Here is a 115343-nt window from a genome sequence, read left to right on the forward strand (position 1 = left end):
ACACAGACGTCACAGAAGGGGACCTGCCGTTTCGGTCTTTTTGTCTGTGTTTTCTGTGAAGTCTGTGAGAAACTAAAGCCGCTGGCGACTCTAGGCTCTATTCTTCCGGCGATAAATATTTTTCTCACAGAAAACACAGAATACACAGAAAAGGGCCTCTGACGTACGGAAAATCACGCGCCATCGTTCTTGCACAAATCGGACTACATGCGCCTGACCTTCCTTCTGCTGATACTCTTTCTTTTTTCGATCCCGACCTATGCCCAGCTTTCCCTGACTCCCAGCCGGATTTTTGCGTCGGGCATCAACATACGGGCGGAAGTGACGCCGTCGGCCCGTATGAACGACACCGCCAGAGTCGGCTATTCCCGGTTCAATATCCAGGGCCTGATTCCGATCCGCGGCGGGGCGGGAGTGAAGTTCCATAATTTCAACCTCCGGAAAATCGACGTCGAGGTCAACCAGATGTTTCTCGCCATCAACGCCGGGTACCGGGCGCCTAATTTTTCGTTCAACAAAGAAGATCAGGGCATCTATACCGTCTCGGCCGCGATTACGGGTATTCATGCCAGCCTGCGGGATAAAATCTGGCTTTACGCAGCCGGTATCGGCATCAGCGAGCCGGAGGAGCTATTCTCCGTCAGCAAGGCCCGGCCGTATGGCATGGGTGGCGCAGTGCGCGTGCGTATCGCCGGCCTTAAGACGCAATGGTTTTACGGAGGCGCCGTGGTTTTTGAACCGGGCCGGATTACGCCGATTCCCATCGCCGGTATCAATGCCCGGGTAACCAAGGGTACCCGCGTGACGATCATCCTTCCGCTACAGGCCTCCGTTTCCCAGAAACTGACGAAGAAAGTATGGGGCGAAGCAGGTATTGCCGCCGGCGGATTCAACGCCGGGTACCTTTCTCCGTCGTTCAATCCGAATGCCATCCGGCTTGCTTACCGGCAGGGGAAGGCCAGCGCGACGCTGAATTACAGTCCCGTGAAGCCCGTGCAGCTTTCCGTTGAAGCGGGTGTCACCGGCATGCGTACCCTCAAAACCATGCGGGCCGGAGATGTCCTCGAAAAGTATACCGTCAATACCAGCCCGTTCATGGCCGTTTCCTGCTATTTCAATCTGTCGAAATCACTGCTGGATTCCCGGGGATTCGGCGCTATTTTGTAGGAAGGCGGAATTTGCGACCGGTACCGCGGCGGATATCCCGGAATACCGTTACTTCGTGGAGAGAAACCGTCAGCTATGGAAGTACTGGAACTAGACTCCTCCTCTCACTTCGAGATTCACCCTATGTCCTGGATTGCGTCGGAACGACACGCGCAGGGAGAAAAGCCTCACCGGCATAACTACTATGTGGTGATTGGGGTGACGAGTGGCAGCGGCACGCACGATGTGGATTTTCAACAGTACGATGTCAAACCCGGCAGCTGGTGGTTTCTGAGTCCCGGGCAGGCGCATCAGTTGCATATGGACGGCCCGCATGAGGGCTGGGTATTAAGCTTCGCGCCGGATTTTTTCTGCCTGTCGGATTCCAACCGGGAATTTCTCATCAACAGCGGATTGTTTCAGAACCTGCTGGATTTCAAGCCTTTCTTTATCGCGCCGGAACAATTGGATCTGCTCGAACCGTACCTGCAATCGATCCAGGCGGAATACCTCACGCGGCGGCCCTACCGGGAAGAAATGCTCCGCGGCTGGCTGCAGCTTTTTTTGGGCCAGGCGGCGCGGTCGTTCGGCGGGCAGGTACCGTCTGTCCACGAAACGTCCCGCGCGGTATGCATGGTACGGCAGTTTCAGGATCTGGTGGAGCGGGAGTTTTCCCGAAAGACGAAAGTGGCCGAGTATGCCGAGTTTCTCCATGTCACGCCCAGCCACCTCAACGATTCCGTCAAGAAAGTCACCGGGCAGCCTGCTTCCGAACACATCAAACAGCGTGTGATCCTCGAAGCCAAGCGTCGCGCCTACTTCGGGAATACCTCGGCGAAGGAAATTGCGTTTGACCTCGGGTTTGAAGACGAAGCCCATTTTTCGAAGTATTTCAAAGCGAATACCGGACAGACTTTCAGTGAATACCGGAAGACGATCCGACATCAATACGCGTAACCCCGCCGGGTTTTTCCGGCGCTTTTTACCTCTGAACCGATGAAAAAAATTCTCCTCCTGCTGGCCCTGCTCGGGCCGCTTGCGCCTGCGTTTTCCCAGAAGAAAGTGATCTTCGACAGTGACATGGGGCCCGACTATGATGATGTGGGGGCGCTGGCTGTACTTCACGCCCTTGCTGACAACCACGAAGCCGAAATCCTGGCGACGATCGCCTCCAACCGGTATGAGCTCGTCGTACCCTGCTTTCGGGTGGTGAACACCTATTTCCGCCGGCCGGCTATTCCGGTAGGCCGGACCGTCGCTTCCGCACCGCTGAAGCCTTGCTGGCAGCGGGGATGGACGGATACCCTGGTAGCCCGGTATTCACAAGGTGCCCAGACACCGCCGGATGAGGCCGTAGCCCTCTATCGCCGGATTTTGTCGAAACAAAAAGACAATAGCGTCACGATCATCACGGTAGGATTTCTCTCCAACCTGAAGGCCCTCCTCGAATCCGGGCCGGATACCTATTCTTCTCTCAATGGCATGGATTTGGTGAAGAAGAAAGTCGCGGAATGGGTCTGCATGGGCGGTGCGTTCGGGAAGCTTCACCAGAAAGAGTTTAACCTGGTGGAAGACCTACCTGCGTCGAAATATGTCCTCGGGCATTTTCCCCGGCCTGCGCTGTTCAGCGGCTTTGAAATCGGCATCCGGGTGAAAACCGGCGTGGAGTTGACGGCCCGGCACCGGTCCGGCAGTCCGGTCGAAGATACCTTCCGCATAGCCATGAAAAGCAGCGAGCAGGATAAGGATGGCCGCCCGAGCTGGGACCAGACCGCCGTGCTCGTCGGCGTACGCGGATACGGCAAGCACTATACCATTCGCCGGGGACGGGCTTTTATGGAAGAAGGGGGTACCAATGGCTGGACGGATCAGGCAGACGGACCGCATGCCTACCTCGTCGAGAAGTCGTCTCCGGAAACGGTACGCGCCGAAATCGAAAGCCTGATGATGCATTTGCCACGGAAATAATCCCTTCATTCTGAGGAAATTGAGGGTTTTTGATCCGTTCCGGTGATTTCGACAAGTAATTCCGCGATTTTGACAAGGTTAAATTGTATGTATATACATACATTTGTCCCATCAAACACAATCAACCAGGATATGTCAACGTCAGCAAAATGGGTCATCGACCCCACGCACTCAGAAGTAGAATTCAAGGTAAAACACCTTGTGATCACCACGGTAACCGGCCGTTTCAACGAATTCAGCGGGGAAGCCGTATCCAACGATGATTTCACTGATCTCCACGCGACGTTCGAAGCGTCTGTGGATTCGATCTCAACCAATAACGATGCCCGCGACGGCCACCTCAAGAGCGAAGACTTCTTCGCCGCCGGTGAGCACCCGGTAATCAAGTTTGTTTCCACAGGTATTTCGAAGAAAGACGGCGACTCGTTTACCCTCAACGGCGACCTGACCATCCGCGGCGTCACCAAGCCGGTAGCTCTGGCTGTTGAATACGGCGGAACGGTAGTCGATCCCTATGGACAAACGAAAGCCGGTTTTGAAATCCGCGGCAAAATCAGCCGGAAGGAATTCGGCCTCAACTGGAGCGCCGTCACGGAAGCCGGTGGCGCCGTCGTCAGCGACGAAGTGAAACTGATTGCGAATGTGCAGTTGGTGAAGCAGGCGTAAAAGCAGTTTTAGAGTTTAGGGTTTTGAGTTTAGAGTTGATGGTCGAAGCCCAACTCTAAACTCAAAACCCTAAACTCTAAACATAAAATCCCCGATCTTTCGGAGGCATTCCCAAATGCCTCCTTTTTTTGTTTTCAGCCTGCTATGAATCGCATTGATCGGGTAACCGCTATTCTCATCCAGCTTCAGTCCAGAAAAATTGTAAAAGCACAGGACATTGCCGACCGGTTCGGAATCAGCCTGCGGACCGTATACCGGGACGTTCGTACGCTGGAAGAAGCGGGCGTACCCATCATCGGAGAGGCCGGCGTCGGCTACTCCATCATGGACGGTTACCGGCTCCCGCCGGTCATGTTTACCCGGGAAGAAGCAGCTACGTTTCTGCTGGCCGAAAAATTCCTGGAAAAATTCGCCGACGCCTCTACGGAAGCAGCCTATAAATCAGCCATGTACAAGGTTCGGGCGGTACTCCGGTCGTCCGAAAAGGAAATGCTGGAAAACATGGAGCAGTTTATTGAAGTCCATCAGTACGCCGCGCCGTTTGCAGCGGAAACAGATGTGCTGCAAAGCCTGGTCAAGCATATTCCCGAAAGACGCGTCGTCGAAATCCGGTACCAGACGTACCAATCAGCCGATACCACACAGCGGGAGGTAGAACCTATGGGGGTATTTTATGGCTCCGGAAGCTGGCATTTGATCGGCTGGTGCCGGTTACGGAAAGACTACCGGGATTTTCGGGTAGACCGGATCGTTCACCTTCAGGTACGGGAGGAGCGTTTCACGTCGTCACACCCTTCCCTGAAAGAGTACCTGGGGAAAATGCATAACTATGATGCGCAGCGCGTCGTCATCCGGGTGCATAAATCCGTCTCCCGCTACCTGGAGAAACAGCGGTATTCGTATGGTTTTCTGATGGAGACGGAAGGAGAGGACGACTATGAAATGACCTTCCTAGCCAACTCCATTGACGGTTTCGCCCGGTGGTACATCACCTTCGCCGATTATGCCAAAATCATCGAGCCAACGGAGCTGAAAGAAAAAATGATAGGGCTTGTAGAAAAATATTTCAACATGCGGGAGAATTTCTGAAACCCTGCTGACATAGGGCTGTCATACGGCGGATCTTCCTTTGTATCAGACACAAACAAAGCAGGATCATGGAAACTTTCGAACTCGCCAAAGACTACGTACGGTACAATACCTGGGCAAACGGCCGCCTCATCGAATGGCTCCGCAACAAGCCCGAAGCGGTTCTCGAACAGGATTTTGTTTCCAGTTTTTCAGGCATCAGGCAGACCGTGTACCACATCCTTGGCGTACAGGAAGGCTGGCTGAAGACGCTTCGCCACGAAATGCCGGAAAACACGTACGGAAAGGTATACGACGGTACCATGACCGATCTGTTTGCGGCACTGAAAGCCAATTGCGAAGAGCTGGAGCAATTTGTCGAAGCCCTGACCACGGATCAGCTGACCGAGCTCTGCTCGTTCTGGGTGCCGGTACGCTGGCCCGAGTTTGACGAGTTCTTCCGCCCCCGTACCGAAATCATCCAGCATGCCGTTACGCATGCGACCTACCACCGCGGGCAGGTGGTCACGATCGGGCGCAACCTTGGCCTGACCGACGCCCCGATGACCGATTACATGTACTACCTTTTGATGGCAAAACCGGCGGAAGTCGCCTGAAACCTATGACCGATATCCTCGCCCGGCGGCTCGACAGCCTGCATATTTCCCGAACCGGATTGACGACGCCTGCCGAGGTGGTTCGCTGGCTGGGCGCGGTTCAGGCGCAGGATTATTCCGGCGCGAAATGGTCGGTAGGTCTGCGCCTGCCGGGGATGACGGACGAGGGCGTTGAGCAGGCCCTGGCCGACCGGAGTATCGTCCGCACCTGGTCGCTCCGCGGTACCCTGCACCTGATGGCGCCGGAAGATATCCGCTGGATGCTGGCGCTCATCTACCCCCGGATGAAAATACAGTTGCGGTTTAACCTGAAACGCCACGCCTTTTCGGACGACGAGCTCGTTCGCTGCTACCACATTCTGGAAAAATTACTGCGGGACGGCGTTCAGGCAACGCGGGATGAGGTACGGGCGGCGCTCGCTGACGGCGGAATTACCGTCAACAACGAACGCGTCAATTTTATACTCGTAACCGCTGCGATAGAAGGGCTGATCTGCCAGGGTATCCGCCGGAAGAAGGAATTTACCTTTACGCTGCTCGACGAATGGGTTGCACCGGCGCCCGAACGTACCCGCGAGGAAGCCCTGCATGCCTGCGCGCTCCGGTATTTCCGCAGCCACGGCCCTGCTACGGTCGCTGATTTTACCTGGTGGACCGGGCTGACGCTGACAGAGGCCCGACTGGCTGTCGAGCTTGCCAGGGGAGAATTGCAGGAAGATATCCACAATGGCCAGCCGGTCTGGTTTGCGCCCCAAACACCTGAACCGGCAACGAATACCCTGTTTCTGTTGCCGGGTTTCGACGAATACCTGCTCGGCTATACCGATCGGACCGACGCCCTGCCGAAAATCCTGGAAAAGGAAGTAAACGGAACGAGTAACGGACTTTTTCTGTCGACTGTCGTCTTCGATGGAAAAATTGAAGGTATCTGGAGACGGTCTTTCCGGAAGGATACGGCCATTATCGAAATCAAACCCTTCAAAACCTTTTCAGCGGCGAAGGAGAAGCGCATCGAAAAAGTAGCCGGTCAGTTTGCCCGGTATGCCGGCATGAAGGCCGTTGAGTTTGTGCGCTAGCGCGGCGGAGCAAACCGGGGATTTCGCAGGAAAGCATGATCCGTCAGCGCCCGGAGGAAGGCAACTACCTGCCGCTGCTCCCTCTCCGACATACGTATTTTCCCCTCCGCCCCCTGCCCTCTGCCCCCTGCATAAAACCCCACTACCTCTTCCAGCGTCCCGAACCGCCCGTCGTGCATATAAGGGGCAGTGACGGCGACATTCCGCAGGCTGGGTACCCGGAATGCGTTCCGGTCTTTTTCTACTTCGCTGATGCGGTACCGGCCGGGATCTTCCCCCGCGGGCAACCCGATATTCCGGAAGCTGCCGTCGGTAAACAACGGACCGGAATGACAGGCGGAGCAGTGCTGCCCGAAGAGTTTTTCCCCGGCTTTTTCTTCGAAAGACAACTCTTTTCGGTCGTACCGGGAGTCAGCGGATACGAGCGTCAGCATGAATTGCGAGAGTGCCTTGAGGAAGCGTTCGCCGGTGATTTCTTCCGTTCCGTATGCTTGCTGAAAAAGGAGAGGATAGTCTTCCTGCCGGCGTAGTTTGGCAAGGATATTCTTGAGATTTTCATCCATCTCGGCGCTTTCCCGGATCGGCGCAATCGGCACCAGGTCAAGGTCATAGACGCCGCCATCCAGGAAAAAAGAAGTACTCCATGCCAGGTTTTGCAGCGCCGGTACATTGCGGTTTCCCTTTCGGTGGAAGATACCGACGCTCACCGGCTGGCCGGGTTGCGCGAAACCTGCCGACTGGACATGGCAGGAAGCGCAGGAGATGGTTCCGTCTTTCGAAAGCGTCTTATCGTAAAAGAGACGTCTGCCCAGGGTAATACCTTCGCGGGTAAGGGGATTGCGGTCAAACGCGTATACAGGCTGCGGAAACCCCTGCGGCGTTACAAACCGTTCCTTCCGGGGCCCGCAGGCCGCGACCATCAACCCAAGCAGGATCGCGATCCGCCTCATTGAACCGAGAACATCGACGGAAAATTATCGGCCACAACAGTACCCGCCGCCGGGCTGTGGATCGTGCTGAGGTCTTTGAGTTTCAGCAGCGTTTTTCCGTTGAAGAGCTTTTGGAGATCGGCGGTAATACCGACAGACGGCGTAGCCGACGCCGTGACGGTCGCTGCTTTCGCGAGCGGCAGCGTCACCTGACGGAGGTTATTGGCCGTCGTGCCTGTCATTCCGCCGAAACCGCCGATATGGTACATGTATTTCCGCTGCCCGGCCGAATTGAGATCGACAACGGGAGAGGTTCCCTCCAGTTTCAGAAAAACATACCCGGTATTCCAGGCCCAGTACATGCTGTCGTCTCCGTACGAAGCCTCGTCGAGTACGCCCTTCCGTTCGGAAACGGGGGAGACGCTCCGGGCGCTGTCGACACCGATGGTAAAGGTCACCGACGAATACGATCCGAAGGGTACCTGCTCCACAATTGCCTTGCGGGAAAGCGAATCAGCCTGGCGGATCAGAAAGTACTGTCCGGGGAAGGATACCGTTGAGCCATCGTCTTTTTTGAGGCGGATGTTGCTGATGAAGTAATTGAGCGTACTCACGGTGAAGGCTTCTCCGGCGGCGTTGGTATACTGTCCGGTTTCGAGTACCAGCGGCTGGCTGCCTACCTTGTTGGTGAAGGCGAGGGTCAGTTTTCCGGCCGTGGGATCGTCTTTCGAACACGAAACCAGCGAAACAACGGCGAGCAGGCAAAAGGCTAAGTATCTCATGGCATGGCAGGTATTAGCGGACCGGGAAGCCGTCGGGTTCAGCAAAACGCTTATCCTGCAGGAATTCCGTATCGGTCAGGGTATTGAGAAAGGCGATGATTTTTCGTTTTTCGTCAGCTGTCATGGGTATTCCCAACCGGCCGCCCTGCTTGAGGAGTGGGTCAAGATTGGGCGTATCCTGAACGCCGGCGTCGTAGTAATCAAGTACTTCCTGAAGCTTGGTAAAACGCCCGTCGTGCATATAAGGCAGGCTTTCGGCGATATTCCGCAGGGTTGGCACCTTGAATTTATACCGGTCCGTTTCCAGCTGGGTGACGAAATACCGGCCATAGTCGACCACCACCTGAAGCGTAGGCTTTCCGTCTACATACACGACTTTGGTCCGCTCGAATTTGGAGAGGCCGTTGTTCCGGAAGCTGCCGTCGGTAAAAAGCTCTCCGGCGTGGCAGGTTTTGCATCCCTTTGATTCGAAGAGTTTCATGCCATCAAGTTCGTCGGTTGTCAGCGTGACATTTCCTTCTTTCCGGACATACTTGTCGTATTTCGAATTGGCCGATACCAGCGAAAGCACGAACTGCGTAATGGCTTTCAGCATTTTATCGGACGTGATTTCTTCTGAACCGAATGCCGCTTTGAACAACGGCGGGTAGCCTTTTGTCTTCCGGAGTTTCTGAACGACGTTGTCGAGCTTGTCATCCATTTCATCCGGATGTTGTATCGGGACAATAGGCTGCTGGTAGAGATCGGTCACCGCGCCGTCCCACATGTAGTGCTTTTCCCAGGCCAGGTTTTGCAGGGAAAGGGAATTCCGCAGTCCGATGCGGTTTTCAATGCCGTGGCTGAGGTCGTGCAGGTGGTGCGTAAAGGCAAAGTACTGGCGGTGGCATTCTCCGCAGGCGATGGTACTGTCACGCGAGAGGATTCCGTCGTAAAAAAGCCGCTTGCCCAGATCAAAACCGGCTTGCGTCACCGGATTCGAGGCTACCGGATATTCAGGTTGCGGAAAATTGGCCGGGACATAAAAGAAGGGTTTCGTCTCAGGCGAATCTTTTCCCGGGGAACAGGAAAGCAATCCCAGAAAGAAAAGTGCTGTGGCGAGGTTCTTCATGTGGCAACCGTTTGACGACGAAAGTAACGAAATCCGGAGGCCCCTTCGTGCAGAACAAGGCTGGAAATCCTTCCGGCCGCTTACGGAAGCGCAACCCTGTGCCGGTGCGGCAATGCCTCCAGCTCTCTGAGAATGAGTGGTTTGATGAAAGGCCGGGCCGTCCACATAATGCCATGCCTTTGCCCGGCGAGGTAGAGTACATTGACTTCCGGCGCGTTGGTCAGTTGCCGCGCCGCCCACAGCGGGTTATCGGGATAGAGCAGGCGGTCTTCCAGCCCGTGTACCATCGTGACGGGTATCCGGATGCGGTCCCAGAGGGGTACCATCGCTTCGAGATGGGGGCGGTGGTTTTGCTTTTCGTCGTCCGCAACGTGAATAAAACCGGGGATCAGCGACGAAAGTACCGGCACAATTTTCGACAGCCCGTAGATCTTCTCCGCACCCGGCCGGTAGGAGCCGCAGGTAAGCAATAAACGATCGAAGTAACCGGGGTGGTCCATCGCAAGGCGCACGGCGACGGTCGCGCCATAGGAAGTGCCCAGCAAAAGCGTAGGCCGTTCGTCTCTCGTTTGCCGGAGCATGAGCGACAGTACCTCCGACTGCCGGGAGATGAATTTTTCGCCCCAGCCATAGTCCGATTCGCCGTAGCCGGGCCGGTCAGGCGCGATGAGCTGCGTACCCCGCTGAATATCCGGATCGGACAGGTAGTACCGCAGGCCTTCCAGCGAGCTGGGCGACCCGTGGATGAGGATCATTTTCCGGGGAAGGGTATCCGCGCCGATTTTAAGGTAGCGGATTGTCCGGCCGAGGGTATCGTAGTAAACGACTTTGACCGGCACACCCCTGCTCGTCAGGTCTTTCCGTATCTCTTTTCGGGAGAAACGCCGGTGCTCGAAGCATCCGGAACACAGCAGCAGGACGACGAACGGAAGGAAGTAGCGAAGCACGGAACGGGCCAGGATTAGGACAAAGGTAAGCGAACTCACCTTTGTCCGTCCTTCCCCGAAAGAAAAGAAAATCAGAAATGTTCGGCGATTTTCCGGCGGACGAAGTTGACGCTCCGCTCCAGTTGCGCCATGCCTTCCACGCCGTCTTCGATGCTGATCCAGCTGTCGAAACCGACACGTTTCAGCTCGCTGAAAATAGCGTCGTAATCGTTCAACCCCTTGCCGATTTCGCCGTGGCTGAGGCGTTTGGCGTATCCGGCGGCGCCGCCTTCTTCCCGGCGCAGGTCTTCGATGGTACCTTCGAGGAGGTAGCGGTCGCTCGCGTGCATCGTCACCACCCGATCCGACACGCGGTAGAGCAGGTCGAGGGGGTCTTCACCGGCGAGGTAGGTATTGCTGGGGTCGTAGTTGACGCCGAAGTTGGGATGGTGAATCCGGTCGACCAGCTGGCAGAATACATCTGCTTTCTGCGCAAATTCCGGGTATTCCCAGAAATCATCCTTGTAGTGATTTTCGAGGATGAGGGTGATACCCCGCTCCTGCGCATAGGGCAGGCAGGCTTCGATGCATTCGGCGGCGAGAGCTACGCCTTCATCGGGCGTCAGCTCCGGCCGGCGCTGCCCGGACAGTACCCGGCAGTAGGAGCCGCCGAGGGCATGGGTCATGTCGATCCAGCGCTTCTGTTTCGCGATTTCCTGTGCCCGGAAGGCCGGGTCCGGGTGGGTGAAGTCAGGCGAGCAGCACATCATCGGGATGACCTTCCCGAGGTCTTCAACCTGTTTGCGGAAGACGGGCCAGTTGGCTTCGTCGGCCATTTCCAGAAATCCGGCATACCATTCAAGACCGTCGATGTCGAGGCGGCAGGCCATGTCAATCCACTCCGAAAGACGCATGGTTCCGTCTTTGCAGAGTTCTTTCATAAACGCTTTGGGAAATACGGCTAAGCGAGGCATAATACGAGGGGAAAGGAGATTACTTTTTGGGTGGATTCCGGCCGATAACGGGGTATTGTTCGAGTTCGACAACCTGCCCGCTGACCGGGCCGCTTTCGTCGGCAAGCCAGTAGATAGCCGCAGCCGCGATTTCGGCAGGGTCCAGAATCCGGCGGGAGGGCGCATACTCCGGAGGCAGCAGCTCATACCAGTTGACCGGCATACCATGCTCCTGTTTGCGCTGGATTTCCTTTTCGGTGAGTACCCAGCCGGGGTTGATCTGGTTGACGCGGACGCCTTCTTCCCGGAAGAGCGCGTCGCCGAGGTTGCGGGTGAGGGTCATCAATGCGCCCTTCGAGACCGAGTAGGCCAGCAGGTCCGGCTCTCCGCACCAGGCATTCACCGAGCCGATGTTGAGTACCGCACCGCGCCGCTCTTTCAGGTGCGGCAGCGCCTCCTGAATCAGGAAAAAGGCGGAAAGGGTATTCACTTCCAGCATCTGCCGGAAAAAGGCCGGCGTAGTGGTATGGATGTTGGAAGACGCAACCCAGGCGGCATTGTTGACGACGGCGTCGAGCCGACCGAAGGTATCAAGCGCCGTCCGGACGAGCAGCGCGGGCGTAGCTTCATCCTGAAGGTCGGCGATGACGAGGACGGATTTGTCCGCGCCGAGTTCTTCGCGGACGGCTTCACCCCATTCTGTTTCAAGACCGTGGAGGACTACCCGGGCGCCTTCCTGCACGCAACGGCGTGCAATGGCTTTTCCGATACCGGTACAACTTCCGGTGACGAGGATGACTTTGTCGGCGAGCCGCATAGGATCAGAGGGAAAGGCGATGATACCGGCCGGAGCCGGTTTTTCTTCCCCCGAAAACCGGGAAAAGAGGTATCAGAAATACGGCATTTCTGCCTGTATTGACTACTATTGCAGGGAATTTTACCGAAATAATCGTCCGTCAACCATGACACTTTCCATTGAAAATCAAGACATAAGAGCCTCTTTTCAAACAAAGGGCGCAGAGCTTACACACCTGACGGCCTTTGGCGCTGACCGGATGTGGAGCGGCGATCCGGCATTCTGGGGAAAGCACTCTCCGGTACTGTTTCCGATCGTCGGTGCCCTGCGGGACAATACCTATTTCTACGAAGGAAAAAGCTATTCGCTTGGCCGCCACGGCTTTGCCCGCGATAGGGAGTTTGCCGTCGTCAGCCAGACGGGTACAGAGGTCGTTTTCGGTCTGACGAGCGACGAAGAATCGAAGAAGGTATATCCCTTTGATTTCGACTTCCGCATCCGCTACACCCTTTCCGGCAATCGCCTGGAAGTAGCGTACTCCGTGCACAATACCGGTGGAGAAGTAATGTGGTTTTCCGTAGGCGGCCACCCGGCGTTCGCGGTACCTGTTGCCGAAGGAACTTCCTACGAAGATTATTACCTGGAGTTTTCCGAAACAGAAGATTTCAACCGCTGGCCGCTGGCGGGTGACGGCCTGATTGGCGCGGCTACGGAGCCTGTCGCACTCGGAACCAACCGTATTCCGCTGACGAAAGAGCTGTTTTACGGAGACGCGCTGGTTTTCAAACACCTGAAATCGACGTCAGTGACCCTGAAATCCGATAAAACGCCGCGTGCGCTGACGTTTGATTATGCCGGGTTTCCGTACCTCGGCATCTGGGCGGCGAAAAATGCGCCGTTTGTGTGCATTGAGCCGTGGTGCGGAATCGCCGATTCGTTCGATCACAACCAGCAGCTGACAGAAAAGGAAGGCATGAATCGCCTCGAAGCCGGGGAGGTATTCAGCCGGGTGTGGTCGGTGGCGCTGGGGTAGCAGAGGGCATGGGCAGAGGGCATGGAGCCCCCAAAGTCTGTGTCGTCTGTGAAGTCTGTGAGCTGATTATTTTCTCACAGACTTCACAGACGACACAGAAACAAAATTAACGGGCTGCCTGCCGGAGTTTCAGTTCCTTACCGGCAATGGCTTCCCAGGGGTACAGGTGGAAAGTCCGGTCGGTACTCATCGCCACAAAAAGCCCATGCGGAAAATCCTTGCCGAGCGGTATGGATACCGTTTCAGAACCGTCGCTCTGTACGGCGCTGACGTCCACAATCTTCAGGCGGTTATGCGGCGCCTGCCGGTCGAATACGTGAAAGCGGTTCGCACCCTGATCCGACACCAGGAGGTATCCCGTGCTATCTGTCAGTTCATAAAGAGAAATACCTTCGTGATCTTCTGAAAACTGATCCGTCGCAAAGAGCGCCAGTTCCCTGTCGCCCTTTGCGGGATCAGCATAGTATTTCCGCACGCCGACACCTTCGTCGGAATAGTATACATATCCCAGTTTGTCGTCCACCGCAATGGACTCGATTTCCTTCTTGCCGCTATAGGTTCCGAACTTCCGGACGAGGGTCGCTTTGACCTGCCCGCTGCCGTTGTCGGCCAGCTCGTACTGCCAGAGGTACCCGCCGGTGGTAGGACCGGTTTTCCGCCCGACAATAGCATAAATAACACCTTTCGGATTTTTATACAGCGAAATGCCCATCAAATCCCGGAATTCAGGCGCTGTTTCTCCGACAAAAACGTCTATTCCACCATTGTCGACCGGTTTCAGATCGGGCAGGGAATAGATCCGAAGTTTGTGGGTAATGCGTTCGGTGACGACGGCGATGTCCGTCGGTTTTCCGTTCAGCGGCAGCCCGTATTCGATGTCGACGTTGTTGGGGCGTTGAAGGCCTTTGACCGTCTGTTTGATTTTACCAGAGAGATCAAAAGCATACAGTGCGCCGTCGGCATCCTTATCGGTTCCGAGAATGAGGCTTTGGGAAGCGTCCTGCGGGTTGATCCAGACCGCAGGGTCGTCCGAGTCATGGGCTACCGGCTCGGTCACGAACAGCGGCTTGACAGCCTGTTGGGAGACAGGAGCCTGGGACTGGCACGCGCCCAGCAACAGCAGGGCCGCGAGATACGAATGTTTCAAGGTAAGTGAAGTTAACGATTGGGGTGAAGGAAGGCGGCGGCCGCAGGCCGCCGCCTTTTTCCTTACTTGGTTCCGAAAGCGCCAATGTAGTTAGCCGGCGCCGGTGATTTGTATACCGTTCCGTTGACGGTGAGGCCATCTGCAAACTGCCGGGTAAAGTCCGTTTTCCCTTTCGTCAGGGCCGGAGAGCCGGTTTGCAGGTGGAAGTCCCAGGAAGTACTGAACGTCGCGTTGGTTGTGGCGGTAGCGACAGGATAGTTCACGAATTTGGGATCATTGTCGCCCGCTTTCGTACCGATGACATCGTTCGTACCGGCGAGGATCTCGGCATTCGGCTGAAACTGGTCTACCGTTGTCTGATCGTTGCCAAAATACAGGTTGTTCGCCACCTTCGAGCGGTTATCTTCCGGCGCGCCTTTATCCCGCTTGATACCGTAGCGGTCGTTTGCCAGGAGGTTGTTATACAGGTCGGCACGAACGGTTTTTTCGAGCCAGATCGATCCGCCCTTGGTCGTCGGACGGCGCCAGCCGGCATTGACAATCGTGTTGTTGTAGGCGACGACGTAGGCCTGCGGACTGCGATCGCCGGAGTTCGACAACTTCAGCGCGTTCGTGTTCGGGCTGTACACCAGGTTGAACGCGACATCCGCCTGAACGCCTGATTTGATGTTGATGGCGTCACCGCCGGAGACGCCCGTCGTATAGATTGTGTTGTTGGAAAAAATTGCCTTGCCACCTTCGATGTAGAAGCCGTCTTCGTTGAAGTTACGGATGGTGCTGCCGGTTACGACGAGCTTTCCGTTGACGTTCGGGTAGTACAGCACCGGGACGTGTTCGCCGGCTGCTGCCTTGTAGAGACCGGCTTTGACAGAGGGAGATTCTTCCGTCGTTACTGCGCCGCCGTATTCCAGAACGGTGTTTTGGAGGATGACTTCGGCGCTGGTCGGTCCGGCGATCAGCCCGCCCCAAAGTGCTCCGAATTGGTTTTTGGCCGTCTTCCATTCGTCAGGAACCGTGAATTTGACGGGATTGGCCGTTGTTCCGAGGCTGTACAGGTTGCCTTTGATGACGATTTCCGGCTTGACGATCGAGTCGGCGAGGAGTACCGTAACGCCTTCTTCGATGGTCAGGGTTTTGCCTTCATTGATCTGCAGGTGACCGGTCACTTTGTAGGTGTTGCCTTTTGTCCAGACGCCGTCTACAGCGCCGGTAACGTTGGTTGTCGTCGGCGCGGGCGTTGAGTTGTCGTCTTTTGAACAACTGATGAAAGCAGCGGCTACGAATGCAGCCAGGATCCATTTTTTCATGGGATTATTGGAGTTTGTAACGAATGCCGAGGAGATAGGTGCGTTGGTAAAAGTCTTTGCGCATGACCGTTTTGCCGGAGAGGTCCTGATACGGAATGCCCTCGTTTTTGCTGCTGGCGTTTTTGATGTACACCTCCATGGGCGTATTGAGGAGGTTGCTGGCTTTGGCGAAGAGTACCAGGCTGTTTCCGAAGGTTTTTTCCACTGCCGCGTCCATCTGCACGAAGCCCTTCTGCCAGAGGTCGTTATCGACAAATTGGGAGACGGTATTGATGCGGTCGCCGGTGTAGCTCGCAGCTACCTGCCCGTCCCAGCCGTTGTGCTTGTAGAGGATCGTCAGGTTGGCGATGTGCGCCGACTGCCCGTAAAGCGGCCGTGTCTGCGAAACGGTAATTGTTTCGAGGTCTCCGGCGGTATTCCGGATACGTTTGGACTTGGCCGTGGTAATCCGGGAATCGGTAAAGGTGTAGTTGGCTTTGATACCGAAGCGGCGGAAGTATTGGATGAAATCCAGCTCAATACCCAGGTTACGGGCATTGCCGAAGTTTCCGGGAGAGTAGTAGGTATCCTGACCGCGGACGGCGTCCCGTTGCAGGGTATACTCGATCGGGTCCTGGATGTTTTTGTAGAAAGCGCCGGCCATAAACTGGTTCGTCAGACTCGGGAAGAATTCATAGCGGACGTCGACGTTGTCGGCAATGGCCCGGCGGAGGTCCGGATTCCCCCGTTCCTGATACTCTTCCTGGACGATGCGGTAGGGTACGATTTCGAAGAAGCCGGGACGGTTGACAGACCGGAAGTACGATGCCCGCAGGTTTGTCCGGGTGCTGGCTTTGTATTTCAGGTTGAGGCTCGGTAGTACGTCGGTAGTCGTTTGCCCTCCGTCCGGGCGGTCTTCCCCGATCGGAAATTTCATTTTATAGCCCTGGACGTTGTGTTCCAGCCGGACGCCGCCGATGATTTCCCAGCGCTCCGGCAGCAGTTTTCCCTGCAGGTACCCGGCCGAAGTCTTTTCCGACGCATCGAAGTTCAGCGCCGTCGCCACAGAACCACGGGGGTTTTGTACCGTCCAGTCAATCTGGTCGTAGGAAGTAAAATCGACGCCGTACCGGGCCTGCAGATTAGCCGGCCGCAGCTGGTAGTTGTTGTAGAAGTTGTTGCGCTGCTTGTCGCGGTACAAACCGCCGGCTTTCCATTCAACCGGCATGCCGCCAAGTGTACTCAGATAAGTCAGGTGGAGGTAGCCGGCCAGGTCAGTGTCGGTATTGTGCTCCCAGCGCCGGTAGCCATCCTGAATGGTCGTAGGCGTGTCCACGAAATGCCGCCGTTCGCCGGCAAGAGGTATGAGTGTCTGATCGGGCGCCTTGTTGGTCGCGATGGAGTACACTGCCGCCCAGTGAACCGAAAACGGATCCGAGAGCTGATGCCGTCCCTGAAGGGTACTGTTGAAGATCTGCTGTCTGGTGACCCGTGAGCGCGTGGAGTACTCGAGCGTGGCATTGCCGAGGGCAGGGTCATACCCGCCGATGGTCAGCTGGGTAGTCTGCACATCCCGTATCTGGCTGTTAACCAGGTTGATCCAGGCGTTGTACCACTGAAACTTATGCCGCGGATTCAGCCGGAAGTCGATGTTGGTATGCAACCCCATTCGGCGTTGCTGCTCGGAGTACTGCCGCTGGTTGAGTTTGGTGAGCGTTACACCGCGAAGGGTATCCACCGTCTCCGAGTCAAAAAACAGACTGTTCGAGCCCCGGTAGGTATTCTGGTAACTGCCGGCTACGACCACGCCCAGCTTCCTGTCCCAGAAACGGTTGCCCCAGGAAAATCCGCCGAGCAGGTTGGGCGGGGGCGACTGCCGTTTGTACGTCGCCGTTGTTTTTGAAAAATCGCCTGAGGTAGCATTGTACTGATTGCCGTTGCGTTCGTAAGGCGATTTTGCCGCGACCGAATTCCAGGAATAGCCCATGAACGGCCGTTCCATAAACAATTCGGAGTATCCCGTGGAGACCTGCGCCGAAAACATTGGCCGCTCTGCCGCTTCTTTCATTACGAGGTTGACGGCTCCGCCGATGGCGTCGCCTTCCATCGAAGGCGTCAGGGTTTTGTATACCTCCAGCCGTTCCAAAAGCTCGGAGGGAAAGATATCGAGGGGTACATAGCGGTACTTGTTGTCGGGGCTGGGGATTTTTACCCCGTTGACGAGCGTGTAGTTATACCGCTTGTCCATTCCCCGGACGATCGCATATTGCCCGTCTCCGTTGCTGTTCCGTTCCACCGAAATCCCCGAAACGCGCTGAATCACGTTCGCGACGGTTAGATCCGGAGACAGTTGGATGGCTTTCCCCGAAACACTGTTCAATACCTGATCCGCATGGCGTTCAAGGTGGCGGGAAGTCTGTTCGGAACCGCCGTCGCGACCGGCGCGGACAGTTACTTCCTGCAACGTCTGCCGGGTATCGGGTTCCAGGAGGGCGTCGACCGTGACCGTTTCACCACCCGATATAATTACCTGCCGGACGATGGGACGGTACGAAAGAAAATGTACCCGTAGGGTATAGGTTCCGGCTGGAACATTCCGCAGGGAGTAGCTTCCGTCCAGACCGGAGACTGCGTGGAAGGTCGTGTTTTCGAGGTGTACCGTTGCCCCGACAAGCGGCTCGGACGTTGTCTGTTCCAGGGTCTTGCCCTGGATGACGGCCGCCTGCCCCGCCAGGGAAAAAAGGACTCCGCACAGAAGGAAAAAGTAGAAAATCCGGTTCATCGTTCGCATGGATAATACCGTCAGAAATCAACGGAAGCTCCCGTAATCCGGGGCGGTGCAAAAGGCCGCCGGCCGGTTTGTCGATGCGAAGGTGAAGGACCCGAAACCGAGTGGCAAGAGGGGCGGGGCAGCAAAAAGGCAACGGCCCCGAACGCCGCGTTAACACAGAAGCAACAGTGTTAACACGGACCTGTTAAGTGATTGATTTTCAGTATAGGAAAGTGTAATTTCAATGGCATTAATTTTGCATTATCCGGGTATTACGAAATTGTTAACCGGCCTCAGAGCGCCTGAATGAAGGCGGTGAGGTTTTCGCCCTGTTTCAGGCCGAGTTTCTTGCGGAGACGGTAGCGCGTCACACGGAGGCTATCGGGAGAGATGCCCAGCAACGTCGCCACCTCGGTCGAGGGAAGGTTCATTTTCATCAGGGAAATCAGACGGATATCGTGCGAGGTCAGCTGGTCGGAATGCGCTTTGAGTTTATCAAAAAACGACTGATGAACATGCTCAAATACGGCGTTGAAATCCTCCCAGTTCCGGTCGTTCGTAAAACTCTCGTTGATCTGCTGGACGAGCTTTTTGATCTGCTTCCGTTGGTCCCGTTTGTCGTCTTTGATAAGCCCTTCCAGCCGGGTTTTCAACTCTTCCAGCGCCTTGTTTTTCTGAACGATCTGGAGAATATGGGTTGACAGCTCCCGGTTTTTGATTTCCAGCGCCTGCTTGAGGTTGGCTTCTTCCAGCTCCCGGTTTTTCAGTTCTGCCTGAACGAGCTCGTGCCTCGTCTGGTAAATAGCCTGGTTTTGGTCGTGCAGCTTCCGTTCGTTGCGGATCTTAAGTCGCTGGCGGCTATAGGCCAGCGCGCCAAGGCCAATGAGCAGTACGACGACAATACCCGAGCCGATGATCAGAAGCTGGCTGTTGCGGCGGGCCAGCGTCAACCGGTCGATTTCCGCGTTTTTCTTCTCCAGATCGTACAGCGATTGCAGCAATGCCATCTGCTGGCCGCTTTCTTCCGAATAAATCGCGGCCTGATACTCCCGGCTGAGGGCGAGGTAGTGGAAGGCGCTGTCGTTTTGCCCGAGGAGGTTATATCCTTTGGCGAGGTCGTTATAGGCTCCGCTGAGCTGATGCCGTTCGTTGGTCCTGACGGCGAGGTCAAGAGCTTTCCGGCTGAAAACCAGCCCTTCGCGGTATCGTCCGGTTTTCCGGAGTACGTCGCCGAGGTTGTTCAGGATTTCGATCCGGCCGAGGGAGTCAGGCGTGAGGAGGCTGTACCGGAGTGCCTGCTCGAAATAGTGCCGGGATGAATCGTATTTTCCCAGGTCTTCGAAAATGCTGCCGAGATTTTCGGAGATCTTCGAGACGCCGAGGTTGTTTCCCCTGCGCTGGTATTGCCTGAGGGCGAGGTGCTGGAAGTAAAAGGCGCTGTCGTATCGCTGCTGCTTTTCGAAAAAGTGGCCAAGGTTGCCGTAGGTAGCGGCCAGCCCGTCGGCATCACGGATGGATTGGTAGAGTGCCAGGGCCTGCCGGTAGTGCTGCCGGGCCAGGGCGGGCTGCCGGTTGTAATAGTGGAGCTGGCCCAGGTTGTTGTAGCTTTCGGCGAGCCGGGCCGTTTCACCAAGCCTGCGGAAAAGCCGGGCCGCCTGGGTGTAGTAGTCGAGTGACTGCGGATACTGCCCCGAATGAAAGCAGATGCCACCCATTTCCTGAAGGGCGCGGGCGGCCTGGTGTTCGTCGTTCCGGTCGGCCGCCAGCTTGTAGCGCTGCTTGGCTGCCAGAAAGAGCGAGTCCGGTCCCGGCGTGGCGGCAACAGGATGCAGACACAGCCAGCACACCGCCAGGAATAACAGGTTTTTTACGGAAGTACGATTCACCCCGCAAGATACAACCGGCGGTGCCGACTGCCCTGGCAAGTACTTCCCACTCCGGCATTATCAAATTGTTAATAGGCGGATTGGGTAAATTTTACAGATAAAATGCGACTTTGTCTGTAATTTTTGTTCGAACTATTTGTTTGTTCGGACAAAATTCTTACCTTTGAATCAAATCAGCAGTCGTCCCTTTTTCCTTGTACAGCGCAATGCAAAAGAGTCTGGTTCAAAACAAAGAAGAATACCTGCGCCATATTCTGGCGACAACCATTCAGCACGAAGAAGAATGGCCGGGATGCGTCGTTCCCGGGTGGCTACCCGTTCCCAAGCCGGAAACCTATCCCTGTATTGCGGTTACTTCCGACCCGACGCCGGAAGGCCCGGATCTGTTATTCGATATCGAACTCATTTATTTTACTGATTTCCTGCACTCTAACTGAACGTCTTTCCCGTAAAAGCCCCGTTGATACGTACCCTGCTTCTCCGGCAGGGTTTTTTTGTGTAAATCGGGGTGAATGTTTCCGGGCCGCGGTGCCGGAGGTACCCCCCCCTCTCAACTTTTTTTCTCATGGAAGAACTGCGTTATCCCATCGGGCGCTTTGCGTACGATGGGCCCTACTCCCCTCAGCAGCGCGGCGCGCTGATCGATGTCCTGGCACATATTCCGGTTGATTACCAGGACGCTGTAGAGGGCTTGACCGACGACCAGCTCAAGGTACCGTACCGCGAAGGCGGGTGGACCATCCGGCAGGTTGTTCACCATGTCGCCGACAGCCACATGAACGGCTATATCCGGACCAAACTGGCGCTGACAGAGGCCAATCCGACCATCAAGCCGTACGAGGAAGCCCGCTGGGCCGAGCTGGGCGATACGTTTAATACGCCGCTCGATATTTCCCTCGACCTCCTCGAAATGCTGCACCTTCGCTGGGCGAATCTTTTCCTTTCCATGCAGGAAGCCGATTACCAGAAAACCTTTGTTCACCCCGCCAGCGGCGATACGGTGACGCTCGATAAGCAACTGGCCAACTACGTCTGGCATAGCCAGCATCACCTGGCACACATCACCGGCCTCCGGAAACGGATGGGCTGGGTATAGTGAACTCCCAACGGCTTTTCCGATTCCGGAAAAGCCGTTTTATTTGAGGTCCAAACCTCGAACCTATTGAAAACCGGAACTTTGCGGTGGCGTATCGCTGCCTTGTTGTTTCTTGCGACTACCCTGAATCACCTCGACCGGCAGGTTCTGGGGATTCTTGCTCCTTCCCTTCAGCGCGACTACCACATTTCTGAATCCGAGTACGGCCTGATTGTCACAGCCTTTCAGGGCGCTTTTGCCATCGGGCTGGTGAGTATGGGCTGGCTGATCGACCGGTTTGGCCTCCGGCTGATGTACTCGGTGACCGTCGTTATCTGGAGCCTGGCCTGCATGGCACACGGCCTTGGGAGAAGCTTCGCCGGTTTCGCTGCTGCGCGGGTAGGGCTGGGGTATGGAGAAGCCGGTAATTTCCCCGCTTTCGTGAAGGTAGTCGGGCAGTGGTTTCCGTTGAAAGAACGGGCTTTGGTAGCCGGGATTGTCAACTCCGGCGCGAATGTCGGGGCTATTCTTGCGCCTTTGCTGGTACCGTATCTGGCGCTTCACTATGGGTGGAAATCGGCTTTTGCCGCTACCGGTTCACTGGGTTTTTTGTGGGTAGGATTGTGGCTGCTGCTATACCGGAAGCCGCAGGAACATCCCCGGTTGTCTCCCGAAGAACGCGCCTGGATCGAACAGGACGGTATTCTGCCGGAAAATACCCGGACGTCGTACCGGGCATTACTAGGCCTGCGTACCACCTGGGGCATTGCGCTGGCCCGCTTTTTCACGGATCCCGTCTGGTGGATTTTCCTGTACTGGCTACCCAAATTCCTGCAAAAGGAACACGGCCTGGCATTGGGGAAGGTCGGGCTGCCGCTGATGGTGATCTACCTCGTGGCAGATGCCGGTAGTATCGCGGGCGGATGGTTGTCTTCTTTTTTGTTGAAGAAGGGCTATTCCCTCAATTTTGCGCGCAAAACGACGATGCTGATCGCCGCTATTGGCGTAATGCCGGTATTCTTCGCGTCCCGAACCGGGGATTTATGGAGCGCCGTGGCACTGGTGTCACTGGCGGTCGCCGCGCACCAGGCCTGGGCTGCGAATATTTTCACGTTGCATTCCGACCTCTTTCCGCCGGCACAGGTAGCTTCTGCCACCGGACTGACGGGTATGATCGGGTCGATAGGAGGGATGCTTGTCGCTCCGCTCGTCGGCTGGATACTCGATACCACCGGCAGCTACCTGCTGATTTTTTCAGGCGCTTCGCTGGCATATCTGTTTGGCTGGGCGTTGCTACAGCTGTGCGTACCGCGGATGAAGGCGGCCACACAGGGCTAGTCAACCTACTTCATCCCCAGTTCCGCCTTCAAAAAGATCGCTGTGTGGCTTCCCTTCACCTTCGCGACCTGCTCGGGAGTACCTTCGGCGATGATATGACCGCCTCCGTTACCGCCTTCCGGCCCGAGGTCGATCACCCAGTCGGATACTTTGATGACGTCCAGGTTATGCTCGATGATGAGGACGGTATTGCCTTTGTCAACCAGCTTTTGCAGCACATTGAGCAGGTGCTCAATATCCTGGAAGTGAAGACCCGTTGTTGGTTCGTCGAGAATATACAGGGTCTTGCCGGTATCTTTTTTCGATAATTCTTCGGCGAGTTTCACGCGTTGCGCTTCTCCGCCGGAGAGTGTCGTCGCCTGCTGACCCAGTGTGATATAGCCAAGGCCTACCTCATTGAGCGTCTGTACTTTCCGAAGAATTTTGGGCTGGTTTTCGAAGAATTCCACGGCTTGTTCGACGGTCATGTCCAGCACATCCGCAATCGACTTGCCTTTGAACCGTACTTCGAGCGTTTCGCGGTTGAAACGCTTGCCCTTGCAGGTTTCGCAGGGAATATAGACGTCGGGCAGAAACTCCATTTCGATCTTCTTCATCCCGGCGCCTTCGCAATCCTCACAGCGCCCGCCTTTGACGTTGAAGCTGAAACGTCCGGCTTTGTATCCCCGGATTTTTGCTTCCGGTAGCTCGGCAAAGAGCGTCCGGATATCGCTGAACATACCCGTGTAGGTCGCCGGATTGGAACGCGGCGTACGGCCGATGGGCGATTGATCCACTTCGATTACCTTGTCCAGGTGCTCCAGCCCTTCGATCTGCTTGTAGGGCATCGGCTCGCGCTTGGAGCGATAGAAATGGTGATTCAGAATCGGAAACAACGTTTCGTGGATAAGCGTACTCTTCCCGGACCCGGATACCCCTGTGATGGAAACCATCGTTCCCAGCGGGAGCTTCAGGGTTACGTTATGGAGGTTGTTGCCGGAAGCGCCGGTGATTTTCAACGTCTTGCCGTTCCCTTTCCGGCGATTCGGGCTGATTTCGATGGAGCGGCGCCCGCTGAGGAAATCCGACGTCGTCGATTGCCCCTCCAGAAACTGTTGGGGCGTACCCTTGCCGACGACCGTCCCGCCATGCCGTCCGGCTCCCGGGCCTATGTCGACGAGGTAGTCCGACTCCAGCATCATGTCTTTGTCGTGCTCCACGACGAGGACGGTATTGCCTAGGTCGCGGAGGTCTTTCAGCGACTGGATAAGCTTGACGTTGTCCCGCTGGTGCAGGCCGATACTCGGTTCGTCCATGATATACAGGACGCCGACGAGCTGGGTGCCGATCTGGGTAGCAAGCCGGATACGCTGGGCTTCCCCGCCCGACAGACTGCGCAGCGGACGGTTGAGGGTCAGGTAGTCGAGCCCGATATTCATCAGGAAGCCGATACGCTTCCGGATTTCCTTGAGTACTTCCTTGCCGATGACGCGCTGGCGCTCGCTGATCCGCTCTTCCAGGCCGTCGGACCATTTATCGAGCTCCGAGATCTGCATCCCGGCCAGGTCTGAAATCGCTTTGTTGTCGATCCGGAACCACAGCGCTTCTTTCTTCAGCCGGGCTCCCTGGCATTCAGGGCAGGTACGGATGACAAGAAAATCCTTCAGCCAGTCCTGAATCTTGTCAGAACCGCTTTCCTGCTGCCGCTTGAGGAAGTTGATAATGCCTTCGTATTTCGTGTTCCATTCCGTGCCTTCGTATTTTTTGGAAGGAACCGGTACGGGTTCGTCCGTGCCGTAAAGCATCATTTCGATAGCCTCGGGTGGAAACTTTTCGATGGGAGTACTCAGGCCGACTTTGAACGGCTTCAGCAGTACTTCCAGCTGCTTGAAAATCCACAGCTCACGGTACTCGCCGATGGGGGCAATAGCTCCCCGACTGATACTGAGGCTCTTATCCGGAATGATGGATTCTTCGGTAATCTCTTCGATCACACCCAAGCCCTGGCAGGTGGGGCACCAGCCATAGGGAGAGTTGAACGAAAAGGTATTGGGCGCCGGCTCATCGTAGCTGATACCGGAGACAGGGTCCATCAGGTTTTTGGAGAACCAGCGGGCGGTACCGTCTTCGTCCTGAACCAGCATCAGGCCTTTGCCCATCTGAAGGGCCTTGCCGACGGATTGGCTGAGGCGGTAGCGGTCTTCGTCCGTCGGTACAAGGCGGTCAATCACGACTTCAATATCGTGAATCTTGAACCGGTCGAGCTGCATTTTGGGGACGATATCCTGGATTTCTCCGTCGACCCGCACCTTCGTAAAACCCTGCTTTGCAACCTGGACGAAAAGCTCGCGGTAATGCCCTTTCCGGCCGCGTACGATTGGCGCGAGCAGGATCGTCTTGTGATCACGGTAGTCTTTCAGAATCTGGTCGATGACCTGATCCTGCGAAAACTGGATCATTTTTTCACCTGTGACGTAGCTATAGGCATCGCCGGCCCGGGCATAAAGCAGACGCAGAAAATCGTAGATTTCAGTGGTAGTACCGACCGTAGAACGCGGGTTTTTGGACGTCGTTTTCTGTTCGATGGAAATCACCGGCGACAGGCCTTCGATCTTGTCCACGTCCGGGCGCTCCATGGATCCGATGAATCCCCGCGCGTAGGCCGAAAAACTTTCCATGTATCGACGCTGCCCTTCCGCATAAATCGTATCGAAGGCGAGCGATGATTTCCCGGATCCGCTGATGCCGGTAATGACTACCAACTTGTTACGGGGAATCGTCAGATCGACATTTTTGAGGTTGTGCTCGCGCGCGCCCAGGATCTCGATCAGTTCGTGACGCTCGTTGTTGTTGGGAAGAGAAGTATCTGCCATGTAACGGTAACCGCAATAAAACAGGTAAAGTTACCACAATCATCGGTTTTTTCGGAAGCCGCTTTCGAATCCGTTTGGATGGGTATGACGAAAATATTTGTCAGTGATAGAAGGTTTGAACCGCATGTTCGGCTCTTATGAACATACGACACCTGCCGAATCCTCCGGCGGACCCACCTCGCATAGCAGCTTACGAATGAAAAAACTCCTGATCCCTGTACTGGGAATGGCGCTCAGCCTCCCGGCGATTGCACAGCAGGCGCCGAAACCGTATGGCGCGTTGCCGTCTGCCCGCCAACTGAAATGGCACGATACGGAAATGTACTGCATCGTCCACTTTACTCCCACCACGTTCGAAGACAAGGAGTGGGGATATGGCGACGCCGATCCGAAAACATTCAACCCGTCCAACTTCGACGCCGAACAGATCATCCGCTCGGCGAAGGCCGGCGGCTTCCGGGGTATCGTGTGTGTAGCCAAACATCACGACGGCTTCTGCCTCTGGCCGACGAAAACAACCGACTACAATATCTCGAAAAGCCCCTTCCGTAATGGAAAAGGCGATATGGTTCGGGAGCTCGAACAGGCCTGCCGGAAAAACGGGATGAAATTTGCCGTATACTGCTCGCCCTGGGACCGGAATAACAAAGACTACGGCACCGACAAGTACCTGGCGACCTACCAGGCGCAGCTCCGGGAACTCTATACCAATTACGGGCCGGTATTCATGTCCTGGCACGATGGCGCCAACGGTGGCGACGGCTACTACGGCGGCGCCCGCGAAACCCGTAAGATCAACAACCTCGTTTACTACGACTGGGACAATACCTGGAAAATTACCCGCGAACTCGCTCCGGATGCCTGTATTTTCAGCGATGTAGGATTGGACGTCCGCTGGGTAGGTAACGAACGCGGTTTTGCGAATGAAACTTCGTGGGCGACGTTTACCCCTACCTCCGCCGACGGCAAGAGCAAGGGCGTACCGGGTAATGCCAACGACAAGGATGCTCCCACCGGTACCCGTAACGGCAAGTACTGGATTCCGGCGGAATGCGACGTATCGCTGCGGCCCGGCTGGTTTTACCACGAAAGCCAGAACAACCGCGTCAAGACACCCCAGCAGCTCCTTGACCTGTATTTCAAGAGCGTAGGTCGCGGCGCGGCGCTGGATCTGGGTCTTTCGCCGGATAAGCGCGGGCAGTTGCACGACATCGATGTAGCGTCGCTGAAAGGATTGGGAGACCTGCTCCGGAAGACCTTCGGTACCAACATCGCCGCGACGGCGCAGGTGTCGGCTACCGGGAGCCGCGGCAAGGCGTTTCCCGTCAAAAACATGCTGGATAACGACCGGAAAACGTACTGGGCCAGCCAGGACGAGGTAACGACGCCTGAACTGACCATCGCCTGGAAAAAGCCGGCGACGTTCAATATCGTGGGTATCCGCGAGGCAATTGCACTCGGTCAGCGTATTGACGGATTCGCCATTGACGTCTGGCAGGATGGGCAATGGAAGGAAGTACACAAGGGAACGAGCGTCGGTGCGCTGCGCCTCGTTCGCCTGCCGAACTATTATTCCACCGAAAAAATCCGTCTTCGCATTACAGATTCGCCGGTCGCTGTGACGGTAGCCGAGCTGGGAGTCTATGCGGAACCGGAACAACTGGTCGCTCCGGTAATCCGCCGGGACAAAGACGGACAAGTGACGATTTCTTCGCCAGCGTCTGTTCATGCCATTCGTTACACTATTGATGGCAGCGAGCCGACGGCTTCTTCCGCTGTTTACACAAAACCTTTCGAGCTGAAACATCCCGGAACGGTGAAAGCCAAGGCATTTGGCGCGAGCGGATCGGGTGCGACGGAGTCGGTTCAGTTTGATATTCCTTCCGCTGGCTGGAGCATCGACCAGAATGCCGCTAAGGCAATTGACGGAGATCCGCAAACGGTCTGGTATTCACCGCGTTCCGGGAAATACCCGCATACGCTGACGCTGAATCTCGGGCAGTCAACCACGCTTAAAGGCTTTACCTTCCTCCCTGATGGTTCCGACCACCGCAGCGGAACAGTTTACGGCTATCAGGTATGGGTGTCGGAAGACGGGCAAAACTGGGGAGATCCGGTAGCGGAAGGCCGTTTCGATAACATCCAGAACAGCCCGATCGAGCAGCGGGTACTGTTCCGCACTCCCAAAGCCGGGAAATACCTCCGGTTTACGGCAACCGAACCAACCGACAGCAAACAGACCTGGGCGAATGTCGCAGAATTGGGCGTCATCACGAAGTAATCCGGAAAAACCACGGGGGATCTGTCCCCCGTGCGTTTATTTAGGGTTTTGATCGCTATCGGAGAGAAAAACCATGAATCGCAGAACATTTGTACAGCAGTCCGCGCTCGCAGGGGCCGGACTGCTTTTGCCTAAAACCGGAGGAGCTGCTCCGGCTTTCCCGGAAGTACGTCCGGCCGTTGGTAAGCGGAATTTCTCGAGTAAGGCCGTAGAGGCAGCCATAGTACGGGTGCAAAAGCTGATCGCTGACGAGGAACTCGCCTGGCTGTTCGGCAACTGCTTCCCGAATACCCTGGACACGACCGTCCATTTCCATGAAAAAGACGGTAAACCGGATACGTTTGTGATCACGGGGGATATCGACGCCATGTGGCTGCGCGACAGCACGGCGCAGGTATGGCCGTACCTGCCGCTGGCGAAGGAAGACAAGCCCCTGCAGCAATTGCTGGCGGGCGTTATCCGCCGGCAAACGAAATGTATTCTGATCGATCCATACGCAAATGCATTTTACGACGGACCGGGAAAAAGTGAATGGCAGTCGGATCTGACCGCCATGAAACCCGAACTGCACGAACGAAAGTGGGAGATCGACTCGCTCTGCTACCCGATGCGTCTGGCGCATGGGTACTGGAAGACGACGGGGGATATTTCTCCTTTTGACGCGGACTGGAAGCAGGGTGTCCGGCTGACCCTTCAGACCTTCCGGGAACAGCAGCGGAAAGAAAACCGCGGGCCGTATCGTTTTGGACGGAAAACGTCGTGGTCGACCGACACCGTTCCCGGCGACGGATTCGGTAATCCCACCAAACCGGTAGGTCTTATTCACAGTATTTTCCGGCCTTCGGACGATGCGACGGTATTTCCGTTTCTTGTACCGGCCAACTTCTTTGCGGTAGCCGCGCTGCGTCAGGCCGCTGAAATATGCCAGAAGATAGGGGACGCCGTACTGGCGGCGGATTGCCGTGCGCTCGCGGCGGAAGTCGAAACGGCGCTGAAGAAATATGCGATCGTTGACCATACTACCTTCGGAAAGGTGTATGCCTTTGAAGTAGATGGTTTCGGTAACCGCCTGCTCATGGACGACGCCAATGTGCCGAGCCTCCTGGCATTACCTTACCTGGGTGCGGTTTCCGAAACGGATCCGATTTACCAGAATACGCGCAAGCTGATTCTCAGTGACGCCAACCCGTACTTCTTTAAAGGCAAGGCGGGAGAGGGGATTGGCAGTCCGCATACCCTGGTTGACAATATCTGGCCGATTGCGATCACCATGCGTGGCCTGACGTCCCGGAATGACGCGGAGATCCGGGAGCAGCTTCGCCTTCAGAAAGCCAATCACGCCGGTACAGGCTTTATGCATGAATCGTTTAACAAGGACGACGCTTCGAAGTTTACCCGGAAGTGGTTTGCCTGGTCGAATACGCTGTTCGGGGAGTTTGTGCTGAAGGTGGCAAATGAGCGGCCGGGAGTGTTGAGGGGGAGATTTTAGAATAGTTCTCATGACCCCGAAGGGGTCAAACATAAATAGCCCGGCATTTTTATGCCGGGCTATTTATGCATAATGGCCCGGGGCGCAGCCCCGGGTTAATGGTGTTTGACCCCTTCGGGGTCGATAGGTACTACCACAAAAACCGCTCCTCAAACGCCACCCCATGCTCTTCCAATAACCCCCTGTACTCTTCCGGAAAAGATACCACCCCATGATGCCGTTCCTGATCAGCCACATATCGGATCAGGTCTTCCTTTGCCGATTGGGAATAGGTAAAGGCCCCGTACCCAACCTGCCAATAGTCAAACTCCGGGAAAAGCCCCGTCTCCCTGATAAATGCCGAACTGGCCAGCTTCACATCCTTGACAAGGTCCGCCAGTGCCACAGAAGGATGAAGATGCGTAACCAGATGTACATGATCTTCGACGCCGTTGATGATATACGGATGACATCGTTGATTCCGGAGTACGCCCGACATATATTGAAAAAGTTTCGGACGCCCGTTTCCGGAAAGCGTCTGATGCCGGTACTTCGTAGAAAAAACAATCTGATACAAAATCTGCGTGTAAGTTCCCATAATTGGTGAGTTGGAGCATACGGAAAGCAGCCGCTAACCGCAGACGACAAAGTAACCCCCTTCATGGACGAGCCCCTGACCGATAACGAATACCTCCTCCGGCGTTTTCCCGGAAAAGGAGGATGGACCTTTGCCGAAATCCCGGAGATTCCGCCGGATAAACATGCCTGGTTCGGGTGGGTACGCGTACGGGGAACAATCGATGACTTCGAAATCAGGGGATACCACCTCATGCCGATGGGCAACGGGCATCTGTTCCTGCCCGTCAAAGCAGAAATCCGGAAAAAAATCAAAAAGAAGGAGGGAGATACGGTGCGTATCGTACTCTATCCGGACGACATTCCGACAGAAATACCGGAAGAACTGGCCGATTGCCTGAAAGATGCGCCAGGCGTTTACGATGCATTCCTGCGGCTGACCGATGCCGAGCAAAAAGCCGCCATTGACTGGATCTATACCGCCAAACAGGAGGATACCAAAGCCCGCCGCATCGTCAAAACCATCGAAAACCTGCAGAAAAAGCAGTCTTAATCCTTGATTCTGACCTGAATACGGTGAGGAGCCGGCTGGTTGCCACCAAAGTACAGACCGGTTTTGTACGCAAAGGTTTTGTTGTGGGTAAACGGGATCGGTGTGCCTTCCATTACCCGGTATTCTTTCTTGTCATAATCAATTTTGATGACCATCGGCGTCGGCTGGTTGATTTTGGTTTCCCCGATTTTGAAGGAAATCCGCTGCCCGTCGACATACGCATAAGCCGCCAGTTCAATACAGCCGCAATCCGGACTCCATCGCCAGCCGATACGTGCGCCGTCGACCTGATGCGGCGCCGATCCAAGGTCCTGGTTCTTCGACCCGACAAATCCCAATCCAATGACTTTATTCCAGTCGTGCTGATCCACGCTCTTAAGGTCATAAATGCAGGTGCTATCGAACGTCACCGTAGCCGAAATCGTATGCGGATTGATAAGCAGGCCGGTTTTACGTTTTGGAAACGGCTCATGCTCTCCGGCTTCGATAACCACCAGTTCGGGGTTGGGTAACAGAAAATCCGGGACACATGCCTGAAGCAGGCAGGCCATTCCCAGCAGAAAGATCAAACGGGTCATCATATGGAGGAAGGTCACGAGTCGCTAACGTATGCCAACGCCTGTTGGTATATCGCCATTCTTACTGAATGGTTATTTTTTGCCGGTACCGGGCCGATTGCTTCCCGTTTTTCACGACGTATACTTCATAAGTACCCTGCGGAAGGGTATCCGGCAGGCGGCAAAGCGTCCGGTAGGTCATCGACGGCAGCTGGCTTTTCAGCGTACCTTCCGGCGTGAGGTAGCTTGCTCCGGCATGGACCAGCTTCACGGCGCCGCCTGCGCCGAAGCCAAGGCAGGAAAAGGAAATAGCATCGCCCGGCCGGAATGTTGCCGACTCTTTAAAAGCGCCGTCTCCCACGGATTCGATCCCTGCCTGCCCGCCGTAATCACCCACAATCAGTTGAGGCCGTTCGTTTCCGCCGGTTTCCTTCGCGCTCGGAATCGGTTTGTTGCGCGCAAAAGCCTGAAGCTGATAGGTGCCCGTAGCCAGAGTAGCAGGGATCTGGAACGTCAGCGTCTGTTCATCGGCAAACGTTCCGGGCAGGGTAACCGACTGAAAATCATTCTTCAGCTCAAGCCGGTAGTCGGCCTTCGCTTCAAAATTCCGCCCTTTCAGCACAAACGGAGAGCCTGGCGTAGTCGTCAGATCGGTCCGGCAGGAAGTAGCCTTCCAGAAATAGCCCGGCGAATAAAGAAACGGCTTTCCGGCGGTCACGACGACCTGCCGGCTCACAGTAAAAGTCTGCCCCTGCGTTGTCAGCGTAGCTTCGTATACGCCGGAAACCAGGTCGCATGGCAGGTACCAGAGATATGGATTTTTATGATCGATGACGGGTGACTGATGTGTTTCTCCCGTAACCGTATTCCGGATCGTGATAAACGAAGGCTTCGCATCGGAAGCGGTCGGAAGGGTAGAATTCCCCTTCATCGGAATCGTCACAAACTGGGTACCTTCGCTGATCGTCACCCGCAGTAAGTCGCTCAGGTCCGGTTGCAGGGTTCCGCGGATATACAGGCGATAGCTCGTTTTGGCCGTCCCGCCGCTCAGCTGAATCGTAATCGGCTCCTGTATGCTCAACTCAAACGGCTGGCCCGATACCATGCTGATCTGCTGCACGTTGGGAGTGGTGGTAATCGTCGGAACAAGGGTAGTTGCGGAAAATCCGGCCGGAAGCGTCAGGGAAATCGTCCGGGTTTTCTGGTCTATCCGCCCGTCGTCAATGCCGGCTACGGCAAACCGGGTAATCTGCAACGGCGCAGGAGTTTGGGCAAGGGTACCGTGGAAAACGGCCGCCCAGAAAAGCAATATCAGTGCGTACGCTTTCATGTAAGGGATTGGTTACCAGCCCCTAAACTAGGACTATGTCCCCGAAAAAACAAATGACGCCGGTGGGATGCCGGCGTCATTTGTACCTGAAAATCTATTTTCTGCTGCGGGAAAACGCCTGAATACGAGCGCCTCAGGGTTCGAGACGGAATACGTAAACCGGCGAATCCGCTACTTTTTTACGGAAGGACTCGGCCAACCGGATACCCGACGCCTCGACCTTGAGCTTGCCCGGCGTGCCCAGCAGGCTCACTTTAGACCATTTTCCAGGGAAAGGAATGGAAACAGCGGCCGGCAGTTTCTCGCCTTCTTCTGCCCGGTAAAGGGCATAAACCGCGGTACCTTTCTGCGTAAAGGCCCATTTGCCGGATTGATAGGGCGCCACGGGCGTCGTTTCATAGATGGCCTCGCCGTTGACATTCATCCATTTGCCGATTTCCTCCAGGCGCTGGTACGCTTCTTCGTGCCATTCGCCGTCGGGTCCCGGGGCGATATTCAGCAGGAGGTTGCCGCCTTTCGAAACAATATCCACCAGCAGATGCGTCAGCTTACGCGTGGATTTGAAGTTTTCTTTCGGAATATAGCTCCAGGAATCGCCCATCGTCATGCAGCTCTCCCACGGGAAGGGAAGGGCTTCCGACGGGATCGATTGCTCGGGCGTCACGTAGTTTTCAAATTCTCCGGAAACCGTCCGGTCAACGACAAGCAAGCCTGGCTGGTGCTGCCGTGCCATCGCCGCGATTTTCGGCATGTCAATGTCCTGATCAAAGGGAATGGTCTTTTGCCAGCTGATCGTCGAATCGATGGTACTGAACGGACGCACCCAGCCGCCGTCGAGCCAGAGTATATCCATCTTGCCATAGTCCGACATCAGCTCTTCAATCTGGTTGTAGGTATACTGCTTGAAGGCCTTCCATTTCTCAGGGTATTTCGCGGGATGATAGCTCGGGTTCCGGTCCTTCGGCGGGAAATAGCTCCACCAGTAGGTATCCGTGTGCCAATCGGGCTTGGAGAAATACGCGCCTACCATGAACCCCTGATCCCGGAAAGACTTGAATACTTCCTTCGCCACGTTCGCTTTGGGATTGGTGCCGAAGGGCGTATTCGTGATTTTGTAATCGGTCTGTTTGGTGTCAAACATGCAGAAGCCGTCGTGGTGCTTGGTCGTGAAGACCACATATTTCATTCCTGCAGCCTTGGCCGCGGAGGCCCAGCGGTCCGGATTGAATTTGACGGGATTAAACGTCTTCGGAATAGCTTCGTAAGCCTTTTTGTACTCGTACCAGTTGGAAGCATAGGGACCGCGGCGCTCGCACCAGCCTTCGTCTTCCGGGCACAACGACCAGGATTCCACAATTCCCCAGGAACTGTAGGTACCCCAGTGCATCAGCAGGCCGAATTTGACTCCCTGCCATTGCTTCAGTTTGGCCTGGACAGCGGGGTCCTTCGGCACTACATATCCCTTGTAGTGCTGCTCGGAATGCTGCTGGGCAAACGAGGCAGTGCTAAGGGCAATCAGAATAGAAAACAGCGATACGCGCTTCAACATATGGAGTAAGAAAAATTACAGGGACGAGATGACCTGATCCAGCACATAGGCGTGGATACCAATCCACTTGGCTTTTTCACCGAGTTGGGAAATCTCAATGCTCAGGTCGCTCCGGAAATCGCTCAGGCAATATTTATTGATAGCCTGGCCGATTGGGTTGGTGATGAACGCGCCGGCTTTCACCACGATGCCGTCTACGATAACGATCTCCGGGTTGAAGAGGTGTACAGCAATGGAAAGGCCCTTTCCGAGCTCCGTACCTACTTCATAAAGGATATCAATGGCGAAGGAATCACCCTGGCGGGCCGCCTCGATCACGTTTTCGATGTCAATCTGGTCGATTTTTTCGAGGTAAGCCGACAGCTTCGAAGCACGGCCTTCTTTCAGCCCGCGGCGTACGCGCCGCATGAGCGAGGTAGCCGATGTAATGGTGTCCAGGCAGCCTACTTTCCCGCAGTGACAAAGCTCTCCTTCCGGGTCAACCTGGATATGCCCGAGCTCGCCTGCAAAGCCGGAAGCGCCCTGGAAGATATCCCCGTTCAGAATAATCCCGAGACCGACGCCCCAGTCAATATTGATCGCCAGTACGTGCTTCTTTCCGCGTGCCAGGCCGAATCGGTGCTCGCCGAGGACGGTCGCCTTGGTATCGTTCACGACAAAGACCGGCAGGTTCGTCTTTTCCGAAATCCAGCTGCCGAGCGAGTCGTCAGAATGGTTGATCCGGCGGTAGGTCAGGTTCATCCCGCTCTGGAAATGGATCAACCCCGGCATGGAAATACCAAGCGCAATGAAATCAGAAGGTTTGAGGCCTGATTCGGTCAGGACATTTTCTGTCAGGGTAAGCAGGTTGTCTGCAAACTGCGAAGTATCTTCAAGGCGGAGATCAACTTCCTTCCGGTATACGACATCCCGCTGGAGGTTCATCACGACCGCTTTCGTGTCGTGCGTGCTGACATCCAGGGCAATAATGTATTTATTCTGAGGGTTGAGGCCGAATAATACCGGTCGGCGGCCGTGGTTTCCGACAGCCGTTCCAAACGTGGAAATCCATTTTTCCTCGACCAGCTCTTCGACAATGTTGGTCATCGACGGAACACTGCTGTGAAGCCCCTTTGCCAGTTGGGCAAGAGTACTCAGGCCGGATTGATACAACTCGGCCAGAACGCCACGGCGGTATTGGCTTTTCTTGTAGTCGACTACACTCTTTTTTGAAACTATTTCGTCTTCCATCGGGTCGATAACGTGTTTTAAAATGAATGTTTAGAGGTAAACGGAATAGAATATTTGGCGAAAGTTACTTAAAACCCTTAAAAGTTGTAATTTTTGAAATTATTATCTAAATAAACACTTAGTATTTAAAATAATTAATAAATAACGACTTTTTTCTTTCTACTTTTATATAAAATTGCTCATCCGGTCTGTTGAGATGCGTATCCTTCTGCCTGAAAACTGCGTGCTAAGACGTATTTAAGGCATGGGAACCCCTATCCGGCAGGTCAGCCTTTCATTCACACACTTACCTGTTCTTCTATGTCTACTCGCCGTTCCTTCCTGCGATGGTCGGTTCTCGGGGCTACGCTTTCGCCCTTTCGTTCGGTTTTGGCCAAACCTGCAGCTGTGAAACCCCTTGTCGTCTCGACCTGGGACAGCGGCCTGGCCGTCAATGCCGTTGCCTGGAAAATCCTCTCCGCCGGAGGATACGCGCTCGATGCCGTTGAGGCCGGCGCCAAATCCATCGAAGCCGAGATCAACTGCTGCGTAGGACTGGGCGGGAACCCGGATCGCGACGGGCACGTAACGCTCGACGCCTGCATCATGGATGAAAAGTATAACTGCGGCTCTGTCGCGTTTCTGGAGCGGATTCTGCATCCGATCTCCGTCGCACGGAAAGTCATGGAAACCACGCCCCACGTGCTGCTCGTTGGCGAAGGCGCCCAGAAATTCGCTCTGCAAAACGGATTCAAGCTCGAATCCGGCAAGCTTTCCCCCGATGCCGAAAAGAACTGGAAGGAATGGCTGAAGAAATCGGAATACAAGCCCGTCATGAACATCGAGCAGCAGCAGGGCAAAGGCCGGAAAGGCGGCGGCCCGTTTGCGCCGGCGTTCTTCGACGACGGCACGCCTAACCACGATACGATGGGTACGATTGCCCTCGATGCTTCCGGACGCCTCTCGGGGGCGTGCACGACGAGCGGAATGGGCTTCAAAATGCGCGGCCGCGTCGGCGATTCTCCGATTATCGGGGCCGGGCTGTATGTCGACGGGGAAGTTGGCGCCGCCACCTCCTCGGGTCAGGGTGAAGAAGTCATCCGCATCGGAGGAACGCACCTCGTGGTCGAATTCATGCGCAACGGCGCTACGCCGATGGAAGCCTGCAAAAAGGCCGTCGAACGCCTCGTCAAAATCAATCCGAAGAAAGCCAAAGACTTTCAGGTCGGTTTCATCGCGATCAATCTTCAGGGAGAAGTCGGCGCCTACTCCGTCAACAAAGGGTTCAGCTACTCGGTTACCCAGGGGAATGACGGCGGAAAGGTGCTGATGGCGGAAAGCTATTACGCCTGACAGCGCTTTTTTTCTTCCTTTCCGGAAAATTGTGCACTCGTTTGTATCGGGTTGTGCATTCGTTTGTGCAGCCCGTATTCGCCTGATTTCCGGACGTTCACGTCTTTGAAAGCGGCTGTTTTCCGGAAAACCTTTCCTTATTTAGTCCAAAGAATCTTCTGGCTAAACGGGATTCTTTGACAGATTTCGGGGGTGCCCCGTCCAGTGTGCCCCATTAAACATTTGTTCATGAAGCGTTTACTCCTCGCCGGACTTTTGGCCGGCGCTACTCTGAACCTCTCTGCTCAGTCGCTCGTGCCGCTCCCGGCGTCCGTGCAAAAGGAAGCGGGCTCGTTTAACCTGGATGCGCGTACGCAGGTTGTTGCTTCGACTCCCGAAGCCAAACGACTGGCTGCGCTGCTCAACCAATACCTGAAAAAGACGAAAGGGTATGAACTGAAAGTCGTATCGGCAGCGCCGGCGGCCAATTTCATCGCCCTGTCCGAAAAAAGCGGTCTTCCCGAAGAAGGATACGAACTGAAGGTAACGCCGAAGCAGATTTCCGTCAGCGGAAAAGACGCCGGGTTGTTCTATGGTCTTCAGACGCTTTTTCAACTGGTTTCTGCCGGTAATAAAGTAGATGCCGCCGTGATTTCCGACGCGCCCCGCTTCGGCTACCGCGGCGTGATGCTCGACGTAGGCCGGTATTACATGCCGACGTCCTTCATCAAGCAGCTGATTGATGAAATGGCGTATTTCAAGCTCAACCGCCTGCACTGGCACCTGACGGAAGACCAGGGCTGGAGACTTGAAATCAAGAAATACCCGAAGCTGACGCAGATTGGCGCGTTTCGCGATGAATCCCTGATCGGTGGTTACGGCGACCGTACCCCGCATCAGTTTGACGGTATCCGCTACGGCGGTTTCTATACGCAGGAAGAAGCAAAGGAAATCGTGAAGTATGCTGCCGAGCGCCACATCGTGGTCGTACCGGAGATCGAGCTTCCCGGCCACTCAACGGCCGCCCTGGCTGCCTATCCTGAACTCGGCTGCACGCCGGGCCCGTTCAAGGTTCAGACGCTGTGGGGTGTACACAAAGATGTATTCTGCCCGAAAGAAGAGACCTTCAAATTCCTGGAAGACGTACTGACCGAAGTCATGGCCATCTTCCCCTCGCCGTACATTCACATCGGCGGGGACGAATGCCCGAAAGACCGCTGGAAGGAATCCGAATTCTGCCAGAACCTGATTAAGAAGGAAGGTCTGAAGGATGAGCATGGCCTCCAAAGCTGGTTTATCCGTCGTATCGAGAAGTTCCTGAACGCAAAAGGCCGGAATATCATCGGCTGGGATGAGATCCTCGAAGGCGGGCTTGCTCCCAACGCGACCGTCATGAGCTGGCGCGGGGAAGAAGGCGGTATCGCCGCAGCGAAGGAAAACCACGACGTCATCATGACGCCGAACACCTACGTGTATATCGATTACTACCAGGGTAAAGACAAAAAGCAGGAGCCGCTGGCCATCGGCGGATTCCTCCCGCTGGAGAAAGTATACTCGTATAATCCGCTGCCGAAGGCCCTCACGCCGGAACAGCAGAAACACATCAAGGGTGTACAGGCGAACCTCTGGACGGAGTACGTTCCGAATCCGGCCAAGGCGAACTACATGCTGTATCCCCGTCTGCTTGCAGTAGCCGAAACCGGCTGGACGCCTCAGGAAAAACGTCAGTATACAGATTTCGCAGAAAACCGCCTGCCGGGTCAGCTGCGTCACCTCGAAAACAACAACATCAACTACCGCGTGCCGACCCCGATCGGAATGCCGGTAGAAGATACACTGCGCGGCGATCACTTCAAGATCACGCTGAAAGCTCCTGTCGAAGGCGCGAAAGTCTTCTATTCGATCGATGGCTATACGCCGAACGAAACAACGTCGCTGTACACCCAGCCGATCGAGCTGACCATCCCGCAGAACCGCCGGGTGGACCTGAAAACGATCGTGATTACCCCGGCCGGCCTCCGGAGCGTGGTTTCTACCACTACGCTGGTCAACGGAACGCCGATCCCGGACAAACCTAAAAGGAAATAGGAAGTAACCACAAAAAAGCCCGGAGCACTTGCACCGGGCTTTTTTTTATGCCGGAAGGGCGTATCGGAAGGTACGGTCGTGGCCCGGAATCTTCCGGGCAAAGCCGGCTTCGACCAGCCAGGCCAGCGCCACATATACCGCGCCGATACTCATCTGAAACTCCTCCTGCCGAAGGAGAATCCATAACTCCTCGGCGGATACCGGTTCCGTTGCCCGCTCAAGCAGGCCGGCAACCTGAACCCTGCGGAAGGAATTCCGCAGGCCTTTTTCCTGGCAATAGTCAGCAATCTTATCCGCGAGCGATGTCATAGGTAAATCAGGGGGCTACTTCGAATACCTGCGTGGCGCAGCGCCATACCGCTTTGTATGCTTTGCCGTGGTGCTCACCGTCTTCTTTTTGTGAGCGAGACGCTTCAATCCGGTAGGTTCCGGGCCACAGCGGGATAAATTCCGCTACGCCGGTGGTATTGGTGACGACTTCCCGGTTCCAGCCCGAGGGAGAATGTACCGAAACGGTGAGCTTTTCAGCAGGTGCATCCTTGAACAAACCAGTCAGCGAAACGGGCTTGCCTACTTTATAGGGCTTGGAAAGGTCACGGACGACATCGATCTCATGGCCGCTGGCAGGTTGTTTTGCCGCTTTTGCGCCGACGGCCACCGTAGCCGTGGCATTGAACTGGTACTTGGTGGTACCGCCCAGATCCTTTGCATCATGGCGTACCGCAAGGGTATACACGCCGTCCTGCTCAGGGGTGAACTCGGCGACGAAATGGTTGTCTGCGGGCGTGACAGTCAGTTGCTTCCGCGTGTTGTCCGGGCCGATCAGCCAGAGCGAAAACTCGCGGACGTCGGAGTACCAGTCCTTCACTTTTTCGGGCTCGTCGCCCGGTTCGGAATAAACAATACGTACTTCCTGTTTCTGCCCTTTTTTCCCGGTTGCGCGGGTTTCAATCCAGAGGGCATGGGCAAAAAGCTGGCTCACGGGGAGCGAAAGAAGTAAGGCAAGGAGCAGGGTTCTGCCAGACATAAGAAACGGTGGGATTTGGTTGTTCTGGCAAAGTTATAATTATTTAGACTGATTAAAAATAAAAAACCAAAACGGGAGACGGAATACGGGAAGAGGGTAGCGGAAATCGAAGAAGAACCAGTACTTTTCTTTGGAAAACAGAGGTTGAAGGAGTAGTATTACCGGATTTCCGGGAAAAGCGGTTTTTGAAAATAAATACCAGCTTTTTTTCCTGAATCAATCTCATTCTGCATAACCTGAAAACCACTTGGCCCGCATTTTAGCTGTCGATTACGGTACCAAACGGGTGGGCTTGGCTGTCACCGACCCGCTTCAACTCATTGCAACCGCCCTTGATACGGTACATGCCACGCAGGCACTGAATTTCATCCGGGAGTATTGTCTGCGGGAGGAAGTAGAAGCTTTTGTAGTCGGAATGCCGGTTCAGCTTGATGGTTCGGATTCGTCGAATACTCCGCATGTACGGGGTTTTATCCGGCAATTGCGGAAGGCTTTTCCGGATACGCCGGTGTACGAACACGACGAGCGGTTTACCTCGGTCCTGGCGCAGCGGGCGCTGATTTCAATGGGTACTTCGAAGAAAGACCGGCGGGACAAGGGGGTTGTCGACCGGATTTCAGCGACAATTATCCTTCAATCTTTTCTCGAAAGCCGCTAATCCTCAGGTACTGACGGATGAGACTGCGCATTTTTCCCGAAAGGAATAAGTGGAAATAACTAGTAGGCAAGTCTTATTGGTCTCGGCCCGAAGAAAGTGTATGGGTATAAAAATTGTTTTTGCAGAATATTTCCTTTGAATAATACTATTCTATATTTGACAGTTCAAGCTTTGTTTTTTCGGGCAGGTGTCCACAATCATTAACATTATTAAAGATCGGCTATGGCTCTTGAAATCGAACCCATTAAGCCCAAGGTACGTCCCCGTTTACTGATAGAAACTGCCTGGGAAGTGTGTAACCAGGTGGGGGGGATCTATACCGTTATCCGCTCGAAAGTGCCGGCCATGGTCGAAAAATGGGGCGACGATTACTTCCTTCTCGGGCCCTATTTCCCGGACAAGGCACTGGCGGAGTTTGAGCCGATCGAGGACCTGGACGACTCGGTTCTCGGAAAAACCGTCCGGAAAATGCGGGAAATGGGATATGAGGTTCAATACGGGTACTGGCTGGTGACAGGCAAACCCCGTATCGTACTGTTCAACTTCCATACCATCCACGATCAGCTTGACGCGATCAAGTTTGAACTCTGGAACCGGCACCAGCTCTCCACCCTCAATGTCGAGGACCTGGTCAATCAGGTAATTCTCTTCGGGGAATGTATCCGCGTATTCTTATCGGAGTTGTCCCGGGATTTTGGCGCGAAGTATGACATTACCGCCCATTTCCACGAATGGATGGCCGCAACGGCCCTGCCGGACCTGGCGCGTGAAGCGACCCGGCTCGGAACCGTCTTTACGACGCACGCGACCATGCTGGGCCGCTACATGGCGCCCAATGTGCCGAACTTTTACGAGCACCTGCCGTCTTTCAACTGGCGGGAGCAGGCAAAACATTTCGGAATCGAAACCCAGGCGACGATCGAGTACCTGGCGGCGCAGAATTGCCACGTCATGACGACGGTCTCGGACGTCACAGCGAAGGAATGCGAATTCCTCCTCGGCAGAAAGTGCGACCTTACTCTGCCCAACGGGCTGAACGTGACGCGGTTTACCGCCACGCACGAATTTCAGAACCTCCACGTACAGTATAAGGAGAAGATCCACCAGTTTGTGATGGGTCACTTCTTCCAGAGCTACTCGTTTGACCTTGACAAAACCCTTTACTTCTTTACTTCGGGGCGGTTTGAGTATTCCAATAAAGGCTACGACCTGACGCTGGAAGCCCTCAACCGGCTCAATGCCAAACTGAAGGCGACCAAATCGGATGTCACCATTGTGATGTTTATCGTCACGAAGAACCCGGTGTATTCCATGGATGCCGACGTGCTCCAGAGCCGGGCCGTCATGGCCGAAATCCGGCAAACCTGCGAAGCCATCGAAAAACAGATCGGCGAGCAGCTGTTTATGTCGTCGGCGACGAGCAACGACCTGAAGATGCCGGATCTCAACCAGTTTGTCGACGAGTACTGGCAGCTGCGTCTCCGGCGGACGGTTCAGTCCTGGAAAAGCCACCATCTTCCGAAGACCGTCACGCACTACCTCAAGCAGGAAGATGCGATTGTGGATTTTCTCCGGAAAGCCAATCTGCAGAACCACGAGTCGGACCGCGTCAAGATCGTCTATCACCCCGATTTTATCGCGTCGACGAACCCGCTCTTCGGAATGGACTACAGCCAGTTTGTCCGCGGGTGCCACCTGGGTATTTTCCCGAGCTATTACGAGCCCTGGGGATATACGCCGCTGGAGTGCGTCGTTCGGGGCGTGCCGACGATTACTTCGGATCTCTCCGGTTTCGGGGATTACATGAATCAGATCATGGCCGATCCGGAAAACTGGGGGGTTTACGTGCTCAACCGCAGTCAGCACGATTTCCACCAGGCGGCCGAAACCCTGTCGGAGCTCCTGTTCAAATTTGTGCGCGCATCCCGTCGCGACCGCATCATGCAGCGTAACCGGACCGAAAGTATCTCGGAAGTATTCGACTGGAAGAATCTCCGGAGCTATTATGACACGGCGCACGACCTGTCGCTGAAGCGCCGGAAACCGGCGTAGTATAATTAAAAGAAGAAATAGCGTTATTTCATAAAAGGCCGGATTCCGCAGGGATTCGGCCTTTTCGTTTCCGTGTAAAACAGGAAAATCGGCAAAATGGCGAAACAGGAACGGATTATTTGCTGTGAAGGAAATATGACAAAACAATTAAAAAGCCATTAACGATTTATTACGAAAAAAAGAATTTCCGATCGTTTGCGCAAATTGAAGACTTCTTTACGCAAAATACGTAGAATCACAGGAAAGTGCCATTCTATATTTGTTTCATCGAGTTCGGTAGAATCGAGTGCTGCCGGGTTCGTTGCTTCTTCCCTTGTCGCGTGCATTGTCCCGAATTATACCATTGTATACACCTGTTCTACTGTTATGGCTTCTCCGATCGAGAGTATTCTGAAGAAGGTTGTTGAAGGCGATGAAAAGGCGTTTGCCCAATTGTACAATAAGTACCGCAAACCCACGCTGCGCTTCTGCACGTCCATCCTGAAAGATGAGGACGAAGCCGAGAACATGCTTCATGAGGTGTTTATCAAAATCTGGGAGCGGCGCGCGCAGATCAACCCCGAGCGGAACTTTCATTCCTACCTCTTTACCTGCCTCCGGAACATGGCGTTCGATTACCTCAAGGAGATGGACAAAAACCATCAGCTGCGGCAGCAGTACCTCGAGCGCATGGAGTCCTACCGGGAAGACGACCGGGAGGAAGAAGAAAAGCAACTGGCCCGCCTCCGCCAGGCGGTCAACGGCCTTTCCGAAAAAAGAAAGCGCATTCTGTTGCTGAGCGTACACGAAGGCCGTTCGTATCAGGAAATTGCCGAAATGCTGCGTATCTCCAAGAATACGGTTAAGAACCAGCTGGTTAAGGCAAAGCACCTGCTTCGCGAGCGTATGAGCGTACAGGCGGTCTGAGTAGTCTGCAAAAATATTTATCGCTGCGATAGTCTTTCCCGGAGGGGTTGCCGTACAATAGGTGGTTATCCAACGAGCGAGATATGCCGAACCATCGCAGCGAATATCTGATTGACAAGCTATTGAAGAACGAGCTGTCGGAAGAGGAGCTGAAGGAACTGATAGCTGGATTAGATAAAGAAGAATACCGACTCCACTACTCGGCTATTCTGGAGAAGTACTTTGATTGGCTCATCGAGCAGGAAAAACCAAAGGATTACCTCAGTCATTACCATCGCAACACCTTCCATTTGAAGTTACATCCTGGCTGCTATTACAATTGGAAGCGGCACGTCGCCGCAATTGGCTGACACGCCGCGTATAGCAGACAGGGCATGAAAAGTTAACTGTCAATACAGAGCAGTTGCCTGCTTTCCCCTCCCGGTTATGCGGATTTCCGGGCGGAAACGGAAGGTCGGGCGATCAGTCAACACATTCTGAACAAAACCATCGGGTCGCTTATCTCCCCTTTCTGCCGGAAAGGGCGCCAGTCGCTTATTGTCTCATTTTCACCCTCCAATCGATCATAACCTAAGAATACACACCACTCAAAACAGTCTATGGGACCTATTTCTACCTTTAACGTATGGCTGCGAAAGTACTGCCTCCTGATGGCAGCGGTACTCTTCTGTACCTATGCATCGGCGCAGCAAGGCAGGCGCATTACCGGGCGGATATCCGTTTCGACCGACGGCTCACCCGTACAGGGCGCCAGTATTCTGGTGAAGGGAACCCGTATCGGGACCTCTTCCGATCACAACGGGAACTATGCCCTGACGATCTCGGGCAATGATCCCGTCCTCGTTATTTCTGCAGTAGGTTACAAGGCGCAGGAGGTCAGTGTGGGTAACAAGAGCGTGGTAGACGCCACCCTGGAAGAAAGCAGTGAAACATTGAAGGAAGCGGTTGTCACAGCGCTTGGTATTCAGCGGGACAAACGCTCGCTCGGGTACGCCGTTGGCGAAGTACAGGGCAAGGATATCAGCCGGGTAGCGCAGGAAAACGTCCTGAACTCGCTCGCAGGTAAAGTAGCCGGCGTACAGATCAGCAGCACGGGTCCTTCCGGATCATCGGTCAGCATGATCATCCGCGGCGCGAAATCCCTGAGCAGCGATAATCAGCCGCTGTTTGTCGTCGACGGTGTACCTATTAATAACTCCCTCAACAACGTTGGCCAGATCGGCGCGGACAACCGCGTGGATTATGGTAACGCCATGTCGGATATCAACCCGGAAGACGTCGAAAGCGTCTCGATCCTCAAAGGCCCCAGTGCAGCGGCCCTGTATGGTTCACGCGCGGGCAACGGGGTAGTACTCATCACGACCAAGAGCGGTTCGAAGGTGCAGAAAATGACGGTTTCGGTGACGTCCAATACGGTATTCGACAAACCCTTCAAATTCCTGAAGATGTCGAGCCGGTTTGCAACGGGCGTGCTGCCGTTTACGCCGGATTCAAACCCGTATCCCGGCGGTGTTCTGCAAATTGACGAAGGCAGCGCCGGTGGCGTCGGCCCCGAACTGGACAAAGGCTACAAGGCGATTCAGTGGGACAGCCCGGTTGACGCCAACGGTAACAAAATTCCAACGCCGCTGGTCTCTCACCCGAACAACATCAGAGATTTCGTACAGACGGGAATCACGTCGACCAACGGTATTTCCATCGCCAACAACAACGACAAGGTTACGTATCGCCTGTCGTATGCAAACATGTCGAGCCGCGGGATCGTCCCGAGTTCTGACCTGTTCAAGAATACCCTGGCGGTCAGCTCTACCCTTCGTGTCAACAAGAAGCTGACGGTCAGCACCAACCTCGACTTCAGCCGGAGCAACTCCAACAACCGCCCGGCGCAGGAACGCGGTACAAACCCGCTGCAGTGGGCATACGCGGTAGGATCGCACATCGATATCAACAAGCTGCGGAACTACTGGGTGCCGGGCAAGGAAGGTCTTCAGCAGCTTTCCCAAAGCATCGGAAACTACAACAACCCGTTCTTCCTCGCCAACGAAGTGAAGAATGCCTTCACGCGGGACCGGGTTTTCGGAAACGTAAAGGCCGAATGGCAGATTACGCCGGAAATCAAGTTGATGGGTCGCTATGCACTCGATACGTATAACGAAACACGGGAAACGAAGATCGGTTACAGTTATACCAGCGAGCCGAAGGGTGCCTATGGTATCTCTGCGCTGAAACGGTATGAGCGTAACGCGGATTTCCTGGCGACGTACGACAAGCATTTCAACGACCTGAGCGTACTCGTGTCTGTCGGTGGAAACAACCGCTATTCGGAAAGTTCAGACATCACCACGAAGAGCAAGGACAAAACCGGACTCGTTATCCCGGGGCTGTATACCATTCAAAACATTGCTCAGGCCAATATCCAGTACACCAACTACGTGTACAAAAAGGCGATTTACAGTGCGTACGGAACCATTAACCTGGGCTATCGGGACATGATTTACCTCGACCTGACCGCCCGCAATGACTGGTCGAGTACACTGCCCGTCAACAACCGCTCGTACTTCTACCCCTCGGCATCGTTGAGCGTGCTGATCAACGAGATGGTCCGGATGAACAACGTCAACCTCTTCAAGGTACGTGCCGGTGCGGCGCAGGTGGGGAACGACGCCAACCCGTATTCCCTCTTCGCTACCCTGCAGGACGCCGGTTCCTGGAACGGAATTACCCGTCTGACCAAGTCCGGAGGTATTTTGCTGCCGGACCTGAAGCCGGAACTCGCGACGTCGTATGAAGTAGGCGTTGACCTGAATATGTTCCGGAACCGTCTCCGGTTTGCGGGAACGTACTATACCTCAGACAACCGCAACCAGATTATTCCGACGCAGCTCCCGTCTTCAACGGGCTTTACGACCAAGAATATCAATGCCGGTCTGCTCGAAAGCCGTGGTATCGAACTCTCGCTGGGTGGAACAGTTCTCGATCAGAACGGCCTCCGGTGGGATCTGACGACGAACTTCACCAAGAACATCACCCGGATCAAAGAACTGGCCGACGGTCTGCCGTACTATACCCTCTGGACAGATGCCAAAGGCGGCGCCTGGACATATGTAGGCGACAAGGTAGGCGATATCTACGATGCCCAGGTAATCACGGTAACGGACAAGAACTCTCCGTACTATGGCTACCCGATCCTCGACAACGACGGTTCCTGGCAGAATACCAGTGCGGTCAACTCGAAGAACAAGATCGGGAACTTCAACCCGGACTTCATGCTCGGCCTGCAGAACTCCCTTTCGTATAAAGGATTCACGCTTAACTTCTCGCTCGACTGGCGGAAAGGCGGACAGTTTGTTTCACAGACCTACCGCTACATGGAGTCGGATCTGCGGTCACAGCGTTTCCTGGATAACCTGATCAACCCCGGCGGGCGTACAGGCGACCAAGTGGCGAACTACCTCAAATCCAACCCGGAGCAGCTGATCAAGATCCACGGCAACTTCTTCCCGATCGTAGGTGGTCCGACGGCCGATTACGGCGGCTTCCCGTACGAGTTTGGCGGAAAGAGCTACCCATACGGCGTATTCAACCCGGGTGTCATTGCCAAGTATGATGGCAGCGGAAATATCATCGGATACACTGAAAACCTTGGCGGCACCGGAACAAAAATCATTCCTTACGGCGACAACTATCCCTGGGATTTCACCCGTGCAGCAACATTCGACGCCGATTTCATTAAACTGCGCGAAATTTCTCTCGGCTATGAACTGCCGTCCAAATTCGTGAAGGCAATCGGTATCCAAAGCGCCAACTTCGCTGTCTACAGCCGCAACATCATTCTCTGGACGAAAGCGAAAATCAACATCGACCCCGAAATGGCATTTCAGCCGCAGACATCTGCCCAGGCCGGAACCCAGTTCAAGCAGGGTATCGAACGGTACAACGTCACACCGTGGGTGATCCCGGTCGGATTTAAACTTGGTCTCACGTTCTAACGAACTATAGAAAGCATTTCACTCATGAATCTCTTACGCAAGAAGAACGCTACGTTTCTTGTTCTGCTTGGCTCTCTGTTTGTTACGTCCTGTAAAGACCTGACGAAACTGAACGAGAACCCGAACGGTGTCCAGCCGGATGTCGTAAACCCTAACCTGGTGATGCCCTCCGTCCTGACGGAATCGGCCAAGGCGTTTGTTAACCTCGGCTTCCAGGATATTGCCGGCGTTGTGCAGCACACGCAGAAAGATGCCTGGTTCAGCGGCCACAACGATTACGACTGGGGTGGCGACCAAAGCTGGACGACGTACTATGACATCCTGAAGAACAACGACCTCGTGTATCAGCGGGCGGTAGCGCAGAACATGGAGTTTCAGCAGGGAGTAGCCCTGGTGATGAAGTCCTTGATGTTTGGTCTGGTGACGGACCTTTGGGGAGACGCTCCGTATACCTCTGCACTCAAAGGCGAGCTGGGCGGTACCGCCAATGTCCTGCCGAAATACGACGACCAGCAGTCGGTATACACCGGTATCCTGGCCGATCTCGAAAAAGCCAATACCCTGCTGTCGAAACCGAAAAGCGCCTATTCCAGTATTGTGGAAAGCGTAGACGTTTTCTATGCCGGCGACCCGACCAAATGGCGGAAACTGGCAAACTCTCTCCGCCTGCGTTACTACATGCGGATTTCGTCCAAGCTTCCGGACGTAGCCAAAGCCGGAATTGAGAAAATTGTCTCCGACGCAGCCAACAACCCGGTTATTTCAGAAGCAGCCGACGACGCAACAATGGCCTATGTAGGTAACAACGCCGGCGATTCCTGGCCGTCGACGACTGTATACGACGTCAGCGGCAGTAACTACCGCCGGATCAAAATGTGTACGACGCTCCTGAAAGCGATGCAGCCGACGAGCGACCCCCGCCTGGCTCTCTGGGCGAAAAAGGTCGAAATTCCCCTCGTGGTGGATGCGTCTCTTCCTGCCGGTACGGACAAAATCGTGAATGGCGTTCGCTACTTCTCTCCGGACAAAGTAGGCAGCACGCCTATCGACACTGATCCGAATTACGTAGGGTTGCCGCCGAGCGTATCGCAACTTCCGTCTGCATATAACTTCAACCCGACGCCTGGGCAAACGTCGTATAACCCGCACGTTTCCTACATCAACGAAATCTATACAAAGGCTTCCGGCGGTATCCTGAAAGCCCGTATGGTTTCGGCGGCGGAAGTACATTTCATCCTGGCCGAAGCAGCCCTCAAAGGCTGGGCGGCCGGCGACGCCAAAACGCACTACGAGCAGGCGATCAAAGCATCGCTGACGGCGTGGGGTGTAGGTGGAAACTACGACGCGTTCATCGCACAGAAAGGCGTAGCATACGACAAGACGCTGGAGCAGATCATGACCCAGAAGTGGATTGCTTCCTGGACCAACGCGACGGAAGCCTGGTTTGACTACCGCCGCACGGGCCTCCCGGCGCTCGCTGCCGGGCCGGTCGCCAAGCGGAAAGCGCTGCCCCTGCGTTTCTACTACATGCGCGATGAAGTGAACCTCAACAAAACCAACGCCGCTGCGGCATTGGACAAGCTGGAAACAACGGCCAACTCCCAGTCGGACGGAAAGAACAGCGCCTGGTCCAAGACCTGGCTGGTACAGGGCACCGGTAAACCCTGGTAAAAGACATTACCCCACACCTTGAAAAGGGGGGTGAGCCTCGTGCTTATCCCCCCTTCTTTCTGTATGAGAAACACCATTTTTCTGCTTTGCGGGCTGTTTCTGTCATTTTCGGGGATGGCGCAGTCGTTTCGGGCCGGTGCTGCTGTCCGGAACATTACGCCGGATCCGCTGCTGCCTGTTTCGGGTGGAATCGGTACGCCGAAAAAAGCGATTGAGAAAAAAGGCGAACTGTCGGTCCGGGCTCTGGTGCTGGAAAAGGGAGCGGTAAGAATAGCCATTGTGGGTATCGATAACCTGGGCTGGCCGGCCGCACTCGGTAACAAATCCCGGGCCCTGATCAAAAGCGTGGCGCCGGCGAATGTGCTCATCGGCGCGTCGCATACGCACAGCGGCCCGGATGCCTATGGTTTCCCGAATGAAAAAGGCGAAAATTTTGCCGACCTGAAGTACCTCGACCGCTGCGTCCGGCTCATCGCGGAGGCCGTCGAGGAGGCGGCCCGCAAACTCGAACCGGCGACGCTCAAAACGGCCGTCGGCGAAGCAAAAGGGCAGATTGCCTACAACTACTACGCACCCCAGTTGTATGACCCTCGGTGCGGGATCATCCAGGCGATCAGTACTGCCGGAAAACCAATAGCCACGCTGGTAAACTATGCCATCCACCCCGAAATCATCGGCTCGGGACGGGGAATACTGAGCCCGGATTTATGCGGGCCGCTGTACGACCGCATTGAAGCCAAGACCGGAGGTATTGCCCTGTTTATCAACGGCGCACAGGGTGGAATGGTCACCGCCGATAACCGCCGGGATACCGGCGAAGCCAACGACTGGGCCGAATGTACACGCATCGGCGAGCTGCTGGCCGACGAGGCTTTGCGGATCGTCGCAACTGCCCCGGAACAAACCGATCCGGGCTTGTATTGTGTGGCGGAAAAGACGACCTTCCCGGTAGAGTCGGAGATCATGCGGTATATTATTCAGAAGTCGCCGCTCGGGTTTTCGCTCGAAAACGGAAACAGGGTTTCCGCGCAGGTCAACCTGCTCAATATCGGCACCGCCCAGGTACTGACCGTTCCGGGAGAAGCGCTTCCGAATGTCGGCTACTTTGTCAAGCGGCATATGCATACGAAAACGCCGTTTTTGTTCGGGTTGACGAACGATGCCTTCGGCTACATGCTCAGCCGGGTGGATTTCAATAGCTTTAAACGATACGAATACGTCAGCCGGACCAGTCTGGGCGAGAATACCGCTGAGATTTACATGGACGAGGTCCTGAAGCTGATCGAAAAGAGTCCGTCGCCCGACGGGTATCCCAGGTAACGCACTTCATCTCTGAATACAACTTCTAAAAACCAGCTATCTCCATGAAATCCTTGATTGCCAAGCTACTATCGGCGGTTGTCGTCGTTTTTTTCTCGTTTACCGTCCCGCAGGAAACTACGCCTGAGACGGCGCTCGAAAGCTATCTCCACAACGGAGACAAGTCTTTCGCCTGGGAAGTGAAGGAAACCATCTCTTTCCCCGGCGGCAAGGCGTATGATATTCTCCTGACGTCCCAGCAATGGCGGGAGCATACCTGGCGCCACCAGCTGACGGTTATCGTACCCGACGAAAACAAACACGACGGTGCCCTGCTCTTCATCACCGGCGGTTCGGTGAAGGAAGGCCAGCCCAACTGGTCGAATACCAAAAAAGACGACATGATCCGGGCACTTGGAATGATTGCCCTGAAGAACAAGGCGATCGTCGCGCAGGTACGTCAAACACCCAACCAGCCGCTCTACGGCGACCGCACCGAAGACGCCCTGATTTCCTATACCCTTCACCAGTTCAAAAACGATGGAGACTATTCCTGGCCGCTGCTTTTCCCGATGGTGAAAAGTGCGGTCCGTGCCATGGATGCCATTCAGGCATTGGGAAAGGAAACACTTCACCACGACATCAACCGGTTTGTTGTCTCCGGCGCTTCCAAGCGCGGCTGGACGACCTGGCTGACCGGCGCAAATGATCCGCGGGTAGCAGCCATTGCCCCGATGGTGATCGACGTGCTGAACATGCCTGTCAACCTCGACTACCAGATGAAAGCCTGGAACGAATACAGCCCGCAGATCCAGGACTATGTCAGCCTCGAAATTCCGCAGACGGTACACAGCCCGAAAGGCGATGCGATTACCAAAATGATCGATCCGTACTCGTACCGGCAGAAGCTGACGATGCCCAAGATGATTTTCATGGGGACGAACGACGAGTACTGGACCGTTGACGCCATCAAGCATTACTACGACCAGATTCCGGGTAAAAACCTGATTCACTACGTTCCGAATGTCGGCCACAACCTGGGCGACAAGCGCCAGGCGCTGGAGGCATTGAGTGCGTTCTTTGGTTTTACGCTGAACAATCGCCCGTATCCGGCCTGCGAGTGGAGCGTCAAAACCCGGAAAAAGAAAGTAAAAGTATCCGTGAAGGCTACGGCCGACCTGCTGGAGGAAGCCATTGTCTGGTCGGCCAGCTCCCGTGACATGCATTTCGACAAGGCCAAATGGGAAGGCCGCAGCCTCGATGTCAAAGGAAAGGATGTGGTGAAAGTGGAGGAGGAACTACCCAAAATGGGCTTCCGCGCCTTCTACATCGACCTCAAATATAAAGATCCGAACGGCGGGACCTACGTTCAGAGTACCCGGATGTTTCTGACAGACAAAAACGAACTCAAACTGCACTAAACACACCGGCCGGAACTTTTCCGGCCGTTTTTTTCATGAAACGTACTCCTCTGCTGCTGGCGGCCTGCCTGCTGTCCGCCGGCCTGGCTTCTGCCCAGCTCCGCGAACTCAAAAAAACCTTTGCCCGTCCCGAATACGTGCTCGTGGCGTCTCACCGCGCACTGCACAACCAGCATCCCGAAAACTCGCTTCCGGCCTTCCGGGCAGCGGTGGATGCAGGAATTGACATCATCGAAACCGATGTGAAAGTGACGAAAGACGGCGTGCCCGTTCTCATGCACGACCGCACTATCAACCGCACCACTACCGGTACCGGCGACCCCGAAAACTATACGCTGGCGGAGCTCAGGCAGTTTCACCTCAAGGTCGGGGATAAGGTGACCTCCGAAAAAATTCCCACGCTCGAAGAAGCGCTGAACGTGACAAAAGGCCGTGCATACGTGGATTTGGATATCAAAACTGACAAGATTGAACCGGTACTGGCCGTGATCCGGAAGACGGGTACCATTGGCGAAGTCTTCTTTTTTGACGACGATTTTCAGATGCTGTCGAAGATCGACCAAGCCGACAAAAAGTACATGATCATGCCGAGGGCGCATTCGTATGCCTCTGCCGACTCTGCGCTGGCGCTTTTCAAGCCGGAGATTGTCCACATCGATTTCGATTTTTACGACCGGAAAGTTACCGGCCTCATCCGCCGGAAAAAAGCGCGGGTATGGATCAACGCCCTCGGCGAGCCGGACCGGGCACTGCGCGCCGGCAAAACGACAGAGGCACTGGACAAGCTTCTGGCCAACGGCGCCAACGTCATCCAGACCGACGAACCGGCGCTCCTGCTCAAACTTCTGAAGGAAAAAGGCCTCCATCCCTAGCGCATGCGACGACTCGCTGGTTTTCTGCTGTTGCTGGCCTGCCCGGCGTTTGCACAGGATCCCTCCCTCGATGAGAAAAGCAACGCCTTCCTGAACCGGCAGGCGGCGGAACTACTGACGGAAATCGACCGTACGGCGCAAACCTGCCCGCCGCAATGGCCCGAGCCACGGGAACGGTACCTGAGTTTACTGCTGTTTGACGGCCTCCTGCATGATCGGTACGCGGCTTTCCGTCCGCCGGTTCAGGCATTTTTTCAACGCCGGATTACGCGGGTGGCGGAGGAGCTGGAAAAGCCGTTTTCGGGAAAAGGCGCCCGTATCTGGCACCTGTACAATATGGCGTTTATCGTCCGGACCGCCGGTGCCACCATCGCCTTTGATCTGGTCAGCGGCAGCAGCTCCGGTTCGGCGTCCTTTGCCCTGCCACCGGAACTCATGGCCCGGCTTGTCCGGCAGTGCGACGCCCTGTTTATCAGCCATTGGCACAAAGACCATATAGACAAGGCCATAGCCCGCCGCTTTCTGGCTGAAGGAAAGCCGGTCGTCTCGCCGGAACAGGTATGGAAGGGCGAAAGCCTGGCCGACTCGGTTACCCACCTCGCCCGCGACGCCTCCCGGGTGCATGAATTGCCGGTTTCGAGAGGCCGGAAGCTGCGCGTGGTGATTTTTCCGGGACATCAGATGAAGAGTACCGAAAACAACGTGACGCTCGTCACCACGCCCGAAGGACTTTCCTTCTGCCAGATGGGTGACCAGATCAACGAGGGAAACTTCACGCCGGATTATGCCTGGATCGACGAAGTATGGAAACAGCACAAAGTCGATGTACTCATGCCCCCCTGCTGGACCAATGAAATAGAACGTATTGTGAAGGGATTCCGCCCGAAACTCGTCATTCCCGGGCATCAGAATGAATTGGGACATCCGGTCGACGACCGCGTACCCTACTGGGGCGACTCCTCTTTTCTGGGCCTGACCTATCCCCAATTAAAAAAATCGGCCTACCCCCTGGTTACGCTGACCTGGGGCGAGTCGGTCCGCTATCCGTTGAAACGATGAAGAAATTTTTCCTGCCGATACTGGCGCTGGCAGCTTTTTCGTGCCGGAATACTCCTCCGGCTACCGTCAAAGACGTCATGGACGGTTTTGTAACCCGCCTCTACAAAGACTTTACCCCCGCCCAGCTCGATACCCTGTCGCATCCGCTGGCGTTGCTTTCCGGCGACGAAAAGGAAGTACTCGCGACGAAGTACCTGACGTTCGAAACGAACGTCCCGGTCGTGGTTTCCCTCATGCGTGATCAGGCGCAGAAAACCGTCCCGTTCTGGCTTGCGGAAAGTGGTTTCCGGAAAACGGCCCTGACCGTCCGGAACGAGGAATATACCTACGAAGTCTGGCAGAAAGCCTTCCCCGCAGGGAAAATCGGACTGGGGATCAACGGGTTCGACAAACACCGGCCGGTCTATTTCATCAGCGTCGCGCCCGAAAGGACGGAAGATAAGCTGACCGTTTCCCATGTCTGGCCGGAAAGCCAGACGCTTTCGGTACTCCGGAAAGGCGCGTTTACGTACCATGACTGGGACGACCTGGCGCTGACCGAAGTACCGGCGGCGCTCGACGGCCAGGTACTCTTTCAAACCATCCGCGGGCGGGCGCGTGAAGCACATGTGGTGGGTGCTTTCCGTACCACGCCGACGCCTTCATCCGTCATTCCGGATCAACTGCTTCTGACCTGGAGCGGCGACCCGAAAACCACGATGGATGTACAGTGGCGCACCGCTCCAGGGATAGCGAAGAGCCAGGTGCAGTACTGGATGGGAAAAGATACGCTGACGGCGCCGGCAGCGGCTTTCCGGATGGAAGACCGTCTGCTCCGGAACGACCGCTACGTCAACCGGTTTACGGCCTCTCTGAAGGGCCTGGTACCCGGCACGACCTATGGCTACCGGGTAGGAGATGAGGCGACGGGCTGGTCTCCCGTCAGCTCTTTTCAGACCGAAAAAGCGGAACCGGCGCCTTTTTCCTATGTCTGGTTCGGAGATACGCACAAATCGCCGCAGTGGGGTGAAATGGCCCGGAAATCGCTGGAACGGCATCCGGATATCTCGTTTTACAACATCGCCGGAGACCTGGTCAGTACCGGCCTGCACCGGGATGAATGGGATGAATTTTTCCGGAATTCCGGTACCATCTTCCGCTCAAAACCCCTCATGCCGATACCGGGCAACCACGATAGCCAGGACGGCCTCGGCGCGTGGATGTACGAGGAGATGTTCAGTCTCCCGAAAAACGGCCCGGCCCGGCAGCCGGCAGAGCGGACGTACGCCTATACGTATCAGAATGCCCTGTACCTGATGATCGACGCGACGCTTCCGCTCGAAAACCAGACAGCCTGGATACGGGAGCAGTTGAAAAATACCAAAGCGACCTGGAAATTCGTGTACTTCCATTTTCCTCCATACAATTACGAAGAAGACTATTCGCATATCCGGAAGGAATGGTGTACCGTGTTCGACGAGTACGGGGTAGATATGGTCATGGGTGGCCATGTGCATTACTACATGCGTACGAAACCCATGAAGGCGGAAAAGCCGGACCCGAAAGGGACGATATACCTGATTTCAGTGGGAATACCGGCCGACCATCCGCATATGACGGCGGAAGACTATGCCGTTGTCCGGGATCCCAAAGGCTGGGTCTATCAACACGTGGAAATCGACGGAAATAAGCTGCATTACCGCTGCTTCGACAAAGACGGCAACCTGAAAGACGAACTGAACCTGACGAAGTAGCCCTTCTGTGTATCCTGTGCTTTCTGTGAGAAATAGATTTTGGGGTTTCTCACAGAAAGCACAGAATACACAGAAAATTACTCCCTGCCCTATGCCCTATGCCCCCTGCTCTTCCCCCAGTCCCGGTACCCATACACCGACAAACCCAGGTAAACAACATACAGGAAGGCCGTCCAGTACAGATTTTTATAGATATACATACCGACGTAAATCACGTCGACGCCAATCCAGAGAATCCAGTTTTCGAGGTACTTACGCCCGAGCATCCACTGCGCGATGAGGCTTACGGCCGTCGTAAACGAATCTACCAGCGGAATACTCGCGTCCGTAAACCGGTGTAGAACCCAGGACAACGAGCCGGTACCTGCTACGCACAGGCCAACCAGCCCGGGAATCCAGCGTGATGGTACCCGGCTGACCGGCAATACCGTCCGTCCTTTCCCACCGTAAAGCCACTGCCAAAGCCCGTAAACGCTCAACAGGCCAAAGATGACCTGCAACCCCATGTCGGCGTAAAGCTTCGCTTCCAGGAAAATGACGGCATAGATCGTCACGCTGACGATGCTCCAGAACCACCCCCAAACATTCTGCCGGGTATTGTACCAGACACAGACCATGCCGGTGATCACGCCCGACAGCTCCAGCGCATTTGTTTTCAGGTAGGTCCAAAAGACGTCCATAGTCGCAATTCAATCGGTAAATTTTGCTGAACTTTGCCGGCGGCAGAACCGTTTTCCAACGGTCAAGTATACCTCGTCAATCCGGAAAATCCCGAGAATGACGGGGATTATTGTGTGTTATGCGGGAAGAAACGCCCTTTTCCCGCCCCTCTGCAGAACCATATGCTGATAAAAGATCTTCTTACGCTCTACCGGAACGACGCCTTCGTGCGGCTGATCGGCGAGCGCCTGAAAAGCGACCGGCCCGACGATTATCACCTTCAGATCAAAGGCCTGACAGGTAGCCTCGACGCCGTTTTGGCCGCAGCGCTCTTCCTCAACGAGCCGAAACAAACGCTGTATGTCCTGAGTGATAAGGAAGAGGCGGCTTATTTCTACAACGATTTACAGAACATGGTGGGAGAGGACTCCGTTCTTCTCTTCCCGATGTCGTATAAAAAGCCGTACGAGTACGAAGAAATAGACAACGCGAACGTATTGATGCGGTCGGAGGTACTCAACCGCCTCAATGATAAAGCGGGCAACGTACTCATTGTCTCCTATCCGGAAGCGCTCAGCGAGCGGGTTATCAACCGCCGGTCGCTGGTTCAGAATACCTTCACGGTGTCGGTAGGAGAGAAGGTCGATACTTCTTTCCTGTCAGAATTCCTGATTAGTCAGGATTTTGAGCAAACGGATTTCGTGTATGAAGCAGGCCAGTTTGCGGTTCGCGGCGGTATCATCGACGTTTACAGCTATGCCAACGAATACCCCTACCGCATCGATCTGTTCGGGAATGAAGTGGAATCCATCCGGACGTTTGATCCGGATACCCAGCTGTCGAAGGAATCGGTTTCCCGGATCAATGTCATTCCTGACGTCCAGACGAAACTGGTCAAAGAAAGCCGGGAGCCATTTCTGAGCTTCTTCCAGGAAGGTACCCGGCTGTGGTTCAAGGATGTCGAGCTGACGCTGGAGCTGATTGGTATCTGCTTCGAGAAAGTAGAGCAGAGCTTCCAGGAAATCCTCGCGCGTAGCGGCGGTATTCAGATCGTGCAGGAACCTTCGCAGCTGTTCGAAACCCGGCGGGCGTTTCTCAACCAGATCAAGGACTTTCCGAGTATGGAATTCGGCCGGCGGTTTTATTTCAAAGGTACGGGAGACGCGGCCGAAATGCGGATCAACTACGCCTCCAAGCCCCAGCCGAGTTTCAACAAGGATTTCAACCGCCTCATCGAAACCCTGCACGAGCAGCAGTACCGCGGATATACCAACATCATCGTTGCCGAAACCCAGAAACAGCTCGAACGCCTCAATACGATCGTCGGCGAGTCGGACGATACCGTTCGTTTTCAGGGCGTGAATATGTCCCTGCGGGAAGGGTTCATCGACGACACGCTCAAAGTTGCCTGCTTTACCGATCACCAGATCTTCGACCGTTTTTACCGGTATAAAGTCAAGGATAAGTACACCAAATCGAAGGCGCTGACGCTCCGGGAGCTGAAAACGCTGTCGCCCGGCGACTTTGTAACTCACATCGATTACGGCATCGGCCGCTTCGCCGGTCTGGTCAAGATCGATGTCGGCGGAAACGATCAGGAAGGTATCCGGCTGATTTTCAGAGATAACGATACCGTTCTGATCAACGTACAAAGCCTTCACAAAATCGCAAAATACACCGGGAAAGAAGGTACCCAGCCCAGTTTGAGCAAGCTGGGCTCGCCCGAATGGGAGAACAAAAAGGCAAAAGTGAAGCGGCAGGTGAAAGATATTGCCGCCGAGCTGATCCAGCTCTATGCCAAACGGAAGTTCGCGCCGGGCTATGCCTATTCCCGGGATACCTTTCTCCAGGCAGAGCTGGAGTCTTCGTTTTTGTATGAAGACACGCCGGATCAGGCTAAATCAACGGCTGATGTCAAGGAAGACATGGAGAAACCGCACCCGATGGATCGACTTGTCTGCGGCGACGTAGGCTTCGGAAAAACGGAAGTAGCGATGCGGGCGGCGTTTAAGGCGGCGTGCGATAATAAGCAGGTGGCGGTACTCGTCCCGACGACCGTCCTCGCCATGCAACACTACCGTACCTTCCGGGACCGGTTTGAGCGGTTTCCCGTCAAGGTCGAGTACATCAACCGGTTCAAAACCACCCAGCAGATTAAGGAAACCCTCAAACGGGTGGAATCGGGAGAAACGAGTATCCTCATCGGAACACACCGGATTGTAGGAAAAGATGTGAAGTTCAAGGACCTCGGGTTGCTGATCGTGGACGAAGAGCAGAAATTTGGCGTGAAGGTGAAGGACCGGCTGAAGGAAATGAAGCTGAATGTCGACGTGCTGACGCTGACGGCGACGCCCATTCCGCGAACGCTGCACTTCTCGCTCATGGGCGCGCGGGATCTCTCGGTTATTGCCACACCGCCGCCCAACCGGCAGCCGGTGACGACAGAGCTGATGGTCTTCGATGAAATCAAAATCCGGGACGCCGTCATGCGTGAAATGAAGCGCGGGGGCCAGGTTTTCTTCGTACACAACCGCATCGGCGACCTCGAAACCCTCGGAAACATGATCCTGAAGCTCATTCCGGATGCCAAGATCGGCATCGCGCACGGGCAGATGGACGGCGACCGCCTCGAAAAGGTCATGATGAAGTTTATCGAGGGAGAGTATGATGTGCTGATATCTACCAACATCATCGAAGCCGGGCTCGATATTCCGAATGCCAATACGATTCTGATCAACCATGCGCATTTGTTCGGGTTGAGCGATTTGCACCAGATGCGGGGGCGCGTCGGCCGGTCCAATAAAAAGGCCTATTGCTACCTGCTTACCCCGGCGCTGTCGCTGCTCACCACCGATTCCCGGAAACGCCTGCAGGCGCTGGAAGAATTCACCGACCTGGGCGACGGGTTCAAGGTAGCCATGCGGGACCTCGATATCCGCGGCGCCGGAAACCTCCTGGGAGCGGAGCAGAGCGGATTTATCAACGACCTGGGCTTCGAAACGTACCACAAAATCCTCGACGAGGCGGTGCAGGAACTCAAGGAAAACGAGTTTAAGGACCTCTTCGCGGACGAGCTGGCCAAGGCGGCAAACAACCTGCGCGTTGAATGCCAGATTGAGACCGACCTGCCCGTCCTCATTCCCGAAAATTACGTATCTAACATATCCGAACGCCTGAGTTTGTACAACCGCCTGGATAGTCTCAAGGACGAAGCCGAGCTGCTGAAATTCCGGGAGGAAATCACCGACCGGTTCGGTCCGGTGCCACAGGAAGTGGGCGATCTGATCGGACTCGTCCGCGTCAGGTGGAAAGCCGAGCAGATCGGATTCGAAAAATTGACCCTGAAACAAAATACGTTGAAGGGAACATTCGTTTCTGGGGAGCATGAGGCCTATTATCAGTCGGACCGGTTTGGCCGCGTCCTGGACTTCGTGAAAGGGAATCCCCGGAAAGTATCGCTCAAGGATATCAAGGGGAAATTGCAGTTACTGGCTGATAATCTGATGAGTGTGGGCGATCTGGACGCGTTGCTGAGCCAGATGGTCCCAGCCTGACGATTCATAAACGAGTATAGTAGCGTATAAAATAAATAGGTATTCCGGCCGTTTTTTCAGACCGGCTAAGAGGAATGGGGTTCCGGAAACAGGGAATTCCATTTAAAACTCTATTTTTGCAGGATTCTGGTAACGCTGATCAAGAAGGTATTCCAAAACAATTACTAGCAATGATGAAAATTGCGTCGAAGTCGGTTGTGTATGCGCTTGCCTCTGTGGCATTGCTGACGGCGTGTTCGAAGAACAAACGCCCGGACAGTGCCCACATCGGGAAGAGCAGTACGGCAACAGGTATTGCGTACAATGCCAAAGACGGATTCAAGACCCCGAAAAGTTTTAAAGGACAACCCACCGGTCCGAACCTTGTGTATATCGAAGGCGGACGGTTTACGATGGGTACGCTGGAGGAAGACGTAGCGGGTCTGCACGACAACGTCGAGCGGACCGTCACGGTGCAATCCTTCTTCATGGATGAGACCGAAATCGCGAATGTGCACTACCTGGAATACCTTTATGCCATTCAGCGGGATTCAACCCAGGAGGTTTACGAAGCTGCTCTGCCCGATACCACGGTATGGGCCGGCGAAATGGCCTTTAACGATACCTACGTGGATCAGTACCTCCGGTACCCGGGCTTCCGGATGTATCCGGTGGTAGGTGTTTCCTGGGTGCAGGCACAGGATTACTCTGCCTGGCGGACCCAGGCAGTAAACGCCGACCTCGCCCGCAAGGCAACCACCGGCGGCAGCTCCAAGAAAAAAGGCAAGAAGGGCGAAGCCCAGGCTGAAGTAGCTCAGACGCAGTATACCGGCGGCCGCGCAGCGATCGAAACGGGTTATGTATTGCCCGACTACCGCCTGCCGACGGAAGCCGAGTGGGAATATGCCGCTAAAGCATTAATCGGTACGCAGTACCTCGACGAAAACCAGTCCAATCAGCGGATTTATCCCTGGGATGGCTCCTCGATGCGGAAAAGCACCGGTCGTAAGAAAGGGATGATGCTCGCCAACTATAAGCGGGGCCGCGGCGACTATGCGGGTATCGCTGGTAAGTCGAACGACGGCGCCATCATTACCGACGAAGTATTCTCCTACCCCCCGAACGACTTCGGTCTTTACAACATGGCCGGAAACGTAAATGAGTGGGTATGGGACGTATACCGTCCGACGACGTTCCAAACCTTCAGCGACCTCAACCCGGTACGCCGGAACGGTTTCCTGGATGACGAAAAGAACTACGACAAGAAAGACAACAACTCCCTGATCGATAACCGTGCACGCGTGTACAAGGGTGGTTCCTGGGCCGACGTATCTTACTGGCTCTCTCCCGGAACGCGCCGTTACATGGATCAGGACTCGTCTACCGCTACCATCGGCTTCCGTTGCTCGATGATCGCCTCCGGACGGAAAAGATAAGTTAAATTCCAGTTTAGTAAGTGAAAATAAGCCGTCTGCCTGGACGGCTTATTTTTTTGCCCATAGGCGAAATAAGGCAGGTCACAGACCGGAATGACGGTGCAAAATTCAGCCTTCGGGAGAAAGAAAAACAGCAGGTGAAACATCCGTTTCACCTGCTGAAGAAAGGGGTTACTTGTGAAAGGGGAAAACCCAAAGGCCGTTTCTGCGCCGTCGAAGAGGCCCTCAATATACCTTCTCAAGCTTGTCGACAAAATCACGGAACTGCCGCGCCGGTATAAACTGTGGTTGGGTTCGATAAGAAAGCACAATGAACACCAGCAGCAGGGAAATCAGAAAGGCCTGCAGAATGACGATCAGGAAGGAAACAACCAGATAGCTTGTCCAGCCCGGGATGGATGTATTCGTAAAAAACTTCAGGTAAAACAGCAGCCCGATGCTGAAAACCGACGCGACGACCATTATCACGCAGAACAGGACCAGCCGGACGGCGGTCGTCTCAATCAGGACCGACACGGCACTCAGCCCGTGTAGTACCAGCGACACAAAGTTCATCTTGGACTCGCCTGCCAGCCGGCGACCGCGTTCGAGCGGGACAGCTGTATAGGGTAGCCTCGACCGGATGACTCCGCCAGGGTAGTTGTTCCAGATTTCGGAAATGTGGGCGAGCTTGCGGAGCTGAGCGGCAGGTACGAAACTGAAGTTGCCAAATGTGATGACCTTACCCGTCAGCAGCCGGAACATGGATTTATAAATGGCATAGAACAGCCGGAAGACCAGGCTTTCCTGGCGCTTGGCCCGGTGTGCGAAAACTACGTGGCCCGGTTTTTCGAATCCGCGTTGGACGAGATGTGGAATATCCTCGGGACGGTCTTCGCCGTCAGAATCCATCACGATCACAGGGTATTGGTCCGGTTGATCGGCCAGGTAAGCCAGTCCGAGCGCAATCGCCTTCTGGTGCCCGACATTCCGGTATAGCCGCAGAATGGACAGCGATTGCCCGATGCCGGAAGGCAACGTGTCATAATTGACAGCCGAGCAATCGTCCACGATCAGGAAGGCAAGCCGGCTGAGCAGTGTCGGTTCGGTAACCGCCCGAATACGTTCCAGAAGCAACGCTACGGCCGGCCAATCATTAAAAAGGGGAATTACTACATGTATGCGCTCCGGCAGCGAAGGGGTGGTTTTCTCCAACTTGATGGGTGGTTATTTCAGCAAAAATAGAGGATTATCCTATAAAACGGCGAGAGGAGTTGAGGCAGCGGTGCGATGCCCCGGATGTATTTCGCAGAAGGGGTCAAATAAACCCGTCGGGTTACTGAACTACGTTGCGGGAGGGGTCGGAAGGGGACAAAGGTACTTCCGGCGTTTCATATTCCCATTTGAATTTCCGCCGAGGTTCAGCTGAATCACGGGTTGGAAAAGGACAGATTAGCCCTTGCCGGGACGGCTTATTTTTTTGCCAGTACGTCGCCACACCTGGCTCCCGCGGCTCAATTTCACGGCTTGGGGACGGGTTTCCGGAAAGGCTTGTGTTCCTTTGGTGCCTCTATCCAACTGAAACCGCCTATGATCTCCAACTGGCCCTGGTTCTTTCTGAACCTGCTGCTGATCGGCCTCTGGGTCGTCGCCATTATCCGGTATCTGATAAAGAAGAAAAAAGCCTGAGGCTGCCGGATTTCCCCATTTCCCTGTTCCCGCTTTCATAAAGGCATAAAAAAACGTCTCCGGTCACCCGGAGACGTTTTCCAAAGGATATATCCCTCTGACTTACACGCGGAAGTGAGAGAAAGCCTTGTTTGCTTCGGCCATCCGGTGCGTGTCGTCTTTCTTCTTGACAGCAGCACCTTCGCCCTTGGCAGCAGCGATGATTTCGCCGGCGAGGCGCTCTACCATGGTCTTTTCGTTACGGCCACGAGCATACTTGATCAGCCATTTCATGCCTACAGACTGCTTACGATCGGGACGTACTTCGGTCGGAACCTGGAAGGTCGCACCACCTACACGGCGGCTCTTTACTTCTACGGCAGGCATTACGTTGTTCAATGCTTTCTTGAAGGTCTCAAGGGCATTTTCTTTCGTGCGGTTCTCAACGAGTTCGAGCGCGCCGTAGAAAATGTTGTAAGCAGTGGACTTCTTGCCCTCGTACATGAGGTTGTTGACAAACTTGGTTACCAGGGTCTCCTTGAATTTAGGATCCGGCAACACATACCGTTTTTTGGGTTTCGCCTTACGCATGTTACGTTTGAATGGTTATGAGAACGCGTCGCTTCTGCCCGTAACAGTGGCTTACTGCATTCTCGGTTGGGATAGTGTCAGGCAATCCGCCTGTCACGAATTACTTCTTGCCCTTGGTGGGAGCAGCTGCCTGACCCGGCTTCGGACGCTTCGCGCCGTACTTCGAGCGGGCTTGCATACGACCCTTCACACCAGCGGTATCCAGGGCGCCACGGATGATGTGGTAACGAACCCCCGGAAGATCCTTCACCCGACCACCACGGATCAGAACGATGGAGTGCTCCTGCAGGTTGTGACCTTCACCCGGGATGTAGGCGTTAACTTCCTTGCCATGTGACAAACGCACACGGGCAACTTTCCGGAGAGCAGAGTTCGGCTTCTTCGGAGTGGTCGTGTACACACGGGTACACACACCGCGTTTCTGCGGGCAAGCATCAAGAGCCGGTGACTTGGATTTCCAAGTTACCCGCTCGCGACCTTTGCGAACTAACTGTGAAATAGTAGGCATGATATGAAAAATAAAAAATGGTTCGTCCTCAAAAAGGGAGTGCAAAAGTAGGTCGTTTTCCGAATAAAGACAAGCTACAGGTGCATTTTTTACAGCCAACTGCCTGAGAATGGGCGATTAGCGTCCCAAACTTACCCCCTTTCAGGGCAGTGAAAAGGCAACGTAACTATCACCCGGCCTGGTTCCCGATTTGTTGCCGCCCGCGGCAATCACGACAAACTGCTTTCCGCCTGCCCGGTAAACGGCTGGCGTAGCATACCCGGCCGCCGGCAGCTGCGTTTCCCACAATACCGCACCGGTTTTCTTGTCAAACGCCCGGAACTTCTCGTCTTTCGTCGCCCCGATGAAAACCAGTCCACCTTTTGTCACCGCAGGGCCCCCGTAGTTTTCGGTACCGGTTGGCGGAATACCTTTGGCCGTCAGCTCCTTAAACTCTCCGAGGACGCTTTTCCAGACAATCTTGCCGGTTTTCAGGTCTATTGCATTGAGCGTACCCCACGGCGGTTTGATCGCCGGGTAGCCATCTTTCGTGGTGAAGCGCTTGTAGCCGGTCATGAGGTAAGGTGTCGTCAGGCCGGCGTCTGCTTTGGCTTCTACTTCTTTTTTGTCGGACGATGACGCGGTATTGAGGAGAAAGGCTACGAGCGCCGACCGGTCTTCCTCCGACAAATGCCCGAAAGAAGGCATGCCGCCGCGCCCGGTTTTGAGCAGCGTCCCAAGGGTGGCCGGAGAGTATTTCTGCTCCAGTTTATCAATGGCGGGAATAGAGCCGTTGCCTTTGCGGTTTAACCCGTGGCAATTGGCGCAATTGGCCGAGAAAAGCGATTGCCCCTTGCCGCCCGGTACATTCGGTACCATCGTAACGGTCCACGGCATCTCATTGGCGTTTACGTACAACCACTGACTTTCAGGATCGAAGGCCGCCCCGCCCCATTCGCCGCCGCCGTCAAATCCCGGAAAAAGTACTGCCCCGCCGAGGCTTGGCGGGTACCACATGGTGTTTTTGCCTGATTTGAAGGCTTTAAAACGCTCCCGGATTTCGGCCTGGTATTCCGGTGAAATATCAATAATGTCTTTTTCGAAAAAAGCCTGCCGCATAAACGGCTCCGGAAGCGTCGGGACGGGTTGGGTGGGCCATACCTGCTCGCCTTTCAGGTCTGTTGCCGTAGGTACGGGTACTTCTTTGATGGGGTAGACCGGGTTGCCCGTTGCCCGATCGAGTAAGAACACAAAACCATGTTTGGTGATCTGGGCGACGGCGTCAATCGTGCGCCCGTCCTTCCGGATGGTTACCAGGTTGGGATTAGCGGGCAGGTCCCGGTCCCAGATATCATGGTGAATGGTCTGAAAATGCCAGATGCGCCTACCCGTAGCGGCATCCAGCGCCAGTATACAGTTGGCAAACAGGTTTTTGCCTTTCCGGAAACCGCCGTAAAAATCATAGGTAGCTGAGCCGGTCGGGACAAAAACGATACCCCGCTTCTCGTCCAGGCTCATTCCTGCCCAGTTATTCGCCGCGCCGATGTGCGGCAGCCGCTTTTTGTCCGACCAGGTTTCATACCCGGATTCGCCGGGATGCGGGATGGTATGGAAAATCCAGCGGCGCTTGCCCGTCCGCACGTCATAGGCGCGGATATGCCCGGGGGCGGCGTCAAGCCCTTCTGACAACCGCATGCCGAGAATAATGACGTCTTTGTAAATAATCCCGGGAGTATTGGAGACGATGAAGAAGGACTTCTTTGGATAATCGAGGTCGTTTTGCAGGTCTACTTTCCCGTTATCGCCAAAAGAGGTGACTGGTTTTCCCGTTGCGGCGTCGAGGCAGAAGAGATTGTTTCCGGCAGAAACGAAGAGGCGGCGTTCGGTGCCGTCTGCCCAGTACGTTACGCCCCGGTTGGTACCGGCCCAGGCATTTTCACCCTTCCAGTAGTGGGAAAGATCGGTCCTCCAGACTTCCTTCCCGCTGGCGCCGTCGAGCGCGAAAACGTTGATATCCGCTGTTGTGGCGAAGAGAATACCGTCGACGACGATCGGCTGGCACTGCATTTGGCCAGGCTTGCCCGTGTGGTATTCCCAGGCTTTCTGCAAATGGGAGACGTTGGCTGTTGTGATCTCTTCCAGCGACGAATAGCGGGAGGCGTCCGGATGCCCGCCGTAGGTATCCCACCGGCTGTAATCGGTGCCAGGCTCCGTCCAGGACAACAAAAGAAGGACCATTCCGGTCAGGAACGGCCATCGGGGAAAAAGGGTCATGAGGTTTCAGAGGTTAGCGCTTGTCCAAATCTACGAAATTGTTTCCGTCGTGCCGGTTGATTTCGATGGCGTCGTATACCGCGTCCATTACCCGGCGGCGTACGCGCTGCGTCGTGATCAGGTTATTGCCCGCATTGGGGTGAACCCGGTTGGACAAAAAGATAAAGACGAGGTCTTCCCGCGGATCAGCCCAGACCAGCGTTCCTGTAAAACCCGAGTGACCAAAGCTCCGGGGAGATACCCGTGGAGAGATATAAGCATTTCCGTCAACGCTGGATAACCGGTCCCAACCCAACCCGCGGAAACTCCGCGTAGTATAGTTCCGGGCATAGATAGGTACAGTGGAAGGAAGGAAATAACGTCTGCCGCCATAATATCCGCCCTGGAGGTTCATCTGCATGAGAATAGCCAGGTCGTTGGCAGTACTGAAGAGTCCGGCATGCCCCGAAACGCCACCCTGAATAGCCGCATTCTGATCGTGTACGGTACCTCTCACCAATACTTCCCGGAAGACGCGGTCGTTTTCCGTTGGTGCGGTTTTCCAGTCAGAAACGCCATTTGTCAGCGGGCTGAACGTCGTATTTGCCATACCCAGCGGTTCATAGAAATAATCGCGGACGAGGGTATCGAGCGGCTGGCCCGATACCTGCTCAACCAGCCGGCGCAGCATGATCAGCCCCAGGTCGGAGTATACAAACCGGTAATGTCCCAGTTTGCCGGCCAGGTAGGGCGTTTTGACAACCCATTTCCAGACAGAGTCTACCGTTGCAGGCTTTGTCCATAAGTTCCGGGCCACCAGCAGCCGGTAATCCAGCGTATCGGCATGGAGGTAAAAATCCGGACTGAAGATACCTTCGGGCTTGGTTCGTTCCCAATACGGCTGAAATGCCACCAGACCGGCCTGGTGCATGAGCAAATCCCGGATAAGGATCGTCTCTTTCCCACTGCCTTTCATTTCCGGTAAATAGGCGCCGATGGGCTGGTTGAGGTCGATTAACCCGTTTTCATTCAGCAACATCACCGCCTGGAGCGTGGCGGTTACTTTCGTCACCGAAGCGAGATCATAGACTGTCGTATCCCGGACCGGCTCGTAAGCGGCCCTGTCGTACGTCAGGCCGCCGTAGTTTTTCTGCCAGACAACGCGCCCGTGGCGGGCTACTACTACCTGTCCGCCCGGAAAAACCCCGTTGCGGATGGATTCTTCCATGATATCGTCGACGGCCTTCAACTTCGCCGAACTCATACCGGCACTTTCGGGGACGCCGTAGGTCAGGCGGCCAATTTCTTCTGTTACGAGTCCATGCCCGGCAGGGTACAGGCCTTCAACGGAAACAGGCAGCTTGCCGGTAGCTTTCAGCGCGCCGAAGAGAACCTCCGCCACGGCTGTCTGTGCATAGGGGTCGCCTTCGTAACCGCAGACGAGGGCCCGGGCTTCCGGGAAGTACTTCAGGCTGTAGGGATTACCAAAAACGCAGACGATGACCCGGTTCCCGCGTTTGACGAGCGTCTGGACAAATTTGACGGACTCCGGCGAGATACCGTAATTCCGGTTGACGCGCTGCTTCATTTCATGCAGACTCACGATAACCGTCTGAACGGAATCGAGCTTTGCCAGGGTTTCAGCGAAGAATACGTCGTCAGACTTGGTATCGCTGGCGTAGCAGGCGACTTTCCCGTACTTGCGGAGTGTCTGCTGAAAAATGTTCGACGGTGATTCGCCAATAGCTACTGAGCTGATTTTCAGTGTATCCAGGTGAATGAAGGGGATGATGTATTCGTCGTTCCGGACGACAGTCACCGCGTTTTCGTATAGCTTTTGCCGAAGGGCTTCCGACTGCGGCGTGCGCAGGTCTTTGAGGAGGTTTTTCGAGACAGACACCGCTTGATACGGCACCAGGCCCGCCCGGTATTTGTACGAAAGGATTTTACGGACCCGCCGGTCGATTTCCTCTACCGTCAGCTGTCCTTTTTCTATCGCCTGTTTGATTTTGACGATCGAAGCCGCGACGCTTTCCGGCTGAAGCAGCAGGTCGTTGCCGGCCAGCAAAGCCTGGAGATTGGCTTCGGGAGCCTGATTTCCCTTGGTGACAGCCCGCATATTCATCGCATCGGTGACGATGAGCCCGTCGAATTTCAATTGATTCCGGAGAAGGTCCGTCACCACCGGCCCCGATAGCGTCGACGCTATCGGCCGTGGATCATACGCCGGAACATAGAGATGCGCCACCAGTACACTGGGAATACTATCCTGGATCAGAGCCCGGAACGGAGGCAGCTCAAGTTCGCCGAGCCGGTCGGCTGAATGCCAGACTTTCGGAAGCGCCTGGTGGGAATCCACCTGCGTATCCCCATGGCCCGGGAAATGCTTGGCACAGGCCAGTACGCCGGCGTCGCGCAGGCCGCGGGCATATGCGATCCCCTTGGCTGCTACATTATCCGGGTTTTCACCGAACGACCGATAGCCGATGATGGGGTTAAGGGGATTGGAGTTGACGTCGACAACCGGAGCGAAATTCATCTGTACTCCGATGCGGCGGCACTGCCGCCCGATTTCCAGGCCCATGTCGTAGATGAGACGGTCGTCCTGTATCGCGCCCAGCGTCATTTGGTGCGGAAACGACATGCCAAGGGCAAGCCGCATACCCAGACCGTTTTCGGCATCGAGTGAAACCAGCAGCGGCACCCGCGAAAGCGCCTGGTACCGGTTGGTCAGATCTGCCTGGGTGAGGGGATCGCCCTGAAAAAACAACAGACCGCCGACATGGTAGTTTCGTATAAGTCTTTCGACAGATGCGTAATAAGATTCGTAACGATTGGAGTATGTTCCGATGACAAAAAACTGACCGATCTTTTCGTCGAGTGTCATCGACGAAAGGGTACTATCCGCCCATCGCGCAGCCAGTGAAGATCGGGCTGCGCTGTCTCTGGGGGTTAGAATCGGGCTAACTTTTTGGTAATCAGTAAAACGGGGGAGTGTCTTCGGAGGTTTTACATTCAGCCACATCATCAACCCGCATAACCCCGTGAAAACAATACTATTCTTCCACATTTGTAAAACCGTACTTACTTTGAAAACACGAAACTATTGGAATTCGATTACTCTTTAAGGGATATATTTCAAAAAATCGGTTCGTTTTTCCCGCGGATTTGGCCGAACTTCGCAGTCTTTCCACCCTGCGAAGAATGAATCCCCCGGAATCATGGCCTCTGTTGGACGCCTGACTCCCGCACGGGATTAACGCGAAGAAGGAAAGAGGCAAGTTTCAGGGTTTTCAAGACACCAACCGTTTCATGCGAGACATTATCCAGCTCCTTCCAGACTCCATAGCCAATCAGATCGCCGCCGGAGAGGTCGTACAGCGACCGGCGTCGGTTGTGAAGGAGTTGCTGGAAAATGCCATCGACGCAGGCGCCAACGCGATCCAACTGATCGTGAAAGACGCCGGAAGGACGCTGATTCAGGTCGTCGACAACGGGTCAGGTATGTCGGAGACCGATGCGCGGATGTGCTTCGAGCGGCATGCTACGTCGAAAATCCGCACGGCCGACGACCTCTTCAAAATCCGGACGATGGGTTTTCGGGGTGAAGCCATGGCCTCCATTGCCGCGGTCGCCCAGGTAGAGCTGAAAACCCGCCGGGAGCAGGATGAGCTCGGCACGCAGATCCGGATCGAAGCATCCGAAGTCAAGAGCCACCAGCCCTGCCAGACGCCGTCCGGTACGACCATCTTCGTCAAAAACCTGTTTTTCAATGTTCCTGCCCGCCGTAATTTCCTGAAATCCAATCCGGTGGAAATGCGGCATATCCTGGACGAATTTCAACGCGTAGCCCTGGCATACCCGGAAATCGCCTTTACACTCCACCACGGAGAGACGGAAGTTTATAACCTCGGCAGCGGTAAGCTCTCGCGGCGGATTGTGGATCTTTTTGGTAAAAACTACCGGGAACAACTAGCCGAGACACGGGAAGAAACGCCATTTGTAAAAGTATCGGGTTATATCGGTAAGCCGGAATTCGCCAAAAAGGTACGCGGAGAACAGTTTTTCTTCGTCAACCAGCGGTTTATCCGGCATGCGTATCTGCATCATGCCGTCCTCAACGGGTTTGAAGGCCTCATCGCCGAAAACAACCACCCGTTTTACGTACTCAACATCGAGATCGACCCGGCGCATATTGATATCAACGTTCACCCGACCAAAACGGAAATCAAGTTTGACGACGAAAAGTCGGTCTATGCGATTGTCCGGGCGGCGGTGAAGAAAGCAACGGGCGTCTATGGCCTGGCCCCTGCGATCGACTTTGAGATGGATGTCAACCTCCTGAATCCCTCAAAATCCCTCAATTTCCAGCAACGGGATTATGCAAGCCATTTTGAAGCGTCGGTCAACGAAAACCGCAAGGTTTCCGATGAAGAAGCCCGCCCGAAAGAGGTGACGTCCTTCCGTCCTTCCAGGCGGAATCCGCAGAACTGGGAACAGTTGTTCGAAGGACTGGAAGGTCCTCCGCAAGCCGAACGGCACAGCGTATTTGACCTTCCCACGGATATTCTCCCGACCGAAAAGCCGTTTACTCCTCCCAGCGAACCGGTGTCGAGCCTGACGTTTCAGAGCAAGGCCAACCGGCTGCCGGACCGCCTGCCCGAAGAAGCCGAAAAACCGAAGCCGACGCTGCTGGATTACGACCGGATGCTCTTTCAGGTGCATAATCGCTATGTGTTGTCTCAGGTAAAGTCCGGGCTGATGGTAGTGGATCAGCGGGCGGCGTATGAGCGTATTCTGTACGACAAGTACCGCGCGTCGCTTGACAAACGGAATGCCGCGTCGCAGCAGTTGCTTTTTCCGAAGACCATTACGCTCAATCCCGTGGATTTTCAGCTGGTACTGGAAATTCAGCATGAAATCCGTGCGCTGGGGTTTGATTTCGCGGAAATCGGGAAGAATGCGTTCATCGTCTACGGTATTCCGACGGATGTGACGGATGAAAACGAGGAGGATCTTTTCGAAGGACTTCTTTCCCAGTTCCGGCAGCATTTCGCCGACCTGAGACTGGACCGGCCTGAAGCCCTGGCCCGGTCGTTTGCGAAGCGGTCGGCGGCCCGGTACCTCGTGCGCCTGTCTACCGAAGAAATGAGCGCGCTGGTCGACCAGCTCTTTGCGTCATCCAATCCCTCCTATACCCCCGGAGGCGAACCTACGTTCTCTATTCTCAGCCTCGATAAGCTGGGAAGCCTTCTCCGTTGAGAAACAAACCGCATTTTAATTTGCAACAACGTTGCAAGATGGTTTACTTTGCCGGGCGTTCCGATCCACGAGCAGCGCCTTCATTATTAAACCAAATCACGATGAAACTGAAATTCGGCCTTCCGGTGATTGCCCTTGCGGCATTGTTTTATTCCTGCGATAAGAAAGAAGATCCGGAACCGGACGAGAACGAACTGATCACGACGATCAAGCTGGTACTCACGAGCGGCACTCAAACCAAAACCTTTCTCTGGAAAGACCTGGACGGAGACGGCGGCAAGGCACCGGTGATTACGGGAGATACATTGTCGAAGAAGACGACGTATTCCTACGCGCTGACGTTCCTCGATGAATCCAAAACCCCGGCAGAAGACGTAACAGCCGAAATCAGGGAAAAAGCGAACGAGCACCTGGTTGTTTTCACCCCGAACCCGTCTAACCTGCTGACGGTGACGATTACGGACAAGGACAGCAAAAACCTGCCCCTGGGGCTGTCCGGAACGATTGCAACGGTTGATTCCACGAAAAACGGAGTACTCAAAATCCGGCTGCGACACCAGCCGGGCACGAAGGATGGCTCCGCAGTTCCCGGTTCCGACGACGCAAACATCGATTTCCCGATCTTTATCAAATAACAAATCCGGCATGCCGGAGGAAAGGCCGTCCGCAAGGATGGCTTTTTTGGTGTTTTAGGGTTTGGAGTTTAGGGTTCAGCGTTTACAAGGCAGTCCAACCCTAAACCCTAAACCCTAAACCCTAAACCCTAAACCCTAAACCCTAAACCCTAAACCGCTTCCGCCGGAACATTTCAGAAAAACAGGCGGTTCGGGGAATAGCATGTACCTTTGTGGTTTACTTAACGTTTCCGGCCGTGGTCGTACCCTATAAAGAAGAACAGGATACCAGCAAAAAAGAGCAGGTCGCGAAGATGTTTGACAACATTTCGCATCGCTATGACTTCCTGAATCATTTTCTGAGCCTTGGCATCGATATCCTCTGGAGAAAGAAAGCCATCGGTCTTCTCAAAAAAGAAAACCCCAAAAAGATCCTCGACATTGCGACGGGAACTGGAGATTTCGCCGTGGAAGCGCTTGCGCTGAACCCGGACAAGGTAATCGGCGTGGATATTTCAGCAGGCATGCTGGCGCACGGCCGGGAGAAAATCCAGCGGAAAGGATTGCAGGATAAGATCGAGCTCCGTCTGGGAGATTCGGAAAAGCTTCCCTTCGAAGACAATTCCTTTGACGCTGTCATCGTTTCTTTCGGCGTACGGAACTTCGAAAACCTCGAAAAGGGCCTGTCGGATATGAACAGGGTACTGCGACCGGGCGGCACGTGTGTTGTTCTGGAATTTTCGAAACCACGGGGATTCGTATTTAAAACCCTGTACAATTTCTATTTCAAGGCGATTCTGCCGGTTATCGGCGCGGTGTTTTCGAAAGACCAGTCGGCCTATACCTACCTCCCGGAATCGGTTCAGGCCTTCCCGGATGGAGACGACTTTCTGGAAATATACCGCCGTGTCGGTTTTTCACAGACGAGAGCCATTCCCCTTACCTTCGGGATCAGCTCGATCTATATCGGAAAAAAGTAATCTATGATGCGTCAGTTACGGATGTCAGCCGGTAAGAAACGGTCGCTGACTGCCTTCTTCGCCAGTACTGTATCCATCCGTATGGGAGTAGTTTGCCTGTTGGTAGCAGCAGCCGGAAAGGTTGGTGCGCAAAACACGATATACCAACGCAAGCATCTCGAGTTTTACGACGATAAAAAGGTTCACTACGGGTTCTTCTTCGGTATTCCGAATACGCGTTATACGATCAAGCACAACGAGCAGTTTAACCAGCCGGATACGGTACTGTCGGCCAATTCGGCGAATAGTATCGGCTTCCGGATGGGTTTTCTGATGAACGTCTATATGAGCCCCCGGTTTGATTTCCGGTGGTCTCCGCTAACGATCTCGATCTACAGCCGGAATGTGGATTACTTGCTCAACGGCGGCCAGGAACAACGGCTGAAACGGGAATCTACCTGGGTCGAATTCCCCTTTATGTTGAAATACAAGTCATTGCGCCGGGGAAACACGCGTATGTATGCCGTAGCGGGCTTCCGCGCAGGCTTTGAAGCGAATGTCCGGAAGAAGGCCGTTGCGAAAGAGCTTCAGCTGCCGACGAAATCCTCTGACTTCAGCATCGAATACGGCGTTGGGTTTGAGCGCTTTTTCGAATTCTTCAAGTTCACACCCGAGCTGCACTTTTCGCATGGGCTTGTAAACGTTTTTGAACCGAATAATACGATTTACAGCAAAGGTATCCGTAGTCTTAATACGCATACTGTAACGCTGTATCTGATGTTCGAATAGAAATAAGGCTACCAAAAGGAAAGGCGACCCGAATGGGCCGCCTTTTTTTATGCTTACATGTCAGAACTTAATCGTTCAGATTATAGTGATTGACTTTGCCGCCTTTGAGGATAACCGTGAGGTCGGCGAGGGGAATGTTCTGACGGATATAGGCCGGCGTTTCGAGTTCCGTTTCCCAGGCGGGATCGGGCTGCGCCAGCTTTTGGGTAAACTCCTGAATCATCCGGGTGGTCGTAGCCGAAGCATCGTCATCCTGCCAGATTTCCTTTTCGAGCTGGCGGGTATGGTCGTCGGGATGGCCGACAGACGTCTTGACCAGGTTCACCGGCTCGTCTTCTTCAAAAGGGCCGAGATCATCATCGGTATCCTGAGGTTGCTGCGAGTAGTACGGACCGGCCGGCTGCTGCGACGATTGGGGCTGCGACTCAAGCGGGTACTTCTGTTCGCCCGGACGGCGTTCGTCAAGCTTGCGGACGTATACCGAATTTTCGGGAAGGTCGAATCCGGCAGCGATGATCGTAAAGCGCATGGCCTTGCCGAGGCTGTCGTCCGGAATAGGGCTGATTTTGAGCAGCCGGGCTTTTCCGCCGATCCGGTCTTCGATGAATTTGGTAATAGCCTTCTGCTCCATCATCCGCATCGGGTTTTCCTTGCTGTAAGAGATGGTAATCAGAATCCGCTTGGCGCCTTTGATATCGCGGTTGTCGAGCAGCGGCGAACTCAGGGCTTCTTCCACGCAGGTGACGGCACGATCTTCTCCTTCGGCCGAGTACAGCCCGATAACGGCCTGACCGGCTCCCTTGAGGATCGTTTTCACGTCGTTCATATCGGAGTTGATCTTACCGGACTTGGTGACGATCTCGGAGATACAGCGGGCGGCGTTGGCCAGGACATCGTCGGCTTTGGCGTAGGCATCGTCGACGGTCATATCCGGATACAGCTCCAGCAGTTTTTCGTTGAGAATAACGACAACGGTATCGCAGTACTTCTGCAATTCGCGGATACCTTCCCGGGCCTGTTCGATTTTGTCCTCGCCTTCGTCGTCGAATGGCGCCGTAACAATCGCAACAGTAAGGACGTTGAGATCATTGGCAATACGCGCAATGACGGGAGCCGCACCGGTACCGGTTCCACCGCCCATACCGGCGGTGATAAAGAGCATTTCGGTGTTGTCTTCGAGGACTTTCCGGATTTCCGCTTCGCTTTCTTCGGCAGCGAGACGGCCCTGCTTGGCGTCCATCCCGGCCCCGATGCCTTTCTGGTTGACGGTCTGGTTACCGAGCTGAATTTTATAGTCGATGGGGCTTTCGTCGAGCGATTGCCGGTCGGTATTGCAGACAATGAAATCAACGTCCTCGATACCGTGGTTAAACATGTGGCGTACTGCGTTGCAGCCGCCGCCGCCCACGCCGAAAACCTTGATATAGGAGCGGAAATGCTTAACCGAGCTGAATGAATAGTTGTGATCGAGAAGCATAGCAGTGAGGTTGAATACGGAGAGTCCCGTTCACGTTTTGTATCAGAGATGAAGTAGGGAGGGCGCGGCGAAGCCGCGCCCCCGGTATCATGCGGGTTTCGGATCCCAGCCTTCCGGCCGCTGGCCGTTTCGGGATTCGAATTCGTCCCGGAAAATAGCTTTGTACCAGCTGTTCCAGTCGAGGCCCATGCGCCACCATTTCCGTTCCTGATCGCCGTCGCCGTTTTCGGAATCCTGGTGTTCGGGTTCAGTCGGTTGCTGGGGCTTGGGCGGCTCAGGAGGCCGCTGCTGGCTATGCCCGTTTGTCTGCGGAGCAGGTGCGGGCGTGGCCGGGCGCTGATAAGTCGGCGCCGGCGGAGGTACGTGTACAGGGCGGGGACTGGTCGTCGCTCCCAGAGACTCATACAGCTCGTCGCGCGGGTCGAGCGAACGGAAGCCCAGGCGCACCAGCCCGAGCGCCGTTGCATACGACAGGTTGTTCGTGATTTCCGGCTTCTGTTTGTTGTAGCCCTGGTTCGGCCGGCCGACCTGCACGTGCATAGCCGTTACCGTCCGGAATACTTCCTGGATGCTGTCGAGGCGGGATGCACCGCCCGTCAGGACGATACCCGTTTTGATTTTCCGCTCGTATCCGGCGTGGCGTACCACAGCCGCGACAAACGAAGCAATATCGCGTACGCGTGACTCGATGATCACGGCGACGTTTTTCAGGGAAACATTTTTCGGGGGAAGGCTCTCCAGTACGTTCGGAACAGCCACTACTTCATTGAGGCGAACTTCCTTGTGTACAGCGGTACCAAAACGCAGCTTGAGGTCTTCGGCTACGTTCTCCGGAACGTCGCACCCGATCTCAATGTCTTTCGTAATAGCTTTACCGCCAACCGGGAACGATGCCACGCAACGGACCAGCTCGCCCTGGATGATGACGACGTCGGTCTTGCCTGCGCCGATATCCACCAGAACGACGCCATGCTCCTTTTCCTCTTCGCTCAGCACCGACATGGTCGCCGCCAGCGAAGACAGGTAAACATGCTTCGGGGGAACGTGTACGCCTGCCCAGTCCAGGCTCTTCAACAGCGTGCTGATGGGCTTGAGCGGAATCGTCACCACCTGAAACTTCCCGCGGAGGTGCGTGCCGGTGACCCCCACGATGTGATAGTGCTCTTCCGAATCTCCGTCAACGCTGTATTCCTGCGGCAGGACGTGCAGGATAGCCGCCCCGTCGATCTTGGTACGGCCGACGTTGCCGAGCAGCCGCTGCAAATCTTCATGCCGTACTTCATCGCCTTCGGACACGTAATCGCGGGAGAGGTCGCTGATTTTGGGCAGAGAGTTCACCTGATGGCTGGCCACGCTGATGAAATACTGGTTCGGAATAACGCCGGCTTGCTCGGTCGCTTCCTGTACGGCCTTCTTAATGAACTTACTGACAAAATCAGGATTAAGAATAGCTCCTTTTGTAACAAGATTCTTGAACTTCTTGTCCTTGAATTCTACCCGACTGACGCCACGCACGTCCAGTTTCTGGTCCTGATCCAACTGTCCGATCACGACACAGACCTTCGTGGTTCCAACATCAATCCCGCAAACAATCTTTTTCTCCATACGGCACGGCTTTAGGGTTGATCGGTTTTATCGCTCATCAACGTTTGATCCTCGAGACAGGCGCGGGCCTATTCGCGGCTTAAAGTAATAAAAAAATATTATATTGACTATCAGTGTTTTAATGTGTCAACTTTTGTACACACGATCTGATTTTGGTACTTAACACTCACTTTTGAATAGGAACTCCATCCACGCAAAGGTAAAATCTGACGAAAAAACGTCTTCATCTTTTTGAACTTTGCGTCCCGGCCGGCTGCCGGTCCGAACTCCACCGGCACATCCCCGACCTGGGGCCACATGGTAACCTCTCCCTGCCGGTCTACTTCCATCCAGCCGATCTGCGCCCGCCAGAGCGAATCCCGGTCAATCTGCCGGATCAGGCTGAGCAGAGACGAATCCCGCACGGCCCGCAGGTTATTCTTCCGTTCGAAATACGGCCCCGACAGAAGCAGTACGCGTGCGGTCGACCGCTCCGAGAGCGGCATAAAACGCCCCTCTTCGTTCAGGTACCGGTCCATACCATTATCCGGGAGATCGGGCTGGATCAGCCGGGCAATCGGCTGATGCGTGATCACCCGTACTTCCAGCGAGCCTTTCAGGTTCCGGGAAATCTGACAATCCTTCACCAGAGGATTGGATTCTACCCGGCTTTCCAGGTAGTTCAGGTCCATTTGCCGAAACGGGCGACCTTCCAGCGGACGCTTTCCGGCCTCGGAGAGAATCATTTCAATGTCTTTCCGGGCGAGGAGGGGAGTCCGGGAATCTTCCAGTATTATCTCCACCTTTTCGCAACGCTGGGAGGTATACCACTTCTCACCGAATCCCAGCAATACCCCAAGAAAAACCAGTCCGATGACCACCTTCACCCAACTTCTTAATCGAAAGATAGAAAACTTCTCCAAGTCGTCAGGGCCCCCGTTTCAAAAATTAGCTAATGGTATTCAGGATATTAACTTATTGCAATGCACTTCCGGTCGCCGCTACTTCCCATGCGCAGGTTCCGGGCGCAATTGCTGACGCAACGGCTGGATCAGCGTATCGATGTCTCCGGCACCGATAGTCACTACGACATCCAGCGGCAGTTTCGCCAATACTTCCAGTACATCCGATTTACTACACTTGATTTTGTCGCTTGTCGTGATCTTGTCAAAAATGACATCCGACGTTATGCCCGGAATCGGCAACTCCCGCGCCGGGTAAATATCGAGCAGCAATACCCGGTCGGCCAGGCTCAGGGATGCCGCAAAGCCTTCCTGAAAATCCCGCGTACGGGTAAACAGGTGCGGCTGAAACACCGCCGTAACGTGCCGTCCCGGATACAGGGCCTTTACCGATTTCAGGAAGGCTTCAATTTCAGCCGGGTGATGCGCATAATCATCGATGTAAACCGGCTCCTCGAGGTGGTATTCAAACCGACGCTTCACACCGCGATAGCTATTGAGCCCGTCGCGTATTTCCTGCGGTGATAACCCCGCCTGCAGGCAGACCGCAAAGGCGGCGACTGCATTCTCGGCATTGTGGTACCCCGGAACCGTGAGCGCGATACCCTCGCAGATACCCCCCGGATAGGCAATGTCAAACCGGAAGCGGTGATCAGCGATATGGCAGTTTTCGACGTGATATTCCCCCTCTCCGAAGCTATACCGGCGAACGGCCGCACGGGTCTGCCCGGCGAGCGTAAGCCCGTCACGCATAAACAGCACGCCATCCGGGTGAATCTGACTGACAAAATCCCCGAACGACTTCAGTACTTCCGACCCCGAACCATAAATATCCAGGTGATCCGCATCCGTCGACGTAACCACGGCGAGATCGGGATGAAGGGTCAGAAAACTGCGGTCGAACTCATCGGCTTCCACCACACAGAGGATTTCCCGCGGATTATCAGTCGGCTCGTTCAGCAGGAAATTCGTTTGGTAATTCTGAGTGATACCGCCCAGAAATGCCGCTACATTTCTTCCCGCATGCTTCAGTACATGGGCAATCATGGACGACGTCGTCGTTTTCCCATGCGTACCCGCTACGGCAATCAGGTACAGATCTGCCGTCAGCAATCCCAATACCTGTGACCGCTTCAGAATCTGGAAACCTCCGTTCCGGAACCAGGCCCATTCGGTATGGTCTTTCGGAATGGCCGGTGTAAGGACAACCAGCGTATCGTTTTTGTCCCGGAATGCGTCGGGAATCTCATTGACAGCGTCTTCGTAATGAATGGAAATCCCTTCCGATTCCAGCGCTCTCGTCAGCGGCGTGGCGGTTTTGTCATAACCTGCCACGGCATAGCCGTTGACATTAAACCACCGGGCGATGGCGCTCATCCCGATGCCCCCGATGCCGAGGAAGTAAATATGTTTATACGAACGAATGGAGGCTGACATGGATGGTTAACTCAAAAACGAATACGTTGTTTTCAGGATTTTCAGAACAGGTTTAACGCGCGAGTTTCCGGACCTCTCCGGCAATGTCCCGCGCGGCAGTGGGTTTAGCCAGCTGCCGGATGCGCCTGCTCATGGCTTTCCGGACTTCCGGCTGTGAAAACAGCGCAAGTGTTTCCGGAATCAGCTTTTCCCGGGCTTCTGCGTCAGGTACCAGCCGGCCCGCCTCCTCACGTACGAGCGCGAGCGCGTTTTGGGTTTGGTGATCTTCGGCCGCGGTAGGCAGCGGGACGAAAATCGCCGGTTTTCCAACCAGGCACAGTTCGGAAATGGAGAGTGCGCCTGCCCGGGAAATCACCACATCTGCCGCCGCGTACGCATACGGCATCTGCGAAATGAAATCAGATACCCAGATCCGGCCGGCCGGAAAGGCCTTTGCACGTTCCCGGGCCTTCTCTATATATAGTTTACCGGTTTGCCAGATAACCTGGTAGCCGGCCGCCACGAGCCGTTCCAGGCCCGCGTCGATGCTTTCGTTGATAGTCCGCGCACCCTGGCTCCCGCCGATAATGAGCAGTGTCGGTATTTCAGGGTTCAGTCCACCGAAGTATTCCCACACACGGGGATCATCTTTTGAAACTGATCCGATATCTCCGCGAACCGGATTGCCGGTTATGACGAGTTTTTCTTTCGGGAAAAACTGCTCCATGCCCGGATAGGCAACGCAGATTTTCTGCGCTTTTTTGGCCAGAAACTTGTTCGTCACCCCCGCATAGGAGTTTTGCTCCTGAATCAGGTAGGGAACGCCGGAAAATCCGGCCGCCAGCAGTAAGGGGCCGCTGGCATATCCACCTACACCAACGGCCGCATCCGGCTTGAAATCCCGGATGACCTTGCGGGCCGCGAGCAGACTCTTTACGAGTTTGACCGGGAATCCGAGATTGGCGAGCATGTTCGACCGGTTGATGCCGGCAATGTCCAGTCCGAAAATGGAATAGCCCGCCTGCGGTACCTTTTCCATTTCCATACGTCCCTTCGCTCCGACAAACAGAATTTCTGTGCCTGGATCAGCTTCCTTTAAGGCATTGGCGATGGCAATGGCCGGAAAAATGTGCCCTCCAGTTCCTCCTCCACTAATAATGATACGCTTAGACACGGTCTCGGATGCGGGGTTTTCGATGAACAAACCTGACTACTATTCAAAAAACGCAGTCCGTTGATTCGCAGGAAATTAAGGGCAAACGCTTCGCGCGCCGCTTGAGAAAGTTTCTTGCGTAACGGACTGATTATCAGCGGTGTGGTGGAATAGCTAAGCTTCTTTTCGGAGCACCAGCCATTCTGCAAAAGAACGACGGGTAAGTAGATATCTCCAAAAAAATTATACAGTTGCGGGTTCCTGGGGTTTAGGCAGGAGCTTGTTTTCGGCCTCCCGGCTTACACTCAGAATGGCTCCGATCGAAACGCCGGTGAAGATCAGCGACGAACCTCCCCAACTGATAAGGGGTAATGTCTGACCTGTTACCGGAATCAACTGAACGGATACCGCCATGTGCACAAGGGCCTGAAGGACGAGGCTGAACGCCAGGCCAGCAGCCAGAAAATACCCAAATGCCTGCCCGCTTTCGTATTCAGCTTTTCTCAGTTTCCGGAATGCTACGTACCGGACACTTCGATACAAGAGAAAAAGATAAAGGGCCAGTGTTACCAGGCCTCCTGCGAAGCCCCATTCCTCAATCAGAATGGCATAGGCAAAATCGGAATAGGCCTGCGTCATGAAATTTCGCTGAAGGCTGTTTCCGAGACCCCGGCCAAACCAGCTTCCTGAGGCGACTGCGACAAGGCTGTATTCTTCCTGAGAATCGATCCGCCGGTCTTCCGGCGTGAGGCGCTCCGGCGGCCGTACTTTCTGGATGAGTTGAGAAACAACGTTGGTAGGGCGACTGAATCGGCCTTCCCATGTGGCTCCCCGCGATCCGATAGCCCAGGCGATGGCAAAAGCCATGACTCCCGCCAATGTCAGGTAAAACAAATACCGCATCGGAACCTGCCCGATAAACATCAATAGCCAGCACGGAGCCATCAGCAGCAACGCTGCACTACCGGAGTTAAGTGCCAGCAACAGACCCAGAATGCCGCACCAGAAAATAGGCGGGACGAACACCAGGGGATCTTTGTAGTTGGCATTCAGACGCTTGGCAAGCATCGAGGCCAGGTTGGCGATCAGGGCAAATTTCGCTAAGTCAGACGGCATGAACGCCGACAGGATCGGGATCGGTAGCGAGCGCTTTGCGCCGCCCATTTCCACCCCGATCAGCTGCACCAGGATCAGCAGAACCACCGAGAGATATAGCATCAGCCGGGAGAGATTGGAATACATCCCGAACGGCAGGTGATGGCAGATGAAGATAATCGCCAGGCAAATCGCGATATCCCGAACGTGTTTGATGAGGAACGACTCCGTTCCCGGCAGATTCCGGAATTCATACGTACCACGCGCAGAAAGAACTACGACCAGACCGATCGCCAGCAAAGCCAGTACGATTTTCCAGATGGTCCGGTCACCCTCCATCCGAAGGTAACTGCGAAGTCGTTCAGGAGTCATAGAAACGAAGGGTGAACGGGTAAATTAAGTTTACAAATGTAAATTATTTACAATTGGAAAGACAAAATAAAATGAACAAAAAAAATCAGGACTTTATCCGCTGGAAAAGAACACCTTACCGACGGGTTTTTCTGTGTATTCTGTGCTTTCTGTGAGCCAGAATTTTATTTCTCACAGAAAGCACAGAATACACAGAAAGAGGCTGTCCGACTTGCGTGAGACAGCCTCTTCAGAAGGATAGCTGTTAATCCTGCTTGATATGGATCTGCGCCTGGTGATAGATCTTGGTGTAGGGCGGAATACTTTTGGTAAGCCAGACATTTCCGCCGACAATACTATTGTGCCCAATGATGGTTTCACCGCCAAGGATAGTCGCTCCGGAATAGATCACAACGTCGTCTTCTACCGTCGGATGCCGCTTCTGGGATGCCAGCTCCTTGCTGACACTCAAAGCGCCGAGCGTAACGCCCTGGTATAACTTGACGCTCCGGCCAATGACCGTCGTTTCGCCAATAACAATGCCCGTACCGTGATCGATGAAAAAGTGCTCGTCGATCTCCGCTGCCGGGTGAATATCAATTCCCGTCCGGGAATGCGCAAATTCGGTCAGTACGCGGGGAAGCAGAGGTATTTCCAACTCAAACAGCGCATGCGCAATCCGATAGAAGGCGACGGCATAAAATCCGGGATAGGCCCGAACGATTTCATATTCGCATGTCGCTGCGGGGTCCCCCTGAAGTATCGCCGCAACATCCGACCGCAACATGGCATAAATACCCGGTACCTGAACCATGAATTTTCGGGCAATGACCGCAGCCGGCTCCTGTAACTGTCCCTGCATAGATCCGAGAAGCTCGCCCAGTTCTTCCTCTACCCGGTCGAAGGCGGCGCCCAGTTTTTCGGCCGACGAATAATGCTTCTTCGTTTGCTCCGGAAAGAGCAGCAGGATCAGCTTCGTCACCAGACGGGCTACGGAGGAGGTCGGGGGATAGGTCTCCGTCCGGGTATGTCTCAGGTACAGTTCCTGGAGAAAATCTTGGGGAAGCATAGAGTTCGTTTTATGTATGCAAGACGGCCACCGGGCGCATGTTCTCTAATAAGCCTTTTCGGCCAAATAGGTTCCTGATTTTCGGGTGATCCGGAAAATTTTCCCTTTTTCATTGGTGAGCAGTAGCTCATTATTCCGAACGAAAACCAGCCCCTCTACCTGACCGCGCCCGACCTTCAGACAGGAAAGCGAGCGGCGAAAGTTGATCTTTCCGTCTTCCACCCCGAAAAAGAATACTTTTCCATAGGTCAGTACGGCGAAGGTCTTCCGGTCGGGGCTGATATCCGCGGCGGTGACCATGCCCCGCAATGGCAGGCGGTCCTGCACCCGTGCGACCTGATTACCCGGTCGCGCCGACATGGAATAGAGCTTCACGGTTCGGTCTCCGCGGTTTTTCGAAAACAGGTACAGGCTGTCCTGATGAAAGAAAAACGCTTCGCAATCAAAATTCCGGTCTTTCTTTTCCGGAGGAAAGACCCGCTGGTCTTCGTACCGGTAGGAAATAGCCTGAATGGCTGTGCTGTCGACCGGACCGTTTACTATTCTTTCAGGAACGATATAAACAACGAGGTCCTGTCGGTTGTTGGTATTATTGCCGGTATCTCCGATGTACAGATTCCCGCGGGAATCCCGGGAGATATCCTCCCAGTCCCGGTTCCGGATGCCCGGAAGGGCCAGGGTACGGAGTAACAGCCCTTTTTCGTCAACCTCATACAACTCGGGTTTACCCCCTGAATCATTATGGGTCCAGAAGGTTGGCTTTCCGGAAGCAGTAGCCAGGCCGGAGTTTTCGTTGGCAACGGCGGGCATTGTACCGACGCGCGTCACGTGGTACTCGCTCCGCCCGCGCCGGAACCCTTCATGCCGGATATCGCCCCCGCAGGAACAGAACTGAATCTTTAACCCGAACAGAAATAGAAGTAGTTTTGCCTTTAGCATAGAAATTATCCGAAGTTCCGGAAAATCGCCGGAAATCCCACTACATGGATTCATCTACCCCCATTCGGCTGGCCGCCATTCTGCTGTGCGTGATCGCGACGATCTTCGGCCTGTACATGCTGCAGAGTATTGTCACACTGCTGCTCTTCTCCCTGCTGATTGCCATGCTGTTGTATCCGCTTTGCCGGAAAATGGAGCGCTGGCGGCTGCCCCGTGTCGCCGCTATTTTTATCTGTCTGATTGTGCTCATCGGCGTGCTGGCAGGGATCGTATGGGTCGTCTCTTTGCAGATGTCGAGCTTTTCCAGCGACTTTCCGAAGTTCGAACAGAAGATGATTACGGTAGTCGACCGCGCCCAGGACATGGCAGCAGATTACCTCGGGCTCGACCGCAACCGGCAGAATACCGAAATCCGGAAACTCACCAATGACTTCCTGCGAAACAGCGGAAGCTATGTGACATCGTTTCTGTCGTCGACGACCTCCATGCTGGCCGATCTTTCCCTCGTTCCGATTTTTGTATTCTTCATTCTGCTCTACCGGGATTTCTTCCGGAGCTTTCTTTATAAACTGTTTTCGAAGGTACGCCGCGGCCGGATCGACCTGGTACTGGGGAAAATCTATACCGTCGTTCAGGGATACCTGACGGGGCTCGTTCTCGTCATCGGTATCGTTGCCTGCCTCAATACGGCCGGTCTGCTGATTCTGGGGATCGACTATGCGTGGTTTTTCGGGACGCTGGCGGCAGTACTCCTGCTGATTCCCTACATTGGCATACTGGTAGGTTCGCTGCTGCCGACGTTGTACGCGCTGGTGACGAAAGACTCGTCGATGTATGCCCTCGGCGTCATCGGCGTATTCAGCGCTGTACAGATTCTGGAGGGAAATTTTATTACACCCTATGTAGTAGGTTCGAAAGTGAGCGTCAATCCGCTGGCGGCGATGATTGTGCTGATTTTGGGCGGGCAATTGTGGGGTATTTCCGGACTGGTACTCGCCCTGCCGGTAACGGCCATCGTCAAAGTCATCTGCGATAACATCGAAGGGCTGAAGCCCTGGGGATTTCTGCTCGGAGACCCGGAGTATGCGCAAAGCAGGCCGCGCTCTTCCCGTAAAAAGACGACAGAAGACTAAAAATTGAGCAGATCCGGGCTGCGGAAATGCCCGTTCATGCGGATACGCTCCTTCGTTCGCTCCATCTCGGATACCACCGGCAGTACTTCTTCCAAATGCCGGATCAGGAATACCTGCCGCTCGGATTCAGACAGCAGCCGAAGCAGGTCGTACTCCTGATCGAGGGATAGACCGACCTTATGAGCCACTTCAAACGAAAAATTACCCGTCTCCAGGTCAAAATGGAAGGGAACCTGCAGCAGGTGATACAGCTTCCGGACCCGGTCGAGAAGCCCGGACATTACCTCCGGCAACGGCGTATTGTCGAGCAGGGTAACTTCTCCGCCTGCATATAATCTGTCAGGTACGGGATTGATAAAACGGTCGAGCTGAAAAACCCGCTTGCCTTTGGTCCGGATGTCCATACGGCCGTCTTCGTACCGTTTATAGACCTGGCTTACACTCATTTCCGTCCCGAAACTCATAATGGTATTCCGCAGGTATACGGGGATACCAAAGGTCTTTTCTTCCCGGATGCATTCGTTGATAAGCTGAATGTACCGGGGTTCGAAGATGTGGAGGTTCAGGGATTCTCCCGGAAACGCTACCAGGTTGAGCGGGAAAAGAGGGAGGAAAGCCATATCCGCCGGGTTGCTGGACTATTCCACTGAAAGGCCTACGCTGACGACTTCCGGCAGGGGATCCTGCCGCATGTACTGCTCGATGCGGACGGTGTATTTACCGGCTTTCGGAAACCGGAAATCTTTTACCGCCAGAAACTTGTGGTCGTAAATGTCCCCGAGGCCGTTGCCCGTCGGCTTTCCCGTCGTAGCGTTGGCAAGGATAAGTTCATCCAGTTTGCGCTCGATGGTCTTGCCGTCTGGTCCGATGAGCGTACGAGTAACGTACAGGTTATAGTACGGGTACGACTTAGTATTCCGAAGATTGTAGAACAGGCTGTACGTGCGTGTCGTATCGCTGATGTCAAACGAGAAGGACGGCACGGTTTTGATCGGCCATTTCGCCTCTTTCAGTTCCACGTTGTCCTTGAAAACGGCTGAATTCTGGCAGGCAACAGCCAGGAGTAGCAGGGCGAACAGCGTATAGCGCATAAGAAATGAAATACCCGGAGGCGCACGGCGCCTCCGGGAAGCATATTATCCTTTGTTGTTGTTCTGCGGGGGGCGTCCGCCGCCACCGCCGCGTTTCTTTTTGTTTTTCGGAGACCGGTTTTTCGACTGGTATTTGCGGTCCATCTGTTCCAGATCGCTGTTCAGGGCCGGAGCCTTGGTCTGCGGTGTGACAGGGGCGGCTTCCAGTTCTTCGAAGGACGGGGGAATAACGCCCTTTTTGTTGAGCTCTACGATGCGCAGTACCTGCGGAATGGGGACGGGGTACCAGTTGTCTTCTCCCCGGAAACCAAACCACATGATCTTGCGGAAGATATCCGTTTTCTGGAGCGTAGCGTCGCCTTTCTGGATTTTGACGGGGCCTTCAAGCGACGGAATATCCCGGAGCGCATCCATGTACGTTTCGAGCTCGTAATTGAGGCAGCATTTCAGGCGCCCGCATTGTCCGGAGAGTTTCACCGGGTTCAGCGAGAGGTTCTGGTAACGCGCCGCGGAGGTCGTGACGTTCTTGAAATCCGTCAGCCAGGTCGAGCAGCAAAGCTCCCGCCCGCAGACGCCGATACCGCCGATGCGGGCAGCTTCCTGCCGTAGGCTGATCTGCTTCATTTCGATCCGCACCTTGAACTCACCGGCCAGGACCTTGATCAGCTCCCGGAAATCGACGCGCTCGTCGGACGAATAGAAAAACGTCGCCTTCGTGCCGTCCGACTGGAATTCCACGTCCGACAGCTTCATGTTCAGGTCCAGGCTCTTGACGATTTCCCGGGCGCGGTACATCGTCGGGAGATCCCGGGCGATGGTCTGTTCGTGTTTTTCGAGGTCTTTCGGCGTCGCCTTCCGGTATACCTGCCGGATATCGGCTTCCTTCACGCCGCGTTTGACGATCTGAAGCCGGACCAGCTCACCCTGAAGGGATATGAAGCCGAGGTGATGCCCGCTGGACATTTCCACGACCACCGGGTCTCCGGTGTAGAGTTCAAGCTGGCTGATGTTCCGGAAGTATTCTTTCCGGCCGCCCTTGAACTTAACCTCGACGAGGTTGCTCCGCTGTGTCTGGGGGATTCCCAGGCCGGGAGCTTCCATGTCCGACAGCCAGTCGAACACGTTCATTTTATTACAACCACCGGTTCCGCAGGCTCCGTTATTCTTGCAGCCTGAGACTACCGCAGATTTATTTTTGGAACGGATGCTTCCGCAACCGCCCGTCGCACACGATGCACATGCCATTTCTTTGATTCATGTAGAATGAAAGAACGGCAGGGAAAGCGGGGCTTTCCGCTGACTATTCTGGCATTCCGGTTATAAAAGATCCAGGCCGATGTCCCGTCTGTAGTACTTGCCCTCGTACTGGACCGATGCCGCGGCGGTTTGAGACCGCTTGCGGGCTTCTTCCAGCGAAGTACCCAGGGCCGTTACAGCCAGGACACGCCCTCCGTTGGTGACCACCTGCCCGCTCTCGGATTGTTTGGTTCCGGCGTGGAAAATGGTCGTATAATTTTGTTTTTCAGGAACGACGATCGTCTTCCCTTTTTCGTAATCGCCCGGATAGCCGCCGGCTACGACAACCGTCGTCACCGCTGTTTTATCCGAAACGGCAAAATTGACATATTTCAGCTTCCCTTCCGCAGCTGCTTTGAGGATCATGAGGAGGTCGGAATCGATCCGGGGCAGGACCACTTCCGTCTCCGGATCACCCATGCGACAGTTGTACTCGATGACGTAGGGGTCGCCGTTAACGTTCATCAAACCTACGAAAATGAAACCGACATACCGAATTCCTTCGCTGCGAAGGCCGGTGAGGGTCGGCCGGACTACGCGTTCTTCGACCTTTTTGAGGAAGGCATCGTCGGCAAAAGGAACCGGTGAAACAGCTCCCATACCGCCGGTATTCGGTCCGGTATCGCCTTCGCCGATGCGCTTGTAATCTTTCGCTTCGGGAAGAATATGGTAGTTTTCTCCGTCCGATAAAACGAAAACGGAGAGTTCAATGCCGTGGAGGTATTCCTCGATAACCACCTTGCTGGAGGCGTCCCCGAACTTGGCATCCACCAGCATTTCCCGCAGGGTTTGCTGGGCTTCTTCGGCAGAAGCGGCGATGATAACACCCTTACCGGCAGCCAGACCGTCCGCTTTCAGTACCAGCGGAAATTGCTGCGAAGCAATGTAGGCGAGGCCTTCTTCCAGGGTATCCCGGGTAAACGTCTGTGACGCCGCCGTGGGGATACCGTACTTCACCATAAAATTCTTGGAAAAATCTTTCGACCCTTCGAGCTGGGCGCCGGTTTTATCCGGGCCGAGGATGAGCAGCTTGCGGAACTCTTCCTTGCCTTCGAAATAATCACGGATACCGCGTACGAGGGGTTCCTCGGGGCCGACGATCAGCAGGGAAATCGCATGCTCGGTAACGGCAGCGGCCAGCGCGTCGAAGTCGTTGACACCGATAGGCAGGTTGGTTGCCAGCTGGGCGGTGCCGGCATTACCGGGAGCAACGTAAAGGTTTTGACAAAGAGGACTCTGGGCGATTTTCCAGGCAAAAGCATGTTCTCGTCCACCGGAACCTACGATGAGGATGTTCATCGGAAATGTTTATTGCTAGTACAGACAAGCCTGAAGGCTGAAAGATAAAAGCGTGTATGGGAAATGAAAGGAACGAAGGGGAATCCGCAGATTCCCCCGTATTAATGGCCTAATTCACTGTGGAACTTGATCCGCATGAGGCGTAACTCTTCTTCGGTGTACTCGGCGCCCATTTCTTTCAAGGCCACGGCCATCGAATCGGTTTCGGCACTCATGAAGTAATCGTAAATCTCGTCCTGACGGTCGTCGTCCAGTACCTGATTGATGTAGTAATCGAGGTTGAGCTTCGTACCGGAGTAGCAGATATGCTCGATTTCCTCGATCAGCTCCGTCATGCTCAGGCCTTTCGCTTCCGCGATTTCGTCGAGGTTGATCTTCCGGTCGATCTGCTGAATGATAAAAATCTTGACCTTCGACTTATTGGTCGTCGTCTTGACAACTACTTCTGTCGCGGTCTCGATATCGTTATCATCCACGTATTTCGAGATGATCTCGACGAACATTTTACCGAACTTGACGGCCTTGCCCATCCCGACGCCGTTGATCTGCGACAGCTCCTGAATGGATGAGGGGTACGTCGTGGCCATTTCTTCCAGAGACGGATCCTGGAAAATGACATACGGCGGGATGTTCTTTTCCTTCGCGATCTTCTTGCGAAGGTTTTTCAGCATTTCGAAGAGGGCTTCGTCGTAGGCCTTGGCGGACGTGCCTGACTCTTCCTTTTCTTCTTCTTTCTCTTCCGTCTGGTTTTCGTAGTCGTGATCTTTCGAAAGCGTGATCACGTACGGCGCTTCGAGGAAGGTCGTGCCTTTTTCAGTGAGCTTCAGCGTTCCGTAGTTCTCGATATCCTTTTCAAGGTATCCGAATACCGTCAGCTGCTTGATGACCGACAGCCAGAATTCCGGCGTCAAAACGCCGTCGTCTTTCTTGCCGGAGGTTTTCGGTTTTGCCTTGACGATTACGTTGCCGTCTTCGTCCTCCTCCTCTTCCGGTTCGTCGTCATCGTCTTCGGCCTCATATCCGAGCTTGAATTTGCCCTTGCCGAACATGTCGAGCTTGTTGTGGCCGTGACTGACGACGTACGGGTTTTCGATACCCATCAGGATATCGGCGATGTGGGCGCCGTCGAACCGGTGGTCTGTCAGTTCCACAGCACGGAGGATCCACTCGACCTCGTCCTGCATCTTGAACTTCTGCGTCGGCTTGAGGCAGTTGTCGCAGAATCCGCAGTCTTTCGGGAAATATTCACCGAAATACCCGAGAATCTGCCGGCGGCGGCATACTCCGAGGTTGGAGTAGCTCACCATTTCCATCAGCAGGGACTTGGCATTGTCACGCTCGGTGACGGGCTTGTCCTTGTTGAATTTATCGAGCTTGACGATGTCGTCGAAGCTGTAAAACATCACGCAATTGCCTTCGAGGCCATCCCGGCCGGCACGTCCGGTTTCCTGGTAATAGCCTTCGAGGGATTTCGGAGCGTCGTAGTGCAGGACGAAGCGTACGTCCGGCTTGTCGATTCCCATGCCGAAGGCAATGGTGGCGACGATGACTTCCACTTCTTCGTTCAGGAACGCGTCCTGATTGGCCATGCGGGTACTCGGATCGAGCCCGGCGTGGTAGGGCAGGGCGCTGATGCCGTTGACCGTAAGCAGTTGGGCGATTTCCTCGACCGATTTCCGGCTGAGGCAATAAATGATGCCCGATTTGCCTGCCTGGCTTTTGACGTATTTGATGAGCTGACGGGTAATGTCTTTCGTCTTCGGCCGGATCTCATAGTAGAGGTTTTTCCGGTTGAAGGACGATTTGTACACCGTCGAGTCCTCCATCTGCAGGTTTTTAATGATGTCCTGCTGGACTTTCGGGGTGGCTGTAGCTGTCAGGGCGATGAGGGGCAGCTTTTCATCGATGGTCTCGACGATATGCCGGATCCGCCGGTATTCCGGACGGAAATCATGTCCCCATTCGGAGATACAGTGGGCTTCGTCGATGGCGACGAACGAAATCTTCGCTTTCTGGAGGAAGGCGAGGTTTTCTTCCTTGGTAAGTGACTCCGGTGCAACGTACAGCAGTTTTACTTCTCCGCTGAGCACATCCTTCTTCACCTGGTTCATCTCCGACTTGCTGAGGGTCGAGTTCAGAAACTGGGCGTTGACGCCGACGGCATTGAGCTGGTCGACCTGGTTTTTCATCAGGGCGATCAACGGAGAGATAATCACGGCGGTCCCTTCACTCACGACGGCCGGCAGCTGGTAACACATCGACTTGCCGGCGCCGGTAGGCATGATGACAAACGTGTGGTTGCCGGAAAGGAGATTACAGATGATGTCTTCCTGTTCTCCCCGAAACTGAGTGAACCCGAAGACCTCTTTCAACTTTGCCTTAAGGGTATCCTTTAACGACGGATCATCAAGCATGGCCATTTGTACTTTTCTTCGACATCAATCAACGGTTTGATGTATGCTAGGGGAAATTCTGCCTCCTGTAACGAAGGAATCAGGATTGAAATTAGTAAAAAAACTTTTTTCGCAGGTAAAAATATTTCCGGGCCGGAAATAACGAATATCCCTCTACGAAAAAGAAAATGGGGCACTCCCGGGCGAAATAGCCCGGCTTTCCCGTGTTGATGAAGAAGATAGAAGTACTAGCGAAGCCGGCCGAAGGCGTCCTTGACCTTTTTCTCGTCCCAGCGGATGAACCGGTTGGCGGCCACATTGCACAGCAGCGCGATGGCGATGACAAAGAACCCGATTTTGAAACTTCCCTGGGTTTCGATGGCAAACAGGCCGTTTCCGCGGATGTGCGCAAGGTAGGTAGAGGCGCCGAGCAGCCCGACCAGTACGAGGGTGTTGATCAGGTTGAGGAACATCTGCCGGACCCGGTTGCGGAACTGGAGCAGGGAGGCGAGGGCGATCAGGCCTCCGGCGATGGCCAGGCCCGCGAGGTAAAAGGTGTTTTCGGAGGTGACTGTCTGATCACCTTTCGTATACGTAAGCGCAAAAGCGTTGAGGGTAGCCGATTCGGTACCGATGGTTTTCTGCCAGACGGGGAAGGCGAGGTAAAGACCCATGGATACGACGATCAGGGCCAGGAAAAGCGATTGGGGGCGTTGCAACATAGACTATATCAAATGGGATATAAGGCAAAAGTACGCCACAATTGCTCAATGCCCAAGGGGTAAATGCACCGGGCAGCGCGGAAACGGGGATTGGCCGTTATTTTTGCGAAAAAAAATGCGGGACGGAAACCTGCTGATTTTGAAAGAAATAGGGCGGCTTTGAAGGGGAATCGTCAAACTTTTTTCAACTTTTTTCCGGAAGGGGCTTGACAAAAGGGTGTTTTACCCCCTACCTTTGCAGTCCCGAAAGTAAGGGAAATGGCAAACAAAAATAAGCGAAAGTAGCTCAGCTGGTAGAGCGCGACCTTGCCAAGGTCGAGGTCGCGGGTTCGAACCCCGTCTTTCGCTCAGCAAACGAAGCCCCGCAAGTCGGGGCTTTTTTTGTGGCATGCCCGGGTGGTGGAATGGTAGACACGAAGGACTTAAAATCCTTTGGGCAGTAATGTCCGTACGGGTTCGAGTCCCGTCCCGGGTACGGAGTAAGAGCCAGTTGTGATGAGAATCATGACTGGCTTTTTTTGTTGGGGGTGGGGGGATTTGACAACAATTGGACAACATTTTCAGGCGTAGATTTCTCCAGAAGAATAATTCTCGGCCACACTGGGGTGATTTGCCCTTCTTGTGGAGATATTCTTTTTGCGACAATGAAAATACCCGAGCGGCCGAAACTTCCTGGAAGGGCGAGCAGCAAGATGATCTCACCTTTGTCCGAAGATAATTCGCACCTATTTTTATGCCCTTGTGTTTGCCGCTCATGTGAGCGGATACCCGGAGGAGCGCCTCACCGGTGTGTTGTCGGGTTTTCTCTTTTTGCACACATTCGCTTTTGTTGAAGTAGGGCCTGTCTTTGCGAGGAGCTTCAGTAGATGACATTTGATTATTTGCCGGTATGGAAGACCTGATTTATCTCGACTACAATGCTACTACTCCGCTCGCACCGGAAGTATTGGAGGCTATGATGCCTTATCTGACGAATTGGTATGGGAATGCCTCTAGTAGCCACCTGTTCGGTCAGCGGATTGCAGATGCTGTCAAGAAGGCCAGAGGGCAAGTTGCAGATCTAATTGACTGCGATCCAAACGAGATCGTATTTACATCCGGGGCAACGGAGTCCATTAATTTGGCTATCAAAGGAGTGCTTCAGGACCGGCTAGACGATAAAAGGCACATTGTGACCGTTCAAACGGAGCATCCAGCGGTATTGGATGTATGCCGGTTTTTGGAGACAAGGGGGTATGAGGTAACCTATCTCCCTGTTCAGCCGGATGGACTGCTCGAAGTAGAAGATTTTCGCAGGGCGCTTCGATCTGATACAGCTCTGGCTACAGTGATGTTGGTGAACAACGAAACAGGAGTAATTCAGCCTATTCAAAAGCTGGCTGAACTGGCACATGAAGTCGGGGCTCTTTTTATGACGGATGCTACACAGGCTGTAGGGAAGATGCCTGTGTCTGTGGACGATCTGGATGTTGATTTAATGGCTTTTTCGGCACATAAATTTTATGGGCCGAAGGGGGTAGGTGGGCTTTTTATAAGAAGTCAATCTTCACGAAAAATATGGCTGAGGCCAATTATTCATGGTGGTGGCCAAGAACATGAACTTCGTAGTGGCACACTGAATGTTGCAGGTATAGTGGGAATGGGAAAAGCTTGTCAATTGAGTGGAGATCAGATGGAGGTAGATGCATTGTCAATATCTAAGCTCCGCGATACTTTGGAGACTGCGCTACTTAAAATCGACCAAGCATTTATTAATGGAAGTAAGGAACATCGATTATATAATGTTACCAATATTACATTCCCCAATTTAGATGCAGTTATGTTAGTTGGATTATCTAAGAATATTGCTATTTCTAATGGGTCAGCTTGTACGTCTTTTGTGCTAAAAGCTTCACATGTATTGAAAGCCATGGGGTTAAAAGATGATGAGGCGTTTGGTGCGCTACGGTTTTCTTTCGGCAGAAATGTACATAGCAGTAGCGTCGATTATGTTATATGTGAAATGCGAGAAATTATTGAAAGGAAAAAATTTGTAAAATAACAACAAGGTAATAAATGGATCAAATATCGTAAAACAAAGTATATGAAAATTAATTAAATTCTGAAAACTCTTCTGCCCAAGAATTGACTACACTTAAGTCAATTGAATTTATATTCTTTCTAAGAACATAATTTGTAAAAGAATTGAAATATTTATTAATTTCTCTAGGAGTTAAACTATTCTTTGGAATTAACTTGACGATAGAAGATATTATGGATGGATCTATAGTGTGATTCTGTGGGTTAATATAATAGTTATTAAGTAGCTCAAGAACATAGGAATTGGCAGCCGGTTCCGTGATTTCGGCGTATTTAATCTTTTTAGTAATCCGAGACCAAAGAGCCGTTCCTAAGAGCATCTCGATTGTTTGTTCCTCGCCCTCGGCGAGGGTGAAGTTAAAGAACATTAACAAATTGTCAGAGAAGCTGTCCGAAAGATCTCGAAGAACTTGGGAAAATGCTTTATAAATTTTGGCTGGATAATATATTATATCTTCCATTTCGTCTAGCCATAAAACGAGCTTCCCTGAGTAAATAGGAGAATGGCCGGCATAACATGCAAACAATCCTGATAGGAATTTGATAATATCAGAATCGCTTGATATGTCTTTTGCTAATCCAAGTGATTTTAGCTCTGATTTTGTTACACCTGTATATATATATCTATTCATTAGCTGCTTTGTTGACGAATCACCACTTCCCATGAGTGATATGGCTTTCGCGAATTCAGAACTAGCAACAGGAGTAAGCAGTTGAATAAATTGGTCTAGTCCATGTTGTAAGATCAGTTGAGAAATATGAGTACAAATAGTATCAAAAGATAGCCAGTCGATTATGTTTTTTTGAAATTCTTTAATCGTTTTATTGCCATCCTTGGGGCTTCGAAGATAGATCTGGGTAATTTTTGTATTGGTCGAGTATTTTTCCATAAAATAGTAAGCGCTAAATGTTTTTCCCCCGCCATATGGACCCCAATTCAGGACGAGTTGGGTTGATTCATACTCAAGACATTCATCATAGCATTGCTGAATTTTCCTTTTAAGATCAGGAAGGCCAGCCCATACTAAAGAAGAAGTACGGGAAGGAGTGGTATCTTTGAAGGGATTTTTTGAAAGATTTATATCAGAGAGAATCATATTAAATTAATTAAAAAGTTGATAAATTTTATCGATAAGAGAATTGTACTTTACTGTACGGTTGACAATATTGCCGGTTGTCTTGACCGATCTTTTTTCTTGAGGAGGAGCACTTACAGAAAGTATGTCTTTTATCATATCACGTGCAATGTCCTTCGATGGAATTATATTATTTGCATACAAAAATAATACTACGTCACATGAAGTCCAAAAGTGTATACAAGGAAAAGCCAATTTCCAATCAGATAATGTACCATTTAATGCTTTTTCATCATCACTGATATAAATAGTTATTCCCCTTTTTAAGTGATGACTCAGATCTACCGCAACAATATAATTATCTACTTCCCCTTTGCTACCTCCTGGAGCTCTGCTGGGAAGTCTCTTGCTGAGTAATCGTTGCTCGTATGAATCAATATTTTGCCTACTCGGGTGTCTTACTAGTTTTTTGTTTTGTATTATTTTCTCAATACCTTTATTCTGGTGGTCCATGATTTCGATATGAACTTCATTGCTAAACGTCAGCGCTGCGTTATCAAACAAATGTCGCAGAAGAGATTTCTGGTGAAAGAACGTTTTGCTTAAATAGATACAACTACATGTATCGATAAGACAGTTGGGTTTCATTGTAAAAGTGTAACGGTTATATAACTTTCATTTGCCCTGCCTTTACTCTTTATCGAATAGTGTCTTCCGCCGTAAGAAATTCCGTCGTCCAAAAGTAGATGAATATCATCAAAATTAGCAACAATACTATTTGAACTAAGTAAGTCTATACAGACAAATAGAACAGATTCAAAAGCAGGGATTTTAAATAGACTTGATGACTTAACAGCAGATAGAGACTTTCCAAGAGAAATTCCAACTAGTCGAATTTTTTCATTGAATGGTAGCTCATTAAGAGATTGAAATGCTTTTAAAAACAATTTCGAAAATAAGGTAAAAGTAGAGCTGGATACCCATGACTTGTCGATATCAGTTATGTTGGTAGCTTCTAGACAAGGCAGTAATTCGATCATCTTTTCTCCCTCCGGTGTGAGAAAGTATGCCGTGGACCCTTTTCGTTTTTCAATTGAAACCAAATTTAGCTGATTTAGCCACTCGCAACGAGGAATGAGTAGATGTTCCGCATATTTTTGAGGCTTTGTCCAGATATAGTTTATCGTTCTAAATTTTTCATTTATTTGATTTTTTATAAAGCCAGATGATAACTCTCTTTTAGCTGTCAGTCTAATGTTTAAGGAGTCTTGAAATGTTTGCTGTAAAGATATTTGATTAAGTACTCCCCTTTGGAGAATATCAAGGACTAAAAAGATACCATCAGAGTCATAAGCTAAAAGAATAAAAAAATAGAAACACTTTTCGCTATTCAATAAGTTATCCTTTTCCGTTTTTGTACTTATAAAGGAAAGAAGAAGAAATGAAAGACGTGTATTAGACACAGTTCCATTGAAACCAGAAATAAGGTCAAGCGACTTGCATAAATCTATGTAATGATTGAAAGAACTCGTCGGTTTGGAGTTTTCTGTTATTTTTCCTTTGCTATTCCGGTATGATTCATCCAGCTGTTCTTTTTCAGAACTCCAATTCGTCAGTGAAACAAGAATATTTCGTTCTAATTTAATGCCAGATCCAATCTCAGAAATAATCTCAGAACATATTCTCAATTGCCTGGCTGTGGTATGTAGACTGCTTAGAAATCTAAACCTATCTACTTTGATATACTTCGTTAAACCCTCCATGCAGAAATTTAAGTATCAATCTTATGGATGATGATTTCTATATAAAACATGAAGCACATCCTTCTTCTTCAGTATCATGAAGCACATCTAAGAGGAGTGCAGACTTTTTATTGTAGTTTTTTCGACGTAGACGTTTTAAATATTCTTCCTTGATAGATTGTATTCTTTCTGGGGCAATCATTTCGGCCAATGTTTCGTCTCCGTTCCAGCTGCGAGTTGATTTTTCCTCATATTTCATTGCTTTCTTGAATAGATCTGGATGTTGTTCATAAAGCCATACCCATTCTATCTTCTGCTGATAGAAACAAAAATAACAGCCAGATCTGCTTCGCGCATATTGGCCAACAGATTGACCATTAATTTCGAAGTCAACAGGCTCGTAATATCTGGGGATACCAATGCCACTATCTTCCAGCAATTGAAATATATCGGATCGAACTAAGTTGTCATCATTGGTTGCTAATGGAAAGTGATTGTCGTACGCAAGTGGATAATTTGTTTGTTTTAGATAGTTAAGAACTAGCTGATTAAATAATTTTGTGTCCACACCTAGAAGCTGTGCCAACTTTTGGTCTTGCGAGAAATTATTGTTTTTCTTGCGTAACAAAACATTTGTAAATGGCTTTAAATTCAAGTTATTGTTCTGACTGTTTATCTCTTGAAGTATTTGAGTAAGATTTTCTAAGTTGTTTTCTGCCAATACCTTTTGAATAACATCTTCGCTCCAGATATTTAATCTGAAAGGGAAAATTGATTGAATATTCGTTTTTTGAGAAATATACCCTTCCCGATTCTCGTCGCCACGAATTCCTACATATGAAACTACTAAATCGTCACCAATAAAATTCTCAAAAGGTTCTAATTTTAGAGACTTCGTACACCACCGAGCGCTAGCAAATGGTATAAAGTTGCCATATATTTCAAGAAAATGATCGAATGGATCTTCTGTACTCTCCTCTGCAGCCCTCAAGCGTTTTATTTTTTTACCCAGATATATTTCGAGGTTCTCGATAAGTTGGTATGTCTCATCGAGCTCTTTGCCTGTGTCACACGTATAATACTCAATATCCAGCTCCGGATATTTTTGATGCATGTAAATGGCTAAGGCTGCACTGTCCTTTCCACCAGATATGCCTAACACATGTCTTACCTTGGTCATTTTTTCAACAGATCTTTAAGTATATTGGCTATTGCCGCAATGTTTACATCTGAGTCGGTTTTCAGAATACTCCGAATGGATGTTTCGATGGTTTGAATCTGGGCTTGCTTGGAAGCCGGCATTCGCACTACATTCTTGGTAATACCATCGACAAAGGATGTAATTTCCACCGAAAAAACGGACTCTTCGTCGGAGTTCACTTCTTCAACAGAGAGCTGCGTGAGGTTGTCGAGATCCCTGATGATTCCCTTGAACTTATCATAAAGTCGCAGTTCGTCTTCATCCTGAAGAAGATCCAGCGGTTTTCCTAAGACTGCCTGAGCAATTGAGTTCAACCAAGCCTTCCTATCGTCCAAGGGTGAGTTGAGCCGTTGCAGGAAAGTCTTTTGTGTACTTAACAACAGGTGTTTCCTGATACGCTGAAAGCGACTCTGCAATTTGGCACGATACTCGCTGAATGATAATCGCTCCCCAATATATTCATCCGTAATGAATTTTTCGAACCTGTCAATCAATTCATCGTAACTTCCGCGAAGTTCCCGGACAGAATCCTGTAAGCGCTCGATATAGATTTCGACAGACGTGGCACCCCGATGAAGATCATCGAGTGTGTAGCCTAAGGCGACCGGGAAATCCTCGAAGAATGTTTTTTCGGGTTCTTTTGACTGTGCTATCGCTTCCCGAATGGCCAGCGCCTCCTTGCTGAGCCGCTTTGTTTGCTTTGCATATGGTGGCAGATCGCGGTAGAAGGTCAAAAATGGCCGAACGACCTCTATAAATGCTTGGTTCCCAAAACGAAGTTCTGAGGATTGGTTGAGGAAGCGCCGATAGCTATTGAATAGATCAATGCGTACCCCATCCAAGCTAAATGCCTTGACTGCAAATCGCTGAGGGTTTTTATTGATCAATTCAAGTACCTCCGAGGACATTTTGGGTACATATACGCCTTCCTGAAACAGAGCGAAGTCGTCTCTTTTGATGTAGAGGAAGGCCGGTAACCAGAACTCAATCAGTCCTTGTTTGAGCTTATAGGGTCTTTTTGACAGTTTTTCTACAAGGTCCGCAACGGATTTTCGAGACAGCTTAGACTCTTCCAGAAAGGCGGAACATTCTGTCCAAAGAAAATGAAAAGATGAGTTCGGGGCGGGGCTGAGTGGTTCGAGAAGCTTATTTCCAGACGGCCGATCCTCTCCAAGTACTAATCCATTTTCTTTCAGTAGTGTCAGATAGATCGTCTTTTCCGGAGGGAAACGATCTTTTTCAAACCCTAGATCTGGTTCATGCCAATTGTTAACCAAGCGTTGCAGAAAGAGACGCTTAGGCGCATTCATGGACGAGGAGATCTTGTGGCGGTTGATTAGTTCGTTTCGAAACCTGGGAGTGCGATCATAGACTTCGTAGCATACCTGCGAAAGCAACTTGTTGAGATCGCGACGGCTTTGAATACCGCGTTTTTCTTGTCCTCTGAAAACCCACACAGTGGAGGTGTCTACGGTCTCGTCTTGAAGAAGTCCATCGAGAATGTAGTGATTGAGCAGATTCTTGTGATGCTGCAATAGCTTTTGTAGTTCTCGAACAGCAACGAGGTCGTCCGGGTTGCGGTCTATTACCTTTTGGGTGCGTTCGATCTCTTCCAATTGCTCCCGTATGGGATTGGTGTTCTGATAATGCACATAGATAATCGCCTCTTTCTGCCTTTCGGAATGTATTTTGACCTCGTTTAGTGAAAGGGCAGGGTTGAAGATGAGGTTAATATATCCGTCCACTTCACCCGAAGGGGTCTTGTCTATAGGCCATTCGGAAATATGATATTCGAAGAGGCGCGGAGTTCCGTTTTCATACGCATACATCTTCGCCAATATGGGTGGAAGCTGATAATACCGTTGAAGAAGAGTTGTGACATCGCCGATGGTGTCTACATCCGCTTGTTGTATTGCGGTCTGGATATCCAGGTCTGTACCCTCATTCGGAACATACCGTGTTTTGTAGGCACGATACTGAATGATCTTCCGCTGCGTGAGGTTTTCCAGGAGCTCAGCCGTGTTTTCAAGGCCAAGACAAGTCCTTCCATATTCCTCAAGGAACAAGCGATCAAGCACAGCGCTTTGAGGTAAAGTCAGGCTGAGGAGACCAATGGCCTTAACCAGTTTTTCGTAAGGTTGAGTATGGTCCGGAAAACAGCGCTCCACATTTTCCAGTGCCAATCGAATCCCCAACCATGCCAGATAGTCGGTATTGCTTCGAGAATTTAAGAACGCGTAATAGTTGAATATTAAGTAATCAAACACGTTCGCCGCGTTATAAAACGGATTGTGTTTGTTCTGCTCAAAATGACCAAGTCCTGTATCGTCAGTCGCTTGAAGAAAAGAAAATACCGAACGCTCATTCTGACCATATCTCTGCAAAGCGATCGTCAACACAGACGCTGAGAGTACATCCAAGGGATATAGCTTCTCGGCAACGTCTTGAGCCATACGATGATCCAATCGTAAGCTATTGGATCTTTGCGCAATCGATAATGATTCTGTAATATCTACCTTCTTTTGAGCCGGTCTATTGAGGTGTTGCGCCATCAAAAGAAGTAGTTGCTCGACCGGTTCGTTGAATGTGATTTCTCTGAATCGCCCTTTCACTTTTGACCATTCATTGCGTTGCGTGGACGTCAACGAATAAGCATATGCATCAAAATTTTGATGCACGGTTGTGAGGAGGCAGAAATTGTAATCTTGATTATTGATAAACTCTGTCAGCTGCTGTACAAAATACAGTTCCTGTTCAGGGTGGTTGTCAGCGGCATATTCAAGGAATTTTCCAAACTCATCTATGATTAAGACGACGAGAGGTTGTTCTCCATTCGAAAGCGCTTTATTTAACGTATAGTATTGGTTAAAGATTTCTGCAAGAATGGCCTGGGGTAAATTGACGGTTGTCGCCGTATCGATATTCAGCTGCTCGGCGAAAACGCTTACGATAGACCGGTATTCGCCGACAAATTTGATGAATTTAACTGTTGCGTTCGATACCAAGCTAACTTCAAAAAAGCGCTGCTTCTTTCTCAATGTTTGTTCAAAGGCCCATAGAAGTGACGATTTTCCGGTGCCATAAGATCCGATCACGTTGAAAGCCCGAGTGCCTTGCTTAAAGTCGTTGGCTATTTGGTGGACAACTCGTTCCGCATTCGGAGTGGGATAATACGTAAGCTCCCGCTCGGCATCACGGATGATGTTGACAGAAGGGCTGTAATGAGTGAGCAAGGACTTGGTATTAGCTTTCATAATAGCGAGTTAAAATGGACAGGGCCGAAGGGCGCTCCTTAAAAGATAGCTCCCGAATTCCTGCCTGGTCACTAAACACAACGTTTCGATCGGTAGAAGCGACGGCTTCCAGCTTGCGATAAAGTCCTGTTGCATTTAAAGCGAATACGCTACCCACCTGATTCATGGATGTGAGCAGTGTATTGAAGCTTACCGAACGGTCGAAACTAATATCTGCTTCGTCTGCATTTGCCAGTATGGCGTATAGCAGGATGTCGTTAGGTAGGTCGTTACGCTCTGTGTTTTGTATCGAAAAATACTCTTCGGTCTCGATTTTCTCTTGCCCGGAGATTCTACGAGACTCTGTCTCAATGAGGTTCAAATCAGTCAAAATGCCTATTGATCCTTCTTCGCGGTCCTTTGACTGAGAAACAGTGCGGAGATACATCTTAGTGAATACTCCGAAATCATTCAAAACGGTACCTTCATTTACCGAAGTCTGCAAAACTTCCGCTTTCCGTTTTACAAAGGAGAGAAAATTGTGCTTTGTAAATTCGATCCGATCTCGGCGAAGTTCGTTGAAAACCAGATTGTATATTGAGGAATAGCCATTTGTTACCAGTCGATGATGTAGTAACCATAAAGTACCTTGGTCCTCAATGTAGGGGTCCCAACCACCATCGCTCAGAAGCCTGTGTGCGAGCTGATTGGGTGACTCATCTTCATTTAGCAAGCCAAATGCCTTCATCCAAAAGCGGATGGAATTGACCATGTTTTTTCCAACCCCCAGCCGAACGACAGCGTCTTCGTCCGTAAACGACCGCCTTGGAGTGTCCATAACGTAGTCGTATCCTTTCTTTAGCCAAAGATGCCGGCATTGAAACGTTTCGTGTCCAGAGAAGGATAGACGGGGGGTGATACTCCGTTTAATATCAGGCATTTGCATTCTTTTGTCTTAAATAAATATAATTATGTACATATTATATTGTACAAATCATACTTGAAAGTTGCCTCCCATTATTCAAATCTACGTTATTTATAATGGTTCCGGGAATTCAATCTGAAGGTTTTCAAGAGGGTCTGAGGCGATCAAATTGAGTTGTGGAGCTTAAAGAGAAAAAAAGCAACAATGCTTGTATGTGAGTAGACCATCGTTTACCCCGGTACAGAAGAGTCCCTACCAACCTACTCTCAAACAGGCCATTGCCCATTAACATGTATCAACCCAACGACAGGGATGGAGTGGTTTGAACCGGAAGGCCAGCAGCTTGCTGTGCCGAGTTACGGCTGTACGAACTGGGTATTCTCTGGTTGATAAAGTCGTCGAGGCAAAGTCCACCGAAATAACAGAACCAGTTGTTGCAGCTCATAGAGCAGTAGAAAAAGACGTAAAGCCGTCTTAACGGTGGCGCGGCTGGATCGGATTGGTCAGGATATAAGAAAGACCTTACGGCTGTTAAAATGCGCCGTAGAGATTGTAGTGACCGATAACCCGCATTTTAGCCGTGCATTATCCACATTCTGAAGGCAGTAGCCGAGGTGCAAACATAGCCTAGCTATTAGATTTTGAAAAAGGAACTCATCTATTCCCCCCTCCCCAACCAACGTTTCCCCAAAAACCTCCTCACCGGCTCATCATACCCCTTCAAACACACATACGCCAGTATTATCGACCCGATGACCAATGCCGCCGCTCCCGGAAACGATTGCCGGAAAGTAAGGTTCTCGTTTTTAACCCAGGCATAATACCAGTAAATGAAGGGGTAATGAACCATATACAGCGGGAACGAAATATCCCCCAGAAATTTGCTGATACGGAGCGTAACGGGGTTCTTCGTTTTCTCCGAAGCGCCGAGGTACACAATCGCCGGGAACAGGATGACCACACACAGCATATCGTATAACCCGTTCATCCAGAGATGCTCACTGCCCCCAATTCGGGGAACGGCCGACAAAATAACAATGGCCAGCCCGCCTATCCAGAGGCTTCCTTTCACGTTCGCCGGTTTGAATACGCGGGAGAGTAATAGCCCTGCCGGGAAGGAAAACAGCAGGCGTAAAGAGCCGCCGAGCATGTTTTCTCCCGTCACTGAAAATCCAACGCATATATCGCCCAGGGGTCCCCAAATAGCGAATAGGGCCAGTCCGGCGGCGGCCAGTAGCACCAGTACCGAAAGTACTCCCGTTGAGAATTTCCGAATGAAAAGCGCGTAGAGAATGTTGCCGATGTATTCGAAAAACAAGGACCAGCTGGGGCCGTTCAGCGGGTACATTTCACCCACGCCACGGATTTCAAAACCGGGTGTTGCCGGAATCAGAAGGGCGTTAATAAGCGTAGCGACGAGTAGACTTGCCGCTGATATTTTCGAAACATCCCAGGCCGCGCAGCCCTGTAAATAAAACACCGCGGCGCCGATAATCGCCCCCATCACGACCATTGGATGCAGGCGGATAAACCGACGCGTTAAGAACTCTTTCACTGTCATGGTCTTCCACCGGTCGTCATACGCATAGCCCATCACAAAGCCCGACAGCATAAAGAAGAAATCCACAGCCAAATAGCCGTGGTTGATTTTCTGATCGATGTGACTGGTAGCAAAGGCTTCAAAGAGGTGAAAGCATACGACCGTAATGGCCGCTACGCCCCGTAGTCCGTCCAGAATGGCATAGTGCGGTTTGGTGTCCGCAAAAGCGGCGGCGGAGGGGATGTTTTCGGACGCAGGTACAGGATGTATCATGATTTAGAGGCAGAGCATGGCTGGCGATGAAAGAAGAACGAAACCCTTCGCCGATACTCAGTAAAACGCAAGTACGCTCCGTTTCGCCTTCCAAAGCAAGTCATAGCTGCCGGGTACAGGACGGGCGGTTTCGGTTAGCTGCACCGCCCGCCCGTCTGCTTCCGGCCAATATTAGGCCTCTTCTTTGATTTTCGACGTCAGATAACCCGTCAGTGCAGCTTCGAGCTCCGCAGAAAAGGCATAGATATCGTCGATGGACTTGATCTCGGCCTTCGTTTCTTTTTTGGTGGCGTCGAAGGTACCGATGTATTTTTTGGACTGACCGTTGAGGTATAGCCGGCAGAGCGGCTTGCGGTTGTTATCGTCCAGAAAAATGGCAAAATAAGACAGCGCGTCACGGTAGGTAATGCGGCTGACAGGTACATGCTTCCGCAGAATAGCCCGGACGATGTAAAACCCTTCGAGTTCTTCTTCCGTCGTGATGATTTCGGCTTTATCCGGTTGACCCGGAATGGTTGGCGAAGCGGCCGGTTCTTCGGTCGGCGCGCCGTCGATCGTCAGTTTTTCGTCAGTAGTGATGGCGAGTTTCAGCCGGTCGTTGAGCGTATCGTTAATGAAATTGGCGATGGTTCGTTTGAGCAGCGGTTTATAGTAGTCCAGCACTTTGGCGGTAATCATCGACGGGTATACCTGGCGGACAAAATGCTTGGCAAACTCATCCCCGGGATCGTTGAATTCCTTTTGCAGCAACGTCCGTAATTCATTCGAATTTTTGGACTCGAAAGCGGATTGATACACGCTTTCGACGTCGAAACTGGATTTGTGAAACTCCTTCAGTTTCTCAATCTGCCCGTCTTTAATAGCCTCAAGATTAAATTCGAAGAACGGCTTGTCGTCCATTTTGTTGGCGTCGACGAGGTCTGTGTAAAACCGGAAAATCAGGCCGTTGGTCAGGATGGAAAACTTCGCTTTCGAAACATGAAAGTAGCGGAGGAGCTGGCCGTCGTGCACGTCGAGCGACTGCCGCCAGTGCTTGCATTCCACCAGGATTACCGGCGCGCCGTCCTTGAAAATGGCATAGTCGATTTTCTCGCCCTTTTTGATACCCACGTCACAGATAAACTCCGGCACTACTTCGAGCGGATTGAAGACGTCATAGCCCAGCGTCTGAAGGAAGGGCATGATAAAGGCGTTCTTGGTGGCTTCTTCGGTATGAATACTGTCTTTGAGTTGTGACACGCGCTCGCCCAGCGCGCGGACCTGGTCTTTAAAGTCCATGGAGGATACGGTTTGAGTTTGGGCGAAAGGACGGGAATAGGAAGGAAAGAGGGTACCCTGTGAAATGGGGGGTGGGGGCAGCGCAAAATAGGTTTAGGAATGAGATGTGTTGAATGGGAGACAAGAATGGGTGTTTTTCTGGGAAAGAACGGGAAAATGCCCGTTTTATATCCCTCTGACATGTTTTATGTTTGAGCATAGAAAGGGACAGGTTTTACCCAAAACACTACTAATAGCTAATGAACAAAACATTGAACTGATATGAAGCGAATCGCTATTTTTCTGACTCTTTGGGGGATGTGTTTATCGGCCACTTCACAAATAACAGAAGTGAGAATTGACTTGGCAAATACAAAAAAAATACCCAATACTATTCCACCGGGTAGCGTTAAGATTACAATTGAGAATGAATTAACACGAAAGTATAAATACGAAATTACCAGAAATATGATTGACGTGATACCAAAACCTATAAAAATGGAGACAGAAGAAACTAAGGAATTAGTTTCTTCTTTTAAACGAGATAATATGAATAGTCAATGTGAATCTATACTTTCTGAAATAACCTTGTTGCATGAAGCAAAAAGTGAAGAAGAACTTGCTGAGCGAAATATTGAAATAAAAAAATTAATTAAAGACAGTCATTGTGAGAAACTACTGGCTGTACTTGAAAGTAAAATGAAAGAATTTCAGTCAAGTTTTTACATTGAAAATCTAAAGAAAAACCAAAAAGTAATTCTTAAAATAAGGAGATCAGATACAACTGACAGCATGAAAGATCTCAAAATATGGGAGTTTGAACTGCGAACAGAATCTGATATGGATAACTGGATAATTCACTATGGATTTACCTATATCCCAAGTATTCTGATGCGTAATAGTCAGTATTTTTCCGAAGCGGATGCTAATGGAGGCTATGTTGTTCGCAAAATGAGCAATAAACCGGAAAATGAATGGAGAAATGGGAGCCCTACCGTTAGTTTTACGCATCCGTTTAACAAAGTATATAGAAAAGATATGTTTGGAATGTCCATCGTGACGGGCACCAATTTCTCTACCTATAATGCCGGCTTGGGATTGTCTTATATAAGGGGATACAATGGGTTGTTTACAGCAGGAGTAATGTACACGCAGAAAGATGCACTGAATGGCCAATATAAGGATGGTAGTGTGCTGAAAGAAAACCTGAATTTTGATCAGCTACATTATAAAAAGGGTGGAATCGAATTCTTTTTCTCACTCTCGTTAAGACTTGATAAAAATCCTTTTGCAGAAATACCGGAAAAGAAGTAACGGGACCCAAGTGCACTTGATATACGTAGTATCGGATTTGTATAATTCTTTGATCTTGATTTCCTAACAATTACATATACCTGTTGAGACAGTAATTGGTATATCTTATACGTTACGGATGTCAAACGCCGGATCGTAATCCGCCAAACAAAAATCCCCTCTCCACACCGGAAAGGGGATTTTTCATTCTAACAAGCAACTACTTTACTTTTTCTGCTCCGACAAAAACGTAATCAGCGAAGCAAACTCTTCATACGACAGCGCGTTGGCCAGGCCCGTCGGCATCATCGACGTTTCCATTTCCTTCCGGGAAATGACGTCGGATGCCTTGATGGTATATACCTGACCGGTAATGTCGCGGAGGACGAGCTTCGTCGACGATTCTTCCGTCACAAAGCCCGTATAGGTTTTCTTGCCTTTGGCCGTAATCATCACCGTCGCGAAGCCTTGTGAAATCGAGGCGTTCGGCTTGAGGATGGATTCCGCAATCTGCTCGCGTGTCATGATCGAGCCGATCTGACCCATAAACGGACCTTTCATCGGCTCGTTCTTGCTCAGGCTGTGGCAGGCGATGCAACCCTGCTGGGTGAAGAGGGTCTTACCCAGTGCCGGATTTCCTTTGATTTTCGCCATCGCCAGCATCACGTCTTCGATCGACGCTTCGCCTACCTGGCCTTTTTTATTCCGGATCGACTCCAGGTCTACCTTCGGCTCTTCCTTCGCGGCTACCACCGGCTTCTCTTCGCCCAGCTCGGCAATGTCGAGGCGCATGCGGCTGTTCAGGTCGGTGAAGAAGGCCTTGTCGCCGGTTTTCTTTGCTTCATCCACGAGGAAGGTTTTGATCTTCGGCGTAGCTTCCCAGGCAATACCCTTGTAGTACGGGCCGTGCGTATCGGGGCGGGTACTCCACCACCACGACGCATCGTACGGGGCTTCTTCCTGGTAAATACGGCCCAGCGTCGTCAGGATCTGCTTTTTCAACCCGGCGTCGGACGTACGGCCATAAGCGGCGATCATACCGTCTACGGCTTTCGGGCTGTGCAGGTAACGCAGCGTCCAGAGGGCCAGCGTAGATTCGTCTGTGCCGATAGCTTTCACGCAGGCGTCTACGGCATTGAGTGCTACCAGCGCCCGTACCGCAAGGTGCGGCAATACAATCGCGGAGTTAGGCGTTGCGTGCGGACCTTCCGTACCCATCGCCGGAGCGACAAACGACGAAGGTACCTTGATCTTCAGCAGCGCCTGGGCAGCTTCTGTCTTGCCCAAACGGCCGAGTCCGATAATGGCTGCGGATTGTACCCGCGGATTGGAGCTACTCAGCCCGGCCAGGAAGGGTTCAGCCGGTACCTGTGCGGCGAGTGCCTTCCGATCGCCCAGAATACGCAGCGCATACTCCTGCATGGCCGGCTCTGCTGCCAGCTTCACCAGGTTCGGAATACCTGCCGCGCCTGCTGCCTGTGCGTAGGTGTACATGGCCGCGACGCGGGCTGTTGCCGGTGCTTTGGCATCAGCGGCGAGCTTCCACGTAGCCGACGTAATCTTGTCGGCAGGGTGGAGGAGAAGCTCCTGGGACGCCGCCAGACGAGCCACACCGCTGCCGGATTCCAGTACGGAGACCAGTTTCTTGACGGATGCGTCTTTCAGATCTTTGAACTCTGTGTATTTCCAGTCTTTCGGAATGGCGCGGACGACAAAGCCTTTCGACGGGTTACCGGAGTAGCCGGCGCCGTCCCATGCAGCCAGATACATCCGGCCAGAGGCGTCGATGTCTACGTCGGTGATCTGCGCAAGCTTGATGAATTCTTCTTCTTTCTGGGTATACGACGGGCCGTCGGCCGTGACCCGGTGGAGGTACAACTGGTTACGTCCCCAGTCGGCCATCATCGGCGTATGGTTGAATTTCTCGGGCCAGGAGGCGTCGTCAAGGTAGATGGAGCCGGTGCCGGATCCGCCGCCTACGTCCACCAGCGCCGGGAGAATTTCTTCCGTAAAATGCTTGAACAGCATCGGATAGCCGTATTCTCCGCTCTGGATGTGGTGGCTGAAGCGGATATTCCAGCCGCCGCCGTCGTTGGTATTGTCCCGGGTGAAGGTATTCATGTACGGGTCAATGGCGACATCGTAAATGTTCCGGGTCCCATGTGTATAGATTTCCAGCTCAGTACCGTCGGGGCGTACCCGGACGATCCCGCCGCCCAGCATCGTCAGCTTGCGGCCGTCCGTACCCGTCGCATTGTGGAAACCGAAGTCGCCGGCTGCGATGTAAATCCAGCCGTCAATACCCATCCGGATACCATTGGTGGCGTGGTCGGTACCACGGCTGACGATAAACTTTTCGTTCGAAACATGCTGGACAAGCGGCTTCGAAGGACCATCGGCGACGCCGTCGTGGTTTTTGTCTTCGAACACGACGAGGTCCATCCCCGTCGCTTTTTTCGTTTCGGGGGAAAACGTGGTGTGCAGTACGTAGACCTTGTCGCCGACAACCTGAATACCGCGCGGGTCGTCGACAACCGCAAACGTGGTGTGGCTGTCTACTTTGCCGTCGTTGTTGGAGTCGACAAGGCGGACGATCCGCCCCTTGCCCATTTCCTTGCCGAGCGATCCGATCATGTCGACGCCGACATACACCTCGCCCGTCGGGGCAACAGCCAGACACGCCGGACTGGGTGTCAGGGAAGGACCGCAGAAATTGGCGACCTTGAGCTCCGCCGGCCACGAGGCCGCATTCAGGAGCGAATCGGGGACGGCCTTACGGGAAGGCTTGTCCTGCCGGGGTTGGATTTCCGGGTTGTTTTTCAGCCCGGTGAGCATGACGGCGACGGTAAAGACCGTCAGAAAAACCTTGAGCATGTTCAGAGATTAAGCCGTTGTATATAAGACGGTGCAAATGAACAGAATCGGGAAAAACCCCGCACTCTTTCTCGACCAATTAGTATAGAAGAAGGACGTAAAGAAATACCCTTTTCTCCGGCAGAATTGGGAGAAAAGGTATAAAAAGGAAGAAGAAAGGAAGGAATTTTCAGGGAAAGACCGAATAGCAGGGAGAAACGCCGTCAGGCAACAGCAGTTCCCGAAACAGCTCAGGCGACGGCCGTACTTCTCCGGAATACCTCCATGTAAACCCCGAATGCTTTTTGGGCTCCGTCGACGATCTCGTCTTCTACGCCGGTTCCGCGGTCGCTCAAATACGTGCGAAACTGCTTCCAGAGCGAGCCGGTTTCCGACCCGTATCCTTCGTAAAAACGGGAGTTACCCGCCAGTTCCCCAAGCTCCGGGTGTGCCGACAGCCATTTCCGGATTACCTGCCCGCCGAGCATCGAACCTTCGGCTACGTAAGCTGCGCCCAGCAATGCCGTGTCAGACCAGGTATTCAGTTCTTCGGGTATTTCCTCAGAAGGAGCTTCACCTGCGGCGTCAAGGTCGGCGAGCAACCAGGCCGTTTTCAGGCGTTCTTCAAGCGGATACCCGGCAACGTCCGCCAGGGCATTCTCCAGCGCCCGGTGAAAGACCAGGTGCGTTTGCATCAGGTGCAGGTATTGAGCGACAGACAGCGTACCGCTGCGCAGGTCTTCGGTATAAAAAAGAGCTTCAGCAGCCTCGTGCTGAGGCCGTGTTTCTTCCCGGAGCCGGGTCAGGAGATCATTCATGCAGGGTATCGTTCTGAGCCACCCAGAAATCGATGGCGCGGCGGAGCATTTCGCTTGTTTCGCGGTAGCCGCCGGGTTTAACGAGGTAGGCATTGGCGCCAAGGTCAAAGGCCCTGCGCATATCCCGGGGATTATCAGAGGTACTATAGACGACGATCGGCAGGTTGCGATACTGCCCGCCGGCACGCACCTGCTGCAGAATATCGAGGCCGCTCGCACCGGGGAGGTTGAGGTCCAGAAGCAGCATACGCGGCGTTTCCTCCTCCGAAAGGTACCGGATAGCCGATATGCCGCTATTCAGCACACAGTAGGTAGGCGGCTGCTCAATCTTTTTGACGACACGTTTGAAAATATCGATATCGTCCGGATTGTCTTCAATATAGAGTACGTCGATCATAAGTGTCAGGTGGTGGGAAAGGAGACAAAGAACGTTGTTTCCTGCAAAGGTTCGCTTCTAAACCAGACGTTTCCGTTGTGCCGCTGCATAATACGCTTTACAATGGCCAGTCCTACTCCGTGCCCTTCCACATTTTTAGCGTTGTCAAGCCTGCGGAAAAGCTCAAAAATATGATGCCCGTCTTTCCTGTCGATCCCGATACCGTGATCGGTGACCGAATACCGGACCTCGTTTCCAAGCCGTACCCCCTCTACGCGGATTGGCGCATTGGTGACCGTCCGGGAATACTTGATAGCGTTCGAAAGCAGGTTACTGAATACCTGCTGGATCATGATTCTGTCCCCGTTGATAGGCGGGGTATCGCCGATATCGATAGCAGCGGCCTTCTCGGTGACCAGCAATTCCTCCCGAACCGATTCCAGTATACTTTTCATGCCGACCGGCTCCGGAGAAAGCTCCGCACGCGAAGTCCGCGCATAGTGCAGAATCTGACGGATCAGTTCTCCCATGCGGCTGCTGGCGCCGACTATTTTTTCGAAAATCGGCCGCGTTTCCGCGTCGAGGCGATCGTCGTAATCTTCCAGCAAAATCTCCGCATAGGTCTTGATAGACGCCAGCGGCACGCGCAAATCATGCGAAACGGTATAGCTGAAGGTATCCAGCTCCTCGTAAGCCAGTTGCAGCTGTCGGTGCAGGTGTTGAAGTTGTGCCGCCCGCTGCGCGGCTACCTGCAATACTTCGTCTTTTAAACGCAGGGCCAGCAGTTCATCTGCCGGATGCCAGGGATCGGCTTTTCCGTGGACGAGCTGCGTCCATTTCTCGAAGCTTTTCCGGGGCTCAAGCCGCTGGATACCGTTATCGTCGACCATCACCGGTTTTTCCGGATTTCCACCCCAGGATACCTGCTGAAGTGTCTCGGGCCGGAACCACAGCAGGTATTCTTCTGCCGAAACCCGCACCGCCAGCAGGCCGGCGGCAGTTGCAGGGTGGTCGGCGGCGGCCGGAAAAAAACGCGCTAGCTGATGAGTTCGGAAGATACCGTTGGCTAATTGCGACGGCAGCCAGGCGGTAAGCGCCTCAAGAAACGGTCGTTCCGGTACGTGTCCAAGGGTTTGTATATCTCCTTCGGTCAGGCAGGCAAAGCCGCCGGCGCGAAAAAGATGGAGAGCTGTCACCGGTCGCGTCGTCAGTCCTTCCACCCGGTTCCAGTTTTCCTGCATGTTTTGCCGCAGCGTATGGAGAGTTGCCTCAGCACGGGCGACGGCCGCATATTCCTGCTCATCGTGCCGGAACTCCAGGGCGGCAGAAAGCAGCTGACTGACTACTTTTCCCGCCATGCGTGCGTCATAATCCACCAGCCGGGCGCTTTGGTAGTGATGACAGGAGATGAGTCCCCACAGGCGCCCTTTGTAAAGCAGGGAGAAGCTCATACTCGACCGCACGCCCATGTTCTTCAGGTATTCGATGTGTACCGGAGAAACGGCCCGCAGGATGGAATGCGTCAGGTCCGGCGCCGGGTCCATCGAAGCGGAAAGTATCGCTGCCGGCGTGGCGTCAACATCCGCGATGATGCGTACCAGGTTGATCAGGTACAGGTCCCGGGCCTGCTTCGGGATATCAGAAGCAGGATAGTGGAGGCCTAGAAACGGCTCCAGGTGGTCTTCTTTGGTTTCGGCGACAACTTCCCCGTTCCACTCTTCGTCAAACCGGTAAATCATGACCCGGTCATACCCGGTCATCTGCCGGACCTTCACCGCTACCTTGTTCAGTAGCTCAGGGAGAGAGGTAGTTTGCTGGAAATCGGCCATGACCTGGCCCATCAGATGCTGCAGCCGGGCATGGCTGACCGAGGTTTCCTCCGGTTCCAGTTCCATTATCCAGAACCCTTCCTGCCGGTGTACGACGACATGGTACTTTGTTCCGTTGAACATCAGGGACTCCGGGTACAGGGCTTCCGGCGCTGAAACGATGTTCAGCAGGATTTCCTTCAACCTGCCCGCCGGCAGATCGCCCGGCTGGCAATCAGCCAGCGCCCGGCCGGGAACAGGCGTATCCGGGAAATTGGCGCTGACGTACCGAATAGTAAGGGTCGCTTCGTCAACCGCCAGGAAATACCCGTGCGACTGCACTTTTCCGAGGTGTCGGATGGGTTCCTGTTCGCAACCGTTGAAAGGAGATTCCTGCATAGGAAATGGTCTGGTGTTGCCTGAAAAGCAGGAACACGTTACTAGTTACCCCAAAGCCGGGCAAATTGTTTTCGAATAACCGGCCGGAATACAAAATTTCCGATTTCGGACGGATTATTTCTTTTTTCACGGCATATTTCCTCCCGATATCGATCACCCGCCCGACTACTACTACCCAAATCCGCGTATGCATTATTCCGATCTCCGGGAATCGGGCCAGTTTTTCACGGTTTCCGGAACCGGCATCGTCACCGATTGCAGCCATCATTTCCTCGAACAGCTGGGCTATCCGGCCGGCGCTGTGTTGGGTACCGGGCTGGATGCATTGCTCTGGAATACCGGCTGGGACGCATTCGCGGAATTGACAGGGGAATTGCTCGATAACCCGGGAATGCCCGTCGCCCTGCTCCTTCTTCAAACAGCAGCGAACAAGCCTTTTGGCATACGGTTTTTCCCGGAGACCCGTGAAAATAGCATCCGATACGCCTATCTCCCGGCTGATCAGCCGGTACCGGTCGTTGGGAATGACGCCGTGCTGATGAGCAAGGTCCTGTCTCACGACCTGAAAGAACCGCTCCGGAAAATGGCGCAGTATACGGATCGTATCCGGGGCAGCGCGGAGCTGTCGGCCGACAACCGCATGCTCCTGCAACTGACCAATGACCTGTGCTACCAGACGATGGAACGGTTGGAGGCATTTCGGGAATACCTGTACTTTTCTGCACCGGCGATGGCAGACGGGTCATTCCTGCCGATGGCAGATCTCGTTGCAAAGGTGTGGGAACGGGTCAGTGAAGAGCACGGTGTCGAGCGGTCGCTGTTGCAGTATGAATCCTCTGTATTGCGGGTTTGGGGGCATCCAGAACGTTTTCAGCGGCTGTTTTATCACCTGCTCGACAATGCGGTCAAGTTCCGGAGTGCGGACCGGCCGTTGCAGATTGCTGTCAGGATAATGCCGGCCGGCGGGCATGTAACGATTACCGTCGACGACAATGGCCGCGGTTTTGCTGCCGAATTTGCCCGCGATGTATTCGGGCTTTTCCGGAAGCTGGACAAACACGCGTCGGGTACAGGCGCCGGGCTGGCCATTTGCCGGAAGATCGCAGAGGGGTACGGCGGTACTGTTTCGGCTTCCGTTCTTTCACCCGCCGGCACTCGGATACGGATCGATTTGCCCGTATCCTGCTCTTGAAGGCGGTTTTTCATCCGTAAAGGACTGAATCAGAGACAACCCCGTTCAGGACAGGCATCCGTCCATGTTTAACTATTTTTTATTGAAATCCAGGGAATAATCTTGTCGGAAAAACACTAACTTGCTTAGCGTCAAAATCATACGATGCTCATGGGCCGGAAAGTATTAGTGCTGAATCAAGATTACTCAGCGTTGACGATTTGCTCGGTCGCCAAAGCGTTTTTACTCGTATACCTGAAGAAAGCGGACCTCATTGCCGAATCCCAGAACGAGAGCCTGCGGAGCATTAGCCAGTCCTTTCCCCTTCCGACAGTTATTCGCCTCCACAAGTACGTCTACCTGCCGTACCGGGGTGTGATGCTGACGCGTCAGAATATCTTTCGCCGCGACGGAAACCGCTGCCAGTATTGCGGAACCAGCGAAGACCTCACCCTGGATCACATGTATCCGAAGTCAAGAGGAGGCAAATCCAGCTGGGACAATCTCGTTACCGCCTGCAAGCGCTGCAACTCCCGGAAAGGAGATTTTACACCCGAGGAAGCCGGTATGGCCCTGCGCCAACGGCCCTTCAAGCCGTCCTTTATCATGTTTATCCGGGATTTTTCGGGGATAATCGACGAAACCTGGCTGCCGTATCTGGGCAGAAAGGAAAAAAAGGTGACCGACTGAGGCGTCCTGGCGTTTTCGCTCCGTAAACGCGTACCTTTGGGTATAGCATTTGGAGCAGTATCATGCGGGAAGACTATCTGAAAGGGGATAAAGAGGCGCTTTCTCCGGTAGACCGGGAAATCGAACGGGCGCTGCGTCCGCTTACCTTCGGCGACTTTACAGGCCAGGACAAAATCCTGGAAAACCTCAAAATATTTGTGTCGGCTGCCCGTATGCGGGAAGAGGCCCTTGACCATGTGCTCCTGCACGGTCCTCCGGGGCTTGGAAAGACCACCCTTTCCAACATCATCGCCAACGAGCTGAACGCCGGTATCAAAATTACCTCAGGCCCGGTGCTGGATAAACCCAGCGACCTCGCCGGCCTGCTCACAAACCTTCAACCGCACGACGTACTCTTTATCGACGAGATTCACCGGTTGAATCCTGTCGTGGAAGAATACCTGTACTCGGCCATGGAGGATTATAAAATCGATATTCTCCTGGATTCCGGACCCAATGCCCGCAGTGTACAGATCAGCCTGAACCCGTTTACGCTGATCGGCGCGACGACCCGTGCAGGGTTGCTGACATCGCCGCTTCGGGCCCGTTTCGGTATCAACGCCCGGCTGGAGTATTACGATGCCCGGCTGCTCTGTTCGATTGTGAAGCGTTCCTGCGCGATTCTGCGTACGCCGATCGAAGAAGAAGCGGCCTATGAAATCGCCCGGCGGAGCCGCGGCACGCCGCGGATCGCCAACAACCTGCTCCGCCGCACCCGGGATTTCGCCCAGGTAAAGGGCGGCGGCAGAATTACGGTGGATATTGCCGAGATGGCACTGGCGGCGCTCGACGTCGATAGCAATGGCCTGGATGACATGGATAACCGTATTCTTACAACGATTATCGAAAAGTTTAAAGGTGGGCCGGTTGGTTTATCGACCATCGCAACAGCCGTAGGAGAAGAGGCAGAAACGATTGAGGAGGTTTACGAGCCTTTCCTGATTCAGGAAGGGTACCTGAAACGGACCTCGCGCGGACGGGAAGCTACCGAGAAAGCATACAGCCACCTGGGAATACTGCCGCGGTACCGGAGTGGTGAATTGTTCTGAAAACGATGGCTTAAGCCGTTTTCGGGCCCGGTTTGTCAGGAAAATCAAATATTTTTCATAGGAATAGGTCAATCGTTGCGGATTTGTGGAATAAGAAGTAATTTTGATCGTTATGGTATCAAATCAATACAAAGTGTGAAAATTTTGTGATTTGAGGGTAGGGTTGGCTTTGTGTTCAAGTGTCTTTTTTGCAACAACACATTCACCGGTTTTCTGAACCACCTAGACACACCACTATGAAGAAAGTGAATTATTACC

Annotated in this window: 90 protein-coding genes and 2 tRNA genes (1 of these 92 only partly in view); 42 read left to right on the forward strand and 50 right to left on the reverse strand. The window is 53.3% G+C overall.

Going from position 1 to position 115343, the window contains the following annotated elements; all coding sequences use genetic code 11:
• Nucleotides 1–207 precede the first annotated feature (207 nt).
• The 7 genes from BLR09_RS08450 to BLR09_RS08480 all read left to right on the forward strand — a co-directional run bounded on the left by BLR09_RS08450 (nt 208) and on the right by BLR09_RS08480 (nt 6541).
• Nucleotides 208–1167: a hypothetical protein gene (locus BLR09_RS08450; protein WP_093200404.1), complete on the forward strand. Its 960-nt coding sequence runs from the start codon at nt 208–210 to the stop codon at nt 1165–1167.
• A 123-nt stretch (nt 1168–1290) separates the two neighbouring features.
• Entirely contained in the window at nt 1291–2103 is an 813-nt protein-coding gene (locus BLR09_RS08455; protein ID WP_218126632.1) for an AraC family transcriptional regulator, read from the forward strand.
• Between the two features lie 39 nt (nt 2104–2142).
• Complete coding sequence (locus BLR09_RS08460; RefSeq protein ID WP_093200410.1) at nt 2143–3114, forward strand: nucleoside hydrolase; 972 nt, start codon at nt 2143–2145, stop codon at nt 3112–3114.
• 132 nt (nt 3115–3246) lie between these two features.
• Complete coding sequence (locus tag BLR09_RS08465; RefSeq protein WP_093200413.1) at nt 3247–3780, forward strand: YceI family protein; 534 nt, start codon at nt 3247–3249, stop codon at nt 3778–3780.
• Nucleotides 3781–3924: 144 nt separating this feature from the next.
• Entirely contained in the window at nt 3925–4869 is a 945-nt protein-coding gene (locus BLR09_RS08470; RefSeq protein WP_093200416.1) for a helix-turn-helix transcriptional regulator, read from the forward strand.
• Between the two features lie 68 nt (nt 4870–4937).
• Nucleotides 4938–5465, forward strand: coding sequence for a DinB family protein (locus BLR09_RS08475; RefSeq protein ID WP_093200419.1), 528 nt, complete (start codon nt 4938–4940; stop codon nt 5463–5465).
• Nucleotides 5466–5470: 5 nt separating this feature from the next.
• Nucleotides 5471–6541, forward strand: a complete 1071-nt coding sequence (locus BLR09_RS08480; protein WP_093200422.1) for a winged helix DNA-binding domain-containing protein — start codon at nt 5471–5473, stop codon at nt 6539–6541.
• Here BLR09_RS08480 and BLR09_RS08485 read toward each other — a convergent pair.
• The 6 genes from BLR09_RS08485 to BLR09_RS08510 form a co-directional block, all read right to left on the reverse strand.
• Nucleotides 6538–7491, reverse strand: coding sequence for a cytochrome-c peroxidase (locus tag BLR09_RS08485; RefSeq protein ID WP_093200425.1), 954 nt, complete (start codon nt 7489–7491; stop codon nt 6538–6540). The genes BLR09_RS08480 and BLR09_RS08485 overlap by 4 nt on opposite strands.
• Nucleotides 7488–8252: an MbnP family protein gene (locus tag BLR09_RS08490; protein ID WP_093200428.1), complete on the reverse strand. Its 765-nt coding sequence runs from the start codon at nt 8250–8252 to the stop codon at nt 7488–7490. The genes BLR09_RS08485 and BLR09_RS08490 overlap by 4 nt, the downstream gene beginning before the upstream one ends.
• Before the next feature lie 13 nt (nt 8253–8265).
• Nucleotides 8266–9360, reverse strand: a complete 1095-nt coding sequence (locus BLR09_RS08495; protein WP_093200431.1) for a cytochrome-c peroxidase — start codon at nt 9358–9360, stop codon at nt 8266–8268.
• A gap of 80 nt (nt 9361–9440) precedes the next feature.
• Nucleotides 9441–10307, reverse strand: coding sequence for an alpha/beta fold hydrolase (locus BLR09_RS08500; protein WP_143011062.1), 867 nt, complete (start codon nt 10305–10307; stop codon nt 9441–9443).
• A gap of 71 nt (nt 10308–10378) precedes the next feature.
• On the reverse strand, nt 10379–11260 hold the full coding sequence (locus BLR09_RS08505; RefSeq protein ID WP_093200436.1) for a sugar phosphate isomerase/epimerase family protein: 882 nt from the start codon (nt 11258–11260) through the stop codon (nt 10379–10381).
• A 19-nt stretch (nt 11261–11279) separates the two neighbouring features.
• Nucleotides 11280–12056: an SDR family oxidoreductase gene (locus BLR09_RS08510; RefSeq protein WP_093200439.1), complete on the reverse strand. Its 777-nt coding sequence runs from the start codon at nt 12054–12056 to the stop codon at nt 11280–11282.
• A gap of 145 nt (nt 12057–12201) precedes the next feature.
• Here BLR09_RS08510 and BLR09_RS08515 point away from each other — a divergent pair, with 145 nt between their 5' ends.
• Entirely contained in the window at nt 12202–13068 is an 867-nt protein-coding gene (locus BLR09_RS08515) for an aldose 1-epimerase family protein (protein WP_093201398.1), read from the forward strand.
• 106 nt (nt 13069–13174) lie between these two features.
• Here the strand turns inward: BLR09_RS08515 and BLR09_RS08520 are convergent, their stop codons facing one another.
• The 4 genes from BLR09_RS08520 to BLR09_RS08535 all read right to left on the reverse strand — a co-directional run bounded on the left by BLR09_RS08520 (nt 13175) and on the right by BLR09_RS08535 (nt 20157).
• A complete protein-coding gene (locus BLR09_RS08520) occupies nt 13175–14215 on the reverse strand; it encodes a phytase (RefSeq protein WP_093200442.1) in 1041 nt (346 codons plus the stop codon).
• A 62-nt stretch (nt 14216–14277) separates the two neighbouring features.
• Nucleotides 14278–15522: a right-handed parallel beta-helix repeat-containing protein gene (locus BLR09_RS08525; RefSeq protein ID WP_093200445.1), complete on the reverse strand. Its 1245-nt coding sequence runs from the start codon at nt 15520–15522 to the stop codon at nt 14278–14280.
• Between the two features lie 4 nt (nt 15523–15526).
• Entirely contained in the window at nt 15527–18292 is a 2766-nt protein-coding gene (locus BLR09_RS08530) for a TonB-dependent receptor (protein ID WP_317039211.1), read from the reverse strand.
• 272 nt (nt 18293–18564) lie between these two features.
• Nucleotides 18565–20157 carry a tetratricopeptide repeat protein gene (locus BLR09_RS08535; protein WP_093200449.1) on the reverse strand — a complete coding sequence of 531 codons (1593 nt, stop codon included), beginning with the start codon at nt 20155–20157 and terminating at the stop codon, nt 18565–18567.
• A 206-nt stretch (nt 20158–20363) separates the two neighbouring features.
• On the opposite strand from BLR09_RS08535, the gene BLR09_RS08540 reads away from it, so the two are divergent.
• From BLR09_RS08540 to BLR09_RS08550, 3 genes are all read left to right on the forward strand, one after another.
• Nucleotides 20364–20594 carry a hypothetical protein gene (locus BLR09_RS08540; RefSeq protein ID WP_093200452.1) on the forward strand — a complete coding sequence of 77 codons (231 nt, stop codon included), beginning with the start codon at nt 20364–20366 and terminating at the stop codon, nt 20592–20594.
• 128 nt (nt 20595–20722) lie between these two features.
• Nucleotides 20723–21253: a YfiT family bacillithiol transferase gene (locus BLR09_RS08545; protein WP_093200455.1), complete on the forward strand. Its 531-nt coding sequence runs from the start codon at nt 20723–20725 to the stop codon at nt 21251–21253.
• A gap of 66 nt (nt 21254–21319) precedes the next feature.
• Nucleotides 21320–22570, forward strand: coding sequence for an MFS transporter (locus BLR09_RS08550; protein ID WP_218126634.1), 1251 nt, complete (start codon nt 21320–21322; stop codon nt 22568–22570).
• Nucleotides 22571–22575: 5 nt separating this feature from the next.
• Here BLR09_RS08550 and uvrA read toward each other — a convergent pair whose 3' ends face one another.
• A complete protein-coding gene (uvrA, locus tag BLR09_RS08555; RefSeq protein WP_093200458.1) occupies nt 22576–25422 on the reverse strand; it encodes an excinuclease ABC subunit UvrA in 2847 nt (948 codons plus the stop codon).
• A gap of 196 nt (nt 25423–25618) precedes the next feature.
• On the opposite strand from uvrA, the gene BLR09_RS08560 reads away from it, so the two are divergent.
• Both BLR09_RS08560 and BLR09_RS08565 read left to right on the forward strand, forming a co-directional pair.
• Nucleotides 25619–27703 carry an alpha-L-fucosidase gene (locus tag BLR09_RS08560; RefSeq protein WP_143011063.1) on the forward strand — a complete coding sequence of 695 codons (2085 nt, stop codon included), beginning with the start codon at nt 25619–25621 and terminating at the stop codon, nt 27701–27703.
• A gap of 73 nt (nt 27704–27776) precedes the next feature.
• Nucleotides 27777–29192, forward strand: a complete 1416-nt coding sequence (locus BLR09_RS08565; protein WP_093200464.1) for a glycoside hydrolase family 125 protein — start codon at nt 27777–27779, stop codon at nt 29190–29192.
• Between the two features lie 130 nt (nt 29193–29322).
• Here BLR09_RS08565 and tnpA read toward each other — a convergent pair whose 3' ends face one another.
• Nucleotides 29323–29769, reverse strand: a complete 447-nt coding sequence (tnpA, locus tag BLR09_RS08570) for an IS200/IS605 family transposase (RefSeq protein ID WP_093200467.1) — start codon at nt 29767–29769, stop codon at nt 29323–29325.
• 63 nt (nt 29770–29832) lie between these two features.
• Between tnpA and BLR09_RS08575 the strand changes: the two genes are divergently transcribed.
• Complete coding sequence (locus BLR09_RS08575; RefSeq protein WP_093200470.1) at nt 29833–30300, forward strand: YdeI/OmpD-associated family protein; 468 nt, start codon at nt 29833–29835, stop codon at nt 30298–30300.
• On the opposite strand, the gene BLR09_RS08580 is transcribed toward BLR09_RS08575, so the two are convergent.
• From BLR09_RS08580 to BLR09_RS08595, 4 genes are all read right to left on the reverse strand, one after another.
• Complete coding sequence (locus BLR09_RS08580) at nt 30297–30881, reverse strand: hypothetical protein (protein ID WP_093200473.1); 585 nt, start codon at nt 30879–30881, stop codon at nt 30297–30299. The two genes, BLR09_RS08575 and BLR09_RS08580, sit on opposite strands and share 4 nt — an antisense overlap.
• A gap of 58 nt (nt 30882–30939) precedes the next feature.
• On the reverse strand, nt 30940–32187 hold the full coding sequence (locus BLR09_RS08585; RefSeq protein ID WP_093200476.1) for a hypothetical protein: 1248 nt from the start codon (nt 32185–32187) through the stop codon (nt 30940–30942).
• A 133-nt stretch (nt 32188–32320) separates the two neighbouring features.
• Complete coding sequence (locus tag BLR09_RS08590) at nt 32321–33736, reverse strand: alpha-L-fucosidase (protein WP_093200479.1); 1416 nt, start codon at nt 33734–33736, stop codon at nt 32321–32323.
• 15 nt (nt 33737–33751) lie between these two features.
• Nucleotides 33752–34966, reverse strand: a complete 1215-nt coding sequence (locus tag BLR09_RS08595) for an ROK family transcriptional regulator (RefSeq protein WP_093200481.1) — start codon at nt 34964–34966, stop codon at nt 33752–33754.
• 300 nt (nt 34967–35266) lie between these two features.
• Here BLR09_RS08595 and BLR09_RS08600 point away from each other — a divergent pair, with 300 nt between their 5' ends.
• Both BLR09_RS08600 and BLR09_RS08605 read left to right on the forward strand, forming a co-directional pair.
• On the forward strand, nt 35267–36298 hold the full coding sequence (locus BLR09_RS08600; protein WP_093200484.1) for a glycosylasparaginase: 1032 nt from the start codon (nt 35267–35269) through the stop codon (nt 36296–36298).
• Nucleotides 36299–36526: 228 nt separating this feature from the next.
• The gene (locus tag BLR09_RS08605; protein WP_093200486.1) at nt 36527–38365 is read left to right on the forward strand and encodes a beta-N-acetylhexosaminidase; all 1839 of its coding nucleotides are present in this window, start codon (nt 36527–36529) and stop codon (nt 38363–38365) included.
• Between the two features lie 45 nt (nt 38366–38410).
• Here BLR09_RS08605 and BLR09_RS08610 read toward each other — a convergent pair whose 3' ends face one another.
• The gene (locus tag BLR09_RS08610; RefSeq protein ID WP_093200488.1) at nt 38411–38674 is read right to left on the reverse strand and encodes a Fur family transcriptional regulator; all 264 of its coding nucleotides are present in this window, start codon (nt 38672–38674) and stop codon (nt 38411–38413) included.
• 7 nt (nt 38675–38681) lie between these two features.
• A complete protein-coding gene (locus tag BLR09_RS08615; protein WP_093200490.1) occupies nt 38682–39392 on the reverse strand; it encodes a DUF4198 domain-containing protein in 711 nt (236 codons plus the stop codon).
• A gap of 247 nt (nt 39393–39639) precedes the next feature.
• On the opposite strand from BLR09_RS08615, the gene ruvX reads away from it, so the two are divergent.
• The 11 genes from ruvX to BLR09_RS08670 all read left to right on the forward strand — a co-directional run bounded on the left by ruvX (nt 39640) and on the right by BLR09_RS08670 (nt 55052).
• A complete protein-coding gene (gene ruvX, locus BLR09_RS08620) occupies nt 39640–40050 on the forward strand; it encodes a Holliday junction resolvase RuvX (RefSeq protein ID WP_093200493.1) in 411 nt (136 codons plus the stop codon).
• A gap of 222 nt (nt 40051–40272) precedes the next feature.
• Nucleotides 40273–42102: a glycosyltransferase family protein gene (locus tag BLR09_RS08625; protein WP_093200495.1), complete on the forward strand. Its 1830-nt coding sequence runs from the start codon at nt 40273–40275 to the stop codon at nt 42100–42102.
• Nucleotides 42103–42468: 366 nt separating this feature from the next.
• Nucleotides 42469–43008: an RNA polymerase sigma factor gene (locus BLR09_RS08630; RefSeq protein WP_093200498.1), complete on the forward strand. Its 540-nt coding sequence runs from the start codon at nt 42469–42471 to the stop codon at nt 43006–43008.
• An 83-nt stretch (nt 43009–43091) separates the two neighbouring features.
• A complete protein-coding gene (locus tag BLR09_RS08635) occupies nt 43092–43358 on the forward strand; it encodes a hypothetical protein (RefSeq protein WP_143011064.1) in 267 nt (88 codons plus the stop codon).
• A 249-nt stretch (nt 43359–43607) separates the two neighbouring features.
• The gene (locus BLR09_RS08640; protein ID WP_093200503.1) at nt 43608–46997 is read left to right on the forward strand and encodes a SusC/RagA family TonB-linked outer membrane protein; all 3390 of its coding nucleotides are present in this window, start codon (nt 43608–43610) and stop codon (nt 46995–46997) included.
• Nucleotides 46998–47021: 24 nt separating this feature from the next.
• Nucleotides 47022–48668 carry a SusD/RagB family nutrient-binding outer membrane lipoprotein gene (locus tag BLR09_RS08645; RefSeq protein ID WP_093200506.1) on the forward strand — a complete coding sequence of 549 codons (1647 nt, stop codon included), beginning with the start codon at nt 47022–47024 and terminating at the stop codon, nt 48666–48668.
• A 63-nt stretch (nt 48669–48731) separates the two neighbouring features.
• The gene (locus tag BLR09_RS08650) at nt 48732–49988 is read left to right on the forward strand and encodes a hypothetical protein (protein WP_093200508.1); all 1257 of its coding nucleotides are present in this window, start codon (nt 48732–48734) and stop codon (nt 49986–49988) included.
• 44 nt (nt 49989–50032) lie between these two features.
• A complete protein-coding gene (locus tag BLR09_RS08655) occupies nt 50033–51388 on the forward strand; it encodes a PhoPQ-activated pathogenicity-related family protein (protein WP_093200511.1) in 1356 nt (451 codons plus the stop codon).
• A 35-nt stretch (nt 51389–51423) separates the two neighbouring features.
• The gene (locus BLR09_RS08660; RefSeq protein WP_093200513.1) at nt 51424–52260 is read left to right on the forward strand and encodes a glycerophosphodiester phosphodiesterase family protein; all 837 of its coding nucleotides are present in this window, start codon (nt 51424–51426) and stop codon (nt 52258–52260) included.
• A gap of 3 nt (nt 52261–52263) precedes the next feature.
• Nucleotides 52264–53319, forward strand: a complete 1056-nt coding sequence (locus tag BLR09_RS08665) for an MBL fold metallo-hydrolase (RefSeq protein WP_143011065.1) — start codon at nt 52264–52266, stop codon at nt 53317–53319.
• Nucleotides 53316–55052: a purple acid phosphatase family protein gene (locus BLR09_RS08670; protein ID WP_093200518.1), complete on the forward strand. Its 1737-nt coding sequence runs from the start codon at nt 53316–53318 to the stop codon at nt 55050–55052. The genes BLR09_RS08665 and BLR09_RS08670 overlap by 4 nt, the downstream gene beginning before the upstream one ends.
• An 89-nt stretch (nt 55053–55141) precedes the next feature.
• Here BLR09_RS08670 and pnuC read toward each other — a convergent pair whose 3' ends face one another.
• Nucleotides 55142–55732, reverse strand: a complete 591-nt coding sequence (pnuC, locus tag BLR09_RS08675; RefSeq protein ID WP_093200521.1) for a nicotinamide riboside transporter PnuC — start codon at nt 55730–55732, stop codon at nt 55142–55144.
• A gap of 162 nt (nt 55733–55894) precedes the next feature.
• On the opposite strand from pnuC, the gene mfd reads away from it, so the two are divergent.
• Both mfd and gldJ read left to right on the forward strand, forming a co-directional pair.
• The gene (gene mfd / locus BLR09_RS08680; protein ID WP_093201402.1) at nt 55895–59266 is read left to right on the forward strand and encodes a transcription-repair coupling factor; all 3372 of its coding nucleotides are present in this window, start codon (nt 55895–55897) and stop codon (nt 59264–59266) included.
• 170 nt (nt 59267–59436) lie between these two features.
• Nucleotides 59437–60681 carry a gliding motility lipoprotein GldJ gene (gldJ, locus tag BLR09_RS08685; RefSeq protein WP_093200523.1) on the forward strand — a complete coding sequence of 415 codons (1245 nt, stop codon included), beginning with the start codon at nt 59437–59439 and terminating at the stop codon, nt 60679–60681.
• Nucleotides 60682–60906: 225 nt separating this feature from the next.
• Here the strand turns inward: gldJ and BLR09_RS08690 are convergent, their stop codons facing one another.
• The 5 genes from BLR09_RS08690 to BLR09_RS08715 form a co-directional block, all read right to left on the reverse strand.
• The gene (locus BLR09_RS08690; protein ID WP_176785495.1) at nt 60907–61875 is read right to left on the reverse strand and encodes a glycosyltransferase; all 969 of its coding nucleotides are present in this window, start codon (nt 61873–61875) and stop codon (nt 60907–60909) included.
• Nucleotides 61876–62451: 576 nt separating this feature from the next.
• Nucleotides 62452–62919, reverse strand: coding sequence for a 30S ribosomal protein S7 (rpsG, locus tag BLR09_RS08700; protein ID WP_093200529.1), 468 nt, complete (start codon nt 62917–62919; stop codon nt 62452–62454).
• Between the two features lie 100 nt (nt 62920–63019).
• Nucleotides 63020–63427 carry a 30S ribosomal protein S12 gene (rpsL, locus tag BLR09_RS08705; RefSeq protein ID WP_093200531.1) on the reverse strand — a complete coding sequence of 136 codons (408 nt, stop codon included), beginning with the start codon at nt 63425–63427 and terminating at the stop codon, nt 63020–63022.
• 141 nt (nt 63428–63568) lie between these two features.
• A complete protein-coding gene (locus BLR09_RS08710) occupies nt 63569–65680 on the reverse strand; it encodes an outer membrane protein assembly factor BamB family protein (RefSeq protein ID WP_093200534.1) in 2112 nt (703 codons plus the stop codon).
• 13 nt (nt 65681–65693) lie between these two features.
• Nucleotides 65694–68546 (reverse strand): serine hydrolase domain-containing protein, encoded by a 2853-nt coding sequence (locus tag BLR09_RS08715; protein ID WP_176785496.1) that lies wholly within the window; start codon nt 68544–68546, stop codon nt 65694–65696.
• A gap of 425 nt (nt 68547–68971) precedes the next feature.
• On the opposite strand from BLR09_RS08715, the gene mutL reads away from it, so the two are divergent.
• From mutL to porT, 4 genes are all read left to right on the forward strand, one after another.
• On the forward strand, nt 68972–70921 hold the full coding sequence (mutL, locus tag BLR09_RS08720) for a DNA mismatch repair endonuclease MutL (RefSeq protein ID WP_093200539.1): 1950 nt from the start codon (nt 68972–68974) through the stop codon (nt 70919–70921).
• Between the two features lie 101 nt (nt 70922–71022).
• Nucleotides 71023–71556: a hypothetical protein gene (locus tag BLR09_RS08725; protein WP_093200541.1), complete on the forward strand. Its 534-nt coding sequence runs from the start codon at nt 71023–71025 to the stop codon at nt 71554–71556.
• A gap of 236 nt (nt 71557–71792) precedes the next feature.
• The gene (ubiE, locus tag BLR09_RS08730; protein ID WP_262507473.1) at nt 71793–72515 is read left to right on the forward strand and encodes a bifunctional demethylmenaquinone methyltransferase/2-methoxy-6-polyprenyl-1,4-benzoquinol methylase UbiE; all 723 of its coding nucleotides are present in this window, start codon (nt 71793–71795) and stop codon (nt 72513–72515) included.
• A gap of 3 nt (nt 72516–72518) precedes the next feature.
• A complete protein-coding gene (gene porT, locus BLR09_RS08735) occupies nt 72519–73283 on the forward strand; it encodes a type IX secretion/gliding motility protein PorT/SprT (protein WP_245689886.1) in 765 nt (254 codons plus the stop codon).
• A gap of 67 nt (nt 73284–73350) precedes the next feature.
• Here the strand turns inward: porT and ftsZ are convergent, their stop codons facing one another.
• From ftsZ to BLR09_RS08775, 8 genes are all read right to left on the reverse strand, one after another.
• Entirely contained in the window at nt 73351–74760 is a 1410-nt protein-coding gene (gene ftsZ, locus BLR09_RS08740; protein ID WP_093200544.1) for a cell division protein FtsZ, read from the reverse strand.
• Between the two features lie 87 nt (nt 74761–74847).
• Entirely contained in the window at nt 74848–76365 is a 1518-nt protein-coding gene (gene ftsA, locus BLR09_RS08745) for a cell division protein FtsA (protein WP_093200546.1), read from the reverse strand.
• A 110-nt stretch (nt 76366–76475) separates the two neighbouring features.
• Nucleotides 76476–77231 carry a cell division protein FtsQ/DivIB gene (locus tag BLR09_RS08750; protein WP_093200549.1) on the reverse strand — a complete coding sequence of 252 codons (756 nt, stop codon included), beginning with the start codon at nt 77229–77231 and terminating at the stop codon, nt 76476–76478.
• 114 nt (nt 77232–77345) lie between these two features.
• Nucleotides 77346–78743, reverse strand: a complete 1398-nt coding sequence (murC, locus tag BLR09_RS08755; RefSeq protein ID WP_093200551.1) for a UDP-N-acetylmuramate--L-alanine ligase — start codon at nt 78741–78743, stop codon at nt 77346–77348.
• A 52-nt stretch (nt 78744–78795) separates the two neighbouring features.
• Nucleotides 78796–79896, reverse strand: coding sequence for an undecaprenyldiphospho-muramoylpentapeptide beta-N-acetylglucosaminyltransferase (murG, locus tag BLR09_RS08760; RefSeq protein ID WP_093201412.1), 1101 nt, complete (start codon nt 79894–79896; stop codon nt 78796–78798).
• Between the two features lie 222 nt (nt 79897–80118).
• A complete protein-coding gene (locus BLR09_RS08765; RefSeq protein WP_093200554.1) occupies nt 80119–81342 on the reverse strand; it encodes an FtsW/RodA/SpoVE family cell cycle protein in 1224 nt (407 codons plus the stop codon).
• 244 nt (nt 81343–81586) lie between these two features.
• Nucleotides 81587–82390 (reverse strand): serine O-acetyltransferase EpsC, encoded by an 804-nt coding sequence (gene epsC, locus BLR09_RS08770; protein ID WP_093200556.1) that lies wholly within the window; start codon nt 82388–82390, stop codon nt 81587–81589.
• 45 nt (nt 82391–82435) lie between these two features.
• The gene (locus BLR09_RS08775; RefSeq protein ID WP_093200559.1) at nt 82436–83329 is read right to left on the reverse strand and encodes a hypothetical protein; all 894 of its coding nucleotides are present in this window, start codon (nt 83327–83329) and stop codon (nt 82436–82438) included.
• A 44-nt stretch (nt 83330–83373) separates the two neighbouring features.
• On the opposite strand from BLR09_RS08775, the gene BLR09_RS08780 reads away from it, so the two are divergent.
• A complete protein-coding gene (locus BLR09_RS08780) occupies nt 83374–84462 on the forward strand; it encodes an AI-2E family transporter (protein WP_093200561.1) in 1089 nt (362 codons plus the stop codon).
• Here the strand turns inward: BLR09_RS08780 and BLR09_RS08785 are convergent.
• The 6 genes from BLR09_RS08785 to BLR09_RS08810 form a co-directional block, all read right to left on the reverse strand.
• Complete coding sequence (locus BLR09_RS08785) at nt 84459–85082, reverse strand: LON peptidase substrate-binding domain-containing protein (RefSeq protein ID WP_093200564.1); 624 nt, start codon at nt 85080–85082, stop codon at nt 84459–84461. The genes BLR09_RS08780 and BLR09_RS08785 overlap by 4 nt on opposite strands.
• Nucleotides 85083–85100: 18 nt before the next feature.
• The gene (locus BLR09_RS08790; protein ID WP_093200567.1) at nt 85101–85553 is read right to left on the reverse strand and encodes a gliding motility lipoprotein GldH; all 453 of its coding nucleotides are present in this window, start codon (nt 85551–85553) and stop codon (nt 85101–85103) included.
• A gap of 45 nt (nt 85554–85598) precedes the next feature.
• Complete coding sequence (locus tag BLR09_RS08795) at nt 85599–86798, reverse strand: PSP1 domain-containing protein (RefSeq protein WP_093200569.1); 1200 nt, start codon at nt 86796–86798, stop codon at nt 85599–85601.
• Between the two features lie 72 nt (nt 86799–86870).
• Nucleotides 86871–88148 (reverse strand): phosphoribosylamine--glycine ligase, encoded by a 1278-nt coding sequence (purD, locus tag BLR09_RS08800; protein ID WP_093200572.1) that lies wholly within the window; start codon nt 88146–88148, stop codon nt 86871–86873.
• Nucleotides 88149–88249: 101 nt separating this feature from the next.
• Nucleotides 88250–90568, reverse strand: coding sequence for an ATP-dependent DNA helicase RecQ (locus tag BLR09_RS08805; RefSeq protein WP_394331402.1), 2319 nt, complete (start codon nt 90566–90568; stop codon nt 88250–88252).
• 221 nt (nt 90569–90789) lie between these two features.
• Nucleotides 90790–91263: a DUF4293 domain-containing protein gene (locus BLR09_RS08810; protein WP_093200575.1), complete on the reverse strand. Its 474-nt coding sequence runs from the start codon at nt 91261–91263 to the stop codon at nt 90790–90792.
• 275 nt (nt 91264–91538) lie between these two features.
• Between BLR09_RS08810 and BLR09_RS08815 the strand changes: the two genes are divergently transcribed.
• The 3 genes from BLR09_RS08815 (at nt 91539) to BLR09_RS08825 (ending at nt 93304) form a co-directional block, all read left to right on the forward strand.
• Nucleotides 91539–91611, forward strand: a tRNA-Gly gene (locus BLR09_RS08815).
• Between the two features lie 42 nt (nt 91612–91653).
• Nucleotides 91654–91738: transfer RNA gene (locus BLR09_RS08820), tRNA-Leu, on the forward strand.
• Nucleotides 91739–92152: 414 nt separating this feature from the next.
• The gene (locus BLR09_RS08825; protein WP_093200577.1) at nt 92153–93304 is read left to right on the forward strand and encodes a cysteine desulfurase family protein; all 1152 of its coding nucleotides are present in this window, start codon (nt 92153–92155) and stop codon (nt 93302–93304) included.
• A gap of 49 nt (nt 93305–93353) precedes the next feature.
• On the opposite strand, the gene BLR09_RS08830 is transcribed toward BLR09_RS08825, so the two are convergent.
• The 8 genes from BLR09_RS08830 to BLR09_RS08865 all read right to left on the reverse strand — a co-directional run bounded on the left by BLR09_RS08830 (nt 93354) and on the right by BLR09_RS08865 (nt 104610).
• Entirely contained in the window at nt 93354–94439 is a 1086-nt protein-coding gene (locus tag BLR09_RS08830; protein WP_093200580.1) for a hypothetical protein, read from the reverse strand.
• A gap of 6 nt (nt 94440–94445) precedes the next feature.
• Nucleotides 94446–94982, reverse strand: coding sequence for a hypothetical protein (locus BLR09_RS08835; RefSeq protein ID WP_218126636.1), 537 nt, complete (start codon nt 94980–94982; stop codon nt 94446–94448).
• A gap of 80 nt (nt 94983–95062) precedes the next feature.
• Entirely contained in the window at nt 95063–96181 is a 1119-nt protein-coding gene (locus tag BLR09_RS08840) for a hypothetical protein (RefSeq protein ID WP_093200586.1), read from the reverse strand.
• A 37-nt stretch (nt 96182–96218) separates the two neighbouring features.
• On the reverse strand, nt 96219–97340 hold the full coding sequence (locus BLR09_RS08845; RefSeq protein WP_093200588.1) for a phosphoadenosine phosphosulfate reductase family protein: 1122 nt from the start codon (nt 97338–97340) through the stop codon (nt 96219–96221).
• A complete protein-coding gene (locus BLR09_RS08850) occupies nt 97337–100615 on the reverse strand; it encodes a hypothetical protein (RefSeq protein ID WP_093200591.1) in 3279 nt (1092 codons plus the stop codon). The genes BLR09_RS08845 and BLR09_RS08850 overlap by 4 nt, the downstream gene beginning before the upstream one ends.
• Nucleotides 100605–101540, reverse strand: coding sequence for a DUF4007 family protein (locus BLR09_RS08855; protein ID WP_317039212.1), 936 nt, complete (start codon nt 101538–101540; stop codon nt 100605–100607). Before BLR09_RS08855 ends, BLR09_RS08850 begins: the two co-directional genes overlap by 11 nt.
• A gap of 637 nt (nt 101541–102177) precedes the next feature.
• The gene (locus BLR09_RS08860) at nt 102178–103332 is read right to left on the reverse strand and encodes an acyltransferase family protein (RefSeq protein ID WP_093200594.1); all 1155 of its coding nucleotides are present in this window, start codon (nt 103330–103332) and stop codon (nt 102178–102180) included.
• A gap of 171 nt (nt 103333–103503) precedes the next feature.
• Nucleotides 103504–104610: a type I restriction endonuclease gene (locus BLR09_RS08865; RefSeq protein ID WP_093200596.1), complete on the reverse strand. Its 1107-nt coding sequence runs from the start codon at nt 104608–104610 to the stop codon at nt 103504–103506.
• A gap of 261 nt (nt 104611–104871) precedes the next feature.
• Here BLR09_RS08865 and BLR09_RS08870 point away from each other — a divergent pair, with 261 nt between their 5' ends.
• The gene (locus BLR09_RS08870; RefSeq protein WP_093200599.1) at nt 104872–105903 is read left to right on the forward strand and encodes a hypothetical protein; all 1032 of its coding nucleotides are present in this window, start codon (nt 104872–104874) and stop codon (nt 105901–105903) included.
• 204 nt (nt 105904–106107) lie between these two features.
• Here BLR09_RS08870 and BLR09_RS08875 read toward each other — a convergent pair whose 3' ends face one another.
• From BLR09_RS08875 to BLR09_RS08890, 4 genes are all read right to left on the reverse strand, one after another.
• The gene (locus tag BLR09_RS08875; protein WP_093200602.1) at nt 106108–108756 is read right to left on the reverse strand and encodes a DUF7133 domain-containing protein; all 2649 of its coding nucleotides are present in this window, start codon (nt 108754–108756) and stop codon (nt 106108–106110) included.
• A gap of 230 nt (nt 108757–108986) precedes the next feature.
• Complete coding sequence (locus BLR09_RS08880; protein ID WP_093200605.1) at nt 108987–109553, reverse strand: biliverdin-producing heme oxygenase; 567 nt, start codon at nt 109551–109553, stop codon at nt 108987–108989.
• Nucleotides 109546–109950, reverse strand: a complete 405-nt coding sequence (locus BLR09_RS08885) for a response regulator (protein WP_093200607.1) — start codon at nt 109948–109950, stop codon at nt 109546–109548. Before BLR09_RS08885 ends, BLR09_RS08880 begins: the two co-directional genes overlap by 8 nt.
• A 5-nt stretch (nt 109951–109955) precedes the next feature.
• Complete coding sequence (locus BLR09_RS08890; protein WP_093200610.1) at nt 109956–112136, reverse strand: ATP-binding protein; 2181 nt, start codon at nt 112134–112136, stop codon at nt 109956–109958.
• A gap of 187 nt (nt 112137–112323) precedes the next feature.
• Here BLR09_RS08890 and BLR09_RS08895 point away from each other — a divergent pair, with 187 nt between their 5' ends.
• From BLR09_RS08895 to BLR09_RS25485, 4 genes are all read left to right on the forward strand, one after another.
• Nucleotides 112324–113328 carry a sensor histidine kinase gene (locus BLR09_RS08895; protein WP_093200612.1) on the forward strand — a complete coding sequence of 335 codons (1005 nt, stop codon included), beginning with the start codon at nt 112324–112326 and terminating at the stop codon, nt 113326–113328.
• Nucleotides 113329–113478: 150 nt separating this feature from the next.
• On the forward strand, nt 113479–113997 hold the full coding sequence (locus BLR09_RS08900; RefSeq protein ID WP_093201420.1) for an HNH endonuclease: 519 nt from the start codon (nt 113479–113481) through the stop codon (nt 113995–113997).
• A 62-nt stretch (nt 113998–114059) separates the two neighbouring features.
• Nucleotides 114060–115085 carry a Holliday junction branch migration DNA helicase RuvB gene (ruvB, locus tag BLR09_RS08905; protein WP_093200615.1) on the forward strand — a complete coding sequence of 342 codons (1026 nt, stop codon included), beginning with the start codon at nt 114060–114062 and terminating at the stop codon, nt 115083–115085.
• A 236-nt stretch (nt 115086–115321) separates the two neighbouring features.
• On the forward strand, nt 115322–115343 hold the beginning of the coding sequence (locus tag BLR09_RS25485; RefSeq protein WP_176785497.1) for a hypothetical protein. The gene runs 128 nt beyond the window's last position; 22 of the gene's 150 nt are visible here — the first part of the coding sequence; the start codon lies at nt 115322–115324; the stop codon falls past the right edge of the window.

It is taken from the genome of Siphonobacter aquaeclarae, from assembly GCF_900103285.1.
Taxonomy (GTDB): Bacteria; Bacteroidota; Bacteroidia; order Cytophagales; family Spirosomataceae; genus Siphonobacter; species Siphonobacter aquaeclarae.

Bases quoted from the DNA above. Each gene is read 5' to 3' on its own strand.
- BLR09_RS08645 (WP_093200506.1), top strand. From the start codon at position 47,022: ATGAATCTCTTACGCAAGAAGAACGCTACGTTTCTTGTTCTGCTTGGC.
- BLR09_RS08515 (WP_093201398.1), top strand. From the start codon at position 12,202: ATGACACTTTCCATTGAAAATCAAGACATAAGAGCCTCTTTTCAAACA.
- BLR09_RS08855 (WP_317039212.1), bottom strand. From the start codon at position 101,540: ATGCAAATGCCTGATATTAAACGGAGTATCACCCCCCGTCTATCCTTC.
- BLR09_RS08460 (WP_093200410.1), top strand. From the start codon at position 2,143: ATGAAAAAAATTCTCCTCCTGCTGGCCCTGCTCGGGCCGCTTGCGCCT.
- BLR09_RS08885 (WP_093200607.1), bottom strand. From the start codon at position 109,950: ATGATCGACGTACTCTATATTGAAGACAATCCGGACGATATCGATATT.
- BLR09_RS08475 (WP_093200419.1), top strand. From the start codon at position 4,938: ATGGAAACTTTCGAACTCGCCAAAGACTACGTACGGTACAATACCTGG.
- BLR09_RS08595 (WP_093200481.1), bottom strand. From the start codon at position 34,966: ATGGAAGACGAAATAGTTTCAAAAAAGAGTGTAGTCGACTACAAGAAA.
- BLR09_RS08545 (WP_093200455.1), top strand. From the start codon at position 20,723: ATGGAAGAACTGCGTTATCCCATCGGGCGCTTTGCGTACGATGGGCCC.
- mfd (WP_093201402.1), top strand. From the start codon at position 55,895: ATGCTGATAAAAGATCTTCTTACGCTCTACCGGAACGACGCCTTCGTG.
- BLR09_RS08725 (WP_093200541.1), top strand. From the start codon at position 71,023: ATGAAACTGAAATTCGGCCTTCCGGTGATTGCCCTTGCGGCATTGTTT.
- rpsG (WP_093200529.1), bottom strand. From the start codon at position 62,919: ATGCGTAAGGCGAAACCCAAAAAACGGTATGTGTTGCCGGATCCTAAA.
- BLR09_RS08890 (WP_093200610.1), bottom strand. From the start codon at position 112,136: ATGCAGGAATCTCCTTTCAACGGTTGCGAACAGGAACCCATCCGACAC.
- BLR09_RS08670 (WP_093200518.1), top strand. From the start codon at position 53,316: ATGAAGAAATTTTTCCTGCCGATACTGGCGCTGGCAGCTTTTTCGTGC.
- BLR09_RS08465 (WP_093200413.1), top strand. From the start codon at position 3,247: ATGTCAACGTCAGCAAAATGGGTCATCGACCCCACGCACTCAGAAGTA.
- uvrA (WP_093200458.1), bottom strand. From the start codon at position 25,422: ATGGCAGATACTTCTCTTCCCAACAACAACGAGCGTCACGAACTGATC.
- BLR09_RS08785 (WP_093200564.1), bottom strand. From the start codon at position 85,082: ATGGCTTTCCTCCCTCTTTTCCCGCTCAACCTGGTAGCGTTTCCGGGA.
- tnpA (WP_093200467.1), bottom strand. From the start codon at position 29,769: ATGGGAACTTACACGCAGATTTTGTATCAGATTGTTTTTTCTACGAAG.
- BLR09_RS08710 (WP_093200534.1), bottom strand. From the start codon at position 65,680: ATGACCCTTTTTCCCCGATGGCCGTTCCTGACCGGAATGGTCCTTCTT.
- epsC (WP_093200556.1), bottom strand. From the start codon at position 82,390: ATGCTTCCCCAAGATTTTCTCCAGGAACTGTACCTGAGACATACCCGG.
- BLR09_RS08845 (WP_093200588.1), bottom strand. From the start codon at position 97,340: ATGACCAAGGTAAGACATGTGTTAGGCATATCTGGTGGAAAGGACAGT.
- pnuC (WP_093200521.1), bottom strand. From the start codon at position 55,732: ATGGACGTCTTTTGGACCTACCTGAAAACAAATGCGCTGGAGCTGTCG.
- BLR09_RS08565 (WP_093200464.1), top strand. From the start codon at position 27,777: ATGAATCGCAGAACATTTGTACAGCAGTCCGCGCTCGCAGGGGCCGGA.
- BLR09_RS08455 (WP_218126632.1), top strand. From the start codon at position 1,291: ATGTCCTGGATTGCGTCGGAACGACACGCGCAGGGAGAAAAGCCTCAC.
- BLR09_RS08895 (WP_093200612.1), top strand. From the start codon at position 112,324: ATGCATTATTCCGATCTCCGGGAATCGGGCCAGTTTTTCACGGTTTCC.
- BLR09_RS08780 (WP_093200561.1), top strand. From the start codon at position 83,374: ATGGATTCATCTACCCCCATTCGGCTGGCCGCCATTCTGCTGTGCGTG.
- BLR09_RS08510 (WP_093200439.1), bottom strand. From the start codon at position 12,056: ATGCGGCTCGCCGACAAAGTCATCCTCGTCACCGGAAGTTGTACCGGT.
- BLR09_RS08485 (WP_093200425.1), bottom strand. From the start codon at position 7,491: ATGAGGCGGATCGCGATCCTGCTTGGGTTGATGGTCGCGGCCTGCGGG.
- BLR09_RS08830 (WP_093200580.1), bottom strand. From the start codon at position 94,439: ATGATTCTCTCTGATATAAATCTTTCAAAAAATCCCTTCAAAGATACC.
- BLR09_RS08795 (WP_093200569.1), bottom strand. From the start codon at position 86,798: ATGGCATGTGCATCGTGTGCGACGGGCGGTTGCGGAAGCATCCGTTCC.
- BLR09_RS08900 (WP_093201420.1), top strand. From the start codon at position 113,479: ATGGGCCGGAAAGTATTAGTGCTGAATCAAGATTACTCAGCGTTGACG.
- BLR09_RS08655 (WP_093200511.1), top strand. From the start codon at position 50,033: ATGAAATCCTTGATTGCCAAGCTACTATCGGCGGTTGTCGTCGTTTTT.
- BLR09_RS08880 (WP_093200605.1), bottom strand. From the start codon at position 109,553: ATGAATGATCTCCTGACCCGGCTCCGGGAAGAAACACGGCCTCAGCAC.
- BLR09_RS08790 (WP_093200567.1), bottom strand. From the start codon at position 85,553: ATGCGCTATACGCTGTTCGCCCTGCTACTCCTGGCTGTTGCCTGCCAG.
- BLR09_RS08665 (WP_143011065.1), top strand. From the start codon at position 52,264: ATGCGACGACTCGCTGGTTTTCTGCTGTTGCTGGCCTGCCCGGCGTTT.
- BLR09_RS08875 (WP_093200602.1), bottom strand. From the start codon at position 108,756: ATGCTCAAGGTTTTTCTGACGGTCTTTACCGTCGCCGTCATGCTCACC.
- BLR09_RS08610 (WP_093200488.1), bottom strand. From the start codon at position 38,674: ATGACATCGCTCGCGGATAAGATTGCTGACTATTGCCAGGAAAAAGGC.
- porT (WP_245689886.1), top strand. From the start codon at position 72,519: ATGATGCGTCAGTTACGGATGTCAGCCGGTAAGAAACGGTCGCTGACT.
- BLR09_RS08850 (WP_093200591.1), bottom strand. From the start codon at position 100,615: ATGAAAGCTAATACCAAGTCCTTGCTCACTCATTACAGCCCTTCTGTC.
- BLR09_RS08615 (WP_093200490.1), bottom strand. From the start codon at position 39,392: ATGTCTGGCAGAACCCTGCTCCTTGCCTTACTTCTTTCGCTCCCCGTG.
- BLR09_RS08505 (WP_093200436.1), bottom strand. From the start codon at position 11,260: ATGCCTCGCTTAGCCGTATTTCCCAAAGCGTTTATGAAAGAACTCTGC.
- BLR09_RS08865 (WP_093200596.1), bottom strand. From the start codon at position 104,610: ATGGACTTTAAAGACCAGGTCCGCGCGCTGGGCGAGCGCGTGTCACAA.
- BLR09_RS08840 (WP_093200586.1), bottom strand. From the start codon at position 96,181: ATGGAGGGTTTAACGAAGTATATCAAAGTAGATAGGTTTAGATTTCTA.
- BLR09_RS08810 (WP_093200575.1), bottom strand. From the start codon at position 91,263: ATGTTGCAACGCCCCCAATCGCTTTTCCTGGCCCTGATCGTCGTATCC.
- BLR09_RS08530 (WP_317039211.1), bottom strand. From the start codon at position 18,292: ATGCGAACGATGAACCGGATTTTCTACTTTTTCCTTCTGTGCGGAGTC.
- BLR09_RS08805 (WP_394331402.1), bottom strand. From the start codon at position 90,568: ATGGCCATGCTTGATGATCCGTCGTTAAAGGATACCCTTAAGGCAAAG.
- BLR09_RS08630 (WP_093200498.1), top strand. From the start codon at position 42,469: ATGGCTTCTCCGATCGAGAGTATTCTGAAGAAGGTTGTTGAAGGCGAT.
- BLR09_RS08635 (WP_143011064.1), top strand. From the start codon at position 43,092: ATGCCGAACCATCGCAGCGAATATCTGATTGACAAGCTATTGAAGAAC.
- BLR09_RS08870 (WP_093200599.1), top strand. From the start codon at position 104,872: ATGAAGCGAATCGCTATTTTTCTGACTCTTTGGGGGATGTGTTTATCG.
- BLR09_RS08580 (WP_093200473.1), bottom strand. From the start codon at position 30,881: ATGATGACCCGTTTGATCTTTCTGCTGGGAATGGCCTGCCTGCTTCAG.
- BLR09_RS08590 (WP_093200479.1), bottom strand. From the start codon at position 33,736: ATGTTGAAGCGCGTATCGCTGTTTTCTATTCTGATTGCCCTTAGCACT.
- BLR09_RS08605 (WP_093200486.1), top strand. From the start codon at position 36,527: ATGAAGCGTTTACTCCTCGCCGGACTTTTGGCCGGCGCTACTCTGAAC.
- murC (WP_093200551.1), bottom strand. From the start codon at position 78,743: ATGTCAGCCTCCATTCGTTCGTATAAACATATTTACTTCCTCGGCATC.
- BLR09_RS08765 (WP_093200554.1), bottom strand. From the start codon at position 81,342: ATGACTCCTGAACGACTTCGCAGTTACCTTCGGATGGAGGGTGACCGG.
- BLR09_RS08640 (WP_093200503.1), top strand. From the start codon at position 43,608: ATGGGACCTATTTCTACCTTTAACGTATGGCTGCGAAAGTACTGCCTC.
- BLR09_RS08650 (WP_093200508.1), top strand. From the start codon at position 48,732: ATGAGAAACACCATTTTTCTGCTTTGCGGGCTGTTTCTGTCATTTTCG.
- mutL (WP_093200539.1), top strand. From the start codon at position 68,972: ATGCGAGACATTATCCAGCTCCTTCCAGACTCCATAGCCAATCAGATC.
- BLR09_RS08585 (WP_093200476.1), bottom strand. From the start codon at position 32,187: ATGAAAGCGTACGCACTGATATTGCTTTTCTGGGCGGCCGTTTTCCAC.
- BLR09_RS08825 (WP_093200577.1), top strand. From the start codon at position 92,153: ATGGAAGACCTGATTTATCTCGACTACAATGCTACTACTCCGCTCGCA.
- BLR09_RS08575 (WP_093200470.1), top strand. From the start codon at position 29,833: ATGGACGAGCCCCTGACCGATAACGAATACCTCCTCCGGCGTTTTCCC.
- BLR09_RS08600 (WP_093200484.1), top strand. From the start codon at position 35,267: ATGTCTACTCGCCGTTCCTTCCTGCGATGGTCGGTTCTCGGGGCTACG.
- BLR09_RS08480 (WP_093200422.1), top strand. From the start codon at position 5,471: ATGACCGATATCCTCGCCCGGCGGCTCGACAGCCTGCATATTTCCCGA.
- BLR09_RS08525 (WP_093200445.1), bottom strand. From the start codon at position 15,522: ATGAAAAAATGGATCCTGGCTGCATTCGTAGCCGCTGCTTTCATCAGT.
- BLR09_RS08625 (WP_093200495.1), top strand. From the start codon at position 40,273: ATGGCTCTTGAAATCGAACCCATTAAGCCCAAGGTACGTCCCCGTTTA.
- BLR09_RS08660 (WP_093200513.1), top strand. From the start codon at position 51,424: ATGAAACGTACTCCTCTGCTGCTGGCGGCCTGCCTGCTGTCCGCCGGC.
- BLR09_RS08560 (WP_143011063.1), top strand. From the start codon at position 25,619: ATGAAAAAACTCCTGATCCCTGTACTGGGAATGGCGCTCAGCCTCCCG.
- ruvB (WP_093200615.1), top strand. From the start codon at position 114,060: ATGCGGGAAGACTATCTGAAAGGGGATAAAGAGGCGCTTTCTCCGGTA.
- purD (WP_093200572.1), bottom strand. From the start codon at position 88,148: ATGAACATCCTCATCGTAGGTTCCGGTGGACGAGAACATGCTTTTGCC.
- BLR09_RS08540 (WP_093200452.1), top strand. From the start codon at position 20,364: ATGCAAAAGAGTCTGGTTCAAAACAAAGAAGAATACCTGCGCCATATT.
- gldJ (WP_093200523.1), top strand. From the start codon at position 59,437: ATGATGAAAATTGCGTCGAAGTCGGTTGTGTATGCGCTTGCCTCTGTG.
- BLR09_RS08860 (WP_093200594.1), bottom strand. From the start codon at position 103,332: ATGATACATCCTGTACCTGCGTCCGAAAACATCCCCTCCGCCGCCGCT.
- BLR09_RS08490 (WP_093200428.1), bottom strand. From the start codon at position 8,252: ATGAGATACTTAGCCTTTTGCCTGCTCGCCGTTGTTTCGCTGGTTTCG.
- ftsA (WP_093200546.1), bottom strand. From the start codon at position 76,365: ATGGAGAAAAAGATTGTTTGCGGGATTGATGTTGGAACCACGAAGGTC.
- rpsL (WP_093200531.1), bottom strand. From the start codon at position 63,427: ATGCCTACTATTTCACAGTTAGTTCGCAAAGGTCGCGAGCGGGTAACT.
- BLR09_RS08775 (WP_093200559.1), bottom strand. From the start codon at position 83,329: ATGCTAAAGGCAAAACTACTTCTATTTCTGTTCGGGTTAAAGATTCAG.
- ftsZ (WP_093200544.1), bottom strand. From the start codon at position 74,760: ATGCTTCTCGATCACAACTATTCATTCAGCTCGGTTAAGCATTTCCGC.
- BLR09_RS08470 (WP_093200416.1), top strand. From the start codon at position 3,925: ATGAATCGCATTGATCGGGTAACCGCTATTCTCATCCAGCTTCAGTCC.
- BLR09_RS08450 (WP_093200404.1), top strand. From the start codon at position 208: ATGCGCCTGACCTTCCTTCTGCTGATACTCTTTCTTTTTTCGATCCCG.
- BLR09_RS08495 (WP_093200431.1), bottom strand. From the start codon at position 9,360: ATGAAGAACCTCGCCACAGCACTTTTCTTTCTGGGATTGCTTTCCTGT.
- BLR09_RS08715 (WP_176785496.1), bottom strand. From the start codon at position 68,546: ATGACACTCGACGAAAAGATCGGTCAGTTTTTTGTCATCGGAACATAC.